This is a genomic window from Streptomyces gelaticus (genome assembly GCF_014649535.1).
GTDB classification, from domain to species: domain Bacteria; phylum Actinomycetota; class Actinomycetes; order Streptomycetales; family Streptomycetaceae; genus Streptomyces; species Streptomyces gelaticus.
The window spans coordinates 1-115,343 of the sequence record NZ_BMTF01000009.1; the positions used below are offsets into that span (position 1 = coordinate 1).

90 protein-coding genes and 5 pseudogenes (1 of these 95 running past the window's edge) are annotated in these 115,343 nt (G+C 70.6%); 52 read left to right on the forward strand and 43 right to left on the reverse strand.

Translation table 11 applies throughout. From position 1 onward, the window contains the following. From IE107_RS36290 to bla, 3 genes and pseudogenes are all read left to right on the forward strand, one after another. Window positions 1-68, forward strand: a pseudogene (locus IE107_RS36290) (transglycosylase SLT domain-containing protein); the annotation flags it as partial. Between the two features lie 468 nt (window positions 69-536). Then, window positions 537-2,297, forward strand: a complete 1,761-nt coding sequence (locus IE107_RS15510) for a serine/threonine-protein kinase (protein ID WP_229866951.1) — start codon at window positions 537-539, stop codon at window positions 2,295-2,297. A 393-nt stretch (window positions 2,298-2,690) separates the two neighbouring features. Continuing rightward, window positions 2,691-3,626: a class A beta-lactamase gene (gene bla, locus IE107_RS15515; RefSeq protein WP_189544501.1), complete on the forward strand. Its 936-nt coding sequence runs from the start codon at window positions 2,691-2,693 to the stop codon at window positions 3,624-3,626. 13 nt (window positions 3,627-3,639) lie between these two features. Here the strand turns inward: bla and IE107_RS15520 are convergent, their stop codons facing one another. From IE107_RS15520 to IE107_RS15530, 3 genes are all read right to left on the reverse strand, one after another. Continuing rightward, the gene (locus IE107_RS15520) at window positions 3,640-4,407 is read right to left on the reverse strand and encodes an N-acetyltransferase (protein WP_189544351.1); all 768 of its coding nucleotides are present in this window, start codon (window positions 4,405-4,407) and stop codon (window positions 3,640-3,642) included. A 204-nt stretch (window positions 4,408-4,611) separates the two neighbouring features. Continuing rightward, window positions 4,612-4,950: a GNAT family N-acetyltransferase gene (locus IE107_RS15525; protein WP_189544352.1), complete on the reverse strand. Its 339-nt coding sequence runs from the start codon at window positions 4,948-4,950 to the stop codon at window positions 4,612-4,614. Between the two features lie 44 nt (window positions 4,951-4,994). After that, window positions 4,995-5,984, reverse strand: coding sequence for a pirin family protein (locus IE107_RS15530; RefSeq protein ID WP_189544353.1), 990 nt, complete (start codon window positions 5,982-5,984; stop codon window positions 4,995-4,997). A gap of 135 nt (window positions 5,985-6,119) precedes the next feature. Here IE107_RS15530 and IE107_RS15535 point away from each other — a divergent pair, with 135 nt between their 5' ends. Next, window positions 6,120-6,611, forward strand: coding sequence for a carboxymuconolactone decarboxylase family protein (locus IE107_RS15535; RefSeq protein ID WP_189544502.1), 492 nt, complete (start codon window positions 6,120-6,122; stop codon window positions 6,609-6,611). Between the two features lie 39 nt (window positions 6,612-6,650). After that, the gene (locus IE107_RS15540; protein ID WP_189544354.1) at window positions 6,651-6,857 is read left to right on the forward strand and encodes a Rid family hydrolase; all 207 of its coding nucleotides are present in this window, start codon (window positions 6,651-6,653) and stop codon (window positions 6,855-6,857) included. Window positions 6,858-6,872: 15 nt separating this feature from the next. Here the strand turns inward: IE107_RS15540 and IE107_RS15545 are convergent, their stop codons facing one another. From IE107_RS15545 to IE107_RS15560, 4 genes are all read right to left on the reverse strand, one after another. Beyond that, window positions 6,873-9,008: an ATP-binding protein gene (locus IE107_RS15545; protein ID WP_189544355.1), complete on the reverse strand. Its 2,136-nt coding sequence runs from the start codon at window positions 9,006-9,008 to the stop codon at window positions 6,873-6,875. Beyond that, a complete protein-coding gene (locus IE107_RS15550; protein ID WP_189544356.1) occupies window positions 9,005-9,709 on the reverse strand; it encodes a Pvc16 family protein in 705 nt (234 codons plus the stop codon). Before IE107_RS15550 ends, IE107_RS15545 begins: the two co-directional genes overlap by 4 nt. Continuing rightward, window positions 9,706-12,870, reverse strand: a complete 3,165-nt coding sequence (locus tag IE107_RS15555; protein WP_229866955.1) for a DUF11 domain-containing protein — start codon at window positions 12,868-12,870, stop codon at window positions 9,706-9,708. Before IE107_RS15555 ends, IE107_RS15550 begins: the two co-directional genes overlap by 4 nt. Before the next feature lie 214 nt (window positions 12,871-13,084). Beyond that, window positions 13,085-13,816: a helix-turn-helix transcriptional regulator gene (locus IE107_RS15560; RefSeq protein ID WP_189544357.1), complete on the reverse strand. Its 732-nt coding sequence runs from the start codon at window positions 13,814-13,816 to the stop codon at window positions 13,085-13,087. 240 nt (window positions 13,817-14,056) lie between these two features. Here IE107_RS15560 and IE107_RS15565 point away from each other — a divergent pair, with 240 nt between their 5' ends. From IE107_RS15565 to IE107_RS15630, 14 genes are all read left to right on the forward strand, one after another. Next, window positions 14,057-15,352, forward strand: coding sequence for a COG1470 family protein (locus IE107_RS15565; RefSeq protein WP_189544504.1), 1,296 nt, complete (start codon window positions 14,057-14,059; stop codon window positions 15,350-15,352). Window positions 15,353-15,865: 513 nt separating this feature from the next. Next, window positions 15,866-17,395: a phage tail sheath family protein gene (locus IE107_RS15570; RefSeq protein WP_189544358.1), complete on the forward strand. Its 1,530-nt coding sequence runs from the start codon at window positions 15,866-15,868 to the stop codon at window positions 17,393-17,395. A 39-nt stretch (window positions 17,396-17,434) separates the two neighbouring features. Beyond that, window positions 17,435-17,875 carry a phage tail protein gene (locus tag IE107_RS15575; RefSeq protein ID WP_124720830.1) on the forward strand — a complete coding sequence of 147 codons (441 nt, stop codon included), beginning with the start codon at window positions 17,435-17,437 and terminating at the stop codon, window positions 17,873-17,875. Beyond that, window positions 17,872-18,363: a hypothetical protein gene (locus tag IE107_RS15580; RefSeq protein ID WP_189544359.1), complete on the forward strand. Its 492-nt coding sequence runs from the start codon at window positions 17,872-17,874 to the stop codon at window positions 18,361-18,363. The genes IE107_RS15575 and IE107_RS15580 overlap by 4 nt, the downstream gene beginning before the upstream one ends. Continuing rightward, entirely contained in the window at window positions 18,360-18,518 is a 159-nt protein-coding gene (locus IE107_RS15585; RefSeq protein WP_177328192.1) for a DUF6760 family protein, read from the forward strand. Before IE107_RS15580 ends, IE107_RS15585 begins: the two co-directional genes overlap by 4 nt. 2,722 nt (window positions 18,519-21,240) lie before the next feature. Next, window positions 21,241-21,507 carry a hypothetical protein gene (locus IE107_RS34890; protein ID WP_229866956.1) on the forward strand — a complete coding sequence of 89 codons (267 nt, stop codon included), beginning with the start codon at window positions 21,241-21,243 and terminating at the stop codon, window positions 21,505-21,507. Between the two features lie 62 nt (window positions 21,508-21,569). Continuing rightward, window positions 21,570-21,995, forward strand: a complete 426-nt coding sequence (locus IE107_RS15595) for a phage tail protein (protein ID WP_189544361.1) — start codon at window positions 21,570-21,572, stop codon at window positions 21,993-21,995. Between the two features lie 60 nt (window positions 21,996-22,055). Then, window positions 22,056-22,778, forward strand: a complete 723-nt coding sequence (locus IE107_RS15600; protein ID WP_189544362.1) for a CIS tube protein — start codon at window positions 22,056-22,058, stop codon at window positions 22,776-22,778. Then, window positions 22,775-24,541 carry a VgrG-related protein gene (locus tag IE107_RS15605; protein WP_189544363.1) on the forward strand — a complete coding sequence of 589 codons (1,767 nt, stop codon included), beginning with the start codon at window positions 22,775-22,777 and terminating at the stop codon, window positions 24,539-24,541. The genes IE107_RS15600 and IE107_RS15605 overlap by 4 nt, the downstream gene beginning before the upstream one ends. 59 nt (window positions 24,542-24,600) lie before the next feature. Beyond that, window positions 24,601-24,918: a PAAR domain-containing protein gene (locus IE107_RS15610; protein WP_189544364.1), complete on the forward strand. Its 318-nt coding sequence runs from the start codon at window positions 24,601-24,603 to the stop codon at window positions 24,916-24,918. Continuing rightward, entirely contained in the window at window positions 24,915-25,340 is a 426-nt protein-coding gene (locus IE107_RS15615) for a GPW/gp25 family protein (protein ID WP_189544365.1), read from the forward strand. Before IE107_RS15610 ends, IE107_RS15615 begins: the two co-directional genes overlap by 4 nt. After that, window positions 25,340-27,301 carry a putative baseplate assembly protein gene (locus tag IE107_RS15620; protein WP_189544366.1) on the forward strand — a complete coding sequence of 654 codons (1,962 nt, stop codon included), beginning with the start codon at window positions 25,340-25,342 and terminating at the stop codon, window positions 27,299-27,301. Before IE107_RS15615 ends, IE107_RS15620 begins: the two co-directional genes overlap by 1 nt. Next, window positions 27,298-27,861, forward strand: coding sequence for a phage tail protein I (locus IE107_RS15625; RefSeq protein WP_189544367.1), 564 nt, complete (start codon window positions 27,298-27,300; stop codon window positions 27,859-27,861). Before IE107_RS15620 ends, IE107_RS15625 begins: the two co-directional genes overlap by 4 nt. 4 nt (window positions 27,862-27,865) lie before the next feature. Continuing rightward, a complete protein-coding gene (locus IE107_RS15630) occupies window positions 27,866-29,089 on the forward strand; it encodes an NADase-type glycan-binding domain-containing protein (RefSeq protein WP_189544368.1) in 1,224 nt (407 codons plus the stop codon). A gap of 82 nt (window positions 29,090-29,171) precedes the next feature. Here IE107_RS15630 and IE107_RS15635 read toward each other — a convergent pair whose 3' ends face one another. Both IE107_RS15635 and IE107_RS15640 read right to left on the reverse strand, forming a co-directional pair. Next, window positions 29,172-30,128 carry an aldo/keto reductase gene (locus IE107_RS15635; RefSeq protein WP_189544369.1) on the reverse strand — a complete coding sequence of 319 codons (957 nt, stop codon included), beginning with the start codon at window positions 30,126-30,128 and terminating at the stop codon, window positions 29,172-29,174. Beyond that, complete coding sequence (locus IE107_RS15640) at window positions 30,125-32,071, reverse strand: DUF8034 domain-containing protein (protein ID WP_229866958.1); 1,947 nt, start codon at window positions 32,069-32,071, stop codon at window positions 30,125-30,127. The genes IE107_RS15635 and IE107_RS15640 overlap by 4 nt, the downstream gene beginning before the upstream one ends. 110 nt (window positions 32,072-32,181) lie before the next feature. Here IE107_RS15640 and IE107_RS15645 point away from each other — a divergent pair, with 110 nt between their 5' ends. Both IE107_RS15645 and IE107_RS15650 read left to right on the forward strand, forming a co-directional pair. Then, entirely contained in the window at window positions 32,182-33,006 is an 825-nt protein-coding gene (locus IE107_RS15645; RefSeq protein WP_189544370.1) for an amidohydrolase family protein, read from the forward strand. A gap of 386 nt (window positions 33,007-33,392) precedes the next feature. Then, window positions 33,393-34,172 (forward strand): GntR family transcriptional regulator, encoded by a 780-nt coding sequence (locus IE107_RS15650; RefSeq protein ID WP_189544371.1) that lies wholly within the window; start codon window positions 33,393-33,395, stop codon window positions 34,170-34,172. A gap of 62 nt (window positions 34,173-34,234) precedes the next feature. Here IE107_RS15650 and IE107_RS15655 read toward each other — a convergent pair whose 3' ends face one another. The 5 genes from IE107_RS15655 to IE107_RS15675 all read right to left on the reverse strand — a co-directional run bounded on the left by IE107_RS15655 (window position 34,235) and on the right by IE107_RS15675 (window position 39,930). Beyond that, window positions 34,235-36,211, reverse strand: coding sequence for a right-handed parallel beta-helix repeat-containing protein (locus tag IE107_RS15655; RefSeq protein ID WP_229866960.1), 1,977 nt, complete (start codon window positions 36,209-36,211; stop codon window positions 34,235-34,237). Window positions 36,212-36,323: 112 nt separating this feature from the next. Then, window positions 36,324-37,241: a carbohydrate ABC transporter permease gene (locus IE107_RS15660; RefSeq protein WP_229866961.1), complete on the reverse strand. Its 918-nt coding sequence runs from the start codon at window positions 37,239-37,241 to the stop codon at window positions 36,324-36,326. A gap of 7 nt (window positions 37,242-37,248) precedes the next feature. Beyond that, a complete protein-coding gene (locus IE107_RS15665; RefSeq protein ID WP_229866962.1) occupies window positions 37,249-38,178 on the reverse strand; it encodes a carbohydrate ABC transporter permease in 930 nt (309 codons plus the stop codon). After that, on the reverse strand, window positions 38,157-39,392 hold the full coding sequence (locus IE107_RS15670; RefSeq protein WP_229866963.1) for an ABC transporter substrate-binding protein: 1,236 nt from the start codon (window positions 39,390-39,392) through the stop codon (window positions 38,157-38,159). Before IE107_RS15670 ends, IE107_RS15665 begins: the two co-directional genes overlap by 22 nt. Before the next feature lie 382 nt (window positions 39,393-39,774). Next, entirely contained in the window at window positions 39,775-39,930 is a 156-nt protein-coding gene (locus IE107_RS15675; RefSeq protein ID WP_308434229.1) for an alpha-L-fucosidase, read from the reverse strand. Between the two features lie 109 nt (window positions 39,931-40,039). On the opposite strand from IE107_RS15675, the gene IE107_RS15680 reads away from it, so the two are divergent. Together IE107_RS15680 and IE107_RS15685 are read left to right on the forward strand one after the other, a co-directional pair. Next, window positions 40,040-40,876 carry an RraA family protein gene (locus IE107_RS15680; RefSeq protein ID WP_229866964.1) on the forward strand — a complete coding sequence of 279 codons (837 nt, stop codon included), beginning with the start codon at window positions 40,040-40,042 and terminating at the stop codon, window positions 40,874-40,876. Window positions 40,877-41,220: 344 nt separating this feature from the next. Further along, window positions 41,221-41,787: a GNAT family N-acetyltransferase gene (locus IE107_RS15685; RefSeq protein WP_189544373.1), complete on the forward strand. Its 567-nt coding sequence runs from the start codon at window positions 41,221-41,223 to the stop codon at window positions 41,785-41,787. An 854-nt stretch (window positions 41,788-42,641) separates the two neighbouring features. Here IE107_RS15685 and IE107_RS35920 read toward each other — a convergent pair. The 3 genes and pseudogenes from IE107_RS35920 to IE107_RS15695 all read right to left on the reverse strand — a co-directional run. Then, window positions 42,642-43,679: pseudogene (locus IE107_RS35920) on the reverse strand (alpha-galactosidase); the annotation flags it as partial. Between the two features lie 18 nt (window positions 43,680-43,697). Further along, window positions 43,698-44,552, reverse strand: a complete 855-nt coding sequence (locus tag IE107_RS15690; protein ID WP_189544374.1) for an alkaline phosphatase family protein — start codon at window positions 44,550-44,552, stop codon at window positions 43,698-43,700. A gap of 59 nt (window positions 44,553-44,611) precedes the next feature. Then, on the reverse strand, window positions 44,612-46,738 hold the full coding sequence (locus tag IE107_RS15695; protein WP_229866965.1) for an alpha-galactosidase: 2,127 nt from the start codon (window positions 46,736-46,738) through the stop codon (window positions 44,612-44,614). A gap of 175 nt (window positions 46,739-46,913) precedes the next feature. On the opposite strand from IE107_RS15695, the gene IE107_RS15700 reads away from it, so the two are divergent. The 8 genes from IE107_RS15700 to IE107_RS15735 all read left to right on the forward strand — a co-directional run bounded on the left by IE107_RS15700 (window position 46,914) and on the right by IE107_RS15735 (window position 58,947). After that, window positions 46,914-48,113 (forward strand): ROK family transcriptional regulator, encoded by a 1,200-nt coding sequence (locus IE107_RS15700; RefSeq protein WP_229866966.1) that lies wholly within the window; start codon window positions 46,914-46,916, stop codon window positions 48,111-48,113. A 141-nt stretch (window positions 48,114-48,254) separates the two neighbouring features. Next, entirely contained in the window at window positions 48,255-49,538 is a 1,284-nt protein-coding gene (locus IE107_RS15705; RefSeq protein ID WP_189544377.1) for an ABC transporter substrate-binding protein, read from the forward strand. A 5-nt stretch (window positions 49,539-49,543) separates the two neighbouring features. Then, on the forward strand, window positions 49,544-50,548 hold the full coding sequence (locus tag IE107_RS15710) for a carbohydrate ABC transporter permease (RefSeq protein WP_189544378.1): 1,005 nt from the start codon (window positions 49,544-49,546) through the stop codon (window positions 50,546-50,548). A gap of 7 nt (window positions 50,549-50,555) precedes the next feature. Further along, window positions 50,556-51,401, forward strand: coding sequence for a carbohydrate ABC transporter permease (locus tag IE107_RS15715; protein WP_189544379.1), 846 nt, complete (start codon window positions 50,556-50,558; stop codon window positions 51,399-51,401). A gap of 71 nt (window positions 51,402-51,472) precedes the next feature. Continuing rightward, window positions 51,473-53,410: a glycoside hydrolase family 5 protein gene (locus tag IE107_RS15720; protein WP_229866967.1), complete on the forward strand. Its 1,938-nt coding sequence runs from the start codon at window positions 51,473-51,475 to the stop codon at window positions 53,408-53,410. 37 nt (window positions 53,411-53,447) lie between these two features. Next, on the forward strand, window positions 53,448-55,193 hold the full coding sequence (locus tag IE107_RS15725; RefSeq protein WP_189544380.1) for a glycoside hydrolase family 35 protein: 1,746 nt from the start codon (window positions 53,448-53,450) through the stop codon (window positions 55,191-55,193). A gap of 19 nt (window positions 55,194-55,212) precedes the next feature. Continuing rightward, window positions 55,213-58,254, forward strand: coding sequence for an alpha-mannosidase (locus IE107_RS15730; RefSeq protein WP_189544381.1), 3,042 nt, complete (start codon window positions 55,213-55,215; stop codon window positions 58,252-58,254). Window positions 58,255-58,287: 33 nt separating this feature from the next. Beyond that, a complete protein-coding gene (locus IE107_RS15735) occupies window positions 58,288-58,947 on the forward strand; it encodes an HAD family hydrolase (RefSeq protein WP_229866969.1) in 660 nt (219 codons plus the stop codon). Between the two features lie 159 nt (window positions 58,948-59,106). On the opposite strand, the pseudogene IE107_RS34900 reads toward IE107_RS15735, so the two are convergent. Beyond that, window positions 59,107-59,363: pseudogene (locus IE107_RS34900) on the reverse strand (cytochrome P450); the annotation flags it as partial. A gap of 260 nt (window positions 59,364-59,623) precedes the next feature. Here IE107_RS34900 and IE107_RS15740 point away from each other — a divergent pair. The 3 genes from IE107_RS15740 to IE107_RS36120 all read left to right on the forward strand — a co-directional run bounded on the left by IE107_RS15740 (window position 59,624) and on the right by IE107_RS36120 (window position 63,874). Next, entirely contained in the window at window positions 59,624-60,040 is a 417-nt protein-coding gene (locus tag IE107_RS15740; protein WP_189544382.1) for a hypothetical protein, read from the forward strand. Further along, a complete protein-coding gene (locus IE107_RS15745; protein ID WP_189544383.1) occupies window positions 60,037-62,991 on the forward strand; it encodes an NACHT domain-containing protein in 2,955 nt (984 codons plus the stop codon). The genes IE107_RS15740 and IE107_RS15745 overlap by 4 nt, the downstream gene beginning before the upstream one ends. A gap of 688 nt (window positions 62,992-63,679) precedes the next feature. Then, entirely contained in the window at window positions 63,680-63,874 is a 195-nt protein-coding gene (locus IE107_RS36120; protein ID WP_373302450.1) for a hypothetical protein, read from the forward strand. Window positions 63,875-64,016: 142 nt separating this feature from the next. Here the strand turns inward: IE107_RS36120 and IE107_RS15750 are convergent, their stop codons facing one another. The 5 genes from IE107_RS15750 to IE107_RS34910 form a co-directional block, all read right to left on the reverse strand. Continuing rightward, the gene (locus IE107_RS15750) at window positions 64,017-64,676 is read right to left on the reverse strand and encodes a CoA transferase subunit B (RefSeq protein WP_189544384.1); all 660 of its coding nucleotides are present in this window, start codon (window positions 64,674-64,676) and stop codon (window positions 64,017-64,019) included. 1 nt (window position 64,677) lies between these two features. Further along, entirely contained in the window at window positions 64,678-65,454 is a 777-nt protein-coding gene (locus IE107_RS15755) for a CoA transferase subunit A (RefSeq protein ID WP_189544385.1), read from the reverse strand. A gap of 229 nt (window positions 65,455-65,683) precedes the next feature. Further along, window positions 65,684-67,171: an extracellular catalytic domain type 1 short-chain-length polyhydroxyalkanoate depolymerase gene (locus tag IE107_RS15760; RefSeq protein WP_189544386.1), complete on the reverse strand. Its 1,488-nt coding sequence runs from the start codon at window positions 67,169-67,171 to the stop codon at window positions 65,684-65,686. Window positions 67,172-67,695: 524 nt separating this feature from the next. After that, entirely contained in the window at window positions 67,696-68,850 is a 1,155-nt protein-coding gene (locus IE107_RS15765) for a PP2C family protein-serine/threonine phosphatase (protein WP_229866970.1), read from the reverse strand. A 349-nt stretch (window positions 68,851-69,199) separates the two neighbouring features. Continuing rightward, window positions 69,200-69,403: a hypothetical protein gene (locus IE107_RS34910; protein WP_229866971.1), complete on the reverse strand. Its 204-nt coding sequence runs from the start codon at window positions 69,401-69,403 to the stop codon at window positions 69,200-69,202. Here IE107_RS34910 and IE107_RS36125 point away from each other — a divergent pair. Together IE107_RS36125 and IE107_RS15775 are read left to right on the forward strand one after the other, a co-directional pair. Continuing rightward, complete coding sequence (locus IE107_RS36125; RefSeq protein ID WP_373302454.1) at window positions 69,398-69,640, forward strand: IS3 family transposase; 243 nt, start codon at window positions 69,398-69,400, stop codon at window positions 69,638-69,640. The two genes, IE107_RS34910 and IE107_RS36125, sit on opposite strands and share 6 nt — an antisense overlap. Next, the gene (locus tag IE107_RS15775) at window positions 69,586-69,885 is read left to right on the forward strand and encodes a DDE-type integrase/transposase/recombinase (protein ID WP_229866972.1); all 300 of its coding nucleotides are present in this window, start codon (window positions 69,586-69,588) and stop codon (window positions 69,883-69,885) included. The genes IE107_RS36125 and IE107_RS15775 overlap by 55 nt, the downstream gene beginning before the upstream one ends. Before the next feature lie 37 nt (window positions 69,886-69,922). On the opposite strand, the gene IE107_RS15780 is transcribed toward IE107_RS15775, so the two are convergent. Continuing rightward, the gene (locus IE107_RS15780) at window positions 69,923-70,813 is read right to left on the reverse strand and encodes an SCO0930 family lipoprotein (protein ID WP_189544389.1); all 891 of its coding nucleotides are present in this window, start codon (window positions 70,811-70,813) and stop codon (window positions 69,923-69,925) included. Between the two features lie 213 nt (window positions 70,814-71,026). Continuing rightward, complete coding sequence (locus IE107_RS15785) at window positions 71,027-72,622, reverse strand: LysM peptidoglycan-binding domain-containing protein (RefSeq protein ID WP_189544390.1); 1,596 nt, start codon at window positions 72,620-72,622, stop codon at window positions 71,027-71,029. A 158-nt stretch (window positions 72,623-72,780) separates the two neighbouring features. Here IE107_RS15785 and IE107_RS15790 point away from each other — a divergent pair, with 158 nt between their 5' ends. The 3 genes from IE107_RS15790 to IE107_RS15800 all read left to right on the forward strand — a co-directional run bounded on the left by IE107_RS15790 (window position 72,781) and on the right by IE107_RS15800 (window position 83,746). Beyond that, window positions 72,781-78,870: a beta strand repeat-containing protein gene (locus IE107_RS15790; RefSeq protein WP_189544391.1), complete on the forward strand. Its 6,090-nt coding sequence runs from the start codon at window positions 72,781-72,783 to the stop codon at window positions 78,868-78,870. A 98-nt stretch (window positions 78,871-78,968) separates the two neighbouring features. Beyond that, on the forward strand, window positions 78,969-79,265 hold the full coding sequence (locus IE107_RS15795; protein WP_072489588.1) for a WXG100 family type VII secretion target: 297 nt from the start codon (window positions 78,969-78,971) through the stop codon (window positions 79,263-79,265). A gap of 92 nt (window positions 79,266-79,357) precedes the next feature. Beyond that, entirely contained in the window at window positions 79,358-83,746 is a 4,389-nt protein-coding gene (locus IE107_RS15800) for an FtsK/SpoIIIE domain-containing protein (RefSeq protein ID WP_189544392.1), read from the forward strand. Window positions 83,747-83,923: 177 nt separating this feature from the next. Here IE107_RS15800 and IE107_RS15805 read toward each other — a convergent pair whose 3' ends face one another. The 3 genes from IE107_RS15805 to IE107_RS15815 all read right to left on the reverse strand — a co-directional run bounded on the left by IE107_RS15805 (window position 83,924) and on the right by IE107_RS15815 (window position 85,577). Continuing rightward, window positions 83,924-84,550, reverse strand: a complete 627-nt coding sequence (locus IE107_RS15805; protein WP_189544393.1) for a hypothetical protein — start codon at window positions 84,548-84,550, stop codon at window positions 83,924-83,926. 79 nt (window positions 84,551-84,629) lie between these two features. Continuing rightward, window positions 84,630-84,965 (reverse strand): hypothetical protein, encoded by a 336-nt coding sequence (locus tag IE107_RS15810; protein ID WP_189544394.1) that lies wholly within the window; start codon window positions 84,963-84,965, stop codon window positions 84,630-84,632. Window positions 84,966-85,106: 141 nt separating this feature from the next. Further along, a complete protein-coding gene (locus tag IE107_RS15815) occupies window positions 85,107-85,577 on the reverse strand; it encodes a COG4315 family predicted lipoprotein (protein WP_189544395.1) in 471 nt (156 codons plus the stop codon). A gap of 203 nt (window positions 85,578-85,780) precedes the next feature. Between IE107_RS15815 and IE107_RS15820 the strand changes: the two genes are divergently transcribed. From IE107_RS15820 to IE107_RS15835, 4 genes are all read left to right on the forward strand, one after another. Further along, a complete protein-coding gene (locus tag IE107_RS15820; RefSeq protein ID WP_189544396.1) occupies window positions 85,781-86,734 on the forward strand; it encodes a CHRD domain-containing protein in 954 nt (317 codons plus the stop codon). Between the two features lie 87 nt (window positions 86,735-86,821). Beyond that, on the forward strand, window positions 86,822-87,820 hold the full coding sequence (locus tag IE107_RS15825; protein ID WP_229866973.1) for a DUF1996 domain-containing protein: 999 nt from the start codon (window positions 86,822-86,824) through the stop codon (window positions 87,818-87,820). A 121-nt stretch (window positions 87,821-87,941) separates the two neighbouring features. After that, window positions 87,942-88,514 (forward strand): sigma-70 family RNA polymerase sigma factor, encoded by a 573-nt coding sequence (locus IE107_RS15830; protein ID WP_189544397.1) that lies wholly within the window; start codon window positions 87,942-87,944, stop codon window positions 88,512-88,514. Then, window positions 88,511-89,227: a zf-HC2 domain-containing protein gene (locus IE107_RS15835; protein WP_189544398.1), complete on the forward strand. Its 717-nt coding sequence runs from the start codon at window positions 88,511-88,513 to the stop codon at window positions 89,225-89,227. The genes IE107_RS15830 and IE107_RS15835 overlap by 4 nt, the downstream gene beginning before the upstream one ends. Before the next feature lie 124 nt (window positions 89,228-89,351). Here the strand turns inward: IE107_RS15835 and IE107_RS15840 are convergent. The 5 genes and pseudogenes from IE107_RS15840 to IE107_RS15860 form a co-directional block, all read right to left on the reverse strand. Further along, window positions 89,352-89,474: pseudogene (locus IE107_RS15840) on the reverse strand (IS5/IS1182 family transposase); the annotation flags it as partial. 308 nt (window positions 89,475-89,782) lie between these two features. Then, entirely contained in the window at window positions 89,783-91,306 is a 1,524-nt protein-coding gene (exaC, locus tag IE107_RS15845) for an acetaldehyde dehydrogenase ExaC (protein ID WP_189544399.1), read from the reverse strand. Between the two features lie 113 nt (window positions 91,307-91,419). Then, window positions 91,420-92,670, reverse strand: coding sequence for a GAF domain-containing protein (locus tag IE107_RS15850; RefSeq protein ID WP_189544400.1), 1,251 nt, complete (start codon window positions 92,668-92,670; stop codon window positions 91,420-91,422). 103 nt (window positions 92,671-92,773) lie between these two features. Beyond that, entirely contained in the window at window positions 92,774-93,367 is a 594-nt protein-coding gene (locus IE107_RS15855; RefSeq protein ID WP_189544401.1) for an N-acetylmuramoyl-L-alanine amidase, read from the reverse strand. Window positions 93,368-93,406: 39 nt separating this feature from the next. Continuing rightward, window positions 93,407-93,871, reverse strand: a pseudogene (locus IE107_RS15860) (acetamidase/formamidase family protein); the annotation flags it as partial. 26 nt (window positions 93,872-93,897) lie between these two features. Here IE107_RS15860 and IE107_RS15865 point away from each other — a divergent pair. Further along, the gene (locus tag IE107_RS15865) at window positions 93,898-94,248 is read left to right on the forward strand and encodes a hypothetical protein (RefSeq protein WP_189544530.1); all 351 of its coding nucleotides are present in this window, start codon (window positions 93,898-93,900) and stop codon (window positions 94,246-94,248) included. A gap of 388 nt (window positions 94,249-94,636) precedes the next feature. Here the strand turns inward: IE107_RS15865 and IE107_RS15870 are convergent, their stop codons facing one another. Together IE107_RS15870 and IE107_RS15875 are read right to left on the reverse strand one after the other, a co-directional pair. Continuing rightward, window positions 94,637-96,004, reverse strand: a complete 1,368-nt coding sequence (locus tag IE107_RS15870) for an SWIM zinc finger family protein (RefSeq protein WP_189544402.1) — start codon at window positions 96,002-96,004, stop codon at window positions 94,637-94,639. Beyond that, the gene (locus IE107_RS15875; RefSeq protein ID WP_189544403.1) at window positions 96,001-98,895 is read right to left on the reverse strand and encodes an SCO1167/SCO6262 family helicase; all 2,895 of its coding nucleotides are present in this window, start codon (window positions 98,893-98,895) and stop codon (window positions 96,001-96,003) included. The genes IE107_RS15870 and IE107_RS15875 overlap by 4 nt, the downstream gene beginning before the upstream one ends. A 295-nt stretch (window positions 98,896-99,190) precedes the next feature. Between IE107_RS15875 and IE107_RS15880 the strand changes: the two genes are divergently transcribed. Continuing rightward, window positions 99,191-100,294 carry a fatty acid desaturase family protein gene (locus IE107_RS15880; protein WP_189544404.1) on the forward strand — a complete coding sequence of 368 codons (1,104 nt, stop codon included), beginning with the start codon at window positions 99,191-99,193 and terminating at the stop codon, window positions 100,292-100,294. An 83-nt stretch (window positions 100,295-100,377) separates the two neighbouring features. Continuing rightward, window positions 100,378-100,560: a tail-anchor membrane protein gene (locus IE107_RS15885; protein WP_189544405.1), complete on the forward strand. Its 183-nt coding sequence runs from the start codon at window positions 100,378-100,380 to the stop codon at window positions 100,558-100,560. A 128-nt stretch (window positions 100,561-100,688) separates the two neighbouring features. Here the strand turns inward: IE107_RS15885 and IE107_RS15890 are convergent, their stop codons facing one another. Continuing rightward, window positions 100,689-101,720 (reverse strand): hypothetical protein, encoded by a 1,032-nt coding sequence (locus IE107_RS15890; RefSeq protein ID WP_189544406.1) that lies wholly within the window; start codon window positions 101,718-101,720, stop codon window positions 100,689-100,691. 96 nt (window positions 101,721-101,816) lie between these two features. Continuing rightward, the gene (locus IE107_RS15895) at window positions 101,817-102,125 is read right to left on the reverse strand and encodes a hypothetical protein (protein WP_189544407.1); all 309 of its coding nucleotides are present in this window, start codon (window positions 102,123-102,125) and stop codon (window positions 101,817-101,819) included. Between the two features lie 111 nt (window positions 102,126-102,236). Here IE107_RS15895 and IE107_RS15900 point away from each other — a divergent pair, with 111 nt between their 5' ends. Next, window positions 102,237-103,139: an oxygenase MpaB family protein gene (locus IE107_RS15900; RefSeq protein WP_189544408.1), complete on the forward strand. Its 903-nt coding sequence runs from the start codon at window positions 102,237-102,239 to the stop codon at window positions 103,137-103,139. Window positions 103,140-103,163: 24 nt separating this feature from the next. Here the strand turns inward: IE107_RS15900 and IE107_RS15905 are convergent, their stop codons facing one another. The 3 genes from IE107_RS15905 to tatA form a co-directional block, all read right to left on the reverse strand. Then, window positions 103,164-103,763 carry a class I SAM-dependent methyltransferase gene (locus IE107_RS15905; RefSeq protein WP_189544409.1) on the reverse strand — a complete coding sequence of 200 codons (600 nt, stop codon included), beginning with the start codon at window positions 103,761-103,763 and terminating at the stop codon, window positions 103,164-103,166. A gap of 192 nt (window positions 103,764-103,955) precedes the next feature. Continuing rightward, the gene (locus tag IE107_RS15910; RefSeq protein WP_189544410.1) at window positions 103,956-104,531 is read right to left on the reverse strand and encodes a TerD family protein; all 576 of its coding nucleotides are present in this window, start codon (window positions 104,529-104,531) and stop codon (window positions 103,956-103,958) included. A 159-nt stretch (window positions 104,532-104,690) separates the two neighbouring features. Beyond that, window positions 104,691-104,879, reverse strand: a complete 189-nt coding sequence (gene tatA, locus IE107_RS15915) for a Sec-independent protein translocase subunit TatA (RefSeq protein ID WP_189544411.1) — start codon at window positions 104,877-104,879, stop codon at window positions 104,691-104,693. Between the two features lie 222 nt (window positions 104,880-105,101). Between tatA and IE107_RS15920 the strand changes: the two genes are divergently transcribed. After that, the gene (locus IE107_RS15920; RefSeq protein WP_229866974.1) at window positions 105,102-106,574 is read left to right on the forward strand and encodes an LCP family protein; all 1,473 of its coding nucleotides are present in this window, start codon (window positions 105,102-105,104) and stop codon (window positions 106,572-106,574) included. Window positions 106,575-106,860: 286 nt separating this feature from the next. Here the strand turns inward: IE107_RS15920 and mgtA are convergent, their stop codons facing one another. Together mgtA and IE107_RS15930 are read right to left on the reverse strand one after the other, a co-directional pair. Further along, window positions 106,861-109,572 (reverse strand): magnesium-translocating P-type ATPase, encoded by a 2,712-nt coding sequence (gene mgtA / locus IE107_RS15925; protein ID WP_373302451.1) that lies wholly within the window; start codon window positions 109,570-109,572, stop codon window positions 106,861-106,863. Then, window positions 109,565-109,930, reverse strand: coding sequence for an ArsR/SmtB family transcription factor (locus IE107_RS15930; RefSeq protein ID WP_189544412.1), 366 nt, complete (start codon window positions 109,928-109,930; stop codon window positions 109,565-109,567). The genes mgtA and IE107_RS15930 overlap by 8 nt, the downstream gene beginning before the upstream one ends. A gap of 180 nt (window positions 109,931-110,110) precedes the next feature. Here IE107_RS15930 and IE107_RS15935 point away from each other — a divergent pair, with 180 nt between their 5' ends. From IE107_RS15935 to IE107_RS15945, 3 genes are all read left to right on the forward strand, one after another. After that, window positions 110,111-110,524 carry a roadblock/LC7 domain-containing protein gene (locus tag IE107_RS15935; RefSeq protein WP_189544413.1) on the forward strand — a complete coding sequence of 138 codons (414 nt, stop codon included), beginning with the start codon at window positions 110,111-110,113 and terminating at the stop codon, window positions 110,522-110,524. Between the two features lie 125 nt (window positions 110,525-110,649). Further along, window positions 110,650-111,651, forward strand: a complete 1,002-nt coding sequence (locus IE107_RS15940) for a DUF6397 family protein (RefSeq protein WP_189544414.1) — start codon at window positions 110,650-110,652, stop codon at window positions 111,649-111,651. 134 nt (window positions 111,652-111,785) lie between these two features. Further along, entirely contained in the window at window positions 111,786-112,274 is a 489-nt protein-coding gene (locus IE107_RS15945) for a GNAT family N-acetyltransferase (protein WP_189544415.1), read from the forward strand. Between the two features lie 291 nt (window positions 112,275-112,565). Here IE107_RS15945 and IE107_RS15950 read toward each other — a convergent pair whose 3' ends face one another. Further along, complete coding sequence (locus IE107_RS15950) at window positions 112,566-114,698, reverse strand: SpoIIE family protein phosphatase (protein WP_189544416.1); 2,133 nt, start codon at window positions 114,696-114,698, stop codon at window positions 112,566-112,568. A gap of 242 nt (window positions 114,699-114,940) precedes the next feature. Here IE107_RS15950 and IE107_RS15955 point away from each other — a divergent pair, with 242 nt between their 5' ends. Then, window positions 114,941-115,343, forward strand: the 5' portion of a protein-coding gene (locus tag IE107_RS15955) for an enoyl-CoA hydratase/isomerase family protein (protein ID WP_189544417.1). Its footprint extends 671 nt past the window's final position; only the first 403 of its 1,074 coding nucleotides appear in the window; it begins with the start codon at window positions 114,941-114,943; its stop codon lies off the right edge, out of view.

Genomic DNA, 115,343 nt, shown 5'->3' on the forward strand with positions numbered 1-115,343 from the left:
TCACCGCGGCCGCCAACTACGCCGCCGACCGCTACGGATCCATCGACAACGTCAACTCCGCCTACTGACACACGGATGGCGCGCCGTGATGCCCTGCGCCGGCCCGTTCGTCGGCGCACAACACAGGAAGACGACCGCGCTCTTCGGCGACGGCTGCGAGACAGGCGACCACTGGGCCCGGCGAGGCAGGCGACCACTGAGCCCGGCACGGCGAGCGGCGGCAGCACCAGCGGCGCCCGCAGGACGGGAACGTACAGCCGCCGCCATGAGCAAGGTGCTCCTGCGCGTGGCGCCGACGGGCGAGATGCTCGAGCGGCATCAGTGACGGCACGACACCGCCCTGGCGTCATCGGGCTGTAGCCCCGCCGCCTGCCTGCCGTGCCGCGTTCCGTGCCGGCTCCGAAGCGCTCGCGCGCCGCAGCGCACCCGTGGGGTCCTCAACCGCGTTTCCGTACCCACATGTTGAGCCCGGCCGATCCGGTCACGAGTTGAGGACCGTCGTACCACCGGATGCGCACCTGTGGCACAGTCGTGCCGTGGATGCACTGCGACCCCAGGACCCCGCGCGCATGGGCGCCTACCACCTCCTCGCCCGCCTCGGCGCGGGCGGCATGGGGCAGGTGTATCTCGGCAGGTCGCCCGGTGGACGGCTGGTGGCCGTGAAGGTCATCCGCGACGAGATCAGAGACCACCCCGAGGCACTGGCCAGGTTCCGGCGGGAGACCGCGACCGTCGAGGCCGTGCGCAGCGCCTACACCGCGCAGTTGATCGAGGCTTCGCTCGACACGCCGCCCTACTGGCTGGCCACCGAGTACGTGTCGGGGCCCACCCTGCGCGGTGCCGTGGGCACGAGCGGCCCCTTCCCGCCGGACAGTGCGCTGAGGCTGCTCGCCGCGCTCGCCGAAGGACTGGCCGCGGTCCACGCCCATGGAGTCACGCACCGGGACCTGAAGCCGCACAATGTGATCCTCTCCCCGCAGGGCCCGCAACTGATCGACTTCGGAATCGCGCGAGGTCTCGAGCAGACGATCCTGACTCGGGACGGCATGGTGTCGGGTACCCCCGGCTACACGGCACCGGAGGCCCTCCTGCGCAACGAGGTGGGCCCGGCGGCCGACGTCTTCGCGCTGGGCGCGACCCTCGCGTACACGGTCACGGGCCGGCCTCCGTACGGCACGGGCGAACCGGCGGCGGTGAGCTACCGGACCGTGCACGAGGACATCGACCTGGCTGACGTCCGGCCCGAACTGGCCGAACTCATCCGGCAGTGCGTGGCCAAGGACCCGGCCGACCGGCCCGAGCCGGCCGCCGTGATCGCACGCTGTGCGGTGGACTCGCCGCTGGCGTCGGACGCCCACTACCGGATGCTCGTACGCACCGCCGAACCCGTGCCCGAACCCGGGGATGACGCGCACCAGGAGCAGGAGCCGGAGACGGTCCAGGCACCGGAGAGCGGGACGGCCGGGACGCGGCCGGCGGACCGCGAACCGGCCGCCGACCCGGCGGAGCCGGCCGCGACCACGCCGCCCAAGGGCCCGCCGGACACCGCGCCGGACGACCGCTCGGACCCGCCGCGGCGCGCCGCACGGGGCAGAGCCTGGCTCGCCGTCTGCGCGGTCGCCATCGCGCTGCCGATGACGGTCTGGCTGCTCCCGGAATCGGACCGCAGGGACACCGGCGCCGCCCCCACGACGGAGACCACCGCCTCCGGGCAGCCGGCCGCGCCGCGGACCGCCACTTCGCCGGCCACCGAGGGGCTGGCCGGTGGGCCGCCGGACCACATCGTCAACGACGGTGACTCACAGGACCGCTGGACGCTGTCCGACGATCCCGAGCAGGCGGCCCAGGGCATCGGCTCGTGCGATCTGTCCGGTATCGCCGATGCCGCACCGCCCACCGGCCTGCGGTCCTCCGTGTCCCACACCACGGGCTCCGACACCGCCACACTGGAGTTGCGTCCCCAGAACGCCGGAGAGGGCGAGCGGCCCGCGCCGTACTACATATCCGTGGGGGTGCGGCCCCCGCACGAGACGGACCGTGCCACCGGGCGGCCCCTTCGGTCCGTCAGCAAGGGCATCGGTTTCACCAGCAAGCCCGTCGACATCTACTCCCGCTGGTCCTCCGGCGGAACCGTCCGGTTCAAGTACCCCGAGGACTTCCGTGCCCACTTCGGTGAACGCACCGTCGACGCGCTCCCGGTGGGGGACGACAGGGGTGACTGGACCGTGGTGCTGTACCACGTCGAAGGCGGGCCCACGAAGTACACATCCGTGGTGTGCAACGGCTTCCACGCCTGAGACGCGCACCGTCAGCCGACGGGTTTCTCCCAGGACCGAGACGTATTGGCCGCTCTCGTATTGCCCGGCCTGCCGGGGCGCGCCCGATGTGAACCGGTGGAGCGCTGTCCGGATACGGCACGGGTGCGCGGTGTGCCCCGGGGGGTCTGGTCCACCACGTTCCGTAGGGTTGCCCTCGTTTCTGCAACCACCGCCTGTCCATAGCGTCGAGGTATGTCAACAGACCACGAATTGAGTGATGGCCACGGCTGCGGTCCGCGGCCGACCACCCGCAGGACGGCGCTGCGTGGTCTCGGCCCGGCCGCAGGAGGCGTTCTGTGCAGCCGCGTCGGCCGCACCGACGCCCTCGAAACCAACAAAGGGAACCGGACGACGATGAAACAGCTGATCGGCATGGAACAGCGCCTGACCGTATGCGTGCTCGCCGCACTCGCCCTCCTGCCGCTGACGGCGTGCAGCGGCGAGGATCTCCACCCCTCACCCTCTTCTTCTCCGGTGGCGTCCTCCCCGCACGCCGGGGCGACGGCACCGGCCGAGGGTGCGAAGCCGTTCACGCGACGGTTCGAGGAGCTTGAGCGCAAGTTCGACGCACGGCTGGGCGTCTACGCCATCGACACCGGCACCGGTCGCGAGGTCACTCACAACGACGGTGAACGCTTCGCCTACGCCTCCACGTTCAAGGCACTGGCCGCGGGCGCTGTGCTGCGCAAGTACTCCGTGGACGGGCTGGACGAGGTGATCACGTACTCCCGGGACGATCTGGTCAGCAACTCCCCGGTGAGCGAGAAGCATGTCGGGACCGGGATGAGCCTGCGCGCGCTGTGCGACGCCGCCGTCCGTTTCAGCGACAACACCGCGGCCAACCTGCTCCTCGACCGGCTGGGCGGACCCCGGGGACTGGACGCCGTACTCGCCGGGATCGGCGACGACGTCACCCGGATGGAACGCCGGGAGCCGCAACTCAACGAGTGGTCTCCGGGCGCCGTGTCCGACACGAGCACACCGCGGGCACTCGCGGGTGACCTGCGGGCGTTCGTCCTCGGAGACGTCCTCGGAAAGGGCGAACGCGCGCAGCTGACGGAGTGGCTGCGGACCAATACCACCGGAGACGAGCTCATCAGGGCCGGAATGCCCAAGAACTGGGTCATCGGCGACAAGACCGGATCCGGTGGCACCTACGGCACCCGCAACGACATCGCCGTGGTCTGGCCCCCCGACGGCGCTCCCATCGTCGTGGCGATCCTCTCGAACCGGACCAAGGAGGACGCCGAGTACGACAACGAACTCATCGCGCGGGCGGCGTCCGTGGTCGCGGACGCACTGTCGTAGCGCAGGCGCCCTCTCAAGCGGTACCCGGACCGACGCCGTGCCGGATCCAGACGTTGGGTTCGACGTAGACGGCGTGATCGTGCGCGGTGTCGCAGTGCACCGGTGTCAGTGCGCCGGGTACCTCGACGGCACCGTCACGGTCGAACGGCAGGCCGGTCCACTGCCGCCACTGCGCCAGCGAACCGCTGACCGTCATCGAGGCGGGGGCCACCTTCTCGATGGTGCCGCCCGCCTTGACGTGCACCCGCACCCACGGGTCGGCCGGCAGCCCGTCGTCCCGGCGCCGGCGCAGGTACTCGGTCATGGGCACACGAGGGGCCAGGTGTTTGGCCGTCGGGCGGACCGGTGCCAGGAGAGCATCGTGCCCCTGCCGGCCGACCGCCTGCCGCAGCGCGGCCAGCATCCGGTAGGACAGCCCCCGGCCGAGATAGTCGAGGTCCACCGAAATCTCGAGCGCGCTGGCCACGGTCGGCGCGTGCCCGAACTGCCGGTCCTGGAACGCCCACACCAGCACCCGGTCCCAGCCCTGGTCGGGCATCTTCTCCCGTCCGTCGAGTTCGGCGTTGAACGGCACACTGAAGCCGCGCGCCACGACCCGGTCACCGTCCGTCGCCGCCACGCAGTACTGCGGGAACTCCACGGGAACCCGGCTCAACAAGGCACCCGCGACGGGCTCGTGGTGGGTGAATACGGGCCAGGAGTCGTTGATCTCGTAGAGGCGCGGTATCAAGGACGGACGCTCGGCGAGCGGGACGATCCGGATGCTGTCGTTCTCTGTCACGACGGAGCACCCTGCCACAGACCGTCGTCGGACCCCAAGGCAATATCCGTCGTCCGGATCCCATTGGCGCACCGCACGATCCGCAGGTACGGACCCGCACAAAGGATCGCATGGGGCCGGGACGGCCCGGCGGGGGAGGAGCCGAGGCCGGGCAGCCCGTCACCACCTGAGCAAGTCCGGCTGCGTCCTCTCGCCCGGGACCGCCTACGGCTTCTCGACCCCGAGCCACTGAAGGACCTCGGGGGTCACGGGGTCGGTGATGTCGGAGAACTCGTCGTGCTTCTTGAGGTACTTGGCCACGTAGGGGCAGACCGGAACGATGCGCATGCCGCTCCTGCGTACGTCGTTGAGGGCCTCCGTCACGAGAATCGAGGCCAGGCCCTGCCCGGCGAAGGCGTCGTCGATCTCCGTGTGGTAGAAGACCCGCTGTCCGTCCCGGTCGCGGTAGACGGTGAAGCCGGCGGCCGTGCCGTCCACCTGGATCGCGTAACGGTGCCGTGCGTCGATCCGTTCGACGACGGGAGCGGAGGTGTTCTGCGTCATGGTGTTCTCAGTCCTTCGGTGGGTTGTGTGCGGGGGCGGGCGGTTCAGCGGCGCGACGGGTTCTTGCGCGGCTGGATGGTGGCGTTCGGCAGGGTGGGCGCGGGAAGGCGGTCACCGGGGTACCCGTCGACGGCGCCAAAGCGTTCGGAGGCGCTCTCCCAGTCCTCGCGGGCCCGGACGATGTCGTCGTGGCTGCGTCCGATGAAGTTCCACCACATGACGATCTCCTCCTCGAACGGTGTGCCGCCGAGCAGCAGCAGCCGTGCGGTGTCCTCGGAGGTGTTGGTGAGCGACAAGGTGTCGGTGCCGGGTGCCACATAGCCCAACTCGGCCCGGAGCAGCGGGGTTTGGCCCAGGCGTACGGTGCCTCGGTCGACGAGGACGCCGTGCTCGAACTCCGTGTCCACGGTGAGGGTGACGGTCGCGTGCGGGTCGAGAAGGAGTTCGGCGCCGAGCAGCGGGGTGAAGGTCCGCACCGGGGACGCGGTCCCCGCGAGTGCCCCGAGGAAGACCCGGGCCTCGCCCCCCTCCAGGGGCACGGGCCGGGGGGCATAGTGCTGGAAGTCACGCTCCGTGTGCCGGTGTTCCTCGGGCAGTGCCACCCACAGCTGGGCGCCGTGCAGGATCGTGGTCCGCGGGGTCGAGACCTCCGTGTGGCTGATGCCGTGCCCGCCGGTCATGAGGTTGAGCTCGCCCGGGCGCACGAAGGCGTGGCTGCCCATGCTGTCGCGGTGCTCGATCTCCCCGCTGAAGAGCCAGGACACGGTCTGCAGCCCGGTGTGGGGGTGGGGCGCGACATCCATGCCGCCCGTCTCGGCCACGTTGTCGGGGCCGTAGTGGTCGGCGAAGCACCAGGCGCCGATCAGGGTGCGGCTGCGCTGCGGCAGGGTGCGCCGCACCGTCATCGCCCGCGGGCCGCCCAGCGGGACGTCGCGCGCGGTCAGCACCTCGACCCGCGGCGCGTCTCCGCCGTGCCCGTCGCTCGCCGAGGCCGCGCAGCGCACTTCGGTCGGGTGCGTCTCAGCGTTGCTCATTGCGCGGTACTCCCGGGACCATGCTTGTTGGGTATTCAACTATCATGGTTGGATCTTAGGGCACCACCGCCCGAAGCGCACGGCAAGGGCGGGCGGACCCGGCGCGGCCGGAAGGAGACCGGAGTGAGTGACGCGATGACAACACCGGACAGCCGACGGGTCTTCGTCGACAAGCGGTCCCCCAAGGCGTACCACGCCTTGGTCCAGACCTCCGAGGCGGTCCGTGCGACCGCCGCCGACGCCGGCCTGGACCGTGTACTGGTGGAGCTGATCAATCTCCGCGTCTCGCAGCTCAACGGCTGCGCCTACTGCCTCGATGTGCACACCAGGGCGGCGCTCCGCGCGGGTGAGTCCACGCAGCGCCTCGGAGTGCTGGCGGCCTGGCGGGACACGGAGGTGTTCACACCGCGGGAACGCGCGGCGCTCGCTCTGGCGGAGGCGACCACCCATCCCGCGGACGCCACCGCGCAGGAGACTGCCTACGGGGCGGCCCGTGAGGTGTTCGGCGACGACGAGCTCTCCGCGGTGATATGGGTGGCGATCACGATCAACGCCTTCAACCGGGTCTCCATTCTGAGCAAGCACCCCGTACGCAGGGCGCCCGGATCGTCCGCCCCGGGACGCTGACTCCCCTGCGTACGCGCGGCGCTCCGGGAGCATGGCGCGATGGAGCGTATTCATCGAACAGTCGGTTCCGGGTCGCCGCTCGAACCGCAGATCGGGTTCTCGCGGGCGGTCCGCAAAGGGGCGCGTGTCGCGGTCGCCGGCTCTGCTCCCGTCGGCGACGACGCAACAACCGTGGGGAAGGGCGATGTCCATGCCCAGACCGTCAGGTGCCTGGACGTCGCGGAGGCCGCACTCGAGGCGGCCTGATCCGCCGGGCAGGCCCTACCCCGCGCCGCCGCCCCGCGCCCGGTCGAGCCACGGGCCGAACTCGTTCTCCCGGACCAGCCGGCCGAGTTTGCGGTACTCCTGGAGCACCGCCGAGACGATCTGCTCCATGCCGAGCGGTTTCCCCGATTCGGCTGCCAGATAGGCGGCAGTCACCGCGCAGGCGCGGATCGACCCTCCCGCCAGCTCGAAGCGGCCCGCGCAGAAATCCAGGTCGAGCCCGGCATCGCGGGGGATCGCCGTTCCGAGACAGCGGTCCCACAGGGCCAGGCGCTGCGCTGCGTCCGGCATGGGGAACTCCGCGATCACATCGAGGCGCCGGGTGAACGCCTCGTCGAGATTGCCCCGCAGATTGGTGGTGAGCACCGCGATCCCGTCGAAGGACTCCATCCGCTGCAACAGATAGGCCGACTCCACGTTGGCGTGGCGGTCGTGCGCGTCCTTGACCTGTGAGCGCTTCCCGAAGATGGCGTCCGCCTCGTCGAACAGCAGGATGCCGTTGACGTCGGACGCCTCTGCGAAGATCCTTTCGAGGTTCTTCTCGGTCTCACCGATGTACTTGTCCACCACCGTGGACAGATCCACGACGTAGAGCTCCATCCCCAGCTCCGACGCGATCACCTCGGCCGACATGGTCTTGCCGGTGCCGGACTCACCGGCGAACAACGCGATGATCCCGCGCCCCCGGCCGCCTCCCGGCCGCATCCGCCACTGCCCGAGCACCTGCTCGCGGTGGCGAGCGCGCAGGGCGAGCTCGGACAGCTCGTGGCGGGTCGCGGCGGGCAGCACGAGGTCGTCCCAGCCGACCGCCGGCTCGATGCGGCGGGCGAGCCGTTCGAGCCCCGCCCCGTTCTGCGCCCGGACCGCCGTGCGCAGGTCCTGCGCGTCCACCGGACGGTCCTCCAGGACGGCCAGCCGGGACGCGACAACGGCGGCCTTGCGCACCTGCTCGGAGTCGAGCCGGTAGGAGGCGGTGGCCTCGATGAGCGCCTCGTCGGCCGACGGGCTCCCCGCGGGCAGCCCGACCGAAGCGCCGGCTGCGGCGAGCGCCCGCCGCCACTGCCGGGCCACACCCCCGGCACCGGGGGACAGGACATGGACCGGAACCGGACTCTCCGACGTCCACAGCGGATCCCAGTTCTTCTTCCCGTACACGACCAGGGGGGAACCGCCGACCGCGGCGCAGAGGTCGCCGAGCAGCCGGGCCCTCTCGGGCCGCTCGGGGGCGAGCGCCTCCAGCGGCCCGAGGACGACCCCGCCGCCGCACAGCCTTGCCTCGGCCGCCAGGGTCCGTACGGCTTCCGCCGGTTCGGGAAGGGCCGCGAGAGCCGCGATGTCGACCACCAGCGGACGGCGGCCCGCAGCGACAAGCGCCTCGACCGCCAATCCGCCGGGGTCACCACCCCGGTCGAGCAGATGGACCAGTCCGCTGCCCGTGCCCAGCGCCGCCGCGACCCGCAGGACCTCCGGGCCGCTGTCCCGCCCCTCCTCGGACCCGACCGCCCTGACGAGACCGCGCAGCCTCCCGTCGATCTCGTCGTCGCCGAGCAGATACGCGGTGATCCGGTCCGGCACACGCAGCACCCGCGAGAGCAGCGGGCGGTCGGCCTCCAGGATCTCCAGCAGCCCGCCCGCGACCAGCGGGGCGCAGCGCGAGAACCGGAAGCGGCCGGAGCCCGCGGCGGGCAGCCCGCAGAGTTCGAGCGCCAGGCCGATCGTGGGCCTTCGCCGGGTGAGGTCGTCGTTGAGATAGCCGTAGAGCCGCTCGAACCGGTTGTCGATGTCCGGGGCCGTCGCGACCAGCAGGAGATCGATGTCCAGCGGGAGCAGGCCGAAGTTCTCGGCGAGCTGCCCGAGCCGGCTCCCCGGCGGCGACTGCGGCGACGGCCCGGAGCCGTACGCAGGGACGGGCGCGAACGCGTCGCGGGACTCCACGATCCGCGCTGCCGCCTCGGCGGTGAGGTACTGCCCCCGGTACGGGTCGTCGGGCTGCGGGTCGGCGGCCCGCCGGAGCGCCACGGCGGTCCTGACCCGCTGCTCGACGTGGACCAGCCGCTCCCAGAGGTCCTCGATGACCGCCGTAGGGGCGTCGGCCGGTTCCCGGACGGCACGTGTGCCCGGTGTCGTGGTCATCGAGCCGCGCCCCCGCGCCTGCGACGGCCGGGCGGCAACTGCCGTTCCCGTTCCGCGGCGAAGCCCTGCCCGCCGGGGTCGGACGCCCCGTCGTAACGCAGCCGGCGCCCCGGTCCCGCCCCGTCGCCGTCCCGCGCGGGCGCGGACCTCATCACCAGGCCTTCGGTGACCGGCGGGCCGGCGGCCGTCCGTTCACCGGCCAGCGGTGCCCACACCCGCAGATCGATCGCGGCCTTGAGCTCACCGCCGAGCGCGGACCACACGTCCGAGGCGGACGGCCCTTCGGTGCCCGGACCCGCCGCCTCCAGCTCCACGGCCAGCCCGAGCTCGGCGAGACTGCCCGTGTGCATCCGGGCCGGCAGGACGTCCGACCGCACGAGGCAGCGCAACACCTCGGAGAGCAGGCGGTGTTCGTCCTGCGGGCGATTGGTCCAGGCCGTCACCAGATAGGTCAGCTCGTACCAGCGCGGCGGGGTCCGCCGGCCGATGACCATTCCCTCCTCGTCGTGCTCCTCGGCCGCACCGGTGCGGCGGCGGGTCGCGTCCTCACGGATGCGGTGGAGGAAGACGCTGATCGTGGGCGCGTTGCGCCGGGCGGACCAGTCCTTCGTCGGAGCGTCGAAGACCAGGTCGACACCGCTCTCCTGGAGGCCGGCGTCGACCAGCAACAGCCGCAGCCCCTCGTCGACTTCGTGGATCACCGGCGCCCCACCTCGTCCGGCGGGACGATGGTGCCACCGACCACCAGGAAGGACGTGGTGACGGGGCTGAACCCCGGCCCCTCGGCGGTGATGGTGCGCGGTCCCGTCTGGTCCTTCGCCAGGATCAGCAGCTGCGCGATGAACGTACCGTCCCGGCGCGGGAGGGTGGGCGGTGCCGCCGCCGTGATCCCGGGCTTCCAGGACAGCTTCACGGGTGCCCCGGGTGGGAAGTCCTTGCCCCGTACGGAGGTGACGAACCCCGGTTTGCCGACGGCGGGAACCGCGATGATCCGGGGCTGGAGGATGCGCAGCGGCTCCCTGGACACGTTGTCACGGGGGTCGGCGTCCGTGCCGGTCGTGGTCAGCGTTCCGGTGATGCTGGTCTTCAGCGCCCGGTCCGGTCTGAGTACGACACGGACGACCGTGGAGGCGCCCGGTGCCAGGTCGGGCAGGGTGCACACCCCGGCGGCGCAGCCCGCCGGCAGCGGACCCGCCGGGATCCGCGCGGGCAGTCCGAGCTTCAGCCGCAGCCCGGTGGCGAGCGCGTTCCGGCCGTTGCGCACGGTGTACGTGACCACCACCCGGCCGCCGACATAGCCAGGACTGGGCTGGGCCCGCACAAGGACCGCGGGCCCCGCCTCGGGTTCGGGCGGCTGGGGGGCCGGGGGCCTGGGCGTCGGAGGCTTGGGCGTCGGGGTGGGCGTCGGTTCCTCGGGCTTCTCCTGGACCGGGACGGTGGTACCGGTGGCGTTGTCCGTGGGGTTCGGGTCGACCACGGCGCCGGTGACCGACCAGCCGATCCGCTGGTCCCCGGGCGTCACCCCGGTCAGCCGGGCGGTGACCTCCACGCTCTCCCCAGGCCGGAGCACGCCCAGGCCGCACTGGGGCGAGTCGGTGGCACAGGTCCCGGCCGGGGTGGTGAGCTCCTCCAGGCGCACGCCGGGCGGGGCGTCGGCCGTGAGCACGGTGCCGGGCGACAGGGCGGGGCCGCGGTTGGTGACGGTGACCGTCACCGGGACGGAGGAACCGGTCTCCACCGAGGGCCCGGTGGGCGGCGCGGTCAGGGACAGGTCGACCGACTGCTGGAAGGCGGGCTCCTTCTGCCGTCCGGCGAGCGCCCCGCCGAGCGGCGTCAGGGTGCCGGAGGCGAGGTCCAGAATGGAGAGCTGCTCCTCGGAGTTGGCGTCGGCCTCGCGGCGCGAACTCAGCACGATGCGTCCACCGTCCGGCGACCAGGCCACATCACGGGGCTGGAAGGGGCCGTCCGCCGGGGGCTCCGGAAGGTCCTGGCGGCAGGCGTCGGGGTCGTCGCGCCGGGTGTCGGGGAGCACGACCCGGCACGTGTCGCCGTTCAGCGAGGTGATCACGACGACGGCGCGACCGCTGTCCTGGTCGTTGCCGCCGTCCTTGCGGTTGAAGCCGATGCTGGTGCCGTCCGGGGAGAAGGCGGGGCTGTCGTCGATCTTCTTGCACTCGCCGGGGCAGATGGTGGCGCTGAGGTCGCGCTGCTGGTCGAGCGCGTTCACAGGCGCGGTCCAGATGTGCTTGATGCCGCCGAGGCCCCGGATCACGTGGTTGCGGGTGAAAGCGAGGGTGGTTCCGTCGGGCGACCAGGCCGGTTGGGCGTCCTGCCCCGTCAGCTGCCCGGCCGGCGGTACGACCTTGCCGATGATCGCGCCCGACGCGACGTCCGCGATCAGGACGTTGCTCTGCCCGGCCTTCTCGCCGGTCCCGCCGGGCGAGATCCTGGCGAACGCGATCTTGGTGCCGTCCGGGGAGAACGCGGGGTCGGTGTCCCAGTCACCGGGAGCGCGCCCGGCGAGCGGTATCGGGGCCGCGTTGCCGCCGTCGGCGTCCGCCAGCCAGATCCGCTCGCTGCGCGCCCGCTTCACACCCTCGAAGCGGGTCACGACGATGCGGCGGCCGTCAGGGGTGTAGCTCTGCCGCTCGCTCCACGGGTCGAAGTCCTCGTTCGGGTTGAACAGGAGCTTCGCGTTGTCGATGGCTTTGGGGTCCTCCCACAGGACAGGGAGCCCGAGGTCGCGCGGGTCCGATCCGTCCTGCCGGACGTCCTGGAGCGTCGCGACGACCGCGGTCTCCTCGTTCTTGTTCTCGGGCCGGGGCGCGGTCTGCCGGGAGACGATGACGGTCCCGGTGTCGAGCGGGCCGGTCCAGGTGGGCGATTCGAGCTTGCGGTTTTCGTCCAGTTCGGTGTCCGGCCCCGCCGTGCTGAAGGCGGTGGCCCGGTAGACGCGCTCGTACTCGCACGTGCAGTCGCGGGCGAGGAAGATCAGGTCCTGTCCGTTCGCCAGCCAGGCGGGCGAGCGGGTGCGCCAGGTCGCCTGTCCGCCGCCGAGCAGCAGGCGGTCGGTGCCGGGCTCGCCGTCGGTCACGTACAGCTTCGGGTCGTCGTCGTTCAGCTTCTTGTTGAGGGTGTACGCGACCTGGTCGCGGTGGGCGTCGTCGTCCACCGGATTCCACGCCGGCTCGGTCGCGCTGCCGAGGCTCCCGTCACTGATGACCCGTGCCGCGCCGCCGGCCACGGCGCGTTCGTAGATGCGACCGGTCCGCCCGGGACCGGAGTCACAGGAGTACGCGATCCGTGAGCCGTCCGGGGAGAAGGTCGGAGAGGTCTCGTTGTTGGGGGTGTCCGTCAGCCGCCGCAGGCCGGAGCCGTCGGTCCCGACGGTCCACAGTTCACGCTGGACCACACCGTCCGCCCCGCGCTCCGCGGAGTCGAACACCACGGTCCTTCCGTCCGGGGAGAGTTCGGGGTGCGCGGCGTCCCTGTCGGTGGTGAGCCTGCGCACCGCTCCGCCCGCATCACGCACGTACACCTGCGGCCGCAGGCTGTCGCGCAGGCTGGTGAAGACCAGCAACTCGCCGCGCGCGGAGGGGTCCTGGTCGTAATGGGCCGGTCCGGGGCCGAACAGCGGGGCGCTGGTGGACGAGTCGGTGACCCGGCCGAGGCTGCGGTGTTCGGTACCGGCATAGGTGATGCGCCCGGCATCTGCCGGGCTCTCGTCCGCCGTCGCGGCGAGCCTCGGCGCACTTTGGGGCGCGGTCGCGGAACCCGCCACCAGCAGCGGCGCCAACAGCACCACAGCGCCCGTCAGTCGGCCCAGCCGGGTATGCCTCGCAGGGCCAGCAGTGCCGGTCACGGCCCACCTCACAGTCCTGTTGATGACTCTCCAGCACAAGCATCCTGCGTGGGCGGGGCCAAGGACAGGGCCGGAGTACCCGGACCGGGGGAAGCAGCTGTTGCCCTTTGCGGCGCCTGCCCGCCCCCTCGACCGGCCGCTCGGGCCGGGAGCACCGGCCCACCCCCGCGCGGCGACTTCCTCACGCCGTCCGCACGGGAGCCCTGGGCGGCACTCAGATGAGTCCGTGCCGCATGGTGTAGCCGACGGCGTGTGCCCGGTTGCGCAGTTCGAGGCGCGTCACCACCTCGTGCAGAACGTTCTTGACGGTGCGTTCGGAGTACGAGGTCTTCTGTGCTATCTCCGCGGTGCCGTAACCCTCCGACACCAGCCTGATCATCTCCGCCTCCCGCGTCGTGAGAGTGGAGAGCGAGAGCCCTCGGGGGTCGAGGACCGTGCGCTGGAGACTGCTGACATGGTCCAGGAGCTTGCCCAGCAGGTCACCCGGCAGTACCCCCTCGCCGTTCGCCATGGCCGTCACCAGGTGGACCAGACTGTCCTGGTCCGCCTCACCGCGCCTCAGCACGGCGGCGACGCCGCATTCGATCATGGTCTGGAGCGCGCCCGACTCGAAGAAACCGACAACGAGACCGGTGCGGGTCGTGGTGTTGCGCTGGAGGCGCTGCAGGAGCTGGACCGTGCGTTCGTCCACCATGTCCACTACTACTAACGAGACTTGGGCCCGGTCCGCCTCGGCGGCCGCTATCAGCTCTATCTCGGGCCGCGGGCGGATCTGGTGTTCCACACCGGTCCGGAGGATCAGGTCCTCAGCGTACACAGCGACGGAGACCCTGCCCCCGGGAGTCTCCTTGGGCCTGCCTCCGGCGGATCGTTCCGCCGCGGTGGGCCTGCGGTAGTGGCCGCGCTCAACGGCTCTGTTGTTCGCTTCTGCTGTTGTCGTCGTCATTCTTCTGCGTGCCTGTCTTCCTCAGATACTTCCGTCGTTGCTTCCGTCCGGTACGCCAGTCCCCGCACTCGACCGCCCCGCCCTCCGGCATGGCGAGCGGGCCCGCGGCGGGGTCGCCGGGACATCGCGCCGTTGTGCCCTCGGGGCACCACTCGTGCCCGACCGTTGCCCTCGCGTCTCTGCTGCGCGGCCGCCCGTGCGGTTTAACGTCGCATGGTGACCACATCTGCCGAACTCGAAATGTCCACGGTGACTGTGTCGCCCGGTGCCGAAGCGACGACGACTCTGACCGTGCGCAACGACAGCGACATCGTCGAGGCGTACACCTTCGAAGTCGTCGGCGACTGTGCCGCTTGGAGCACTGTCGAGCCGGCACGGGTCTCCCTCTACCCGGGCACCTCCGAGGCGGTGACCGTACGGCTCGCCCCGCCCCGCTCCCATGAGGTCCGGGCCGGCGAGATACCCCTGGGCGTTCGCGTCCTGCCCACGGAACACCCCGAGTCGGTGGCGGTCCCCGAGGCCACCGTGGTCGTCGGGTCCTTTCACGAGCTCCGGGCGGAACTCGACCCGCGTCGGCGTTCCGGCTGGCTGGGCGCCCGGTTTCGCACCTCGGTGCAGAACCGGGGGAACACCGCGGTCGATGTCGTCCTCGACGGCAAGCAGGCAGGGGAGGAGCTGCGGCTGTCCTTCACCCCGGGCCAACGGCGCCTGGAACCGGGCGAGTCCGCGGAGATGGGCCTGCGGGTACGGACCCGGAAACTGATCTGGTTCGGCAAACCGGCCACCTGGCCGTTCGAGGTCGAGGCCGTCGAAGGCACCGAAGAGGACACCGAGCGCGAGCAGTCCGCCAGGGCCGAGGTGCTGCCCGGTGAGTTCGCGCAACTGCCGGTGCTGCCCGGGTGGTTGCTGATGGTGCTGGCCGCACTGCTCGCTCTGCTGCTCGCGTGGTTCGCGCTGGTCCGGCCCGCGGTACGGAGCACCGCGAAGCAGGCGGCGCACGAGGCCGCTCAGGAGAAGACACCCCCGGGCGGGCAACAGGGGTCGGCTGCGGGGGGCGGCACGGGAGGCCCGACCGGCGGTCAGGGGGATGACAAGGGGCAGGGCAAGCCGAACACGTCCGGCGGCGGCTCCGGTTCGGGCGGTTCCGGTTCGGGAACGGGCGGTGGAACGGGCGGCACCCAGCAGAGCTCGGCGACGATCGATGTACAGACCGGATCCGGGGCCAAGAAGAAGGGGACCTACCGGGTTCCGAAGGGGAAGGTATTCGGAATCACAGACATCGTGGTGGCGAACTTCCAGGGCGACGAAGGAGTACTGACCATCTCCTTCGGGGAACGGAAGATCACCACCATCGCTCTGGAGACCTTCCGCAATCAGGACTACCACTGGGTCACCCCTATCCAGATCCAGGAGAACGACACGGTCACCGCGTCCGTCACCTGTGCCAAACCTGGCACCCCGGCGACCGGAACACAGGCTTCCGAATGCCATCAGGTGCTCAATGTCAGCGGTGAGCTGAGCGATCTCGCGCCCTAGGAACAAGGCTCCTGACCTCCTGCTTCCCTCCACGGAGGATGAGAACAGCAGAAATTCCCACCGAGGGAAACCCGGCTTGCCGGTGTTTGGCAGTTTCCTTCTCCTGTGCAGATTAGAGGCCGTCCGGACCGTGCGGGTTCCGTGACCTCGGCAGTGGTCGAGGCGTTTCCGGCCACGTGCCTTCGGTGAACTCCGTAGTGGGGCGGTCAGGGAGCGGATTCGGTTTCACGGTCCCGAGCGGATAGCCGGTGTCCGCTAAACCTGGCTGATTTGCGTCTGTTCATCTGCGGGGCGGACATCGTTCGTACCTCCGCAGTCCACCCTGCTGTCACACGGCGGACCGGGAAGCGCGGCGACTGCCGCGACCGGTCCGCAAGGGGAAGTACTTCCTGTCGCGCGGGTGCCCGGGAAGGCAGCACCGTTGCCCCGTGTCCAGGACTTTGAGACCTACTGTCCGCAACGGCCGCCGAGGAAGACTCGACGGCGAACGAATGACCACGCGAAGGAGCGAGTATGCCGTCGTACCTCACCCCCGGTGTGTACGTGGAGGAGGTGCAGTCCGGAGCCAGGCCCATCGAGGGAGTCGGCACCGCGGTCGCAGCCTTCGTCGGGTTCGCGGAGTCCGGTCCCTTCCACCAGCCCACGCTGGTGACGAACTGGGACCAGTACGTCCAGACCTTCGGTACCTTCACCGCCGACACGTACCTGACGCCCGCTGTCTACGGCTACTTCGCCAACGGTGGTGGCGCGGCCTACATCGTGCGCATCGGCGGCCCCGCCCAGGACTCGGCGCAGGGTCCCGCCGTCGAGGCGGCCCCGCCCGCCGTCATCGGGGGTTTCCTGGTCTCCGCACGGCCCGGAACCAGTGGGGAGCTGTCCGTGGAGGTCGCCGACGCCGAGGGCGAGAACCCTCCGGAGGACCGGTTCCGGCTGCTGGTGCGGCAGGCCGGCAAGGTGGTGGAGACCTACGACGTCTCCACTCGCAAGAACGTCAAGGGCTATCTGGTCGCCCAGACCCGTCAGTCCAAGCTCATCCAGGTCACCGAGCAGCCCGGCGCGACCCCGACGCGCCCCGAGAACCAGACCCTCCCCCTGGCGACCGCCGGCGCCGCCCCCGGAGCGGGCGTCGCACGCCTCGACCCGGCCGAGTACGTCGGCGACGCCGCCGCCCGCACGGGTTTCGCCGGCCTCGAAGCGATCGACGAGATCACCATGGTCGCCGTTCCGGACCTGATGAGCGCCTACCAGCGCGGGGACATCGACGCCGAGGGCGTCAAGGCCGTCCAGCTGGCAGTGATCTCGCACTGCGAGCAGATGGGCGACCGGGTCGCCGTCCTGGACACCCCGCCGGGCATGAACGCCCAGCGCGTCCGCACCTGGCGCAACGACGACGCCGGATACGACTCGCGCTACGCGACCGTTTACTACCCGTGGCTCAAGGTCTTCGACCCGGCGACCGGCCAGAACGCCCTGGTGCCCCCGAGCGGCCACGTAGCCGGCGTCTGGGCGCGCAGCGACGGTGAGCGCGGCGTGCACAAGGCCCCCGCCAACGAGGTCATCCGAGGCGCGCTGGACCTGGAGATCCGCCTCAGCAAGGGCGAGCAGGACCTGCTCAACCCGATCGGTGTCAACTGCGTACGCGCCTTCCCCGGGCGCGGCATCCGGATCTGGGGCGCGCGCACGCTCTCGTCCGACCCGGCCTGGCGCTACCTCAACGTGCGCCGTCTCTTCAACTACCTGGAGGAGTCGATCCTCCTGGGCACCCAGTGGGTGGTGTTCGAGCCGAACGACGACCGCCTGTGGTCGAGCATCCGGCGCAATGTCACCGCCTTCCTCACCGAGGAGTGGCGCCGGGGCGCACTGTTCGGCCGCACGGCCGAGGAGGCGTTCTACGTCAAGTGCGACCGCGACAACAACCCGCAGGAGTCGATCGACCTCGGTCAGGTCGTGTGCGAGATCGGCGTGGCACCGGTGAAGCCCGCGGAGTTCGTGATCTTCCGCCTCGCACAGTTCTCCGACAGCACCAGCCTCGTCAACGAGTGACCCGACAGGGTCCGCAAACGGAACAGGTGACACAGAGTCATGGCAGAGGGCGACGCTCTTTCCACCCACGTCTTCGGCGTGCAGCTCGGCGGCTATCTCGTCGAGTCGATCCAAGAGATCAGCGGCCTGACCGTCGAGGAGGAAGTCGTCGAGGTCCGTCAAGTGACCGCCGAGGGCAAGCAGATCATCCGCAAGCAGCCCGGCGCACGTCAGGCGGGCGAGGTGACGATCACCCGAGGACTCGACAAGAGCAGCGAGTTCACCAAATGGATCAAGGAAACGCTCAACAACGGTGCTGTCGACACCGCACGCCAGAACCTCACCATCGAGATCAAGGACTCGAAGGGTGAGACGGTCCGGCGCATCCAGTTGATGCAGGGCTGGGCCAGCAAGTGGGAGGGCCCTTCGCTGAAGGCCGGTGAATCCAGCGCCGCCACCGAGACGGTGACCATCACCTTCGAGGAGATCGTGGTCGAATGAGGCGCAGGACCGTTACGTCGGGCGGGCTCGACGAAGTCCTCGACAGCCTCGCGTCCGCCCCGCCCGCCGCACGGGAGGAGGCCGCCCCCGCGCAGCCTCCGGCCCGTGACCAGCAGGGGATGCGTTCGGAGTTCGAGTTCGAGCTCCCGCGCGGATACGTCGACGACGAGGGCCAGGTCCATCGGCGCGGCTCGATGCGGCTCGCGACGGCACGGGACGAGCTGCGCCCGCAGATCGACCTGCGGGTGAAGGAGAACCCGGCCTATCTGTCCGTGGTGCTGCTGAGCCAGGTGATCACCCAGCTCGGCACCATCACCGATGTGCACGCCGGGGTCGTCGAGCGGATGTACGCCACGGATGTGGCGTTCCTCCAGGACTTCTACCGCAGGATCAACAGCGAGGGCCACACGCATGCCGCGGTGACCTGCCCGCTGTGCCACGGGTCGTTCGAGGTGGACCTCTCGGGTGGGCGCCTGGGGGAATCGTGACGTACGCGCCTTCCCGGTTGCGGGAGGAGATCGCGTACGTCGCCTACCACTTCCACTGGCAGCGAGAGGACATCCTCGACCTCACCCACGGCGAGCGTCAGGAGTGGGTGCGGGAGATAGCGCGGATCAACACCCGCGTCAACGAAGGCGGGTGATCGTGTGGGGTTCGGAGACTGGTTCCGCCGAGGGGACCGGCAACAGCCCGGAACGCCGTCCCCGGTCGCGACCGGAACCGACGCCGGGCGCGGCCCGGAACCGGAAGCCGACCGGAGCGACAGCGGGGCCGATCGGCACAGGGCCGGTCCGGGCGACGACTGGGACGGTGGCTGGCGGCAGGTCGCGCCGCCCACGGTGACCGTCGCCCGGTCCTCGATCGGGGTGAGCGACGGACTGCGGTTCAGGGACGGCCTCGCCTCGTGGCAGAACCTCGCGTTCGGCAGCGAACTCGGCCATGCCGTACTGCCGTCCGCCCCGGCGGGTCTCATCCATGGCGTCGCCCGGCCGGGCAGCCCGCGTTCCGAGTCCTCCGGTGGACCGCTGCTGCTGCGTGCGGCCCGGACCGCTGCGGACGAGGAAGGGGACGCCGCTGCGGACCCGACGTCCGCGACCGTCCGGACCGTCCAGCGGACGAGCACCAGGACGCCGTCCCGTTCCTCGGACCCCCGCTCCTCCGGGAGCGGGGCACCGGGGCGGCGGACCGGCGGGGGCGGCGCGACCGCCCCGGACGTCCCGGCAGTGACGGTCCCGGCGGCGAGCAAGGCGCCGGCTGCTACTGGGGGCCCGGCTGCGCAGCGGGCCGCCACGTCGGCGTCGCAGCATGCGGCGGACACCGCACCGGCACCGGTTCCGCTCCAGCCGGCCCGGCCCGCGGCCGTACGTCCTCGGCGGACCGCCCCACCTCTGATCACCGCCCGGCGTCCGGCGATGGCGCTGCGGCACATCACCGGGGTCCTGCCACCCACGGCCTTCGCGCCGGGCACTTCCGTCACCACTAGCACCGTGCAGCAAGGCGCGTCGCAGCAGACGGCGCCCGCCGTGCCGCCGGGCGCCGTACTGCCGTCGGATCGCAGCACCGGCCGTCCGGACACCGACCAGCCGACCACCGGCCGTCCTGCCGCCGACGGTCCCGCGGCCGCCCCGGTGCGCCCCGCCCTGGGCAAGCCCCTGCGGGAACTGCCCACCGGGGCCGTACCCTCCGGCCCGGCAGCGCGGAGCGGAGTCGTACCGTCCGCCCCGGCAGGGCAGCAGCCGGCGGACATGCCGGTACTTCAACGCCAGGAATCGGACGCGACACCCCCGGCGGTGACCGGGCCTGCGCCGGATGCGACGAGCCCGTCGGCGCGTCAGCAGTCGTCCCAGCCGTCTGCGTCGTCGCCGTCGTCCCCGCCGTCTCCGTCAGAAGCCCGGGCCCCGGAGGCTCGGTTCCCGGACGTTCGGACTCAGCCGCCGCCACAGCCCGACAGATCCGGCTCCGGCTCACCGGCTCGTGCCCGGGGCGGGATCGGCACTCCTCTTCCCTCGCTTCCGTCGACGGCCAGACTCCGGAACGACGCGCCCTTGCTCGGCGACCGCCGTCGTACACCCCGGTCGGGAGCCGCGAATTCCCAGCAGGGTGCGATGCCGACGGGGGAGCCCGGGACGCCCGCACCCTCTGCACCGGCCATGCCGAAGCCCGCCCCCACGCCCTCCGAAATGCCGGTGCGTTCCTCCGCCGTACCCGCGCCACCCGGTGAGCCTGCGGCACGACCTGCGGCTGTCCAGCGCGTGGTGGACGCCTCGCGTGCTGGCACGCCCGTCGTCGCCGTCGCCTCTGCCCCTTCCGCTTCGGCTCCTGTCGCGCCGGTACGTGTCCGGAGGATCACCCCGGAGCGGGAGAAGGGGCAGGCCGGGCCCGCCGCCGGCGGCGGGGGGCCGACGGCGCCGGTCGTCCAGCGGTCGCGGGCTCTGCTCGCGGGCAGGTCCCTGAAGGTGAGCACCGGCTCCGGTGAGGGCTTCTCGGCGCCGACGGCAGGCAGCACAGCACGACCGGTCGTAGCAGCCACCTGGCGTCGCGATGTCCAGCAGCCGGGGTCCGGTGCGCCGTCGCCGTCGCCGTCGCCGTCGCCGTCGTCGTCGTCGGGGCTCGGCAGCACCCGCCCCGGCGAGCCCGCTGCAGCGCACCGGCCCCGTGCAGCCGGCCCGGCGCCGACGCCCGGGGGCGCGGCGCCCGTCGGGGCACCGGCGCCCGGCGGCACCGTCCAACGTCTCGTGCCCGGAAACCCGCCGCCCGCCCCCGCGCGGAGCGGGACGCCTTCGGGCCGGACGCCCGCCGGTGAAGCCGTTCGCGTTCAGGGCGGAGCCGGAGCGGATACGAGAGCCGTGGCCGGAACCGTAACCGGAGCCGTGCCCCGGGCAGCGGCAGCCGCCGACCGGAAGGCGCCCGGGCCGACGCCCGGGCCGGCCGGCGGCGGTGCCCTCGTGCGGCTCGTGCAACGTGCGGTACGTGGCGGTGCGACAACGCCGACGTCCCGCCCCGAGGCCCGCTCGCCGGAGCGGCAGCCGGCGGAGTCACGCCCCGCCGACCGCCCCGGACCGCCGTCCCCGGCACCACGGCCCGCACGCGCCACCCCGTCCGTGCCGTCCGCCGCTCAGCCGGTACCGGTGGTGCGTCCGGATCCGCCGGCCACGCACCGGTCGGGAGCGACCGTGGTGCCCGTACAGCGGATGCCGCTGCCCGTGGTGCCCGAATCCGCCGCTCCCGTGGGCACCGGACCGACGGAGGGAGCCGAGTCTCCGCTTCCCGGGCCACCGAGCCTTTCGGTGCGGGTTCCACCACGCGCAGCCGTTCCGGCCGCCGGAGCCTCCGGAGCTTCTGGTGCCTCCGGGGCCACGGCCGAGGTGCTTCAGCGCGCGGCGGCCGCCGCCGGTATCACCGGTGTTCCGGTGCGGGCGGCTCCGGTGAAGCCCGCCGAGGCGCCGAGAAGGGCCGGGGCGGCCGGATCGGCCGACTCGCCCTCCGAGGAGGCTCCGGCCGCGAACCGGGTCAGCGCGGCGGACATCGAGGAACTGGCCCGTCGTCTGCTCGACCCGGTGAGCCGGCTGATCCGGGCGGACATGCGCCGAGGGCGGGAGCGTACCGGGCGGCTGTACGACGGTCGCCGCTGAAGGCGGCTCGAACGGCAGTACACCACACGGCAGTTGGCAATGGCAGAGAAGAAGAGAAGCGCATGACGGACAACATCTTCGCGACGAGCGTGTTCTTCAGGCTCGTCATCGGGGGCAGCGATCTGGGGGCCTTCCACACCTGCTCGGGTCTGGGCGCCGAAGTGGAGATGGAGCAGTACGCCGAGGGCGGCAACAACGGTTTCACCTGGCAGCTGCCGGGGCGGATCACCTGGACCAACATCACGCTGACCCGCCCGGTCACCGCCGACACGCTCAAGATCGCACGGTGGCTGAACGAGACGATCCAGCGGGTCGAGCCCAAGGACGGCGAGATCGTCGCACTCCGCCCGGACCTCAGCCGCATCATCAGCTGGCAGGTACAGGGAATCGTGCCGGTCCGCTGGCAGGGGCCGTCCTTCGACCCCGCCAGCTCCCAGGCGGCGATCGAGACGCTGGAGATCGCACACGAAGGCCTGGCACCGTCCTGATCAATCATCACATTCCTCAGCAGGTACAGGTATCGGAGAAGACCGGGAAGGAGGAGCGCCATGTCACCCGCTGTCCGTACCAGCCGTGCTCGCGCCCAGCTGACCATCATGGAACCGCCGACGACCGTCGGCGCCAAACCGGGCGGGAACCTCGCCCGGATCACCCTGCAGTTCAACCCCGCGAAGCTGTCGCTGAGCAAGAGCACCGAGTGGCGGCGTACGCCGTCCCGGATGGCCGGGCAGTCCGCACTGCCCGAATTCGTGGGCAGCGGGCCCCGGGCGCTGTCCCTGGAGGTCTTTCTGGACTCCACCGCCACCCACGACAACTCGGTGGAGAAGGCGGTGGAACAACTGATGCTGGCATGTGTGCCCACTCCCAGCAGCCTGGCCCGCAAGACGCCCGCCAGCCCCTGGGTCCGCTTCGACTGGGGCACGTCGAAGACGACCTCGTTCGACGGCGTGATGTCCAACCTCTCCGTCTCGTACACCCTGTTCGATGTCGACGGGAAGCCGTTGCGCGCCACCTGCGCCCTGTCGATCGAGGAGGCGAGCGTGGACCCGGCGGGCCAGAACCCCACGTCCGGCTCGCGGGAGGCACGCCGTACGCACCGGGTCGTCGCCGGTGACAGCCTGCCGTTGCTGGCCTGGCGGGAGTACGGCGACGCCACCGCGTGGCGCACGATCGCCGAGGCCAACGACGTGGACGACCCGATGCAGTTGATCCCCGGCAGGGAGCTGGTCGTGCCGGGACTGGAGGACCACGCTCCGGAGGGCAGCCGGTGACCGCCGCAGGACGCTCCTTCGCCGCGGACCCCATCGTGGAAGCCCCCGGTGAGCTGCCGGCGGCCTGGGCCGCCCAGCTGGTGAGCTGCGTGGTGGACGAGAACGTCGGCCTGCCGGACACCGCCGTGCTGATGTACCGGGACCCCGATCACAAGCTGCTCACCGCCACCGGACTCACCATCGGCACCCCGCTGAAGATATCCGTGGTCACCGTGCAGGAGCGGGTGCGAGAGCGGCTGTTCACCGGGGAGGTCACGGCGGTCGAGCTGGACAGCGACACCACCGGTTCGTTCACGGTGGTCCGCGCCTTCTCCAAGGCACACCGGCTCCAGCGCGGCCGGAAGGTGGTGGCCTTCCGCAACATGAAGACCGCGGACATCGTGCGCAAGGTCGCCGCGGGCGCCGGGCTGGCCTGCGGGAGGATCGAGGCCGCGCCCATCACGTACAAGCAGCTCACCCAGCCCAATGTCTCGGACTGGGAGTTCCTCCAGTTTCTCGCGGCGGAGAGCGGCGCGTACGTGCGGGTGGACGACAAGGGGCTGTTGCAGTTCGTGAAGCCGAAGCCCGCCGCTTCCGCCCCCTCACCCGCCACCTCCGCCACCCGGCACCCGATGGTCCTGGAGTACGGGCGCAATCTGCTGGCCCTGCGGGCCGTGCTGACCGGTGCGGACGGGGCGGACAGTGTGGAGGTGCGCGGCTGGAACATCGACACCAAGACACGGCTGGTCGCCCGCGAGCAGTCCATTCGCAGCGACACGGTGTCCCCGGGGATGAGTCCGTCGCTGGCGGCCGGGGCATTCGGCCCGAACGCCCGGATGACAGTCACCGACACCCCGTACCGGACGCAGGCCGAGGCCACGGCCGTGGCCGGTTCGGTGGCCGCCTCGGTGAGCGCCGGATTCGGCGAGATCGAGGCGGTCGCCGAGGGCAATCCCCAGCTGCGGGCGGGCGAGCCGGTGGCCCTCGGCAACGTCGGGCCCGCGTTCGCCGGGCGCTACACGGCCACCGCCGCGCACCACGTACTGGAACCCAACGGTGGCTACCGTACGACCGTGCTGGTGAGCGCGGCCCCCGACCGCTCCCTTGCGGGACTGACCAGCGGCGCGAACGCGCCCTCGCGCGGCCCGCGCATGCCGGGTCTCGCGATCGGTGTGGTCACCGACATCCGCGAGGGCAAGGCCGAACGGGGCTGGGTCCGGCTGAAGTTCCCCTGGCTCGACGACACCTACGTCACCGACTGGGTCCGTACGGTGCAGTGGGGCGGCCAGGGTGGCGGCGGGGTGTTCAGTCCCGAGGTCAACGACGAGGTGCTGGTCGGCTTCGAGCAGGGGCTGCTGGACAGCCCGTACGTGCTCGGCGGTCTCTACAACGGGGTCGACAAGCCCTCGCCGCACGACGTGCCGCTGGTCGACCCGACCAGCGGCAAGGTCAACCGCCGTTCCCTGGTGTCCCGTTCGGGCAACCGGCTGGAGCTGCTGGACGCCCCGCGCGGACCGTCCGGTGTCCGGCTGGCCACCGGCGACAAACGGCTCGAAGTCACCCTGGACGAGCGGCGGAGCGAGATCGCGCTGACGGTGTACGCCCGCGGCGGCAGCCGGGCGCTGAGCTCCGTGACCCTCTCCGCGTCCGGGATCACCCTCGACGCCGGAACGGGCGACGTGAACATCAAGGGCAGCTCGGTGACCGTCAACGGCAAGACGGGGGTCACGATCGACGGCGGACTGCTCGGCGTGCTCAAGGCCAAGCTCATCAGGATCAACTGACACCCCGCCACCCCTGCGAACCGCCAGAAGTCCCTTTCCCAGCAAGGAGAAACCCGACCATGCCCCCCGCAGCCCGTACGGGCGACAGCACCGCCCACGGCGGCCTCATCGGCACCCCGCCCCCGGGTGCGGTGGCCGTCGCCACCGTGCTGATCGGTGGCCGGCCCGCGGCCGTCACCGGGAGCCTGCACGTGTGCGTCGTCCCCCCGCACGCCGCGCTCGGGCCGGGGAACGTGATCATGCCCAACCCGGCCGCCGCCGTCACCGGTCAGGTCCTGATCGGCGGACTGCCCGCCGCCCGGATGCGGGACAACACCACCTGCGGCGCCCCCATCATCAGCGGTGCGCTGAACGTACTGATCGGGGGCCCGATGTGAGCGGCGGCGGATTCATCGGACGCGGCTGGGGATTCCCCCTGCGGGTCGGCCCCACGGGTGGCATCGGCATGGTCGAGCGGGACCGGGAGATCGAGGAGGCGATCGGGCTGGTGCTCGGCACGGCGCCGGGAGAGCGGCCGATGCGCCCGGAGTTCGGCTGCGGCATCCACGACTACGTCTTCGCACCCGGTGACGGCGCCACCGCCGGGCGCATCGCCCACGAGGTCCGCACCTCGCTGGAGCGGTGGGAGCCGCGCATCGAGGTGACCGATGTGGTGATCGCGTTCGACGCCATCGAGGAAGGCACCTTGTACATCGACGTGCACTACACCGTGCGGGCCACGAACGACCTGCGCAACCTCGTCTTCCCCTTCTACACCATTCCGTCCTCCGAGGGCTCCGAAGAACCGGGAGTACGCTGATGGCCCTGCCGTCACCCAACCTGGACGACCGCCGCTTCCAGCAGCTCGTCGACGAGGCCAAGCGCTACGTCCAGCAACGCTCACCCGAGTGGACCGACCACAATGTGTCGGACCCCGGGGTCACACTCATCGAGACGTTCGCGTACATGGTCGACCAGCTGCTCTACCGGCTGAACCGGGTGCCGGACAAGAACTACTCGGCTTTCCTCGACCTGCTGGGCGTCACCTTGTTCCCGCCGTCGGTGGCGCGGGCGGAGGTCGACTTCTGGCTGTCCGCGCCGCAGCCGGAGACCGTGCGGCTCCCGGCGGGCACCGAGGTCGCCACCTCACGTGGCGAGGCCGAGGAGGCGGTGGTTTTCTCCACCTCCGAAGAGCTTCCGATCGTGCCGAGTTCGCTGGTCCGGCTGGTCACCGCACCGGCCTCCGGCGACCAGACCGACCGCACCGCACCGCTCGGCGCCGGAAAGGACATCCCGTGCTTCCAGCCCCGCCCGGAGCCCGGTGATGCCCTGCTGTTCGGGCTTCCCACCGCCGTGCCCCGCTGCATCGTCGCCGTACGTCTGGACAGCCGGGTGGAGGGCGTCGGCGTCGACCCGCGGCAGCCCCCGCTGGTGTGGGAGGCGTGGGACGGCGCCCGCTGGGTCACCTGCCAGACCGGCACCGACAGCACCGGCGGGCTCAACAGGCCCGGCGAGGTGATCGTGTTCGTCCCGGCCGGCCACACCGCGTCGGTGACCGCGGGGACCCGGGCGGGATGGCTGCGCTGCCGGGTCGCCGCGCCGGAGCCGGGCCAGCCGTTCTACTCCGAGTCGCCCACGATCCGGGAGGCCGAGGTGTTCACCGTCGGTGGCACGGCGAATGTCGAGCACGCGGAGACCGTTCTCGACGTTCCGCTGGGGACTTCCGAAGGCGTCGCGGGGCAGCGGTTCTCCGTGACCAGGACTCCGCTGCTGATGGACGGGGAACCGCCGGTCGTCCAGGTGTCCTCCGCGGAGGGCTGGCAGGACTGGACCGCGGTGGAGCACTTCGGCGCCTCCTCGCCGCACGACCGGCACGTACGGATCGACGCCGTCTCCGGCGAGTTCGCGTTCCCGCCGGAGGTACGAGAGCCGGACGGAACGATGCGCGCCTACGGCGCCGTGCCCGAAAAGGGCGCACAGTTGCGCATCCCGCGCTACCGGACGGGCGGCGGCGCGGCCGGGAACGTGGCCCGGGGCGCCATCTGCGTGCTGCGCAGCTCGGTGCCGTACGTGGCGGGCGTGGACAACCGCGAGGCGGCGCGGGGCGGGGTCGACGGCGAGACCGTCGAGAACGCGAAGGTAAGGGCGCCGAACATCCTGCGGGTGCAGGAGCGGGCGGTCACGGCCGGGGACTACGAGGCCGTCGCACGCGAGGCCGCGCCTTCGCTGCGCAGGGTCCGGTGCCTGCCCGCCGTCGCGGGCGAGGCCGGCGCGGTACGGGTCCTGGTGGTGCCCGACGCGGTCGCCGACGAGGGCGGTCAGCTCCGGTTCGAGCAGTTGATCCCGTCGGACTCCGTGCTCGCGGCGGTCACGGAGCGACTCGACGAACGGCGCCTGGTCGGCACACGGCTGGTGGTGGAGCCGCCCGCGTACCAGGGGGTCACCGTGGTCGCCAGGCTGGTGACGGCCGGCGCCGACGTGGACCGGGTCCGGGCCGACGCGGTCGCGGCGCTGTTCCGCCACATCGACCCGCTGCGGGGCGGCACGGCGGGGACCGGGTGGCCGTTCGGCAGGCCGGTGCAGTACGGCGAGATCTTCGCCGTGCTCCAGGGCGTACCGGGGGTGTTGCTGGTGGAGGAGGTTCGGATGTTCCCCGCGGACCCGATCACCGGCCGGCGCGGGGCGGCGGTGCAGCGGATCGATGTCGCCCCGGGCGCCCTGGTCTTCTCCCACCAGCACCAGGTGGACGTCATCGCGAGCGCGGCCGGTGACGGCTCATGACCAGAGCCGCGGTCCCGGGGCTCGCCAGCCGCTACCCGATCGGGGGGCTGCTGCCCGCCCTGTACGCGGACGACGACCTGGCCCAGCGGTTCACCGCGGGCCTGGACACCGTCCTGGCGCCCGTCCTGTCCACCCTGGACAACCTCCCGGCCTACTTCGACCCGTCGCTGGCGCCGGCCGACTTCCTGCCCTGGCTGTCGTCCTGGGTGGCCGCCGACATCGATCCGGAGTGGCCCGAAGGGCTGCGGCGGGCCGTCGTCGCGCGCGCCGTCGAGCTGCACCGCAGGCGCGGCACCCGTCGCGGCCTGGTCGAGCACCTCCGGCTCTGCTTCGGCGTGGGCGCCGATGTCCAGGACGGCGGTGGCGCCACGTGGTCGTCCCGGCCGGGCGCCGAGCTGCCTGAGCCGCCGACCGGAGAACTCCTGGTGCGCGTCTGGGCGTTGCACGGCGGTCCGGTGGACGCCAACCGCGTCCTGGACTTCGTCGCGGCCTCGTGCCCCGTACACCTCACATGCCGGGTGGAGATCCTGCCGGGCCCGCCAGACGAGACAGGAGGCTGACGCGATGCGTTCGTGCCCGGCGTGCGGTACGGCCAACCGCGAGGACGACGAGTTCTGCGGGAACTGCGGCTCCTACCTGGGCTGGTCCTCCAGGGCGCCGCAGAACGCGCCCGCCGCTGCGGAACCCGCCGCCCCAGCTGCTCCCGCCGAACCGGCGGGACCGGCCGCCGAGCCCGCCGCCGGAGCTCCGGCCGAGCCCGCGGCCGGCCCGGCGACCGGACCCGCCCCGGAGCCCGAGGCCTCCTCGGCCGGGAATCCGCCCTCCCCGCGCCCCGAGCCGGCGGCGGAACCGGCGCGGTCGCGTGCACCAGAACCCCCGGCGGCGCCGTCCGTGGAGCCCGCGCCGGCACCGGAGCCGCCCCCGCGGCCGGCGGCGCAGCCCGCCCCCGTACGACCGGAACCGCCGGCGCAGCCCGCTCCCGTCCGGCCGCAGTCACCGGCACCGGACGAGCCCGTGGTCGCGGTGCAGCCGGCCAAGCCGATCGGCCGGCGGCCCGTCGTGAGGCCCGTGACGAAGGACGAGGAGCCGGACGGGCCGCCGTGCCCGGCATGCGGCACACCGAACCTGCCGGGGCGCCGCTTCTGCCGCCGCTGCGCCGCGCCCTTGCAGACCAAGGAGCAGGCCGCGCCGCTGCCGTGGTGGCGCACGGTGTGGCCGTTCCGCCGCCGCGTGCGGAGCGGATCGGGCCGGGCGCTGCGGCGGACGGTACTGGTGCTGGCGGTCGCCGGACTGCTGTGCGCGGTCTTCCTGCTCCTGCCGGCCGGGCGCTACGTCTTCGAGGACGTACGGGACAAGCTCGGCGGAACGGCGGAGATCAGCCCGACCGGGGTCACCGCGAGCGCACAGGCCCCCGGCCATCCGGCGTCCGCCGCCGTCGACGGACTGACCAACAAATACTGGGGGGCACCCTCCCTCGGCTCCTCGCTGACGTGCACCTTCGACAAGCCGTTCCGGCTGGTCGGCGTCGTGGTCTACCCCGGTGTGTCGACGGAGCCCGAGGAATTCCGGCAGGGAGCCAGGCCCACCCGGGCCGACCTGGTCATCACCTCGGCGGACGGCAAGGTCCACGAGAAGACGATGACGCTCACCGACAAACCGGGTCGGCAGACGCTGCGCACCGGCATCAGTGACGTCGTCTCCGTCCGGCTCGTGCTGAGGGCCGCGTCCGGCCAGGGCAAGGGGCGGCCGATCGCCGTCGGGGAGGTCGAGATCTTCAAGCGCACCTGAGACCGGACACCACCCGGATCGGGCCGGGACAGCGCCGCCCCGGCCCGATCGCCCTGCTCCGCCCCGAAACGGGCGGCCGAGGCTATCCGGCGCGCCCGCCCAGCAACTGCTCGGGCACGAATCCGGCCGCCGCGAGCTCCTGCCACAGCCCGTCCGGGACCGGGTGGCGGGCAGCCGCCGCGTTCGCCGTCACCTCGGCCGCCGAACGGCAGCCCAGTACAACCGAGCCGACGGCGGTGTGCAGCAGCGGGAACTGGATCGCTGCCGCGGACAGCGGCACGTCGTATGCCTCGCACAGTGCCCGGCACTGCCGCGCCCGCTCCAGCGACTCCGCGGGAACCGGACGGTAGTTGAACATGGCGCCGGGGGAGGGATCGGCCAGCAGCCCGGTGTTGAAGACGCCGCCGACGACCACCGCGGTGCCCGTTCTGGCGCACAGCGGCAACAGGGTGGTGAGCGCCTCGTGGTCCAGGAGCGAGAAGCGGCCCGCGATGAGCACCACGTCGACATCGAACTCCGCCACGTACGAGGCGAGCGGGCCGCTGTGGTTCATACCGAAACCGATTGCCCGGACCAGCCCTTCGTCCCGGAGTCTGCGCACCGCCGGATAGGCCGTGCGGCGAATCTCGTCCGGGTAGTCGTCCGGGTCGTGCAGGTACAGGATGTCGACGCTGGAGCGGCCCAGACGGGTCAGGCTCGACTCCAGGGACTCGCGGATGCCCCGCTCCGTCCAGTCGGCGATCACTTCACCGGGCGAGCCGTCCGGCCGGGGGCGCAGCAGCCAGCCCGTCTTGGTGGAGATCACCGGGCCGCTGTCCCCGGTCGGGGGCAGCAGACGGCCCAGGCGCTGTTCGGCGAGGCCGTGCCCGTAGCGGGGGGCGGTGTCGAAGTACGTGATCCCGGCCTCGGCCGCGGCCTTGAGGGTTTCGGCGGCGTCCTGCTCGGTGACCTCTTCGAAGAGCCCGCCCAGAGGAGCGGTGCCGATGCCGAGTCGGGGCAGGGCGAAGGGCAGCCGGATCGTTGCGGCGGTGTCGGTCATGCCGTCTCCCACGGGGAGGCACAGGCCGCGCGGCTCGCGCGCAGCGTCATGGTCAGGGTCAGCCGGATCCGTGAGTTCCCGGCGAGCCCGACGCGGCAGTACGGTCCGTCCACCGGCCGCTCGGGTCCGTCGTCCACGCGGACGGTGGCGACGCGGTGCTCGGCGAACGACCCCGCCTGCACCAGCAGGGAGCGTGCCGCACTGCCGAGGTTGACCAGCTCCACCACCGTGTGGTCCGGGCGGATGTCGGAAACCAGCGCGGCGACGTCCTGCGGCAGGCCGGGACGGCGGGCCTCCGCGTCGTGGTAGCGCACGTGCAGCTGGGCGAGGCCGCCGTTGTAGAGGACCTGCGGCGAGCCGGTGGTCAATTGCAACAGGGCTTCCGTCACCACGGGGTTGAGGTGCTGCCAGTGGTGGATGTCGAGGGCGTCGGGGCCGACGGCCGGGTCGACCGTGTCGTTCTCGATGGCCTCGACCCGCTCGGCGCAGCTCGCGAGGGCGCTGCGCAGCATCCGCTCGGGGAAATGCGGGTTCCGTCCGTGCAGGAACTCGTACCAGGGCTCCTCGTGCCCGGCCTCGTCCTTGATCCGCTGGGTGTGCACCGCGGTCCAGTCCCAGTGGGACTCGGCGCGCAGGTGCTCGATCCGGTCCCGGTCGGCCTGCTCGCGGCTGAAGTGCCACAGCGTGAGCGGGAGCTGGCCCGGCATGACGGTGAAGTCGAACCAGCCGGAGTCGTTGTGACGCTGGGGCACCATGAGAGTGCGTTCGGCCGTCATCGCGCGCAGGTGCGGCTCCCAGCGCTCGCCGAGGGTGCCCATCCGGTCGGGGCCGCGCTGCGCGGCGTGGCGCAGCACCACGTCGAGGGGATTGCGGGCGAGGTCCAGGAAACCTCGGTCCCCGGTGAGGAGTGTCGCGTTGGTGGCGCCGATGACGGTGGCGCTCCCGACGGGGGACAGGCCGTGCGGCCACGACCATCCGTAGTGGCCGCCGTACCAGCGGCCGTCCAGATACTCGCCCACCACCCCGCTCAGGCCGACGTTGTCGGGCACGACGTCGCGCCCCGCGAGCCGCTCCTGCCACGCGCCGACGTACTCGGCGACCCAGTCCGCGTAGCGCTGTTCGCCGCTGAGCAAAAAGGCGTTGGTGGCGAGCCCGGTGGCGGCCAGGTTCACGATCGTGTCACCACGGCCCATCCGGTCCCACATCGCGCGGCCGTACGCGCGGGCGCGCTCGGGCGACGCGGCCAGGTCGTCGAAGGACGTGACGTCGTCGAACCCGTCCAGCGGGAGACCGTACGGGCGCAGGGCCAGGCTCCACGGGAAGTACGCCTCCTCGTCGCTGAAGCCGAAGCGCGGGCCCGCCGAGCCGTTGTGCGGGGCGCGTACGAGGCGGTGCTCGGGGTCGTAGTTGGGGCCGCCGGGAAGGTAGAAATCGGCGAAACGGCGGGCGAGCCGGCGCAGCTCGGCGTCCTGCGGGTCCGCCAGGCACAGACCGTAGAAGAGGAGCAGGCCCTCGCCCTGGTGGAACCAGTCGTAGCCGCGCTCCAGACCGTCGCAGAGCATGCCCATCTCGGTGAGCTGAGCGGTGACTCCGCGCCAGTGGCGCCGCGCGGCCGTCAGCAGATCCGCGCTGCCGCCGAGCAGATAGAGCGTCGGCCAGTTGAAGAACGGCTCGTAGAAGTCGTCCACACCGTCCCGCCCGTCCATGCCCTGCCCGAGCGTGTCACGGAAGACGAGGCGGCCGTCGCCCTCGGTGTAGCGGTCGGCGAAGAGACGCCACGCCTTGTCCTGGACAGCGAACAACTCCCTTTCCAAATAGGCCCACTCGGGGACCTCGCTGACGCGCCGGGTCGCGGTGAGCAGAGGTCCGTGCGCCTCGCCCCTGGTGTGCGCTTCGCCGGTTCGTTCAGGCCTGAGCATCGAGAACACCTGCACCCTCGTCATGTACGGATTGAACAATCGCCCATCGATAGCCGATAGTTAGACTCATGGGAGGGGAGCCGAAGTGTCAATACTTCGGAGCGGCCCCGACAGGCCCGAGGAGGAGGCGCGCCGTGATCGACTGTCATGTCCACCTGTGGGATCCGGCCGGGGGATTCCCGTGGCTCCGAGGGGGCGGCGAGCTCCATCGCGCCTTCGACGAGCACGACTTGGAGCACTCGGGTGCGGGCCTGGGCCTGGCCGGAGCGATCCTGGTCGAGGCGTCGCGCGGCGACGCGGGAGAGACGCATGCCCTGTGCGAACTGCAGCGGCGCCGACCGGACCTGGTCACCGGCTACGTGGCCAACCTGCACGTCCACGGCGCGGACGGGCCCGCCGCCTTCCGCGCACTCCTGCACGAGCTGGGCGACTCCCGCCCCAACGGGATGCGGCTCGGCGGCTCCTCCTGGACGGGCACCCCCGAGCCGGCCCGCGCGCTCGTCCCCGTGCTGGCCGAAGCAGGCGTCGTGCTGGAACTCAATCTGCATCAGGAAGCGTTGACGGCGGCCGTCGGCATCGGCGCCCGCCACCCCGGGCTCACCGTCGTCGTCGACCACCTGGGCAACCCCCCGAACCTGTGCACACCGGAGGCGGGGGAGTGGTTCCGCGACGTGGAGCGTGCCGCCGCGAGCCCGAACGTGGTGGTGAAGATCTCCGGGCTGCTCACCCAGCAGCACGGAATGCCGCCGCAGCGCATCGCACACATGGTGCGACACCTCGTGGACACACTCGGGTCCGACCGGTGCCTCGTCGGCTCGGACTGGCCGATCTGCCTGCCCCGCGGCTCACGGGCCGACTCGCTGGCCATGTCCCGGCTCGGGCTCTCCCATCTGGCGGCCGATCAGCTCGATCGCGTACTGCATACGAACGCGGTCCGCGTGTACGGACTCGGTGGCTGAGTTCGCGTGGCCGAAGTGCATGCAGTGGACGTATGCGTGGTTGACAGTGCTCGAATGCCCCTGCTTCGATTCCCTCGATGATCGATAGGCGATGAACAATGACCGGCCCCACTCGTCGAGAGTCGTTCCCCACCTCCGTGGAGAGGCCATGGCACCTTTGGGACCGCCCCTGGACGAGCTGGAGAACGGAATGCGGATCGGGTCGGCGGCACGCGAATCCGGACCTGTCCGCTCAGCGATCACGAATGCGGCGGGTCCGCCCATGAGGTTGTCGAATCGGAATGGCCAGAAGGCCGGCAGTCGGAAACCTCGATGTGACTCCATCGAGAGAAGACGGGCGCGTATTATGTCGCAACTGACGTGCCCCAGTGCAGGATTGGGTATTCATGGCATCCAATGCGTCGGGTGGATTCGTCTCCACGCTGGCCACCAACAAGGACCGGTTCCGCAAGACCCTGATCTCGGACCAGGTGTACGAGCTGCTCCGCCAGGCCGTCGTCGAGGGAGATCTCGCGCCGAACGACCGCGTCGTCGAATCGGAGATCGCCCGGCGGCTCGGCGTGAGCCAGGCCCCGGTGCGCGAGGCGGTCAAGCGGCTCGCCCGCGAGGGCCTGTTCACGCACGTCCCGCGCCGCGGCCACTTCGTCGTCGAGATCTCCTCGCAGGACGCGGAGTACGCCCGTCAGGTCCGCGAACCGCTGGAGAGCCTCGCCGCCCGGCTCGCCACCGAGCACATCACCGAGGAACAGCTCACCGAGCTCGACGCACTGGTCGAGCGGATGCACGAGGCGGTGGCCGAGAACGACGTCAGCGGCTTCCGTGACGCCGACATAGAGTTCCACACCCTGGTCAGCCAGTACGCGGGCAACCCGTTCCTGGCCCGGATGTGGGAGGTCATCGAGCCGAGCCTGCGCACCCTGCGGGCCATTTCGGACCCGCTCTTCGACGGCGACTGGTGCGCGATGGCCGACGAACACGGCCGTCTCGTCGGCCTGCTTCGGTCGGGGGAGCCCGACAAGGCGGCCGAGGCGTTCGCTGACCACGCCGCCGGCCGCGGGCCCGTGCCCGATGCACGGGGGACGAAGAAGCCGCGCAAGAAGGCCGCGGCGAAGAAGACGGCGGCCGGCAGGACGGCGGCCGCGAAAGCGGCGGCGAAGTCGAATTGATCGATCGGCCGTGGGCCCGATCCGGAATTCCGGATCGGGCCCACGGCCGTGGCGCGTGCCGGTTACCGGCGAGCGCCCGCGGTCCACTCGGGCGCCCCGTACTGGAAGGCGCCCAGGCTCGGAGTCGCATCCGTGGAACCGTCATTGATCCCCGGCAGCGGAATCGCCTGATTGCGCGCGGGGGATTCCGCGGTCAGCCGGTAGTCGTGGTTCGCGGCGTCGACGAACAGTGGATCGACTCCCGCAGGAAGGTTGTTGGAGAGGACGAGCCCACCGTTGGTGGCGCCGTCCAGGCCCCGGATCGTGCCGATGTTGTTGTAGATCCTGGTGCCGGTCGACTGCCCCGGCTCCTTCACATAGAACAGCGTCATTCCACCGGTGTTGTTGTAGACGCTGTTGTCGTGCGACCCGGTGCCCAGACCGTTGAGCATCACCGTGCCCTCCCGGTTGCCCCAGCCCACATTGTTCGCGATCACCAGGTCGCTCTGGCCGTTGTCCGCGTAGATGCCCGAGATCCCGAACGTGGTGGAGGTGGTGGCCGGTGCCGGGTCGTGCAGCACGTTGTGGTCGATGGACGTGCCCATCATCCAGGCGCTGCAACAGGTGTAGATCGCGGCGACGTCCAGGCTCAGCCGGGCGTACCCGGAGATGTCGTTGTACGCGATCAGGTCCTTGCCCGGGGCGAGGCCGCTCACCTCGTTCCACTGGAGGTTGATCCCGCTGCGGCCGACGCGGGAGATCGTGTTGTGCGTGACCGTCTGACTGTTGCCCTGCACGGCGATGCCCGCCGCGTAGGTGCCCATGTAGTCGACGTCGTGGATCGCGTTGTCCGTGGCGGTGTTGTTCTGTCCGCGGAGCGCGACGCCGTTCCCGGCGCTCAGCGACAGATCGCTGTTCACGATCTTGTTCCGGGTGCCGTCGAGGATGATGCCGGTGTCGCCGACGCCGCGTGTCACCGTGCTGCCGCAGTCCGTCGCACCCCGGGTGATGTCCGTGTAGTGCGACAGGTAACGGCCGTTGATGCCGTCCAGCGTGACGCCGGTGCTGGAGGGGCCCGTCCTGATCGTGGTGGCGAACAGGCCGATGCCCTCGACCGTCGTGTGACTGGTGTTCGTCAGGTCGAAACCGAGGGTGCGCCGCTTGGCCTCGACGGTGTGGGTGTCCGGGTCGTCGGTGCCGTACACATACAGCCGCTTCGTGGTCGGGTCGTAGAACCACTCGCCGGGACGGGCGAGTTCACCGATCTTCCCGGAGAGGGCGTACCGGGTCTCCTTGGGCACGACCTTGTGCACGCACGGCGGTGCCGCTTCCAGCGTGACCGATCCGGCCGCGGAGCTCTTCACCGTGGTGGTGGCCGAGACGTACCAGTAGCCGGTGAGGGCGCGGGCACCGCCCCAGTACCCTGCCGGGCGGGTCAGGTCCGCGTCGGCGATGGTGGCGTCCGCGCTGCCCTCACCGGCGTACTGGAGCGTGGGGTCGAGCAGATCGAGACCGGGATACGGCCACTGGGCCTCGATGCCCATCTTCTTGTCGGTGAACACCTGAACGGTGGTCACGTCCGGGCCGAGATCGACATCGGTGCGGTAGATGTGCCCGTCCGCCACCGCGTCGCTGAACTGCGAGTTCGGGGCGAACGGGTCGGACTTGGCGATCTCGGTGACCTCGGCGGCGGTGACCGGCTCGAAGCCGCCGATCCGGGAGGCACCGCTCACCGTGACCTTCGCGTCCGGGGCGGCGCGGTACGTGATCGGCAGTTCGGGGGTGCCGGAACGGGCCGGCACGACGGTCTCCTCGTACGTGCCGGACAGGACCAGGCACGTGTCGCCCGGCACCATCACATCGGCGCACTTCTGGATGTGCCGGAACGGCGCCCTGGGGCTCTTGCCACCGGCGGTGTCCTGGCCGGACGGTGCGACGTAATACGTCGTTCCGGTGCGGTACTTGACCGGATGGGCGGCGGCGGGCTGACCCGCCACCACCACGGCCAGGGCGGCGAGCAGGGCGGCTGCGGACCATGGCCCTTTGCGGGACCGTGGCATCCTTCTCCTCAGCACTCCGTGATCCTCTCTTCTCTCGGCTCTCTCGGACGGGAAACATCGGGCCCGGCCGTCCCACCACAACGCGTGGTCGAGCGACCGGTCCCTCGACGGCTCATCCCTTCACCGCGCCCACGGTGAGACCGCTGATGATGTGGCGCTGCATGTAGATGAAGAAGATGACGACGGGCGCGACGGCGAGCAGAAGGTTGGGGAACACCTTCGTCAGGTCGGTCGAGTACTGACTGATGCCGGCGTAGATCGCCGTCGTGACCGTGTAGTGCCCGGAGGACGGGCTGAGCAGGATCTGCGGCGAGACGAAGTCGTTCCAGATCCCGATCGAGTTGAGAATCAGCACCGTGACGACCGCGGGACGCATCAGCGGGAAGATGATGGACCAGAACGTCCGGTACCGGCCCGCGCCGTCGATCGTCGCCGCGTGATCGATGTCCACCGGGATGGTGCGGATGAAGCCGACGAACAGGAAGATGCTCACCGGCAGCGTGGACGCCACGTCGTGGGCGACCAGACCGGTCACGGTATTGGCCAGGCCCACCTCGCGCAGCACATAGATCACCGGGATGATCACGGCGGCGCCCGGGATGAACGTGCCGGCCAGGAAGTACAGCAGCACCAGCTGCGTACGCCGCTTGAGGCTGCGTGCGATCGCGTACGCGGCCGGGCCCGCGAGCAGGATGCACAGCACGTCCACGACCACGACCAGGATCAGCGTGAAGCCGTAGCCGCCGATGACGTTGAACTGCGGGCTGCTGACCGCAGCCGACATGTGCTCGAAGGTCAGCCCGCTCAGGGGGATCGAGAACGGGTTGTCGAGGATGTCCTGCTGCGATTTGAAGGCGTTCACCACGAGCAGGTAGACCGGCACGACCATGACGACGAAGAGCACCCCGAGCAGCGCCCACCGCACGGGCGAGCGGGGCTCCTTGCGCTCCGTACGCCGCGACGCGGTATCACCCTCGGTCGGCGCAGACTTCGGCCTCTCGCGGACCTCTGCCTCTAGTACGACCACCATCGGCTCCTCACTGACCTGCCGCAGCTTGGTCTTGACGGTTGCGCAGCGCCGTCACGAGGAGGGCGAGCACGGCGGACACCACCATCAGGAACACTGCCTGCGCGGTCGCGTACCCGACGTTGGTGCCCTCGAAGGACCGGGCGAGAATGAGGTACGTGAACGTCTGGGTCGACCCGGCCGGCCCGCCGCCGGTGAGACTGACCACGATGTCGTATGCCCGGATGAGCCCCACCAGGTTCAGCACTGTCGCCACGGTCACCACGGGAGCGATCATCGGGATCACGATCCGCAGATTGATCTGACGCTTGGAGGCCCCGTCGATCGCCGCGGCCTCCAGCAGCTCGGCGGGCACCGTCTGCAGGGCGGCCACGAACAGGACCACATTGAAGCCGAATCCGGCCCACACGATCACTGCGATCAGCGAGATCAGCGCGAACTTCTCGTCGAAGAGGAATCCGAGCGGTTCGATCCCGAACTTGGCGAGTGTGTTGTTGACGGCGCCGTTGGTGCCGAGGATCGCCGCCCACAGATAGCCGAGGATCAACGCGCTGATGACGTGCGGGAAGTAGGCGACGGCCCGGAAGAACGAGTTCGTGCGCGAACGGCCCTTGAGGGCCAGCGCGTACACGAGACCCAGTCCCACCATGCAGACCGTGCCGGCCACGGCGATCAGCCCCGTCACATACCAGGCGTCCGTCGAGCTCGGGTCGTCGAACAGGTGCTTGTAGTTGTCGAGCCCGGTGAACGCGGCGGTGGAGAAGCCGTCCCAGTCGGTCAGGCTGAGATACACCGCGACACCCACCGGAACGACGGTCATCACCGTGTAGAGCAGGACGGCCGGGCCCATCATCCCGAGGGTGATGGCCGAGTCCCGCAGCCTCGCCCCGCGCCGCCCCCGCTGCTTCGGCCCTGCGCTCAGCTCTGCGAGTTCCACCACTTGTCCAATCCGTCGGCCGCTCCCGCGGGCGACGAGCCCGTGTACAGGGACTGGATCTGCTTGTTGAGCTCGTCACTGAACCCGGCGACCGGCTGGCTCATCCCGGACTTCACGATCACCGACGGTGCCTTGTCCAGGATCTGCTGCACGGACGAACCGAGGCTGGACATCGGGTAGGTGAAGCCTTCGCGCAGATTGGCGTCGGAGGCGAGCTGGCTCTTGATGGCCTTCGGGTCGGTGGTCGCCCACTTCACGAACTCGATCGCCTCGGCCTTGTGACGCGACTTGTTCACCACGACGTACGGGTTGGAGATGTTGCCGAACTGGCCGGACGGATAGACCCCGTCGGTCGGCATGGTGAACACGCCGATCTCGTCGCTCTTCTTCGCGGCGTCGGCGGCTGGTACGAAGAACGAACCCATGATGTACATCGCGGACTTGCCGTTCAGGAAGGCCGTCTGACCGTCCGCGTACGTCAGGCCGAGCGCGCTCTTGTCCAGGTAGCCCTTGTCGATCCAGCTCTTGTAGTGCTCCAGGTAGGGCAGGTAGTCGCTCCTGGCGAAGGAGACCTTGCCGTCCTTGCGCTTGGCCGTCCACTCGGGGTCAGCGGTCAGCACACCCGCGTCGGCCATCATCGAGAACTGGGAGCCGGTGACCCACTGGCCGGCGGCCTGGAGCGGCTTGTAGCCGGCGCCCTTCAAGCGGCCCATGGCGGCCGTGAACTGATCCATGGTCCGGATGCCCGCGGCGTCGATCCCGGCCTTCTCGAATGCGGCCTTGTTGTAGAAGACGAGCGACTGGATCTGCTCACCCACACCGACCACGTAGCGCTTGCCGTCCACGGCGTACTGGTCGGCCAGCGGAGTCTTGGCGGTCCAGGGCTGGTCGGACAGGTCGGCGAAGAGCGAAGCGGTGTCGGCGGTCGGCGTGATCTGCTGGGCGACGTCCGGCGGATCGCCCGCGGCCAGGTCCTGCCGCAGCTTCGCGTCCGCCGAGATGGTGCCGGTCAGTTCGAGCTTGACCGTGACACCGGGGTGGGACTTCTCGTAGGTGTCGAAGAGGTCGTTCCAGTACTTCTCCGTCAGATTCGGCGTGATGTTCACGATGACGCGGAGGGTCGTGCCCTCCGAGGCCTGGTCGGACCCGTTGCCACAGGCGACGGCCGATGCCATCACCAGGGGAGCCACGGCGAGTCCGCAGGTACGACGCCACATTGATTTCATCGGGACACGCTCCGTTGCGTAGTCGTGAATAATCGATAGCTGGTATTCGGCCGCAGAGTTCCCGGTGGGGCAGTGGTGGGAGGAAGTTGCGGGCGGTCCTCGGTGCGGGCCGCCCGGCGGGGTGGTGCGATGCGGTGGAGGTGGGGCGCAGCCCTCGCCTCCGTGACTATCGTCTATCGATTGCTGATGCTAGGGGCGGCACTCCGCTTCTTCAAGGGTGCTGCGTCAAACCTCTGAGTTCCCTTTCTCCGGGCTCCGCTGCCCGTCTGTGAGCAACCACCGCACTGTCATGCGGCCTTGGGCTACGGGGCAGCAGACCGTGAGCTTGAGGTACGTGAGGTGGCCTTCCCAACTCCTCGTCGGCTGCGGGTCGTCAACGGTCGTACTCCTGCTGCGACATGGCCTCCCGGCTGCGCACCCACTCGTGCCGGGCGGCCAGGCTGTACAGGCCGAAGTGGACGAAGAGCCCGAAGCGTGCAGCCTCGAACCAACCGGTGTGGACAGGGAATTCAGTGGAAGCATCGGTCACTGACGGCTCCTGGCACATTGACATCACTAATCGATTGGCTGTTATCTACCATCGATAGGCGATGATGTCACTGGCGTTGCGTGCGACGAGCACGCGGAGAGGCAAGTGCATGCACCCGATTGGGGATCAGGAAGCGCCGACGGCGGGGGCGACCCGCATCAAGGGGGCGGAGGAGACACGTACCTATGAGTCGATGCGAGCGCCGGTCCACACCTCGGCCTACGTACGACCCACCTCGCAGATGGTGGAAGCGCTCAAGGACGTGAGCGCCGCGACAGCGTGTGCGAAGCTGCATCAGATGGGCATCACCCGGACGTTCATCGACGGACCCGTGCCGCTGCACCGCGAGCCGGACGTCAAGATCACCGGCGGCGCGGTGACACTGGAGTTCCTGCCGCAGCGCGAGGACGTCTTCAACGGCGCGGAGCAGGAGGACATCGAGCGCAAGACCCCGCTGTGGGGTGTCCTCGAATCCATCCGGCCCGGTGACGTGCTCGTCGTGTCGGCCCGTGGCAGCCACTTCACCGGCTGCCTCGGCGACATGCTTGTGCGCTACTTCAAGCTGCGCGGCGGTGCCGGGATCGTGGTGGACGGACGGATACGGGACGCGGCCCGGGTCCGTGCGCTCGGCGTGCCCATCTGGTGCACCGGCGTCACCCCGCACTACGCCTCGCAGACCGAGCTGTTCCCGTCCGCGTTCAATGTGCCCGTCGGCGTCGGCGGCGCTCTGGTGACGCCCGGTGACCTGATCCTCGCCGACGAGGACGGCGCCGTCGTCGTACCGCAGCGGAACGCGATCCCGCTGGCCGAGGACTCCCTGCTGCACCAGGACCGCGAGGAGTTCGCCCGCCGCCGCCTCGACGAGGGCGGACGGCTCTCCGACTACTACCCGCTCACCGGCGAGGGCCTGACCGAGTACCTGGCCGGCCGCCCGGCTGCCACCTGAGCCGCGGCGGGGCCACTCGCCACCACACGCGATTCCGGAGGCGGGCGGTGCTCTCCCCCGCGGGCCGGCGCGGCAGGTCCGGGGGGCGTGGCAGAACAGGCCGGCGCATCCGGCCTGTTCGCGCCCCCTGCGTCCCGTGAAGGGGCCGGTCCCGCACGGTCGTCGCCGGATCCGAGTCCTGCGCGCCGGGCCGTGCGGGATGTGCGAGGCTTCGGCCGTGAGGCACTCCGCAACAGCCGCCGTTCTCCGCACGGCCGACCTGGCCGCATCCCACCGCTAGTGTGTGATGGATGTGAACTGCACGGCCGGCAGCGCCTGCAATCGAGACTGAAGTGGTAGGTGCCATGAGCGACATGTGGACCGGCGAGAAGGTACGCCTGCGAGGTGTCGAGCCCGAGGACTGGGAGGGCTTTCGGGACCTGGCCCGGAACACCCTCGATGTCCGCAACGCCGACCTGGTCGACCCGCCGCGCTCCGCCGAGAGCTTCCGTTCCTGGACTGCGGAGCGGGCCGGGCGTCCGCCGGGAGGCGAAGCATTCCGCCTGGTGGTGGAGGCGCTGGCCGACCACGCGTTCGCAGGGGCCGTCACAGTCGGTGAGACCGACAGCCGTGCGGGTCGGTTCAGGACGGGTGTCGTGATCGCCCGCGAGCACCGCCGCATGGGCTACGCGGCCGAGGCGACCGAACTCGTCCTCACCTACATGTTCGCCGAACAGCGCTACAACAAGTGCGAGGTGGAGGTCTACGCCTTCAACGAGGCCTCGCTCGCCCTCTATTACAGGCTCGGCTTCGTCGAGGAGGGGCGGCTGCGCCAGCACGAATTCTTCGCCGGCGGCCACCACGACGTCGTGCTGCTCGGTATCACCGCCGATGAACACTGGGCCACCCACCGGCGACCGTCGGTGCGGTGAGTGCCGTGCTGGGCAACATCGCGCACATTCCGTTCCATGAGCGGCGGGCCACACCTCTCCCGTTCCGTCGTCGTGGCCCGCTCGCGAAGCGCAACCCGCGACCGGTCTCCCTCCTGGCCGACCGGCCGCGGGCGGTGCTCGCGCCCGTTCGGACACCCTGTCACGGTCGGCGCGGAGACCGCGGCACCCGGCGCGGCAGCCGTCGTCGAGGCCCACCGTGACGCCGCCCGCTGCCTGGACGTACTGGTCGCGCTGGACCGTGCCGGCGAGGGCGCCTGCCGCGACGACCTCGGCATCCACGGCATCCTTCTGGGCCCGGCGGGCCGCGAGGAACTGGACCGAACGGCGCCGCGAACGGCCCGGTCACCCATGTCACTTCGGAGGGCTGCCTCCTGCCGTATGAGGGGCGTTCGTCGACGCGCGCACTCGGCGAGGGTGTCCCGGTGGCCGGGGGAGAGCAGGGAGAGGCGGGTGGAGATCTGGGGGACCGCGTGCAGAGCGCCGTGGACGTGCCGGGCGACGGTCTCGGGTGTCGCGTCCGGGTCCCACATCAGCATGTCGGAGTGCACGACGCCGCCCGGGGCGAGCAGCGCGACATCCAGGGTCCGCACGCGGTTGGCGACGGGGTCGGCCGGACAGTCCGACGCACGCAGGGCGTTGGCGAATGTGGTCATGGCCGGTCCGGTGTAGGGCTGGCGCAGTTCCAGGACCACGTCGTCCCCGCGCAGGGAGCGCAGGTCGTCGCGCAGCCGGGTCAGAAGCTCGGCCAGGGCCTGCCCGACGTCGGCGATGTAGCCCGGCTCCCGCGCACTGCACGGCGGGGTGTCCGCGTAGGCCATCACCTCGTCCAGGAAGTCGAGCTTGAGTCCGTCGAGATGGTTCTCCTCGACGAGTGTGCGACAGGTGGTGACGACGTGGTCGCGTACGTCGCGGTGGCGCGGATCGAGGACATGACAGTCCAGATGCGGGACGTACCGAGGTGCGCGCCCCGCCCACGCACGGTGGGCGTCCGAGCGGTTCCCGAGGAGCAGCGGTGCGATCCACATGATGTGGCGCAGGCCCAGGCCCTGGATCTTCCTGACATGGCCGGGCAGGTCGGGGAACTCGGCGGGATCGGGCAGCCAGTCGCCGCAGCCCGCGTAGCCGCGGCCGGTGCCGTGCAGTTGCCACCCGTCGTCGAGAAAGAGCTGGCCGCAGCCGAGTTCGGCCGCGAGAGCGGCCTCCGCCTCGACATCGGCCGCGTTCACGTCCTGAGTGAAGGCGTACCACGTCGAGTACACCGGTGTACGGGCGAAGTCCGGCACCGGCAGCAGGCGTACGGCCGAAAGCTCCGTCAGCCAGTCCCGCAGCTCCCGCAGCGCCGCCGCCACGGTGACGCCGGGGGTGGCGAGGCGTACGAGGCAGCTCTCGCCCGGCGCCAGCGGGAAGCGCAGCCATACGCCGAAGCGCTTGTGCTCCTCGGACACCCCGAAGCGGATCAGACTCTGCCCCACGACGCGGTCGGCGGCGAACGCCAGCAGGCTCTGCCCCGCCGCGTCGTACAGGCATCCGGCCGGTGCGGAGCGGATGAGCGACAGGGGCCGCCAGGCCGACCAGTCGGCGGGCAGCGTCCGCTCCCACCCCGCGTCGGGGTGCCAGAAGCCCGTGGCGTCGCCGAGCGGGACATCGAGGCGGACGGTGACCTGGACCGCCGTGCCCGCCGTGACGTGCACGAGGGACGACTGCCCCGGGGCCGTCCCCCTGGCCGCGCCGACAGCGCCGCCGGAGGCACGGACGCTGACCGTCACACCGTCGATGCGGAGCGCGGAGGGATCCTGCCACCACTGGTCGTCGTCGAAGGGCGACGCCGTGACGGGCTCGGCCGCGGCGGGTGGGGAAGGGGCGGTGTTCACGGAAGTCCTCCGGTCGGATCAGGGGGTGAAGGGGGTGCCGTCCAAGGTCCAGTGGGAGTCGGGGGTGATGCCGAGGGCGGTGTAGACATGGGCGGCGACGTCGGAGTGGTGGAGGGCCGACGGGGCCTTGCCCGCGGGCAGACCGGGACCGCACGCGGCGACCCAGGCCGTTCGCTCCTGCGGGCTGCGTCCCCCGTGGCCTCCTTCGTCGCGATGGCCGTGGTCCGTCACCACGATGATCGTCCACTGCTCCGCCGCGTCGCCGGACCGTTGCCGTACGGAGGTGAGGAGCCGCCCGAGCCGCCGGTCCGCGGCCTCGATGGAACGGCGGTACTCCTGGCCGCAGCCGAGGAAGTGGGCGGTCTCGTCGACGGCGCCCAGGTAGACGAATCCGGCGTGCAGTTCCTCGTCCAGGCCGAGAAGGTGTTCCGCCTCGGCGGTCACCCTGTCGTCCACTTCCTCCCATGCTTCGGGGGTGTCCGCGCGCGGGGCGACGTAACCGAGCCGGGTGGGGGCGACGAAGAGCGGGCCACCCTGCTGCGCGAGGAAGAGCGGTGCCCAGCCTCCGACGGCGAAGGTCCGCTTTCCGCAGTCGGCGGCGAGGCGGGTCGTGAAGTCGGGGAAGACGTCCAGACGGTTGCCGTCGAAGCGGTTGGCCCACACCCCGTGCTTGGTGACGCCGACGCCGGTGACGATGGTGGTCCAGCAGGGGCCGGACATCGTCGGTGTCCCGGGATCCACCTCCACAGGAGCCAGGAATCCCGCGCGGGCGATCCCGTCGAGGTGGGGGGTGTCGAGTTCGGGGAGCAGGTCGAGGCGTACGCCGTCGATGCCGACCACCAGTACGCGGGCGGTGTCCTGGGCGGTGTCCATGGGCGGATCCAGAGGTTTCGTGGGTGGGCGAGGGAATCAGGCGTCGCGGGGCGCGACGCTCAGGGGCCGACGCGGCGGAGCCGGATCAGGCTGCTGGCGTAGTCGCCGACGGGAAGTCGCGGGTCGATGCCCTGGTGGACCAGGACGGCGCCGCCGTACTCCCGGTTCAGGTCCGGATCCAGGTAGCGGGCCTCGGGGTCGAGCGCGGGCAGTCGCACCGGGGCGGGCCGGTGACCGAAGCGGGTGCTGGGGCGGCAGACGAGTACCACGTGCTCGCTGTCGTCGGGCGCCGCGTAGTGCACGGCGGTCACCGATCCGCCCGACGCGACGCGGTGCTGGATTCCCCGCTGCACGAGCGGACGGATCTGCTTGTACTGGGCGACGAGCTCGGCGGCCTCTTCGAGTTCCTCGTCGGACCAGGACGCCAGGTCTCCGCCCAGCCCCAACGCCCCGGCCATGGCGACGTGGAAGCGGAAACGCAGGGGGGTGCGCCGGCCGGTGGCGGGGTTGGGGCTGTCGGTGACCCACGCGGCCATGGCCTGGGCGGGGAAGAGTTGAGAGAAGCCGTGGTGGATGCCGATCCGGTCGACCGGGTCGGTGTTGTCCGAGGTCCAGGCCTGGTCGGTGCGGGCCATCATGCCGAGGTCTACGCGCCCGCCGCCGCCCGCGCAGGCCTCGATGCGCAGACCGGGGTGGGCGACACGGAGCCGGTCCATGATCCGGTGGACGGCCCGGGTGTGATCGATCCACAAGCGGTCGGGGTCGGGGCAGCCGTCCCAACCCGCCTCGGTGAAAGCTCGGTTGGCATCCCACTTGAGCCAGTCGACGTCGTGGTCGCGCACCAGGCGGTCGAGCGTCTCCTGGGCCCAGGCCTCGACCTCGGGCCGGGCGAAGTTCAGTACCAGTTGGTTGCGGAGCTCGGTCGCGTCGAGGTGGGGGGAGTGGACGACCCAGTCGGGATGGGCGCGGTACAACTCGCTGTCGCGGTTGACCATTTCCGGTTCCACCCACAGCCCGAACTCCATGCCGAGGCGGTGCACCTCGTCGGCGAGCGGACGCAGTCCGCGGGGGAAGGCCTCGGGGCGGGGAGTCCAGTCGCCGAGCCCGGACCGGTCGTCGTGGCGGGTGCCGAACCAGCCGTCGTCCAGAACGAAGAGCTCCGCACCGAGCCGGGCGGCCAGGTGTGCAAGGCGGATCTGGCCGGCTTCGGTGACGTCGAATCCGGTGGCCTCCCACGAGTTGTAGAGGACCGGCCGGTCCCGGTCGGGCTCCGGCAGTACGTGTCGGCGTATGTAGTCGTGCCAGGCGCGGCCGGCCGCACCGAAGCCGTGCGGGGTGTAGAGGCCGGCGTACACCGGTGTGCGAAGGCTCTCGCCCGGCCGCAGAGTCCAACTGAGGCCCTCGTGACCGAATCCACCGGTCCAGGTGGTGCGGCCGACCGGATCGCGATGGACCGTGACACGCCAACTCCCGCTCCAGGCGAGCGCGGTGCTCCACACCTCGCCCCGCTCCTCGCTCGCGCTGCCGTCATCGAGCGCCAGCCAGGGACTCGCGTGGTGGCCGGTGAGTCCCCGACGGCTCGTCAGTACGGTCTCGGCAACGGGGAGCCGGTCGCGCTGGAGCTGGAACTCGCTGTTCCAGCCGCCCACCAGATGGCTGAGCCGGTAGTCGGAAAGCGCCGGAGCGGTCCAGGAGGCCGAGTCCAGCCGGTTCACGGTGACCGGATCGGGCGGGCCGTCCGCGGTTCCGGTGTGGGTCAGTTCCGTCCAGCGCTCGACGACGTCGGTGCCGGGCCGGACGCGGTAGCACAGCTCGGCCCGCAGGGGGCGGTGCCGGTCGTCGAGGCGCAGCCGGAGCTCGCCGCCGTCGACGGTGTGTCCGGAGAAGCGCCACTGGGCGCCGCGGGTGCCGTCGGCGAAGCGGACCTGCAGGCCGGCCGGTCCGAAGCGCGCGCCGGTCTGCGGTGCGAGTTCGTCGGCGGCGGCGTCCGCCTCGAAGCTGCTTGCGGCGGGGGAGACCGGGTCCGGCAGCGCGGCCAGGGAGTCGGTGTCGAGTCGTGCGCCCCAATACAGGTGCCGGGGGCTGCCATCGGGGGCGACGCGGACGGCGTACACGCTGTTCGGGGTGGACAGGACCGCGAGGCCGAGGTCGGGATCGAAGGTGACGAGCGGGAGCGTGGCTAGCACGGATGGGTCCCCTGACATGCGGAGAAGAACGGGGTCGTGTCCAGGGCGGCGTGGGGCACGGCCGACGCCGCGATCCGGTGCCATGGACAGGCACGGAGGCGGCCCCGAGCGTAGGACGGCACCAACTCATAAATCAATACTGGAAGAAGTTATTTATTTGCTCTACGTTGCTCCCGTGTTTCGACATCGCTCCCAGCCTTCCCGGCCTCTGGTCAGTGCGCCCGCCGAGACCGCGGTCCTCTCCCTGCTCCTCGCGGAGGGACCGCTCAGCAGGGTGGAACTGGCCCGGCGGACAGGGCTCTCCTCGACGGCCGTCACCAAGGCGGCCAGGCCGCTCATCGACGACGGCTACCTGTACGAACTCCCGCCGGAGCGCACCGCACCCGGTGCCGGCCGGCCGGTCAACCCGCTCGCGGTCGCTCCCGACCGGGAGTACTTCGTCGGACTGAAGATCAGCGTCGACCAGGTCTTCGGCGCCGTCTGCGATCTGCGGGCCGGCATCCGGGCCACGGCCGGCCGGCCGCTCGACGTGTGCACGCCCGAGGCCGTCGCCGGACTGGTCGCCGAGCTGGTCGACGAACTCCTCGACGCCGACCCCGCGTTCCGGGACCGTACGCGCCACCTCGGCGTCGCGGTCAACGGCGACGTGGACCGCGACAGCGGACGGCTCCGTCACTCCGGACTGCTCGGCTGGCGTGATGTGCCACTCGCCGAGCTGCTCGCCGCATCCACCGGCCTGGCGGTCACCGTCGAGAATGACGTCAGGGCCCTGACCGTCGCCGAGCACTGGTTCGGCGAAGGCATCGGAACCGGCTACTTCGCGCTGGTCACCATCGGCGCGGGCATCGGCTCCGCCCTCGTCGTCAACGGGCACCTCCTCCGAGGGGCCTACGGCGTCGCCGGCGAGGTCGGACACATCTGCGTCGACCCGGCCGGACCGCGCTGCCGCTGCGGCGCGCGTGGCTGCGTCGAAGCGATCGCCTCGACCGATGTGATCCTCGCGACGGTCCGTGACGCCGCCGCGAACCCGCGCCTCACGTTCGACGAGGTCGTCGAGATGGCCCGCGAGGGTCGTCCCGAAGCCCGCGAGGCCTTCGCCCGGGCCGGACAGGCCATCGGGGTCGGCATCGCCGCCCTGGTCAACCTCGTGGGCCCGGAGCGGGTCGTCGTCAGCGGTGAAGGGGTCGACGCCTATGATCTGTTCAGCCGTCACATCCAGGAGGCGTACGCCGCACACGCCTTCGGAGCGGCGTCCCGGTGCCCCCTGTCACTGCGCCCGCTGCCTTGGGAGGAGTGGGCCCGCGGTGGCGCGGCCGTGGCCATCCAGGCCCTCTTCCCCCAGCCCGCGGCCACCCCCACGATCGGCGCCGGCTGACCGAGGGTCACCCCCCCTCGCCCCGCAGCCTTGCGTACGACTCCCTGGCCGTCGCCCTCCACTGCCGGCAAGCACGGACGAAGGCGCCGACCAGGGAGCACATCCGCCCCGTACACACACCCTCACAAAAGGAAATGCGACATGAGCGCACGCAGAGCCGAGCTTAGCCGACGCGGATTCCTCACCGGATCGCTGCTCGTCGCCGCCGGAACGGTCCTGACGACCGCCTGCAGCACCGACCCGACCGGTGGCTCCGCCTCCGGAGCGAAGACCACCCTCAACGTCTGGTACCACGCCTACGGCGAGGCCGGTACCCAGCAGGCGGTGCTCCGCTACGCCAAGGCCTTCACCAAGGCCAACCCGGACATAGCCGTCAAGGTGACCTGGGTCCCCGGCGACTACGCGGGCAAGCTCAACGCGACCCTGCTGACCGATTCGGCCCCCGATGTCTTCGAGATCGGCGACTTCAGCGAGAGGTTCGTCCGCGGCGGCCAGATCGCCGCCCTCGACGACGTGTACGGCAGTGCCAAGAGCGACTTCAACGCCAACGCCATCAGTTCGGTCACCGTCGACGGCAAGCTCTACGGCGTCAAGATGATCGACGACGTCATCATGCTCTACTACCGCAAGAGCGTCCTGTCCAAGGCCGGGATCACGCCGCCCACGACCTTGGACGGCCTCATCGCCGCGGCGAAGGCCCTGTCCACCAAGAAGAACAAAGGCCTGTTCGTCGGTAACGACGGTATCGGCGACTCCCCGAGCAACGCCGTCTGGTCCAACGGCGGCGACCTCGTGACCCCCGAAGGCAAGGTGGCGTTCGGATCGGCCCAGGCGCTGGAGGCGATCACCGCCCTGAAGGGGCTGCACGACGACAAGTCGCTGCTGCTCGGCTTCACCACCGACTGGTGGGACCCCGCCGCCTTCACTCAGGGCGTCGTGCCGATGCAGTGGTGCGGCCTGTGGGCGATGCCCGCCGTCCAGTCCGCGCTCGGCGACGACTTCGGCGTCCTGCCGTGGCCCGCCTTCAAGGCCGGCGGCACTCCCGTCGTCCGCGTCGGCGGGTGGACCAGCTGCGTCAATGCCAAGGGCAAGAACGTGGCCGCGGCGAAGAAGTTCGCCCAGTGGCTGTGGGTCGAACAGTCCGACCTGCAGCGGGACTTCGCCGAGAGCTACGGCTTCCACGTGCCGCCGCGCACCTCCGTGGCGGCGTCCGCGAAGAAGCTGTCCACCGGCGCCGCCAAGGAGACCGTGGAACTGGCGGCGAAGTACGGGAAGCACAACCCGGGCACCTGGGACACCGCGGTGAGCAGCACCTTCAACGCGGCCGCAATGAAGATCGTCGGCGGAAAGGGCGATCCGGCCGCGCTGCTCGCCGACGCGGTGAAGAAGGCCCAGCGCGAGATCGACAAGCAGCTCGGCCGGTGAAACCGATGAACTCGGCGACCGACACCACTGTGCAGCCCGAGCCCGCAGGGCGCCCCGCGGTCACCCCGCGGGGCGCCGCCCGCACCGGCCGGTCCGGCCCCGGCCGGCCTCGCGTCGGCCGGTCCGGCTGGATCGCGTTCGTGCTGCTCACCGCGCCGATGCTCATCGGGCTCGGCATCTTCAAGTACGTTGCGATCGGCTGGAGTTTCCTGCTCAGCCTCAGCGACGCGCGCGGCACCATCTCCCTCGGCCACTGGGTCGGACTCGACAACTACCAGACCCTCCTGTCCGACCAGACATTCCGCGACTCGCTGCTCAACATCCTGCTGTTCACCGCCTTCATCGTGCCGGTCACCTTCGCTGCCTCCTTCGGGCTCGCCCTGCTGGTGCACCGGATCCGGCGCGGCCGGGCCCTGCTGCGCACCACCTTCCTCATCCCGACGGCCGTCTCGTACGTCGCCGCGTCACTGCTGTGGAAGATGTGCCTGTTCAACGGCCTGCCGACGGGCATCGCGAACATGATCGGCGGATGGTTCGGGGCGGAACCGGTGCCCTGGTTGCAGTCCACCTCGCCACCGCTCTACTGGATCGTCCTCGTCACGCTGCGCCTCTGGCTCCAGGTCGGGTTCTACATGGTGCTCTTCCTCGCCGGGCTGCAGGCCATTCCCAAGGAGCTCTACGAGGCCGCCGCGCTCGACGGTGCGTCGGGCCGGCGGCTCCTGACGGGGATCACGCTGCCGATGCTGCGCAACACGTCTGTCGCCGTGCTGATGCTGCTGTTCATCGCCGCCTTCCAGGCCTTCGACGAGTTCTACAACCTGTTCAACAGCGGGCTCTCCGGAACTGGAACGGCCCCCGTACAGACGCCGCTGGTCCACCTCTACAACACCGCCATGGGCAGCCAGAACTACGGCCTCGGCTCGGCCGGAGCCTTCGTGCTCACCGCCCTCATTGTCGGAGTGACCCTGATTCAGGGACGGTTCACCGGATTCGGCAGGAGCGGAGAATGAGAAGCGCATGATCACCCTGCCCGGACTGCCCCGATCCGCGCGCATCCTCGCCCGCGGCCTCCTCGTCGGCGTCCTCACCGCGGCCTTCCTGGCGCCCTTCTACCTGATGCTCCGCAACTCCCTCATGGACTCGCAGGGCCTCACGGCGCCGGAGTGGACGTGGTGGCCCTCGACGATGCACTTCGAGAACTTCACCGCCCTGTTCGACGACCCCTCGGTCTCCATGGGCCCGGCCCTCGGCAACTCGCTGCTCATCGCCGCCATCACCGCACCGGTCTCCACGCTCCTCGCCTCCGCGGCCGGCTACGCTCTCGCCCGGATTCCGGTCCCGGGACGCGGTGTGGTGCTCGCCCTGGTGGTGGCCACGCTGATGATCCCCGGCTCGGTCACCTTCGTACCGACGTTCGTCGTCGTCGGCTCCATGGGCGGCGTCAACACCTTGTGGGGCATCATCGTGCCCGGCCTCTTCAATCCGTTCGCGGTCCTGCTGTTCCGCAACTTCTACCTCCAGTTCCCGAGCGAGATCGAAGACGCCGGACGAATCGACGGCCTCGGCTGGCTCGGCCTGTACCGCCGGATCGCCCTGCCGAGCTCAGGAGCGATGCTGGCCTCGCTCGGGGCGCTGTCCTTCATCGACAGCTGGAACTCCTTCCTGTGGCCACTGGTCATCGGCCAGGACCCGTCCGCCTGGACCGCGCAGATCGCGCTGTCCACCTTCCTCACCTCGCAGACCATCAACCTGCCCGGCCTCTTCGCCGGCGCCGTCGTCACCATCACGCCCCTGGTCGTCATGTTCCTCATCGCCCAGCGCTACATCGTCGAGGGCATCGCCACCAGCGGCCTCAAGGGCTGATCCACCGCACCACGCCGTTCCACACCACGCACAAGGCAGGCACTCGTCCCCCACCCGCAAGGAGCTTCCCCGTGACACCTCGCATCACCCTGCTCCGACGCGCGACCGCGGCCCTCGCCACGTCGTCCGCGCTTCTCCTCTGCACCCTCACCCCCTCCGCCGCCGCGGCGGACACAGGGACGGCACCGCAGCCCCCGGCTCTCACCGGCGCACAGCTCGCCGCCTCATGGACCGCCCCGCTGTCCACCCGGGACCGGTACGTCGTCGACGCCGACGGCGACCGGTTCAAGCTCAAGTCCGGCAACTGGGCCGGCGCCCAGGGCACCTGGCAGGGCAGCGGCGACGTCAACGACGTGGCGAACCACCAGGCGAGGCAGATGTCGCACAACATCCCGCTCGGCCTCGACCGGAAGCCGATGGCCCAGATCCTGGCCGACTTCCACGCCCTGGGCCTGAACAGCATCCGGCTCCCCTTCGCCAACGCACTCATCCACGACACGAGCGCCGTCCCGGACTCGGCCGTCGCCGCCAACCCGCAGCTCAAGGGCAAGACCCCGTTGCAGGTGCTCGACGCCGTCGTCGGAGCCCTGACCGCGGACGGTTTCGCCGTCATCCTCAACAACCACACCACCAGCTACCGTTTCTGCTGCGGCCTGGACGGCAACGAGCGCTGGAACAGCGGCCAGTCGACCCAGCAGTGGATCGACGACTGGGTGTTCCTGGCGAAGCGCTACCAGAACGACAAGCGGGTCGTCGGAGCCGATCTGCGCAACGAGGTCCGCCGCGACACCTGGAACGACGCGAACTGGGGCTGGGGCGACGACCACGACCTCAACAAGGCCCTGGAAGAAGCCGGCAACAAGATCCTTCAGGCCAACCCGGACATGCTCGTCATCATGGAGGGCATCAACTGGCAGGGCATCCCGACCGACGTGACCCCCCACAGCCGCCCGACACTCACACCGGTCGCCACCCTGTCCAACACCCTGATCCGCTCCGACAAACTCGTCTACGCGGCCCACTTCTACGGCTACACCGGCCCGAACCACACCGGCGCCACCGGAACGGGCGAGACGCACGACCCGCGCTACGAGGAACTCACCCCCGCACAGCTCGCCCAGGTTGTCGACGACCAGGCCCTGTTCGTCACCCGGTCCGGCCAGCACTTCACCGCACCCGTGTGGATCAGCGAGTTCGGCGCCGCCGGCCGCGGCGACATCGACGCCAAGGAACGTGCCTGGTTCGCCAACTTCACCGACATCCTGGTGAAGAACGACACCGACTTCGCCATCTGGCCTCTGGTCGGCTGGACCGACACGAACGGCACACCGCAGGACAACTGGGCCATGGTCAACTACAGTGCGAACGGCACACGAATCGGTGTCATGGACGCCGGTGACTGGCGCGCCACCGACTGGAACAAACTCGTCAACGCCGCCGGCAAGACCGGCCGGATCGCCCCGGCACCCCGCTGGAACATGCTCAACCTGGACTACGCCGACTACAACGTCTCCGCCACCATGCTGGCAAAGCCGGACTGGTCCCCCGGCAACCGCAAGGCCAACTGCCCGGACAGCCAGCGGCTCGTCGGGCTCGGCCGCAGCGACAGCCGAGGACTGTGCACCGACGCCGGCCAGCCGACGAAGGGGAACGGAGCCTGGACCGTCGTCACCGACGAGCGACACGTCACCAGCGACTGGGCGAGCGGCTACAACAAGCTCCAGTGCCCCGACAACACCTTCGTGGTCGGCCACAGCGTGCGCAACAACGCCATGACAGCCCTCCTGTGCGCCCCCGCAACCGACTCCCTGCCCACCACCGGCCGCGCGGTCTGGTTCGACGGCGGTGACAACCGCCCCGCCACCGGAGGCTCGACCGGCAGCGACTGGGCCCCGGGCTACTACAAGGGCCAGTGCGCCGACAACGAGTACCTCGCAGGCGTCGCCTACACGTGGAAGTGGAACCACGGAGGCGTTCCCGACGCTCTGCTCTGCCGCCCGCTCGCCTGATCATCCCTTCCGCACCCACACCTAGGAGCACCCCAGCATGCCCCGACTGGAGATCGCCGAGCACGGATTCCGTCTCGACGACCACCCGTTCCGCATCATCTCGGGCGGACTGCACTACTTCCGCATCCACCCGGAGCAGTGGGCCGATCGGCTCCACAAGGCGAGGCTGCTGGGACTCAACACGGTCGAGACCTACGTCCCCTGGAACCTCCACGCCCCCCGGCCCGGTGAATTCCGGCTGGACGGAGGTCTCGACCTGCCCCGCTTCCTCGACCTCGCCGCCGCGGAGGGCCTGCACGTCCTCCTCCGCCCCGGCCCGTACATCTGCGCCGAATGGGAGGGCGGCGGCCTGCCCTCGTGGCTGCTCGCCGAGGACGGCATCGAGTTGCGCAGCCGCGACCCCCGCTTCCTCGCAGCCGTCGACGGCTATCTCGCCGCCCTCCTCCCGCCGCTGAAGCCGTACCTGTCCTCCGCCGGCGGGCCGGTCATCGCGGTGCAGCTGGAGAACGAGTACGGGGCCTACGGTGACGACTCCGGCTACCTCACGGACCTCGCCGGCCTGCTGCGCGCCCACGGCGTCGACGTCCCCCTCTTCACCTGCGACCAGCCCGCCGACCTCGCCCGCGGCGGCCTGGACGGCGTGCTGCGCACCGTGAACTTCGGCAGCCGCGTCGAGGCGGGCCTCGACCAGCTGCGCCGGATACAGCCGACCGGGCCCCTGATGTGCTCGGAGTTCTGGATCGGCTGGTTCGACCGCTGGGGCGGCGTCCACACCACCCGCGACGCCGCGGACGCGGCGGCCGACCTCGACCGCCTGCTCGCCGCCGGTGCCTCCGTCAACATCTACATGTTCCACGGCGGCACCAACTTCGGATTCACCAACGGAGCCAACGACAAGGGCACCTACCGCCCCACGGCCACCTCCTACGACTACGACGCCCTCCTCGACGAAGCCGGCGACCCCACCCCCAAGTACGAGGCATTCCGCCAGGTCATCGCCCGGCACGCTCTCGTCCCCGACGAGCCCCGCCCCGCTCCCGGCCCGAAGCTCGCCCCCACCCTCGTGGAACTCGACCACTGCGCAGGTCTGTTCGACCAGGCCCACCTGTTCGGGCGGGCGGTCCGCGCCGACCACCCGCTCACCATGGAACAGCTCGGCCAGCCCTTCGGCTTCGTGCTGTACGAGACGGATTTGCCGACCGCGGGGCCGGCCGTGCTGCGTGTGGGTGAGGTCCGTGACCGGGCCCAGGTCTTCGTCGACGGGCAGCCCGTCGGCGTACTGGAACGGGAGAACCACGAACACGCCCTCGCCTTCGTCTCGCCCAGGAGCGGCGCTCGGCTCGCGGTCCTGGTGGAGAACCAGGGCCGGGTCAACTACGGACCCGGCATCCACGACCGCAAGGGCCTGCTCGGCCAGGTCACCGTCAACGGCGCGGAACTCGTGGACTGGAACAGCAGCCCGCTGCCGCTGGACAGCCTTGACGCCCTCACCCTCACCCCTGCCGCGCCCCTCGTCGGCCCGGCCTTCCACCGCGGCTTCTTCGAACTCGGCAGGCCCGCCGACGGATACCTCGCCCTGGACGGCTGGACCAAGGGGCACGCCTGGATCAACGGCTTTCCGCTGGGCCGCTACTGGTCCCGGGGCCCGCAGACCACCCTGTACGTGCCCGCGCCGGCGCTGCGTCCCGGCCGCAACGAGATCACCGTCCTCGAACTCCACGCCACCGCGTCCCGCACCGTAGAGCTGCGGGACCGGCCCGACCTCGGCCCCGCCCAGGACTGACAACCGCCCGGAGCAGCCCATGCACAGCAAGCGACACCTGATCGAGCAGCGCCTGAAGCGGGTGCTCACGGAGCGGATCCGACCGTCCGTGCACGCCCGGACCGTCCCGCTCCAGGTCGGGATCTGGAACGCCCCGGGCGAGCCGGTGCCGGTCGCCGCCGGCCTGGCCGCGCCGTACCGGCCGGTCCAGGTCGGGCACCGCTGGGGGCCGGCCTGGTCGACCAGCTGGTTCAAGATCACCGGCAGGGTTCCCGAGGAGTGGGCCGGGCAGCGGGTCGAGGCCGTCCTCGACCTCGGCTTCAACGTCACGGGCGCCGGCTTCTCCGCCGAGGGCCTGATCCACCGGCCTGACGGGACCGTGCTCAAAGCGCTCAATCCCCGCAACGGCTGGGTGCCGATCGCCGACCCGGCACGAGGGGGTGAGGAGTTCACGTACTACATCGAGGCCGCCGCCAACCCGGCCCTCTGCGACAGCCACATGCCGACCTCCCTCGGAGGCCTGCCCTCATGGACGACCGGGAGCGGGCACGCCGGTGACACGCTGTACCAGCTGCTCCGTCTGGACCTCGCCGTCTTCGACGCCGAGGTCTGGGAACTCGCCCAGGACCTGGACGTGCTCGGTGAGCTGATGCACGCGCTCCCCGAGGCCGACCCCCGGCGCTGGCAGCTCCTGCAGACGATCGACCGGGCCCTGGACGCCGTCGACCTCCAGTCCGTCTCCACCAGTGCGCCCGCCGCCCGCGAGATCCTCCGTCCGGCCCTGTCGGCCCCGGCCGCCCCCAGCGCCCACCGCATCTCCGCCGTCGGACACGCCCACATCGACACCGCCTGGCTGTGGCCGCTGCGCGAGGCCGTCCGCAAGGTCGCCCGCACGGTCTCCAACGTCACCCACCTCATGGGCGACCACCCGGACTTCCGCTTCGCCATGTCCCAGGCCCAGCAGCTGGCCTGGCTGAAGGAGAAGCGCCCCGAGGTGTACGCCCGCGTCCAGGAGAAGGCGCGGAACGGTCAGTTCCTGCCGGTCGGCAGCCTGTGGGTGGAGCCCGACACCAACATCACCGGCGGCGAGGCCTTCGCGCGGCAACTGATCCACGGCAAGCGGTTCTACGCCGAGGAATTCGGTGTCGAGACCCAGGAGATGTGGCTGCCCGACACCTTCGGCTACAACGCGGCCATGCCGCAGCTGATGAAACTGGCCGGTGTGCGCTGGTTCCTCACTCAGAAGATCTCCTGGAACACCACCAACAAGTTCCCGCACCACACGTTCCGCTGGGAGGGCATCGACGGCACCCGCATCTTCAGCCACTTCCCGCCCGTCGACACGTACAACGCCGAACTCACCGGTGCCGAACTCGCCCACGCCGTCAGCAACTTCCAGGACAAGGGCGCGGCCGGCAGCTCACTCCTCCCGTTCGGATACGGCGACGGCGGCGGCGGCCCCACCCGCGAGATGCTGGCCCGTGCCGCGCGCCTGAGCAGCCTGGAGGGTTCGCCCCGGGTGGTCATCGAGCCTCCTGCGGAATTCTTCACCCGCGCCGAGGCCGAATACCCCGACGCCCCGGTGTGGGTGGGAGAGCTGTACCTGGAATTCCACCGCGGAACGCTCACCAGCCAGCTGCGCACCAAGCAGGGCAACCGGCGCAGCGAACACCTGCTGCGCGAGGCCGAACTCTGGTCGGCCACAGCGACGGTGTGCGCGGGCGTCCCCTACCCGTACGATGCGCTCGACCGGCTGTGGAAGACCGTGCTGCTGCACCAGTTCCACGACATCCTGCCCGGATCCTCCATCGCATGGGTGCACCGAGAGGCCGAGCAGACCTACACCGAGGTCCTCGGCGAGCTGGACGGGATCGTCTCCTCGGCCCAGCGTGCGCTGGCCGGCGAGGGGGAGCGGACCGTCGTCTTCAACTCCGCACCGCATGCCCGCGGCGGCCTCCCCGCCCTCGGCGCGACCGTCCGCACCACGCCCGTCCAACCCGCGGTCGGGCCGGTGCGGTCCGGGAACGGCTTCGTCCTCGACAACAACCTCGTGAAGATCGAGATCGACGCCCGCGGTCTGATCACCTCGGCGATCGACCTGACGGCCGACCGTGAGGCCCTCGCCCCGGGCGCCGCGGCCAACCTTCTCCAGCTGCACCAGGACTTCCCCAACGAGTACGACGCCTGGGACATCGACGAGTTCTACCGCAACACCGTCCAGGACCTCACCGAGGCCGACGTCCTGCGCGCCGAGCCCGAAGGCGTCCGGATCGTCAGAACCTTCGGCGACTCCCGGATCGAGCAGTTCCTGTCGCTGCGCCAGGGCTCCCGGCGGCTCGACATCGAGACCGAGATCGACTGGCGCGAGAAGGAGAAGCTCCTCAAGGCCGCGTTCCCGCTCGATCTGCGCGCCGACCACTCCAGCGCCGAGATCCCCTTCGGACACGTCAAACGCCCCACCCACACCAACACCAGCTGGGACGCGGCCAAGTTCGAGATCTGTGCCCACCGCTACCTGCACGTGGGCGAGAACGACTGGGGCGCCGCCCTGGTCAACGATTCGACGTACGGCCACGACGTCACCCGCGATGTACGCCAGGACGGCGACACGACCACGACCGTACGCCTCTCCCTGCTGCGCGCCCCCCGCTTCCCCGACCCCGACGCCGACCAGGGAAGACACCGCCTGCGCTACGGCCTCGTCCTGGGCGCCGACATCGCCGACGCGGTACGCGAGGGGTACGCCTTCAACCTCCCGGAGCGCTCCGTCCCCGGGGCGGCGGAGGTGGCCCCCCTCGTCACCACGGACAACGAGGCCGTCGTCATCGAGGCCGTCAAGCTCGCCGACGACCGCTCCGGCGACCTCGTCGTCCGGCTCTACGAAGCCCACGGCGGACGTGCCCGGACCGCGCTGACCATTGCCGTCCCGTGGGACGCCGTGACCGGGACGGACCTCCTCGAACGCCCCCTGGACGGATCCGAACCCACCCGGCCCGGCACGCCGCAGAGCAGGTCGATTCACCTCGCGCTGCGCCCGTTCGAGATCCGCACCCTCCGGATCGGGATCCGGGCCCGTACCTGACGGACGCACGACCGACACCACCAGGGAGACTCCGTGTCCACCGAACTCCAGGCAGTCCTCTTCGACATGGACGGCACACTCGTCGACACCGAGCGGCTCTGGCTGCGGACGGTCGAGACCGAGGCTCTCGGCCTCGGTCTCGACCTCACCGACGCGGACCTCCCGTTCGTCCTCGGCCGCTCGATCGAGGACAGCGCCGCCCATCTCGCCCACCGCGCGGACGGCCGTGCCGAGACGGCCCGGCTCGGCACGGCGCTCGAACGGCGCTTCACGGAACTCGTACGCGGGCAGGTCGTCCCCTTGCCCGGGGCCGTCGAGCTCCTCTCGGCGCTCCGGACCGGGGGCGTGGCCACGGCGCTGGTCTCGGCCTCGCCCCGGCCCGTCGTGGACACCGTCCTCGATGTCCTCGGGCGGCACTGGTTCAGCACCTCCGTAGCCGCCGGTGAGACCCCGCGCACCAAGCCCTTTCCAGACCCCTACCGGGCGGCACTGGCCGCCCTCGGCACCGACCCGACCGCCTGCGTCGCAGTCGAGGACAGCCCGACCGGCGTCGAGTCCGCGGAGGCGGCCGGCTGCGCGGTGCTCGCCGTACCCTCGCTCACGCCCGTCGCCCCGGCACCGCGTCGGACAGTGACACGCAGCCTGCTGGACGTGGACCTCGGCCTGCTCCGTCGACTCGCCGCCGAGCTGTGATGTGGTCGCGTATCTCCCCGCTGATCCGCAGGCGGCGCAACCAGTGCAGATGGGCGAACGAGTGTTCCATGACCCAGCTTTGGGTGCCCAGGCCGGAGCCGTGCTCGGTGGTCGTGAGCCCGCGTACGAGGTGCTGGGTGATGCCGCTCGGTGGAGCCACTACGGGGCGACCGGCCGCAGACGAACGGGCAGGGTCACGTGCCCGTCGCTGATCAAGGCCGGCAGAGGTTGCAGTTCCCCGGCGGGTACCGCGAGTCGGGCATCGGGAAAGCGCGTGAACAGCTGACGCAGGACGGCGGCGACTTCGAGGCGGGCGAGGGGGCGCCGAGGCAGTGGTGGACGCCGTGGCCGAAGGCCAGGTGATCCTTGGTGGTCCGGGTGGCGTCGAAGAGGTCGGCGTTGTGACCGTGCCAGTCCGCCAGAACCAGGCCGCTGCCACGAGAACCAATGAGGACTCCAGGAACGGGATACGGCCAGGTGGCAGCGGCAACTCTTGTGAAGGAACAAGTGCCAGCCCCAGATGAGTGTGGTCAGGCCTTCGGCGACGAAATCCTGGCCACAGCCACGCCAGTCGACGGCCGCCGGTTGCGTCGTCCCATATTGCCGGGGAGATGCCCCAAGTGCGCCTCAGCTCCTCTACATTGTTCTTCGGAGCGCTATGCGTAGGGGGTGGGGGATGGATCCGATCGTGGCGGCGGCGGGAACCGCCTTGGTGAGCGCCATGGCAACGGATGCCTGGCTGCAGGCGAGGACCGCGACGGTGGCGATGTGGCGCCGGATACGCCCGGACCACGCCGACGGCGTGGGAGCAGAGCTGGACGTCCTGCGCACACAGGTGCTTGCCGCACGTGACGCGGACGACGAGGACACCGAGCAGGCGCTGGCCGGGGCCTGGCGGATGCATTTCCAACAGTTCCTCGCCGACGACCCCGGCCTTGCCGCCGAACTGCGGCTGCTGCTGGACGATCATCTTGGCCCTGTGCTGTCCGACACTGAGCGGACCCGGGTCGCGTCGGTCGTCATGAAGGCGGAGACCCACGACAACTCCCGCGTCTACATGTCGGGCAGGGACCAGCACATCACTGGTGCATGAACACCCCCGCGGGAGAGCCGGACCCCCATCAGGAAGCTCACGCCCACGACAACGCCCGCATTTACATGGCGCTCAGGGACCAGTACATCAACGTCATTACGGACCGGGCCGACCGTGATCAGGTGCCTGTCCGGGGGTCCGGCCGCGCTCTCGCGCGGATGCTTGCGCCGTTCTGCACGCTGATAACAGGCGTCGCCCTGGTATGGGTGGGGTACGACGCCTACGGCTGGACCCGAGGACTGCTCCTGCTGGCGGGCATGACCTGTGTCGTGCTCGCAGGCCCGCTGCTGAAGCCTGCTGTTCGGCGCTGGCGCCAGGCGCGGCTCCGGCGAAGCCCGGGGCTCGCACGCCGCCTGGACCGGCAGCTCGAAGTGGCCGTCGAACAACTCGCACGCGAACTGGGTGTGCTGTGGGATCGCGAGATGAAACTTCGCAGACTCCAGCATCCGGCTCCGCTGCCGGTGCGTTGGGTCAACGCGGAGGAGTTTGGGGATCACTGGATGAACATCCGCACGAACGACGGGCGTGATGCATCGCTGGATCTCTCGGGCAGCAGCACCCTCAACGAGGTTTATGCCAGGATCCCTTCCGGCCGATTGCTCATTCTTGGCCAAGCTGGGGCGGGCAAGTCCGTACTCGCGCTGCGCTTCGCCTACGAGCATCTGCGGGTGGCCGAGCCGAGCGACCGTGTCCCCGTACTCCTTCCCATGGCCTCATGGGACCCGGTGGCGCAGGATCTGGAGTCCTGGGCAGCCGGGCGCCTGGCGGCCGACCACCCGGCACTTGCCGGACGGGCAGTGTCCGGCGAGACGGTCGCCACTGAACTCCTTCGAGCGGGCAGGCTGTTACCCGTACTGGACGGCTTCGACGAGATGAGCGCAGCCACCCGGCATCATGCTCTGCGCAGACTTCGCGCCTCGCTCGGCGAGGCAGATCCTTTCCTGCTCACCAGCAGGGTCGATGAGTACGAGGCTGCCGTCATACTGGCCGACATCGTACTGCCGGCAACGGCGGCGGTACGTGTGGAGCCACTGAGCGTGCAGGAGTCGGTGAACTATCTGCGACGCACGACACGGAAGCTGGTCGCCGGCCGTACTGTGGCCACCAAATGGGACCCGGTGTACACCCGGCTGAGCGAGCACCCGCGTGACCTGCAAGTACTGAAGCTGCGAAACGTGCTGATGACCCCATTGATGACCGGTCTGGCCCGTATCACCTACAGCGACACATCCCGTGATCCCGCGGAGCTTCTGGACCACCGCCGCTTTCCCACTCGAGCGGCAATCGAAGACCACCTGCTGGACCAGTTCGTCCCGGCGGTCACCGATCACTCGGAGCAGACCACACGATGGCTGGCGTTCCTGGCCCAGCGCCTCAATTCTTTGGACACCCAAGACCTGGCATGGTGGCGGCTGAGCCCGGCGGCCCCGAGAGTGGCCCGGGTGGTGGGGGCAACGCTGGCGCTGGGTGCGGTCACCGCTCTTCTACGGTGGCAGGCCGACCGGCCGACCTCCTGGTTCGGCATCGAGATGCCGGTCTGGGTCCCGTTCGGTGTGCTCTGTCTGCTATCGGTCGCCGATGTGGTGTTCGACTCCGGGGCGCCCTCACCGCGGCATATCCCGCTTATCGAGCCGGCACGGATGGCCCGGCCCGTGCTTGCCGCGGTGGCGGTGCTCGGAGGGTGGCTTCTGTATGACCGACTTTCGGACTCCTTGCTGTTCCAGGCAATCTTCGTAGTAGCGGCCTGGGGCTTCTCCGCCGGCCGCTGGATTCTGCGCCGAAAGAGGCCTCGACCCAAGGCCGGTAGCCAGCAGACGGTGCGAGAGCTCCTCGACGATCTTCGTGACCGCACAAGCAGTGCGGTCACACGCGGCCCAGAGCGGACGCTGAGCGAAGACCGACTGGCGACCTTGGTGTCGTTGGGCCTCGTCAACATATTGGCAGGAGGCTCGGCGGTTCGGAGAGCAGCCTGGCTCGTAATCTTCGCAGGGATTGCCCCGATGTGGCCCCTCTATTCCGCCCGACCGGGCACCTGGGCCATCACGTTCGTCGTCATGCTCGTCGCTCTCGCCGTGCTCGGAGCATCGTCGTCGGCCTGGTGTGGGTTCGGCGTGGCCAGAGCGTGGCTGTGGGGCGCGGGGAAGCTTCCATGGAACGTGCTCCGCCTCCTCGCGGATGCCCACCGTCTCGGCGTACTGCGCCAGTCCGGCGCCACCTACCAGTTCCGGCACTCGCGGCTCCAGGAACGACTGGCCGCGCTGGCCGGGGATCAGCGCGCCCCGGCTCGGGTGCCGTCGAACAGCTCACCAATCGAGAACTCCCGGTCTGCCCTCAGCTTCATTTCCGGATGCATCATCATCGTCGGATCGATTGCGATGTGGTGGGACATGGGTTCATTGAACGCCGAGTCCGGACCGTACAGGGAGGCCGGGCCGTACAAGACGGTCGCCCCTGCCTGTGAACTGGTCGACCGTGAGGCCCTGCGGAAGGTCGTCCCGGACCCCAGCGGAGAGCCGTCCGAGGAAGACTACGGCGGCTTCGATGTGAGGAAGTGCTCCTGGAGCGTCGGCACAGCGACTGCCGGAGATCCCAGCGTGGAGATCAGCGTCAGACTGCACCGACCCACCTTGACGCTTACCGCGGTGCAGCAGGCCGACAAGGACTTCGACGACGAAGCCGGCGTCGCGCTTGTCGTCCCTGAGCACACCACGTACCCAACTGGACTGGGCGACGAGGCCGTCTCCGTCGTGAAGTACAGCGAAGATCGCCCGCGGGTCGAGACCACCCTCCGGGTGGATAACCTGCTGTTGACCATCAGCTATGAGATGAGCGGCATAATGTGGGGCGATAAGCAGGGTTACGCTCGCAGCACACGGATTACACAGAACCTGGCCCGCACCGTCGAGCGGAAGCTCGCCGCCGCGCTCCCACAATCAGGGGCTTCACCGTAGGGCGGAGTCAGCGTCGGGAGGCGGCCACTGGCGGCTTGCTGAGTACCACGGCGGCGACCGGCGAGGAGATCGACGAAGCGATCGGCAGCCTGCTGGAGTACCTCGGCCGGCACGTGGCGGAACGCCCAGCCCGGCCCGAGGGCCGGCGGTCCCACGACCTGCTGACGGACTGGTGGAGGCGAGGGGCGGCCAGGTCGCCGGCGGTGTCGAACAGAGCGGTGAGTTCGGCTTCGCGGCGGCGTTGCCGAAGCAGCACCTGACATCGACTCGGCGCCCACCGACGTCACCACGTCGCGCCCGCCCCCGACGGTCGGGGTGGGCGGTGTGGAATTCGCCTACGCAGGCCGGTCCCCGGTGCTGCACGGCGTGAGCTTCACCGCCCCCGGCGGTACCCGGAGCCCGGCGGCCGACTGCCCACCATTGGGGGCGCCCCCGCCAATGCCCAGGTCACGCAGGTCGTGCCGGACGGCGGTGAACTCCCCTATACAGAAGGCGTGTTCATCGGACACAAGGTGGGAAGAGTCCGGCGCGACCCCCCGTACCCGTTCGGCCATGGTCTTGGCTACACCGACCGGACGTACGAGTCCATCGAAGTGGCCGGCACCACCGTCACGGTGCGCCTCTGCAACACCGTGACCGATCCGGCCGCGAGGTCGTCCAGCTCTCCCTGTCCCCGACCGCGCCCGACATGACCCGTCCGGCCCGCCGGCTGGCCGGCTTCGCGGGCGTGACCGCACAACCCGGCGAAACAGCCGAGCGGTTGTCGGGCTGCCGCGCCGCACCTTCGCGATCTGGGAGCGAGAACGCGAAGGCATGGTCCTGGCCTCGGCACGCGATCGCCTCCTGCTGCGGACGGTCACCTTCGTTCGCCTTCCCAAGGTGACCGTGCGCCAAGACCTCCGCGGGGGCGGGGGCGGGAGGATTTCTGACACTCCCGTGGGCAGGACTTCGGCTCGATCCGCCGGGTGGCCCGTCCCGGCTGGCCGGGCCGCCGACGGGCCCGGAAGTCCTCGGGCAGAGGCCGGTCAGGTGGTGGGCACGACGTCGAGTGCCGCCGACACGGTCAGTTCCGTGGCCGTGGCGGCCCGGACCTCGTCGACGGTGACGCCGGGAGCGAGCTCGACGAGGAGGAGTCCGTCTCCGGTGACGTCGACGACGGCGAGGTCGGTGATGACGCGCTGGACGACGGCGCGGCCCGTGAGCGGCAGGCTGCATTCGCTGACCAGCTTGGGGCTGCCGTCCTTGGCGGTGTGCTCCATCAGGACGATGACCCGGCCGGCGCCGTGGACGAGGTCCATGGCACCACCCATGCCCTTGACCATCTTGCCGGGAATCATCCAGTTGGCGAGGTCGCCGGAGGAGGAGACCTGCATCGCCCCGAGGACGGCGGCGTCGATGTGACCGCCGCGGATCATGCCGAAGGACAGGGCGGAGTCGAAGAACGAGGCTCCGGGCAGCGTGGTGACGGTCTCCTTGCCCGCGTTGATGAGGTCGGCGTCGACTTCGTCCTCTGTCGGGTAGGGGCCCACCCCGAGGATGCCGTTCTCGGACTGAAGAACGACCTCGATGCCGGGCGGCAGGTGGTTGGGGATGAGAGTGGGGAGGCCGATGCCGAGGTTGACGTAGCTGCCGTCGGTCAGTTCCCGGGCGGCTCGGGCCGCCATCTGCTCGCGGGTGAGGGCCATGTCAGGCGTCGCCTTCCTGTCGTACGGTCCGACGCTCGATGCGCCGCTCGGCCGCGGGGTCGCCGGGAGCTACCTGGACCACGCGTTGGACGAAGATGCCGGGCAGGTGGACCTCGTCGGGATCGAGCTCGCCGGGTTCGACGAGGTAGTCCACCTCGGCGACGGTGATCCGGCCCGCCATGGCGGCCAGCGGGTTGAAATTGCGGGCCGAGGAGCGGAAGACCAGGTTGCCGTGCCGGTCGCCGATGGTCGCCCGGACCAGCGAGAAGTCAGTGGTGATGCCGTGCTCGAGCAGGTACGGGCGCCCGTCGAACTCCCGTGTCTCCTTGGCGGGGGAGGCGAGGGCGACCGACCCGTCGGGCGCGTACCGCCAGGGCAGTCCGCCCTCGCCGACCTGGGTTCCAGTGCCCGCAGGGGTGTAGAAGGCGGGGATCCCGGCGCCGCCGGCCCGCAGCCGCTCCGCCAGCGTTCCTTGGGGGACTAGTTCGACCTCGAGCTCACCGCCCAGGTACTGGCGGGCGAACTCCTTGTTCTCGCCCACATAGGAGCTCGTCATACGGGAGATCTGGCCGGCGGCGAGCAGCAGGCCGAGGCCCCAGTCGTCGACGCCGCAGTTGTTCGAGACGATCTTGAGGTCGTTCACTCCGCTCTGCCACAGCGCGTTGATCAACGTGCCTGGTATCCCGCACAGTCCGAAGCCGCCCACGGCGAGCGAGGCGCCTTCCGAGATGTCGGCCACCGCCTCTGCCGCGCTCGCCACTGTCTTGTCCAGCCCCATACGGAACCCTTTCCCTCAGGCAACCGGATCGACCTGCTGGTCAGCGCCGGTGCCATTGCAAGCGACGAGCAGCGAGCCTAGGCAGGCGGCGAAGAGGCGGCCATGGCGGCCATCCATACATCACCCCCCTCCTGTATGGCGGTCACCGCTGTGCTGGTGGAGCCTCGGGGGACGTCGATGTTGCGCGCGGCCCCGGTTGATGCCGTCGTCCACCGGAGCCGCGCGATGCTCAGACCGAGCAGCCGGAGTCCGCAACGACGTAGTAGCCGGGTCCGGTCTGCTTGAGCGTGTGCGTGGTGAACGTATTCCACAGGCCCATGCTCTGGTGCGAGCCGTTGGCGTAGGTGTAGCCGCCGTTCTGGTAGGCCCGCCCGGCCGCTGCGTGGTCGTAGTTGCTCGCCGTGTGGCACGTGGGAGTGAAGCCGGTCGTGGTCGCGGTCACCGCCGCGGATACCGCGCCTGCCGCGCCCGCCGCGTCCACGGCCGCCACTGTGTAGCTGTAGGCGGTTCCGGTGGCCAGGCCGGTGTCGGTGGCGGTGGTGGACGTGGTGGTGGCCACCTTCGCACCGCCGCGGTAGACGGTGTACGAGCTCGCACCGTCGACCGCGTTCCAGCTGAGGGCGGCGGTGGTGTCGGTGGTGCCGGTGACCTTCAGTCCCGTGGGTGCGGGCAGGGAACCGGTGCTCGGGCCGTCGCCGTCGAGCCCCCAGAAGCGGGCGGTGTGGTAGCTGGAGCAGATGGTGTCGAGGAAGTAGGTGCCGGTGCTGCCGCACTGCTCCGGGCCGCTGCCCGGGTCGACTGCGAGGCCGTGTGCCATCCCGGAGATGGAGTAGACCTCGACGGCGGGCCGGCCGGAGGCGTCGTCGTAGATGCTGAGCGTGGTCCCCCCGCTGAGGTTCTCGGTGCGGGTGGGCGTCTGGCCGAGGCCCCACACGTTCGTCCACTGGTCACGCAGTTCTGTGGCGTTGGCGGGCTTGACGGTGGTGTCGGCGGTACCCTGCCAGATCGCGACGCGGGGCCAGGAGGCCGTGCCGGCGGGAGCAGCCGCGCGCACCAGGTCGCCCCACTGCGCGGGGCTCTTGTCCGGCGGACTGTACATACAGGTGTACGCCGCGGATACGCTGTTCGCGCAGAACGCGGGCAGCCCGGAGTCGATGGCGCCGCCCGCGAACACGTCGGGGTAGGCGGCGAGCATGTTCGCGGTCATGCCGGCGCCGGCGGACAGGCCGGTGATGTACACCCGCCGAGTGTCGCTGCCGTACTGGGCGACGGCCTTGTCGATCATCTGCTTGATCGACAGTGCCTCGCCCTGATCGCGCTTGCCGTCCCCGGGTTCGAACCAGTTGAAGCAGGAGTTGGCGTTGTTGGCGCTGCTCGTCTGCGGGAAGACCAGCGCGAAGCCGTAGCGGTCGGCGAACGTCGGCCAGCCGGAGTGGGCGTAGTAGTCGCTCGCGCTCTGGGTGCAACCGTGCAGTGCGACTACCAGCGGGGCGTCGTCCGGCAGCGCGTCGGGTGCATAGGTGTACATGGACAGATTGCCGGGATTGCTGCCGAAGGCGGTGATCTGAGTCAGACCCGCGGCGGACGCCTGCGGGCCTGCGGCGACCAGGCCGCCGGTCAGGGCAAGGGCACCCGCGGCGGCGGTGACCCAGCGGTGGATGCCTCTGACGAGGCGGCGGCTCTTCGTGAAGCGGAGCGGAGGGTGCGACGGTCCCATGACGACTGCCTCCTGATGTGGGGGGATCGGTCGTACACCGGCACCGGGCGACGACCGGTGAGCGGTGTGACGGGCATCATCACGGCGCGCTGGATGGTATTGACATGGGCAGGGCAGCCAGTGGTGCCGGAATTCCTGTGTGACAGGCATCCATGGCCCACAGCGAGATCGGCCAGGTATGGCCGAGCCTCTGAGGGGCAAGAGCGGGCACGGCGACCCAAGCCGTGGCCGCCTTCACGCCCACTCCCCGGCCCGCCGGGGCGGCTCCGGCGAACCCACGCCCTCTGGCGCTCCTGCCGCATCGAGAGTGGCACCCACGCCGACTCCTTGGCGCCGACGCGTTGCCGGACCGGCTGCGTGCGCTCACGCCGTGCCACCGCGCGGCGCAGGAGCACTGGCTCGCGACCGGGTAGCGCCCGCCCGCCCACGGCAGGGTCGCCCGGCCCGCCGGGGCGGCCCCGACCACCCCCGCCTGGCCGGCCGCCAGGCGGCGTCGCGCGATTTTCAGGATCTTCGGGGCACTTCTATTCGGGCAGGTGGTAGATGGCGAGGGCCGCGGTGTCGTCGTGGAGGCGGTTGCTGCTGTAGACGAGGAGATCGTGGTGGAGGCGGTCGAGGAGTTCTCGGGGCTGGAGAGGACCCCAGGAAAGGACACGTCGGCGGAGGGGGTAGAAGGCCCCAGTGCGGTCGCGGGCTTCCGTGACGCCGTCGGTGTAGAGCAGTAACTGGTCGCCGGGACCGAAGGGGTACTCATCGACCCGGTAGGCCTCCGTGAGGTGCATGCCCAGGTTGAGCGGCGGCGCGGGGTCGGCCGTCTCCAGTTCGGTGACCCCGTCCGAGCGGATGAGGAGGGGCGGGGGGTGGCCGCAGTTGACGATGCGGACCACGCGGCGGCGGGGGATCTCCGCGAAGACAGCGGTGACGAAGCGCTCGCCCACGTCGTTTCCGGCCAGGCGGGCGGCTCTGCGATTCATGCTCGTCTCCGCCCGGCGGGCAACGGCGGCGAGGTCGGGTTCGTCGTGGGCGGCCTCGCGGAAGGCGCCGAGGAGGGTGGCGGCCGTCTCGACGGCGGGGAGTCCCTTGCCGCGGACGTCGCCGATGAGAATGCGGAGTCCGTGCGTGGTGGGGACGGCCTCATACAGGTCACCGCCGATACGTGCTTCCGCAGCGGCGGACAGGTAGAGGGCTTCGATCAGAAGTGGGCCGATGCGGTGCGGGACCGGGCTCAGCAGGACATGCTGCGCGATCTCGGCCACGAAGCGCACGTTGGCGAGGGTGCGTTCCCGGCGCACGCGGTGGGCAGCCAGGAATGTTCCGAGGACGCCGACCACAGCGGTGCTCAGGTAGGTGGCCACGTAGTGGCGCTCCCACACGTAGCTCACCGGGCGGCCCGCGCAGCACGGGGTGCCGGCCAGGACTCCTTCGAAGACGATTGCGAACACGGTGACGCCGGCGACGACAGCGGGGCCGTGGGCGAAGGCTGCGATCACGGGGAGGGCGATGAGCAGGAAGCTCACCGGCCACTGCACGGGCGTCAGGGGTTCGAGCACCAGAATGCCCGCGACATAGAAGGCGGGCAGCCACCGCATCCACACGGGCGCGGGCGGCACCTGCGGGCCCCCGCCGCCCGGCTGCGCTGCCCCGCCACTCGCCGCCCTGCGGCGGCTCGGCCACCTCACTGCTCACTCCGTAGCACAGCGAGCGGCGCAGGCGTGGACGCTGCTCGGTCCGACGATGAAGCCGCCGTGTGGGCCTGCATGCGGACGTTGCTCCTGGCGGCTCCACTCGAACAGCCTGTACACGCGGGACTCCTGGCACATGATGTGGGCAAGACGTCCATCCTGCTGCCCCGCAACGCTTCGTGCCGTCCATTGCTCCAGCCAATGGCATGTCAGGATCTTCGCGCGGGGGCTTGTTGAGTTGACACGGAGCGCGGTGCCGGTGTTGCCACCGGTCCGTTTCTCCGTGCCGCTCGCCGAACCCGGCGTACCCGTCTCCGAGTACCGGGCTCTCCACGGATTCTGCCGTTCAGGTGTGGTTGAGGCGTGTCCAGGGGGTGGGGATCGTGTTGCCGCGTTCGTCGATGCCCGCCCGCACCTGGGGGGCGAGCCCGTACTCCGGGAACTTTCCATCCCTTCCTCCACCTGCTACCGATGGCGTCAGGCCGAGAAGGAGCCGTGCGAGCGACGCCGCCAGGACGCCGAGCTCACAGGGAAGATCCGGCAGATCCACGCCGACTCCGGCGGGACCTATGGCTCACTCCGCGTGCACGCCGTTCTCCAGCGTGACGGCGTCCACGTCGGCCGCAAACGCGTTGAACGGCTCATGCGCCAGGCCGGCCTGGCCGGGATCAGTCCCCGGCGGGCAAGGGCTTCACCCGACGTGACCCGGACGCGGAACTGGCCCCCGACCTGGTGCAACGCGACTTCACCGCGAACGTGCCGAACCGGCTGTGGGTCACCGGCCTGACCATGATCGCGACCGGGGAGGGCCCGCTGTGGCTGTCCGCGATCCGCGACGCGTTCTCCCGCCGGGTGGTGGCCTGGGAAACCTCCGCCCGCGCGGACGCCGACCTGGTCCTGACCACGCTGGAGTATGCCCTGGCCAGCCGCGAAGTCGCCCCCGGTGAGCTCATCCACCACGCCGGCCACGGCTGTCGATACCCTGACCAGCTGGTCAGCCACCCCCACACAACGGGGGAACCTCATCCTTGACCGACGCGCGGCACGGTCCCCCTCAGGGGCGATGCGACTACTTGGCCAGCTTGCCGTCGGGCCGCACGGTGAACCACGTGCTGTTCAATCCCTGGCCGTTGGTGTCACCGGGCTTCTCGTCGCCGGTGTACCAGTAGAGCGGCCAGCAGTCGATGGTGAGCTGCTTCGTGCCGTCGGGGCGGGTGTACGGGGTGATCAGCTTCGGGTCGATGCCCTTGATGTCCTTCTTGTCGACGAGTTTGGCGGGCTTCCACTTCTTCAGGCAGGTGCCCTCGCAGTTGGACTTCATCGGCCAGGCGGTGTCCCTGGTGAAGCGGTAGAGCGTGCGTCCCTTGCCGTCGCGGATGATCGTGCCGTGATCCTCGTCGTCGACCGTGGACAGGGCTGGCAGCCCCTTTGGCTCGCTCGGAGCCTCCTGCGCCTGCGCCTTCGCCTTTGTGCCGTCCGGCGCTGCCGCGAACCAGGTGCCGCCGACGCCCTGACCGCGGGTCTGCCGGGGCGCCGTGTCCTGCGCGTAGCGGTACAGTGGCCATCCGGCGAGGGTCAACTGCTTCGTGCCGTCGGCGCGCTTCACCGAGCCGAGCAGCCCGGGGGCGAGGCCGCGGCCTGCCTTCGCACCATCGGCGAGCACCGGCGGCCAGGCCGCGGCGCAGTCACCCGCGCAGTTGGAAGCGGGCGGCTTCGCCGTGTCCTTGTCGAAGCGGTACAAGGTGAAGCCCGCGCCGTCCGTCACGACCGGGCCCAGCTTCTCGCTCTTCCAGACGCTGAGCCGGCCCGCCTGCGAGGGCTGCGCACCGTTGCTCGTCGAGGCGGCGCGCTCGGCGGAAGCGGTGGTGGTCGCTGCCGTGCCCCCGGAGCTTCCGCAGGCCGCCGTCAGCATGACCGCGGCGACCGTGAACGCGGCCGGTGCATAGGTGAATTTACGCATGGGTATCCCTCTTTCGGAAATCTTGGGGAATTGGCTTTTCACTGAAATGCTGAAGCAATGGCCCGCCCCGGCAGCAGGGGAGGAGTCGGCCGACTGCCGGGGCGGAGTTTCTGGTCCCGGAATTCCTTCTGGCCGGTCACTGTCACTGTGAAAACGGCCGATGCGGCGGGGAGGTTCAATCCCCGGGAAATTCTTTTACCGGGCCGCGAGCTGTCAGACCCGCCCCGTGCCCGCCCCCGCCAACGTCTGCGTGGGAACGACCACCTGCAGGCCCAGGACGCCCAGGTCGACGCTGCCGTCGTTCTCCGCGTACCACCGCCAGTGCGCACCCGGTACGTCGCCCACCGTCAGCACGATCCAGCCGCCGCCCGCGGACCCGGTGAGGTCCGCGAGCGCCCGCGCCTCCTCGGCGGTCGGCGCGTCCTGGAGTACGACGAACCCGGTGACCTCGCCCGTACGGGCCGCGCCACGCACCAGGCCGACACCCAGTTCCTCGGCGGAGTTGAGGATCTCCTCGGGGGCCTTGCCCTTCACCTCCGACACGGAGCGGACCCGGACCAGACCGTTGAGGCCGGGCAGGGCGCTCGCGCCCGGGTCCACCGACACCACCACCGTGCTCTGCCGCGGCAGTTCGAGCAGCCCGCGCACCAGCGCCGCCACGGTGTCCTGCGCGACGACGAGGTCACCGCTGACGCTCAGCGCGCCGTTGATCTGCCCGAGGTCCACCATGACCTGCGCGCCCCGCTCGCTCACCCCGATCCGGGCGAGGTGCGGCAGCGCGAGCGTCACGTCGGCCGCCGGATCGCCCTCGATGACGGAGGGCAGTCCGGTGCGCTCCCAGCGATTCGGTTCGAGCGCGGTCCACGGCGCGGGCGCCGTGTGCGCCCCCGACACCGACGCGAGCAGCTTCGTGGGTTCGGCGAGGACGCTGTAGACCCGCACCGGACGCTCCGCCTCCGCCGCGTCGGCGGGGATCAGTTCGCGCAGGGCCTGCCGCACCATCACCGGCGTACGGGTGTCCGCCGCGAGCCGCCGCGCGAGCGCGCCCCGCCGACGCCGCCGCAGCGCGAGTGCCAGGCTGCGCGGCAGCCGCGGCCGCAGTACCCGGGCGGCCCGCGCGATCCCGGAGCCGGTGGCGCGCACGGCCCGGCCGATCGGACGCCGCGCGACGATCACCACGGTGAGTACGGCGGCGCCGGCGACACCCCCGATCAGCCAAGGCGACCCGAGCCGGTCGCCGAGCCCGGCGAACTGTCCCGAGCCCCGGCCGGCCGCGGCACGGGGCGAGGGGGAGGCGCTCCGTGCGGGAGGCTTCGCCGCGTCGGCGTTCTCCTCGGGCAGGACACCGAACTCCACGCCGGGCCCGTCCGCATCCTCCGGCAGGATCAGCGGGAAGCCCGGGGTCAGCTGGTCGGGGCTCACGAAGGCCGAACCGTCCGGCAGCTGGCGCCCGCTGTTGAGGACCAGGATCTCCTCGAACCGGTCGCCGTCGCCGAGGGTGCGCTGGGCGATCCCGAACAGCGTCTCCTGCTCGCCTCCGTTCTCCTGAGCGGACTTGACCACGTAGTACTTCGTCACCTCGTCGGCCCGCAGCGCCCGGGAAGGCTGCATCCGCACGGCCGCCAGTGCCGGTGCGGAGTCCAGAGCCCGTACGGAATCCGGAGCCCGTACGGAACCCAGCGCCTGCGCCGGTGCGGGCAGCGCCAGCCAGGTGACGGCCACCAGGCCGCACACCGCCGTCACCCGTGCCGTCGTGCGCCACGGCGCCGGCCGCCGCGCATCGTTCGTCGTCCTCGGGGCGTCGCGCATCTTTCTCGTCCTCCTCCGTACGGGGCCTGGTGACGCGCACTGCTGATGCGTCGGCCGTCACACGCGCCGAGCCCCGGGTCGGTTCAACGAGCTGAACCGAAACGTCGACCGCCCCGTTAGGAGGTGCCGAACGGGCGTGTAGCCGGGAGGAGTTGGAAATGGCGCGTCGGCACACCACGGGCTGGGAGGTGCTCGGGTTCGGGGAGGACCCGACCCCCGGGAACCCGGAGGCGATCAGAACACTGGCCAGGACCTATCAGGAGCTGGGCGACGGGGCGGGCGAGGCGGTCGACCTGCTGCGCGACGACGGGGCGCTGCGCCGCGGCAAGGGCCAGGCGATGGACGCCCTGAAGACGCGGATCACCAAGGACCTGCCGGGGCTCCTGGAGAAGACCAGGGACTCCTTCCGTACCGCCGCGGGCGCCTACGACGAGTACGCGAACACCCTGACCAGCGCCCAGGACCTGCTGGACCGGGCCATCGACCAGGGCCAGGAGGTCGCCGCCACTGCGAAGACGGAGGTCCCGGCCCTCGCGGCGGACGCCACCCCGGAGCAGGCCGAGACCCACCGGACGGAGCAGGGCGAGGTGAACGCCGCGAAGGAGGCGCTGTCGGCCGCCGAGGAGCTCGGCCGCGCGGCGCAGCGGATGCGCGAGGACGGGTCGAACAAGGCCACGATCATCCTTGATGCGGCAGCCGAACAGGCCATCCCCGCACGGGACTTCGTGAAGCAGTTCGGTGACTTCCTCGCGGACAACCCGCTGGTGGAGATCATCGCCGGTGTCATCATCGGCATCGTCGCCGTGTTCTTCCCGGTCGTGGGTCTCATCCTGGGCGCAATCCTGTTCGCCGTGTCGGTGATCCGGATGGTGTCGCAGGGCAAGATCGACGCCGGTGAGATCATCATCGGCCTGCTCACCCTCGTACCCGGTGGTGTGCTGCTCGGCGGGCTCGGGAAGATCGTCGGGGCGGCGGGCAAGCTGGCGAAGTTCGCGCCGTTCCTGGCCAAGGTGGGCAAGGGCGTCGGGACGGCTTCTGGGGCGGTCTCGGCTGCCCTGAAGAACTCGACGTTCGTCCGCAAGATCATCGACCCGCTGGCCAAGGGGCTCGTGGGCCTCAAGTCGTCCCCCGGCTCGGCCCTCGTCGCCAAGTTCGCGATCGACGTGACCACCGAGTTCTCCCTCGGCTTCCTGGCGAGCGGAATCACGGCGCTGGTCGACGGGAAGAAGTTCGACGCGGCCTCGGCCGCCACGGGCGCCGCGCTCGGCGCCGCCACGGCCGGTGCCTTCACGCTGTTCGGCGGGACGAAGTTCGCCACCAGCATCAAGGACGCCTTCACCACCAAGGGCAAGTTCAAGAGCAACATCGACAAGGCGTTCTCCGTGAACAGCCTCGGTGTCGTCGACGGCAAGTTCAAACCCACCAACGTCCTGTTCTCCGAAACCAAGGGCGCGCAGAAGACCGGCTTCCACGGCATCAACGGCACGACCAAGTCGGACCCCACCACGGGCGAGGTCAAGACGAAGGTCACGACCCCGGACGGCGCGAAGACCGAGACGAAGATCACCCCGCCCGGTCCCAAGGCCGACCAGGTCCAGGCCCCCGACGACCTGCCCTTCGGAGTCCCGGCGCCCCAGACGTCGACGACCACCACGACACCCGACGGGTTCACCTCGACGACCGCGAACGGCACGAACACCATCAAGAGCCCGGACGGCGACGTCATCACTTCGAACGGCACCACGACGACGATCGACACCCCGATCCAGGGCCCGACCACGAAGGAGAAGTTCATCGGGGGGCTCGGCGGCGAGTTCGCGCCCGCGCAGTCGGAGAAGCCCGCACTCTCCACGGAGCTGGGCCCGAACGGCGGCTTCACGACCTCGGGAGCGTTCGGCGAGGTCTCCAAGGGGCCGGGCGGCGCCACGACGTTCAGCTCGCCCGGCGGCGACGGCGGCGGTCCCACGCCGGAGTTCACCGTGAACAACAACACGGTCTCCACCCCGAACGGCCTCACCGTGACCGACAACGGCGGCTCCACGACGGTGGGCGGTGGCGGGCTCAGCGCGGACAACACGGGCGGTGTCAACTCGGTGTTCAACGGCCCCCCGGCGGGCCAGCCGGTGGCGACCCACAACCCCGCCGACGGCAACGTCGACATCAACTTCGGCAACACCACGCTCAACGGGAACGCGGGGAACCCCGGGGGTGGATTCGCCCTGCCGGACGGCACGCAGGCCAACGTCGGCAACAACGGCAACGTGAGCGTCGTCAACGGCGACGGCGGCGGTCAGAACATCAACCTGCCCCCGGCCAACGCGGGCGGCCCGGTCACTTTCACCGACACCAACGTGAACACCAGCATCCCGCCGGGCGGCGGCGCCACCATCACCACGCCGGGCGGCCCCGCCACCACGCTCGACGACACGGGGTTCACGGTGACCACCGGCGGCCCCACCCCCGACACGGTGCAGTTCAACGGTCCGGGCAACTCGCTCGACGTGACCCCGCCCGGCGGTCAACCGCAGGTCTCGGTCGGCCCGGACGGGGGCATCACCACCGGCAACATCACCACCGACGGGGGTGGCGGAGGCACGGCCACCGGCGGCGGGGGATCGGTGGAGTTCTCGCCCGTCGACATCAAGTTCAGTACGCCCGACGGCGGAACGATCACCGTCAACCCGCAGGGACAGTTCGACCTGAACCCCTCCGGCACCCAGCCGCCGGTCACGGTCAACCCGAACGGGGACATCGCCGTGGGCCCGAACGGCACGGCCCCGGTCACCTTCAACGGCCCCGACGGCACCGCCGTCACCACCAAGCCCGGCGGCGGCCTCGACGTGACCCCGCCCGGCGGCCAGCCACAGGTCTCGGCAGGCCCGGACGGCGGCGTCACCGTCAACGGGATCACCACGGACGGCAACGGCGGCGGTACGGCCACGGGCCCCGGCGGCAAGGTCGACTTCTCGCCGCTCGACATCAAGTTCAGCGCCCCGGACGGAACGACGTTCACCATCAACCCCAACGGCAAGTTCCACGTCGACGGGATCAGCCACGGCGCGGACGGCGTCACCATCGGCGGCTCGACCACGGTCAACAACGACGGATCGGCGAGCATCGCGCACGGCGACCAGGAGATCAACGTCGCTGCCGACGGCACCATCACGGCCAACGACGCGCAGGGCAACCCGGTCCCGCCGGCCGTGCCGCAGCCGACCCCCGGGAATCCGGTGAACGCGGGCAACACCACCATCTCCGTGGACAACAGCGGCGGCCACTCGGTCACCGTCCACGGCCCGAACGGCGCCGCCGTGACCGTCGACAACAGCGGAACCACGACCGTCAGCAACGGCCCGATCCAGGCGAGTCATGGCCCGAACGGCGTCAGCGGCAGCGTGGGCACCGTCAACCCGGTCCAGGTCAGCCAGGGTCCGAACGGTGTCACGACCGTCAGTCAGAACGGTACGTCGGTGAGTACGGGCGGGAACGGCCCGACCACGGTCGGACCGCAGGGCGGGCCCGTCTCGGTCACCGTCAAGCCGCCGTCGGGCGGCGACCCCGCCCAGGTCACCACCGCCGACGGCAGCACCACCAGCGTCCACGAGGACGGCACCGTCACCAAGTCGGCGCCCGCGGGAGCCGGTACCCAGACGGTCAATACGGGCGGTCCGGACAACACCACGGTCACGGTCGGCAACAACGGCACCACGACCGTCAGCAACGGTCCGGTCCAGGCGAGTCACGGGCCGAACGGCACCGGCGGCAGCGTGGGCACCGTCAACCCGGTCCAGGTCAGCCAGAGCCCGGACGGTGTCACGACCGTCAGTCAGAACGGTACGTCGGTGAGTACGGGCGGAGACGGCCCGACCACGGTCGGACCGCAGGGCGGGCCCGCCTCGGTCACCGTCAACCCGGCCAGCGGAGGCAACCCGACACAGGTCACCACCTCCGGCGGCAGCAGCACCACCCTGACGGGGAACGGCGCCCAGACGGACATCAACGGCAACAACACCGCGAACAGCACGATCAGCAACGACGGCACCATCAGCAACAACGCCCCGGCAGGTCCCAACAGCACCGTCACCACCGGGGCGAACGGCACCACCGCCGCCGACAACAACGGCAACTTCAGCGTGGACAACACCGGAACCGTCACCAACGGCCCGGTCACCATCACCGCCAACACCGACGCCAACAACAACCCCGTGGTCACCTTCACCGACACCGGAGCCGCCGGTGCGCAGGCCGATGTCGGCACCAACGGCGTCAACACCCAGGGCGTCAACACGACGGTCAACCCGGGCGGCGATGTCACCTTCACGCACAGCCAGGCACCCGGCGGTCCGCCAACGACCGTCAACTCGGGCCCCGACGGCACGATCACCGCACAGACCTCCGACGGGGCCGAGGCGAAGGTGCCGCCGCGCCCGAACCCCGCGGGCGGCGGTCCGGTGCCCGTACCGGCCCCCAGCACGATCACCAGCGCCAACGGCGCCACCCTCTCGACGGACGGGCAGACCACCACCTTCACCAGCGACGGGTTCACGACCACCATCGGCAACGACGGCACCGGCCCGGCCACCACCACCGTCCACCACGACTCCGGCGTCAGCCACACCGTCGACAACAACGGCCAGGCCACGGTCAACAACTCGCCGAGCGGCGCCGGCATCACCGGCACCAACACCCAGGTGACGGTGAACACCCCGCAGCAGGAGGGCTGGGGCCTGTTCGGCTCACCGGAGATGACCGGCGGCCAGAACACCCTGTCCAACGGCCCGGACGGACCCACGATCACCACGCACGGCGCCGACCCGGTCCACGAGCCCGGCAGCACCGTCGTGCACGGCCCGAACGCGGGCGGACCCGACGGCGAGTTCTCCGTCACGTACGGACCGGCCACCGGCACCTTCGCACCCGGCGGCGTCACCGGCCTCGGCCCCTCCGGCACCCACGTCGACCCGGTCACCAACCTTCCGATCGACACGGCCGGCCACCCCATCGGCAACAACCCCGGCGAGACCTCCATCAGCACGGTCACCGGCGACGGCAACAGCGGCATCACCGTGCCCACGCCCGGAGGCGGCCCCGTCGTCCACCACGACGGCTTCTTCGGCGGCAACACCAGCGTGGACACCAACAACACCACGTTCGGCAAGAGCCCCGGCGACGTGGAGAACGCCGGTACGCCGGGCCAGAAGTCCGACATCCTGGACGGCCCGCACAACCCCTTCAACCGTGACCCCGCGCCGGGCCCCGAGACCTTCACGGTCGGCGGCAACGGCGGCGGTCCCTCCGCGGACATCCCGGTCGGCGGCAAGGGCGCCTCCACCGTCCACGGCGGCCCGTTCGACGTGAAGGCCAACGGCGACGGCAGCTTCGACGTGTCCGTGCCCGGCAGCAACCAGCCCGGCGACACGGTCACCGTCGGACCGGACGGCACCCTCACCGGGCCCGGCGTGGCTCAGGCGCAACCCGGAGCAGGACAGGAGGGGCCCGCCGGACCCCCGCAGGTCACCTTCAGCAACAACACCACCGTGACCGGCGGGCCGGGAGCGGCGCCCGTCGTCACCCCAGCCGGCGGCGGCGCCACCACCACTTTCGCAACCGGCGCCGCCACCACCACCGACCAGGCGGGCAACGTCACCATCACGCAGAACCCGGACGGCACCACCTCGTTCAGCAACACCGCCGGCGGTGAGAACACCACGTTCACCGTCACCAAGGACGGCGTGGAGGGCACGGTCACCACGACCGACAACAACGGCAACCCGGTCACGTTCGACGTCAAGGTCAACAACAACGGTTCCGTGCAGGTGAAGGACGCCAACGGCAAGACCCTCACCGAGATCGACGCCAACGGCTCCTTCAACGAGCAGCACACCGCGATCCACGACTACCACGCCTACGCGGGCGGCCCCACCTCCGTCACCGAGCTCCACGAATACGGCTACGAGGCCCTCACCAGCATCCTCAAGGGCGCCGTCGGCCAGGCCGTCAGCGTCGGTTACGAGGTGGGTGCCAAGGGCGCCGACGCGCAGACCACCCTGGAGAATGCGGGCATCAAACTCGGCTACGGCGTGGGCAATTCGCTGGCCGGCAAGAAGGTCGAGAACGACCACGGATTCAAGACCAAGGGCCCCGAGGTGCCGCTCGCCTCGCTTCCCACGAAAACCATCGGAGCGGTCAACTCCAACCAGGACACCGAATTGGCGAATCCGCCCGAAGAAGTCCCCATCAAAGTCTGAACCGAATGGCCGCACCCGTCGTGTGTAGGGCGCGGGTCCACGAAATGGTCCATGAAACAACCGTCCACACCAACGACTTGGAAACAGGAGACATTCCGATGGCCGATTACATCGTCAACGACGAGAAGACCAGCGCCGCCGCCACGCAGACCATGAACGAATACGAGATCGCGGTCGCCCAGCTCAACAAGATCAAGGCCGACCTGGACGCGCTCACCGCCGACGGCTACAACACCCCGTCGGCGAGGAACGACTTCCAGCCCTTCGTGCAGGAGTACACGGACAACTACGGCAAGGTCACCGAGGGCCTCACGGGCATCTCCGAGTACATCAAGAAGTACGGCGAGGGCATGACCCAGTTCGACTCCGAGATGGGTTCCAGCCTCCGCAAGTGACCCCGCCCGGATGCCGGCCGGGCCGGGCCCCTCTCCGGCCCGGCCGGCATCCCCGCACCCCTGGTGACCCCCGTGCCCAAGGAGCACTGACGATGCGTCTGACCGTCACCGCCGTCGACCCGGAGCAGGGTCAGACCGCGGACATCATGATCGAGGCCGACCCCGAGGCCCCAGCGGGCGAACTCGCCGCGCAACTGCACCGGCGGCTGCGCGGCGGCACCCCGGACACACCGCCCGTCCTGTACCACGGGGCCACCCCGCTCCCCGCCGACCAGTCGATGGCCGCCGCCGCCCTGCGCTCCGGCAGCCTGCTGTCCCTGGACGCTCCCGCACCGGAGGCGGGCCCGGAGCCGGACGGCGTCGTGGAACTGCGCGGCATCGGCGGCACCGACGCCGGGCTGGTGTTCCGGCTGTCGCCCGGCGACTACGAGATCGGCTCCGCCGCGTCCTGCCGCATCCAGCTCCGCGCCGAAGGGCTCGCGAAGACCGCGGCGAGCCTGAAGGTGCACGCCGACGGCACCGCGACCGTACGCTCCGTCGACCAGGACGGCGTCACACGGGACGGCACCGAGGCGCGGGACTGGACGCAATGGCCGCTCGGCGGCGTCCTCACCGTCGGCCCGGCCCTGCTCGAACTGGCCGCGCCCTCCGCGCCCGACGCCGCCCTCCAGCCCTCCGACGACGGCGTGGGCCTCGACTACAACCGGCCGCCCCGGCTGCTGCCCCCGCCCGTCAACAACCGCTTCCAACTCCCCGTACCGCCCGGCAAACCCACTCGCAACAAGCTCCAGCTCATGCTGATCTTCGCACCGTTGATGATGGCCGGCGTCTCGTTCGTCATCTTCAACAACCCCAGGTTCCTGATCTTCGGTGTCCTCTCCCCGGTCGTCGCCCTCATTTCCCAGTTCTCCAACAAGCGCCGCGGCAAGGAGAGTTACGAGGACCAGCTCAAGGAGTACGAGGAGAAGAAGGCCGTCCTGGAACAGGACGTGGACGAGGCGGTGCTCGCCGAACAGCACGCCCGCCGCCTCGCCGCCCCGGACCCGGCGTCGGCCCTCCTGATCGCCACCGGCCCGCGGCAGCGGCTGTGGGAGCGCCGCTGGCGCGACGACGACTTCCTGCTGATGCGGCTCGGCGTCGCCGACCGCCCCGCCTACGTGGAGCTCCAGGACCCCGCCGAGCCGGAACACCGCCGCAGGGTCGACCGCACCACACATGCCGTGCCCGTGACCGTGCCGCTGCGCGCCTCGGGCGTCATGGGCGTCGCCGGAGGCGACACCGCCGAGCCGCTGGTGCGCTGGCTGATCGCCCAGGCCGCCGTCCTGCACAGCCCCTCCGACCTGCGGATCTGCGTACTGTCCGGCACGGGCGGCGCGGACCGCTGGTCCTGGGTGCACTGGCTGCCGCACTGCGCGCCGCTCGGCGAGGACACCATCTCCCTGGTCGGCGCGAGCGCCGAGTCCGTGGGCCGCCGCATCGCCGAACTCACCACCGTGATCGCCGCCCGGCAGGCGGCCGGCGACCGGGCGCCGCGCGGCGGAGCCGTGGGCGAACCCGACGTCCTGGTCGTCCTCGACGGCGCCCGGAGACTGCGCTCCCTGCCCGGCGTCATCCAGATCCTCCGCGACGGGCCGGCCGTCGGCGTGTACGCGCTGTGCGTGGACGACGAGGCCCGGCTCCTGCCCGAGGAGTGCCGCGCCGTGGCCGTGGCCGGGCCGAAGTGGCTGCGCGCCGAGCAGGACAACGCCGACCCCGTCGACGAGGTCCGCATGGACGCGCCGACCCGCTCCTGGTGCGTGGGCGTGGCCCGCGCGCTCGCGCCGATCCGCGACGTGGGCGACGACGCCGACGAGAACCTGCTGCCCGCCTCCGCCCGGCTCCTCGACGTACTCGGTCTCGAACCGCCCACCCCCGACGCCGTCGCCGCACGCTGGGTGATCGCCGCCCGCAGCACCCGCGCCGTGCTCGGCGAGGGCGTGGACGGTCCGTTCGCCGTCGACCTGGCCGCCGACGGGCCGCACGGCCTGATCGCGGGTACCACCGGATCCGGCAAGTCCGAACTGCTCCAGTCCCTGGTGGCGAGCCTCGCCGTCGCCAACCGGCCGGACGAGCTGAACTTCGTCCTCGTCGACTACAAGGGCGGCAGCGCCTTCGCCGAGTGCGAGGACCTGCCGCACACCGTCGGCATGGTCACCGACCTGGACACCCACCTCGTGGGGCGGGCCCTGGTGTCCCTCGGCGCCGAACTCAAGCGACGCGAGCACATCCTCGCCGAGGCCGGGGCCAAGGACATCGACGACTACACCGACAAGCGCACCCGCCGTCCCGAACTCGCCCCCATGGCCCGGCTCGTCCTCGTCATCGACGAGTTCGCGTCGATGGTGCGAGAACTCCCCGACTTCGTCTCCGGACTCGTCAACATCGCCCAGCGGGGCCGCTCCCTCGGCATTCACCTGATCCTCGCCACCCAGCGGCCCTCCGGCGCCGTCACCGCCGACATCCGCGCCAACACCAACCTGCGGATCGCGCTGCGCACCACCGACACCAGCGAGAGCCGCGACATCATCGACGCCCCCGACTCCGGGCAGCTCTCCCCCCGCACCCCTGGCCGCGCCCACGCCAGGCTCGGCCACGCGGCGCTGCTGCCGTTCCAGACCGGCCGGATCGGCGGCCGCCGCCTCGACGCCTCGGACACGGACGAGGACCGCCCGGCGCCGGTGCTCACCGAACTCCACTGGGAGGCCCTCGGCGCCCCGATACCCAGGCCGGACACCCAGGAGGACACCTTCCAGCCGGTCACCGACCTGTCGGTCCTGGTCGACGCGGTACGCGACGCGGCCACCCGGCTCTCCGTACCGCCCGCCCGCCGCCCCTGGCTGCCCCCGCTGCCCGACACCCTCACGCTCGCCGACCTGCCCACGCCCCCAGAGGCGGCCGAGGGCGGCCGGCTCGCCCCGGTGGCGTACGGCCTCGTGGACGTACCCACCGAGCAGGCACAGCGTCAACTGGCTTTCGACCCCGATGAGATGGGACATCTGTACATCGTCGGCTCGCCGCGCAGCGGCCGGTCCCAGACGCTGCGCACCCTCGCCGCCGCTCTCACCGGCGCGCACGGCTGCGCCGACGTCCACCTGTACGGACTCGACTGCGGCAACGGAGCCCTCCAGGCCCTCAGTGGACTGCCGCACTGCGGTGCCGTGGTGGACCGGGGTCAGGTCGAGCGGGTGGCCCGCCTCCTGAACCGCCTGGTCGCCGAGGTCGGGCGGCGCCGTGAACTCCTCGGCAGGCGGGGCGTCGCCGACCTCACCGAGCTGCGCCGTGCCCTGCCCGAGGCGGAGCGGCCCCCGCACATCCTGCTGCTCGTCGACCGGTTCGAGGCGTTCGAGCGGGACTTCGCCAACTACGACCAGGGCACCCTGATGGACGCCATGACCCTTCTGATGCGCGAGGGTGCGAGCGTCGGCGTGCATCTGGTCCTGTCCGGCGACCGCATCCTCGGCCAGAGCCGGTTCTCGGCCTCCACCGAGGACAAGCTGGTCCTGCGCCTCAACGACCGCTCCGACTACTCCATGGTGGGCCTCAACGCCCGCAATGTCCCAGAGGACCTCCCGGCCGGCCGCGGTGTCCTCGCCAAGGACATCAATAGCGCACAGGTCGCGTTGATCCCCGGCACCGACGGCACCGACGCCACCGGCGCGGGCCAGGCCCAGGCACTCGACGCACTCGCCGAACGGGTCGGGGAACGGGACGCCGACGTGCCCGCCGAGCGCAGGCCGTTCCGCGTGGACGTCCTGCCCGACGAGCTGGACTTCGCGGACGCCCTGGCCCGCAAGCCGCACCTCGTCTCCCCGCTGTGGGCGATGATCGGCGTCGGCGGAGACGAACTCGCCGCCATCGGCACCGACTTGTCACAGGTGCCGTCCTTCGTGGTCGCCGGCCCGCCGAGGTCGGGCCGCAGCACGGTGCTGCTCACCATGGCGAAGTCGCTGACCGATTCCGGCACGAAGATCGTGGTGATCGCGCCGCGCAATTCGCCGCTGCGCGGCCTCGCCGGACAGCCCGGCGTCGTGGAGGTCTTCACCGACACAGACGTCGCGATCGCCGACTTCCGCGCCGCACTCGGCAGGGTGGACAGCCCCGCCGGAGCCATCCTCGTCGACGACGCGGAAATGATGATCAACTCCGAGCTCGACACCGACTTCGTCGCGCTCGCCCGGGGCAGCGCCGGGGACGGCTGGGGCCTGATCGTGGCCGGCAACAACGAGGCACTGCTCGGCGGCATCGGCGGCTGGCAGGCCGCCGTACGCCGCAACCGGTGCGGAGCCCTGCTCGCGCCCCGCCTGATGGGCGACGGCGAACTCGTCGGCGCCCGTCTGCCACGCGGCCTGATGGGCCAGGACAGCGAACCCGGCCGCGCCCATCTGCAGCTCGGCGACGGCCGCTTCACCACGGTCCGCGTGCCCGCGACGACGGTGGACTGACCGGCAGTACGGCGTACCGCACCACGTCGCACCGCACCACGGAGCAGGGCCGGAAGGCCTCCGCTCCCCTCCGGCCACCGGGGGGAGCGGAGGTCTTCCGGCCTTCGGCACACACGAAGAAGAGGGCCCAGCCGTTCCTCACAGGAACGGCCGGGCCCTGTGCGGGGCCGACGTCGGTCAGGTGGCCGCCGCGCCGGCGGTCACCGGCGCCTCCTCACCGAAGGCGAACGTCGAGGTGATGGCGTCGAAGAGGTCGCACAGCGGCTCGGCGAGCGGAATGTTCGGGCTGAAGCAGGTGATGATCAGGACCCGCTCACCACCGGGAACCGGCACGAACGTGTGCGTCACCACCATCTTGTACGAGATGCCGTCGGCGATCTCCGTCTCCTCGATGCCGGTCATCCGGCCGACCGGACCGACACCCGGCAGCGTCGCCGTCGTGAGGGTCCGGGTGGTGCCCTCGCGGCGGCGGCCCCCGGTGGCCGAGAACTGTTCGGCGATGCCCTTGGCGGAGAAGTCCTCACCGGGCGGCGGATTCACGCTGAACACCATGAGCCCGGCCACCAGCAGGCCGTCCTCGTACATGGCGGTGGTGCCCGCCGCATAGACGGCGCCGCGCATGCGGGCACCCTCCATGATGCGCCGCGCGCTGCGGAACGTGTGGTTGATGGCGTCTCGGGTCTCCTTCTGCGGAGCGTGCCGCAGCATCTCGGCGCGGCGCTCGGCGAGCGTGTCGCCGTGCAGGTCGTACTCCGTCCAGTTCTCCGGGATGGCGATCCCGAAGGTGTGCGAACCAGCGGTCATGGGACCGTTCTCCTCAGTTCGTTTCGGGCCGGGCCCGAGTCGGGCCAGGCGGACAGGGGGAAGCGATGAGGCCGTCGTCCTAGGACGACGGCCGGGCGGCACCCCCGGCGGGTGTCGCGTCGCCGCCACCGCCCTGGCTGCCGCTTTCCTTGAGCGAAGAGCCCATCTTGGTGTCGAATTCGGCGAAGGCCTTCACGATGGCATCGCAGCCGTCCTTGAGGTCCTTGCTGTTCCGCTTGACCTGCACGCGCCCGTCCTTCCACGCGTCGTCGAAGTCCGTGCCGGGGCGCACCAGTGGCGGGCCGACGTCCTCGGGGTTGTAGCCCGACGGCCGGGTGTCGATGAGATCCACCACCCGGCCCAGCAGCTCACCGAGACGTTGCACCTCGTCTCCCGGCATCTCGATCTCGGCCAAGGCTCCTCCCTCGTACGCGTCGTCAGGTGGGCGTGTCCCGCCCCGCTCCAGGAACGACCGTGGACGCGGGACGGTTCAACGACCCGCCGGATCAAGGGCATACGGGAGTCGGAGAGGTACGGGACCGGGCCTCGGGGACGGTCACGCGGACTTGCGGACGAGATCTCCGTCGGGCGATACGGCGAACCACTCGCCGTCCAGGCCCTGCCCGTTGACGTCACCGGGTGTCATGTCGCCGACGTAGTAGTACAGCGGCCAGTCCCCGTACGTGACGTGCACGGCACCCCCCGACTGCTTCGCCTCGCGCAGCAGCGACTTCTTGACGCCCTTGCCCGCGTCGGCGGGGGAAGGGCTGGTCAGCGCGGGCCACACGGCGATGCACTCCGCGTCGCAGTTGCTGGTGGCCTCCTTGTCCTTGGTGAAGGCGTACAGGGTGCGGCCCTGGCCGTCGACCAGGATGGAGCCGAGCCCGACGTCCGCCACGGTGACCTCGGTGCCGGGCGCCGCCTCGACCGGTTTCCTGTCCGCGCCGGTGTCGCCGTCGCTCCCGGTACCGCAGGCGACAAGTCCCAGGGCCAGCGGGATCGCGAACAGAGCCTTGCGTGCGCGCATGGTGATGACCTCTCTCGTACGTCGTGAAAAGCGGCGGGGTGAGTTCCCCGTGGCCCACACGTGCCTCCCGCCGTACGGGTTCAGCGAGCGCCACTCCGTCTGCCGACGCCCCGAATCGCGGACGACGTTGAACCGTTCGTGCCGTCCGTCCGTTGGTCGACGCGAAGGGCCCTGGAAGCCCAACTCCCGGAAGGACGAAAGACATGCGCAGGCTCACTGTCGCGGCGGGCGTCGCCGTGCTCCTCGCCGGTCTCACCGGTTTCGCCGGTACGGCCCCGGCGTCGGCCGAGAACGGCCCAGGCCCCGGGGGATCCGATGGCGCCCGGGTCTCGACGGCCGCCGCCGAAGCGGCGCGGGCACCGGCCGTCTCCCTGATCGCCCGGCTCACCGGTGACCAGGCAGCGCGGAAGAAGGACGGGCCCGCCGAGGGCGCCCAGGACGGCAAGGCCGTCGCGCTCATCAAGGTCAAGGGCGACCGCGTCACCTTCGCCCTCACCTGGAACGGCATCGGCAGGCCGACGCGCGGCCATCTCCACCAGGGCCAGGCCGGCAGCGACGGCGGGGTGAAGGCCGAGCTGTTCGGCACGGCCATGCCCGCCTCGGTGAATTCCGCCGCCGGCCAGACCTCGATGTCCTCCGCCGCGTTCGCCCGGCGGCTGCGCACCAACCCCGGCGGCTTCTACATCGACCTGCACTCCGAGGAGTCCCCCGGCGGCACGGTGCGCGGACAGCTCCGGCTCCTGGAGAAGCCGGTGAACCCGCTCAGCATCATCAGGGGCGGCAAGTTGCGCGCGCTCGCGGACGGCGGCCAGGAGATCCCGGCCGACGCCCCCGGCAAGGCGGGCGACCCGGACGGGCACAGCACCACGTTCCTGCACCCGAGGCCGGACCGCGTCGACTACTCCATGGCCTGGGTGAACATCGGGGCGCCGCTGGCCGGACACATCCACGAAGGCGTGCTCGGCGAGAACGGCGACGTACGGCTCCCGCTGTTCGTCACTCCCGTACCGAAGAACATCTTCGCGATCTCCGGGAGCGTCGGCACCCCCGACGCCGAGCTGATCGCACGCCTCAAGGGGAGCCCGACCACCTTCTACTCGAACGTGCACACCCGGGAGTTCCCCGACGGCGCCGTACGAGGGCAGTTGTTCCGCTGACGTTCACCGACAAGGGGCTGACGGAGGTTTCGCGAGTGGCTTGTGGGCAACCTTGATTGCCCCGGCCCCTGGTGACACCCTGCATCCGTGCGGATCAAGCTGCCCTTCCCCAACTCCCCTCTGTTCTGGGGGATACTGCCCGTGACGCTCGGGCTGATCGTGATCCTGGGCGTCATGACGTTCGGCGCCGACAGGGCCGCCACGGTGTCCGGCGCACCCGCCGACGACAAGTACATGGACATCGGGACCGTTGTGCCGACCCGGGCGCCCGCGGCCGGACCCGACGCGTCCACCGGCTCGTACACCGTCGACTGCGGCCGCAACGAACAGGGCCACTACAACATGGACAACGTCGTGACCTCCCCGGGCGTCGTGAACGGCGCCCACCACACCCACGACTACGTCGGCAATCTCTCCACCAACGCCTTGTCCACCGACCGGACTCTGGCCGCCGCCGAGACCACCTGTGCGGGCGGCGACCGGTCCACGTACTACTGGCCGGTGCTGCGCCGCCTCGACCGCACCGGCGAGGCCCACAAGGCCGGCGTCGGCGCCCACGGCAACACCGGCGAGGCCGTCACCGCCTCCTCGGTGCGGGTGGAGTTCCGCGGCAACCCGGCCAGCTCGGTCGTCGGCATGCCCCGCTTCCTGCGGCTGGTGACGGGCGACCCGGTCGCGGCCACCACGGAGAGCGCGAATGTCCGTGCGCAGTGGGGCTGTTCCGGCTACCCGGACCGGTTCTCCCGGAACTACGTACGCTGCCCGCAGGGCAGCGGACCGACCCGCACCCTGGACTTCCCGAGCTGCTGGAACGGCCTCGCCACCGACAGCCCCGACCACCGCGCCCACGCACAGTTCCCCGCCGCCGACGGCACCTGCCCGCGGGCCACGTTCCCCGTGCCGCAACTGCGCGTCACCCTCACCTATGAACTTCCGGAGGGCACGCCGTTCGCCGTCGACTCCTTCCCGGAGCAGCTGCGCGATCCGATCACCGACCACGCGATGTTCGTGAACGTGATGACCGGGGACCGCATGGCGGAGCTGGTGCGCTGCATCAACGGGGACCGGCAGTGCAAGGCGGGGTGACCAGGACCCCTCGCACGCCCCCGACCGGCCTGTGATTCAGCTCACATCCACCGGGGATTGAACCGGCCCGGCCCGCCGTCCGTGTTCAGCGCATCGGCCCAGGAGAGGACGGAGAAGATGGATGGCGGCATTGTGGTCCCGCAGCCGGCAGAGACAGGACACCGGTGACGAGGCACTGATCCGGTCCCTCTACGAGGAACACGGCAGAGCCCTGCTCGCGTACGCGCAACGCCTGACCGGCGATCGCAGCGCCGCCGAGGACGTGGTCCAGGAAACCCTGATCCGGGCCTGGAAACACCCGGACGCGCTGGTCAACGGCAAGGGCTCGGTACGTGGCTGGCTGCTCACCGTGGCCCGCAACATCGTCACGGACCGGTACCGGGCCAAGGCCGCGCGCCCCACGGAGGTCGCCGAGTCGGTGACCACCCAGCCCGTCGAGCAGGACCACGCGGACGCCGTGGTCGACTCGATGGTCGTCATGGAGGCGCTCGACCGGCTCTCCCCGGACCACCGGGACGTGCTCATGGAAATCTACTTCCAGGGCAGGAGCGTCGCCGAGGCGGCGAACAGGCTCGGGATACCACCCGGGACGGTCAAGTCCCGGTCACACTATGCGTTGAAGGCCCTGCGGGACATGTACGCGGACAGACCGAAGGCAGTGAAGCTGGTGGCGTTGAAGGGGGTGGCGGTGTGAGCACCAGGGAACACGACAGCGAACTGCTCGGCGCCTATGTCCTCGGCGCGCTCGATGAGCAGGAGGTGCGAACCGTCGACGAACACATGGCGTCGTGCCAGAAGTGCCGCGACGAACTGGACGGGCTGCGGGACATGGAGTCCGCGCTCGGCGAAGTACCGCCGGAGGCGTTCCTCGACGGGCCCCCGGAAGGCGGTGACCTGCTGCTCCAGCGCACGCTGAGGCAGGTCCGCAACGAACGCGCCGGGCAGACGCTGCGGCGAAGAGCGGTCCTGGGCGCGGTCGCGGCGGTCGCGGCGGCAGCCGTCCTCGGCGGCGGCGTCCTGATCGGCCAGAACACCGGCGAACGTGCCCCGGTGGCGATCCCCCCGGCCCCCTCGGTCGCGGCGACCGTGCCACCGGCGCAGTCGGCCGGCATGAAGGTTGTCGAGGGCCGCAGCGCCTCGACCGGCAGCGAGATGAGGCTCCGGGTGACCCCTGCCGTCGACTGGATCCGCCTCAACGCCTCGGTCACGGGCATTCCGGCGGGCGAGCGCTGCCGCGTGGTGGTCGTGGCGAAGGACGGCAGCCGCGAGATCGCGGGCAGCTGGCTCGTCGCCGATGAGAAGAAGGGCGCCAACCTCGACGGCTCGGCAGCCGTCCCCATGGACGACGTGCGGAAGGTCGTGATCGAGAACGACAAGGGCAAGGAGTACGTGTCCGTGAAGGTCTGAACCCCCGGGTCGGTACGCGGTACGCGCCTCCATGATGTTGTTGACGGTGATGGCACGGATCCGGACGCGGACCGTGACCCGCCCGACGTGAGGTGCGGGGCCTTCCGAAGAGGGAGTTGAGGTCCTAACAAAGGCGTTGGACATGTCTGTGGGTGATCAGGCAGGTCGCCAGGCCGAGGAATGCTCCGTGGATGTCGTCACGTCGTTCCCAGCGAATGCGGAGCCGGCGGAAGCCGGGGGTCCAGGCGGTTGGGTCGGCCGCGCGGTGAGGTGCTCGCCGCGGGCGAGTCCTGTTCCGCGCGGCCTTCCGCCGAACCGGACATGACGGTTTCCCAGTCATCCGGCTCTCCAGTGATTACGGCGTGAGTGATTTGGCCGGCTGAACCGCCGACTTGTATGGGGGTATCGGCACGCTGAGGCTGATCCCTTGGAGTGGACACCCTGACAATGGATCTTGATGGTCCAGTTAGCGCGCAAGCCGGGCTCGGTCGAGAGCGGGCTCAGCGAAAGGCGCCTGACGGGTGAAAACCCAGATCAGGCGCCTTTTTCGTGCGTCTAGAAGAAGCCCAGCTTCTTCGGCGAGTACGACACGAGGAGGTTCTTCGTCTGTTGGTAGTGCTCCAGCATCATCTTGTGGTTCTCCCGGCCGATCCCGGACTGCTTGTACCCGCCGAACGCCGCGTGCGCCGGGTACGCGTGGTAGCAGTTCGTCCAGACCCGGCCCGCCTGGATGGCGCGGCCGGCCCGGTAGGCGGTGTTGATGTCACGCGTCCAAACGCCGGCCCCGAGGCCGTAAAGGGTGTCGTTCGCGGTTCTCACCGCGTCGTCGAAGTCGGAGAAGGATGTGACCGCCACGACCGGGCCGAAGATCTCCTCCTGGAAGACCCGCATCCGGTTGTCGCCCTCGAAGACGGTGGGCTGGACGTAGTAGCCGCCCGCCAGCTCTCCGTCGTACTCGATCCGCTGACCGCCCGTGAGAACCTTCGCGCCCTCCTGTTGGCCGATGTCCAGGTACGAGAGGATCTTCTGCAACTGGTCGTTGGAGGCCTGGGCGCCGATCATCGTGTCCGTGTCCAGCGGATGTCCGGCCACGATCCGTTCGGTGCGGGCGACGCCCGCTTCCAGGAACTCGCCGTACAGCCCGCGCTGGATCAGCGCGCGCGACGGACAGGTGCAGACCTCGCCCTGGTTGAGGGCGAACATGGTGAAGCCTTCGAGCGCCTTGTCGCGGAAGTCGTCGTCAGCGTTCCACACGTCGTCGAAGAAGATGTTGGGAGACTTGCCGCCGAGCTCCAGCGTCACCGGCTTGATGTTCTCGGAGGCGTACTGCATGATCAGCCGCCCCGTCGTCGTCTCACCGGTGAAGGCGATCTTCGCGACGCGCGGGCTGGAGGCGAGGGGCTTGCCGGCCTCGGCCCCGAAGCCGTTCACGATGTTGACGACGCCCGGCGGCAGCAGGTCGGCTACCAGTTTCAGCCATACGTGGATGGAGGCCGGGGTCTGTTCGGCCGGTTTGAGGACCACTGCGTTGCCCGCCGCGAGCGCCGGTGCGAGCTTCCACGTCGCCATCAGGATCGGGAAGTTCCACGGGATGATCTGCGCGACGACGCCGAGCGGCTCATGGAAGTGGTACGCGACCGTGTCGTCGTCGATCTCGCTGAGCGAGCCCTCCTGGGCGCGCAACGCACCGGCGAAGTATCGGAAGTGGTCGATGGCCAGCGGAATGTCGGCGGCCAGGGTCTCCCGCACCGGCTTGCCGTTGTCCCAGCTCTCGGCAACCGAGAGTTCCTCCAGATGGGCCTCCATCCGGTCGGCGATCCTGTTGAGCAGCGCCGCGCGGTCGCCTGCCGATGTGGCGCCCCAGGCGGGCGCCGCGGCATGTGCCGCGTCCAGAGCGAGTTCGACGTCCTCGGCCGTGCCGCGGGCGATCTCGGTGAAGGGGCGGCCGTTGACGGGGCTGGGGTTCTCGAAGTACTGGCCACGGGTGGGCGGCACGTACGCGCCGCCGATCCAGTGGTCGTAGCGGGACTCGTACGAGACGATGGCGCCCTCGGTACCAGGCGCTGCGTAGCGGGTCATCTCTGTGGCCTCCCGGGTACGGAGCCGCCCGCCGTTGGACGGCCCTCGGCGTGAGGGTAGGCAAAGGTACGTTGCAACCCTGTTGCGAGGGGCGAGGGGCGAGGGGCGAGGGGCTAGCTCTGCTCGGCGTCGAGCGCGCGGGCCCTGGCGAGGAGGGCCGGGCGCTGCCCCGCGGGAACGGCCGCGGCGAGTGCCCGCCAGACCGGGAGATCGTCCTCGCCCCAGGGGCTGTACGCCCAGTCGGCCAGCAGCCCCGGGTCGCCGCGCGCGATGAGCGCCGCACGCAACTGCTCTTCGAGCCGACGCCGCAGACGGATGACGGACGGTGCCTGCGAGGCGGGCAGCAGCGGCCCCGTGTAGGCGCCCAGTGCTGAGGCCACCGCGCCCGAGGCCAGTCGGCGCGCCACCGTGTCGAAGTCCGCGTCGACCTGAGCGGCGAGGCGGTAGGGGCGGGAGAGCAGGAGTTCCGGGCCGAGTAGCCGCCGCAGCCTGGAGAGCTCGGCCCGCAGGGTCACCGGGGTCACCGACTCGTCCTCGTACAGTTCGATGAGGAGTTCGTCGCCGCCGAGGCCCTCAGGATGACAGGCCAGCGTCGCCAGGATCTCGCTGTGCCGCCTGCTGAGCCGGATCCTGCGGCCCCCCGCCACCAGCAGTGCCTCGTCCCGGCCGAGCGCGCTGAGCCGCACGGTCCCGCCGGCCGGCGCGGGGGCCAGCAGTGCGAGCTGCGTCTCGGCCGCGCGGGCCACCGCCTGCACGAACGCCAGGCTGTGCGGATGTGCGAGCCGGTCCCCGCCGGTGATGTCCACGGCGCCCAGGACCCGTCCCGTGTGCGGGTCGTGCAGCGGCGCCGCCGCGCAGGTCCACTGCTGGACCGGCCGCAGGAAGTGCTCGGCGGCGAAGACCTGCACCGGACGGTCCACGGCGATGGCCGTCCCCGGCGCGTTCGTTCCCGCCACCGACTCGGCCCAGCGGGACCCCTCCACGAAGTTCATCCGGTCGGCGGCCCGCCGGGTCGCCGCGGGCCCCTCGACCCACAGCAATCTGCCGTGCGCGTCGCACACCGCGAGCAGATGCTCCCCTTCCGCCGCGTAGGTACCCATCAGCTCACGGATCAACGGCATGGCGGGGGCCAGGGGATGCCCTTCCCGGTACGGCCCGAGGTCGTCCGGACCCAGCTCGACCAGAGCCGCACCGTCCGGGCTGACCCTGGCCCGCGCCGAGCGCCGCCACGACTCACCGACGACTGGGCGGACCGGCTGTTCCAGCCGCCCCGCCGTGGTGAACACCTCGTGAGCGTGCCGCAGTTGGCCGATCCGTTCACCGGGGTCCGTATCGGCAGCCAGTGCCACCCAGGGGTCCTGCAACTCACCCTCCCGTCAGGGGCGTCGTGAACACCCATGGTCGTCGCCGCCGGGCGCGGCGACAACCGCGGCGCACAGCGCAATCGGGCAGGGCGGTGAAGGCGTGTCAGGTCACCGAGTACAGATTCACGAGGCGGATGTATCGCACCCAGTCCCACTCCGGGCCGGGATCGGTGTGGTCGGTCCCGGGGACCTGGGCGTGGGCGAGGATGTGCGAGCGGTCCTTCGGGATGTTGTAGCGGTCGCACACCGATGCGGTCAGCAGGGCCGACTTCTCGTACATGGCGTTGGTGAAGTACGAGGGCCGGTCCACCCACCCCTCGTGCTCGATGCCGATGCTGCGTGTGTTGTAGTCCCAGTTGCCCGCGTGCCAGGCGATGTTCTTCTCCCGGACGCACTGGGCGACGTAGCCGTCGGCCGAGCGCACCACATAGTGCGCCGAAACCTGCTTCGCCGGATTCTGGAAGATCCCGATCGTGTCCGGATACGTCTCCTGGGTGACATGGATGATCACGTACTGGACCGGATAGGCCGAAGGGCGGTTCGACGCTGTGTAGTTGGAGGTGGAGGCGGGCGTCCAGTGGGCAGACGGATAGTCCGTGTCGCCCGCGGTCGTGGCGGCCATGGCACGGGTGGAGGCCGGGATCAGCGCGGCGGCCGCCGTCGTGGCGACGCCCTGGAGAATCCTTCTGCGGTGCATGAACACTCCTGTGGGGGGGAAGGGTTGAGGTCTGTTCGGTCAGGGGCTGGACAGCAGGGTCGCGGTTTCCCGCAGATGGCGGTGGAGCCCGCGATGAGGTTCACCCGAGGGCAGCCATTCCTTTCGGATTTTCGCCACGCAGGTGTAGTTGGTGTCGCACACATTGGCCAGTGGGGCCTCACCTGCCTGGCTCACCAGCTGGTAGGCGTCGAGTTCGGACAGGCCGTAGTCGCGTGCCAGCCATTGCACCAGGTCCAACTGCGAGATCCGGAAGGCGTCTTCGAGCGGGCGCGCCGAGCCGGTCGACATCAGATGGGTTTCGGACTCGATGCGGGGCCACGGAGTGCCGACCCCCTTCAGCAGCTCGACGAGGACCACTGTGTTCATCGCGCACTCCACGGCGACACCGCAGGTCTCTCCCTCGCCCTGGCGGGCATGGCCGTCCCCCAGGCTCAGCAGCGCACCCTCGACATTGACGCCCAGATAGCAGGTGACGCCCGCCCGACAGCGACATCCAGGTGGAACTGCCGATGGATCCGATGCACGGCACGGTCGGGGTGGCGCCCACCCGTTGCGGATGCCGGCGCAGCAGCACCACCAGTACAACGATCCCGGTCAGCATCCAGACACCGACGACCGGACCGGCGTACGAGACCGGAGCGCTGAGTTCGGAGACGAAGTCGAAGGCCGGGATTCCGGCCACGGACAGCGGCAGACTGCCGCCCGCGAACGCGGCTCCGGCCGGAATCGAGGCGGCGACGGCCGCGGCGGGTGGCATCGCCGTGATGCTCTGGAAGAGGACGTCGCGCAGCCCGATGGCATCGCGTAACAGTCCGCTGCTGGAATCCCCCGACATCCCGCGCTCCCTCTGTGTCCGATGACCGGAAGGTGTTGTCCGGTGTGCGGCCGAGCGTCTCGCGGGCCCTACCGTACGGGCGCCGAGCGGGTGGCGGAAGACGGCGGGAACCGGAATCGGCGGCATGGAAGCGGGGGTACGCCGGAATGTACGCGACCCCGCCCAGGCCGACGACCGTTCTCTTGCGGAGCACCCACGGCACACCCGAGGGCGAGGGTCCGGTGAGTTCCTCGTGCGAGGGGGGCGTCTCCGGGTCGCGCCGGGCGGAGATCGGGCTGCCGGAGCCGTGCGGGAGCTTCACCCGGTGCAGCCGGCCGCCCTGTCCGTCGGACAGAGCGCGACGACCGACGGTGGCGGAGGCACCGGCCGCCCCGCCTGCCGTCGGTCTTCCGGCGGGCTGCACGAACGGGCCCTCAGTCCTCCGGCCCGCCCGAGCCACCCAGCGCGGCCGCCGGATCGTCGTCCGCCGGACCCGCCGGAACCCAGCGCTCGCCCTCCTTGCGGTACGGCCACCAGCGCCCGTCCCGCCCGTACCGCAGCTGCACGCCACCGTCCACGTCCGTCCAGCGGTTGCCCGTCGACCGCAGCCGGGGCCGCTCGCCCTCCTCCCACGCCTCGGCGAGCCGGGCTCGCGCCCTGGCCAGGGCCTCCGTATCGGGTGTCCACTCCTCTTCGAGTACCGCGAGGGCGGCCACCCCGCCGTACCGCCAGGCCCGCACCGCCGCGTCGAGCTCGCTCGGACGCCGTCCGGAACCGCTGATCAGCCGCTTCGTGATCGAGGGTTCGGGCAGGGCCTCCGCGACCAGCCGTACGGCATCCTGCTGCGGCGTCAGCACGGCAGGCAGCGGCTGTTGTTCATGGCCGGGGGAGAGCGCCTCGGCCAGCATCCGGTGGGCGCGCGCCGCCCCGTCCGTCGCCAGCATCTCCAGTGCCGTGGGATCGACGCCGTCCTGCGGCTCGGTCTCCGTGTCCAGCGACGGCGCCGGGCCGGGCTCCGCGGGCAGCGACGGAGGGGAGGGCAACGGGGGCAGGATGTCCCGGGCCGCGAAAGCCTCGTCCGCCCGGACCCCCCGGCCGTCGGCGCCTGTTGCCGCAACGGATCCGTCGGCGGGATCGGCCGGGCCGGAGGCGTCGTGCCCCGCGGCGCGGGCCGCGATGCGGATCTGGAGTTCGTCCAGGAGCCGCCGCTCACCGCGCCCCCGCATCAGCAGCAGCACGAACGGATCCTGGTCCAGCAGCCGCGCCACCTGATAGCACAGCGCGGCGGTGTGCGGGCAGTGGTCCCATGCGTCGCAGGTGCACTCCGGGTCCAGATCACCGATCCCGGGCAGCAGTTCCACCCCGGCCGCCGCCGCGTCCTCCACCAGGTGCGGCGGCATCTCCCGGTCCAGCAGCGCCGCGATGTGCCCGGCCCGCTCGACGGCCATGCCGAGGAGCCGCTCCCAGTCCGCCTCGCTCAGCTCCTGGAGCAGCACATCGCTGCGGTACGTGGACGAGTCCCCGTCCCGGACCACCGCGGTGATCCGGCCGGGCCGCACGGAGACCGCGCCCACCCGGCCCTCGCGGGCGAATCTGCGTCCCCTCTTGAGCTGTTGGCCGTCGAGCGCGGTGTCCTCCAGGGCCTTCAGCCAGGCCCGGCCCCACCAGGACTCGGCGAAGCCGCGGCCGTGCGCGGGCGGCAGCGCGGCGAAGGTACGTTCCTGCCCCGCGGCAGGGATGTCCCGGTCGTCGTTCTCGTATTCGCCGCCGCCGTAGCGGTCGCCGTCGTGTCCGTCACTCATCGTGTGCCCCCTCGCAGCTCCACCAGATCGGCCAGTTCCGCATCGGTCAGTTCGGTCAGCGCCGCCTCGCCGGAGCCGAGCACCGCGTCCGCCAGGCCCTGCTTACGGGCCAGCATGCCGGCGATCCGGTCCTCGATGGTGCCCTCGGCGATCAGTCGGTGCACCTGCACCGGCTGGGTCTGTCCGATCCGGTACGCGCGGTCGGTGGCCTGCGCCTCGACGGCCGGGTTCCACCAACGGTCGAAGTGCACGACATGGCCGGCCCGGGTGAGGTTGAGCCCGGTGCCGGCTGCCTTCAACGACAGCAGGAAGACCGGGGCCTCGCCCGCCTGGAAGCGGTTGACCATCGCCTCGCGCTCCCCGACGGGTGTTCCGCCGTGCAGGAACTGCGTGCGCACCCCGCGCGCCGCCAGATGCTGTTCGAGCAGCCGGGCCATCTGCACGTACTGCGTGAACACGAGCACGCTCGCCTCCTCCGCCAGGATCGTGTCGAGCAGCTCGTCCAGCAGCTCCACCTTTCCCGAACGGTTCTCGATCCGCGGCTCGTTCTCCTTGAGGTACTGCGCCGGGTGGTTGCAGATCTGCTTCAGCGCCGTCAGCAGCTTGACGACCAGGCCCCGCCGGGCGAAGCCGTCCGCGCCGGAGATCGCGGCCAGCGTCTCGCGCACCACCGCTTCGTACAGTCCTGTCTGTTCCGCCGTCAGCGAGACCGTGCGGTCCGTCTCCGTCTTCGGCGGCAGCTCCGGCGCGATCCCGGGGTCGGACTTGCGCCGCCGCAGCAGGAACGGCCGCACCAGCGCGGCCAGCCGCTCGGCAGCCGCCGGGTCACCGCCCTCCGCGGTCCGCGCGTATCGGGTACGGAAGGTGCCGAGCCGGCCCAGCAGACCCGGCGTCGTCCAGTCGAGGATCGCCCACAGCTCGGAGAGATTGTTCTCCACCGGAGTTCCGGTGAGCGCGACCCGGGCCTGTGCGCCGATCGTCCGCAGCTGTCTTGCCGTCGCCGAGTACGGGTTCTTCACGTGCTGTGCCTCGTCGGCGACCACCATGCCCCACCGGATCTCCGCGAGCTTCGCCGCGTCGAGCCGCATGGTGCCGTACGTGGTGAGGACGAACTCGCCGTCCGCCAGGCCGGCCAGGCTGCGCGATCCGCCGTGGAAGCGGCGTACCGGTGTGCCCGGCGCGAACTTCTCGATCTCCCGCTGCCAGTTCCCCATGAGAGACGTCGGGCAGACCACCAGCGTCGGCCCGGCGGCCGATTCGACGGTCTGGCGGTGCAGATGCAGAGCGATGAGCGTGATGGTCTTGCCGAGACCCATGTCGTCGGCGAGGCAGCCGCCGAGGCCGAGCGAGGTCATGGTGTGCAGCCAGTTCAGACCGCGCAGCTGATAGTCGCGCAGCGTGGCGGCGAGGGCCTCGGGCGGGCCGACCGGCTGTGGCCCGCCCTGCTGCCCGGCCGCCTCCGGGTCGGCCAGCCGGCGCCGCAGCCGCTCCAGCCAGCCGGTGGCCCGGACCTCGACCCGGTGCCCGCCGACCTCGGTGGAACCGGTCAGGACCGCACCCAGCGCGTCGATCGGCGTGACCTTGCGGTCCTGGGTCTCCCGGGCTCGCCGAGCCTCCTCGGGGTCGATCAGCACCCACTGGTCCCGCAGCCGCACCACCGGCCGGTTGGCCTCGGCGAGACGGTCGAGCTCGGCGCGGCTGAGCTTCTGATCACCCAGTGCGAACCACCAGTTGAACGCCAGCAGCGCGTCCGCGGACAGGAGCGGCGGCGCCTCGGAGCCGGTGCGCACCACCCCGTCGCGTTCCTCGCCCTCCGCGTCGTCGGGCGGGCCGATCACGGCGCGGGCGGTGAGCTTGCGGGCCAGCTGCTTGGGCCAGTGCACCTGGACCCCCGTCGCGGCCAGGGCTCGTCCGGCGGGGCCGAGGAGGTCGGCGAGCTCGTCGTCGGCCGGCTCCACGGAGTCGGGCACCGCGGCGGACAGCAGCGGGGACAGCGGAGGCCAGGCCCGCGCGGCCCGCCGGAGCGCCAGCAGGGCATCCATCCGGGCGCGCGGTCCGAAGGCCGCAGCGGTGGGCGCACCGCCCGACCAGACCTCGGCGGCGTCGGCGACCAGCGTCGGATCACTGACGCTGTGGATCTGCAGGACGGCCCGGAACGAAGGGCCGGCGGACCGCTCTTCGTCCTCGTCCGGCACGGTGAGCCCGGACACCTCAACCCGGAGCGAGAGCCGGACGCCCGCGTCGTGGCCGGCCGCGACATCGGTGGCCCAGGCGCGATGACCGGGCAAATGCTGCGGCTCATCGGCGGTGAAGGCCGGGCCGCCGCCGGCGAAAGATGCGGCGGGGGTGCGGGGCAGGCCGTCCGCCACCGCGTCGAGGAACGCGCGCAGCAGCTGCTCGGGTTCGGGCAGCAGCACGGGCTGCGCGGCTCCGTCGAGCGGCACGGCGTGGGCCAGGGGCGGCATCGAGGCCGCGAGTGTCCGGATCCGTGACTGGTCGTCGGGGGTCAGCGGACCGGCCCGCCAGGCGTCGTGGTCCGTCGCGCTCAGCCCCGGCAGCAACAGGCCCCGGGCGGCGAGTTGGAGGGCGAGGAGGGCGGCCGCTCCCCAGAATTCGGCCGCGTCGGAAGCGTGCGCCGAGGCCCGCGCACGCGTCAGCACCGGCAGCGCGTCCCGGATCGTCAGCAACCGTGCCGGTACGGCGTACGCCTGTGCGTCGGCGCCGACGACGGTCAGTTCCGCCACCGATCCGGGACCGTCGGGCGGGCTGCTGCCGTCCGGATGCCAGAAGGAGACCCGGCCGGTACGGGAGGGATCCCCGGGCAGGAAGACCACGGAGCAGGAGGAGAGTGCGGAGATCTCGGAGAGCGTTGCCGCAGGGAGTCTTTGCACAGTGATGCCGAATTCCTCAAATTTGACTAGTGGGGTTGTCGGGTCGCCGAGGGTACCCCACGGGTACCCGCACTCATGAGCGGAATCGCTGTGATGCGAGCCACATTCCGATCCGGAGGGGTGCCCGAGCACTCCTCGGCCAGGAGCCTGCCGCGGTGCTGAGTGGTGACAGCACCCCCACCGGGGGAGGGGGTTTACCCCCCGGATGGCCCGGGTGTTGGCGCCATGGTCGCCCCGTATCGGGTCCCCGTACTTTTCAACAGGTCAACGCCGCTTTCCAGAGACCGGAGACGTCATGCCCCAGGCCATAGCCACCACAGCGGAAGGCACCCGCGACGGTGGGGAAAGTGCTGTAGCGGGAGGTGCGGCAGGCGCCGCGGGCACCGGAGGCACCGGCACCGGTCAGGCTCAGGGAAGCGACTTCGCGCCCTTGCTGCGGACAGTGAAGGGGCAGGGCCTCCTGGAGCGACGGACCGGGTGGTACGCAGTGGGCATCGCTGTCGACCTGGCCGCCCTGGGCGCCGTGATCACCGGCATGTTCCTCCTCGGCAACACCTGGTGGACCCTGCTGCTCGCGCTGCCGCTGGCCGTTTTCTGGTCCCGTATCGCGTTCGTCGGGCACGACGCCGGACACGCCCAGATAACCGGCAACCGCAGGACGGGGCGGGCCATCGGCCTTGTGCACGCCAACCTGCTGCTCGGCATGAACGAGGCGTGGTGGAACGACAAGCACGCCCGCCACCACGCCAATCCCAATCACATCGACAAGGACCCGGACGTCGGCGTGGGCGCCCTCGTCTGGACCCAGAAGCAGGCGGCCCAGCGCGAGGGCTTCGCCCGTTGGCTCACCCGCAACCAGGCCCGCCTCTTCTTCCCGATGCTGCTCCTCGAAGGCATCGCGCTGAAGATCTCCGGCTTCCAGTACCTGCGACAGCAGCCCGCCCGGGAACGAGCCCTCTCGGCGCTCCTCCTCGTCGCCCACCTGGGCCTCTACGCAACACTGCTGCTCACCGTCCTGTCGCCGGGCAAGGCCGTCGTCTTCGCGCTCGTTCACCACGCGCTGTTCGGGCTCCACCTGGGCATGGCCTTCGCGCCGAACCACAAGGGCATGGAGATGCCGGACCCCGACGGCGACCGCTGGGGCCACCTCCAGCGCCAGGTGCTCACCTCGCGCAACGTACGCGGCGGAATCCTCACCGACTGGTTCCTCGGCGGCCTCAACTACCAGATCGAGCACCACCTCTTCCCGAGCATGCCACGCCCTCATCTGCGCCTGGCACAGCCCATGGTGCGCGCCCACTGCCAGGCACTGGGCATGCCGTACACGGAGACCGGACTGATCGAGTCCTACCGGCAGGCACTGCGGCACATGCACGAGGTCGGCGAACCCCTGAGGTGAGTCATCGGCCCGCCGGAACAGATGGACACGCACGCGCGTTCTCAGAGCAGATGCGGCTTCTGGCCGCGAAGGAGGCATGGGCCATGTCGAACAGCGCGAAGATCGCCATCGGCGGAGTGGTCGCAGCGGTCATCCTGATGCCGTTCATCGGTTTCTGGCTGTCGCTGCTGGTTCTGGTCGGCGTGCCGGCGATCGCGTATCTGATGCTGGACCCCGGCCAGCGGCGCCGGCTCCGCAGGATCACCCGCAAGGAAATAGGCCGCTGAGCGAGGGCTCCGCACTGTGCGGGGCGGTGGCTGCGGTCCGCGGTCGGCATCGGGGCGCGTGCGGTCCGCAGGAGTGGCCGGACGGCGGGGTCCGACCGCGCACGCGACCGCCGAGCCCGGAGCCCGGCTCAGGCCGGCCGTACCGCGAGCGCGTCCAGAGCCTTCAGCAGACGGGGCAGCTCGGCGCCGCGCCCGACCGGCAGCACTTCGCCCGGCTCCTCGTCCAGCAGGACGAACGCGATGTCGTCGGTCCGGGCGACCAGGGACCAGCCGGGGCCGTCGGCACGCAGCATCCGGGCGTCTCCCGCGGCGAAGGAGGACCGGACGCGGCCGGGTGGCGGCGGGGCGTCGATGTACCCCTGAGCCTGCGCGAGCGCCCGCCGCACACCGCGGTGCACTCCGGAGGAGGCACCCGCGGCCGGGGCCTCGGTGCCGGCTTCGGACTCGGCGACGGTTTCGGACCCGGTCTCGACGTCCACCTCGACCTCAACCTCAAGCTCTGCCTCAGGCTCAGGTTCGGGCCCGGATTCGGCGGTGGCCTCGGCCGCGGGAGCCGAGCCGGCGGCCCCGGCCTCCGGCTCGGCTCCCGGGTCGGCCTCGGCGGGGCCCGCTCCGGGCGGGGCGGTGAAGGCCGTCGCGTCGTCGATCTGCTCGCGCCAAGCGGTCCACTGGTGCGCTATCTCGTCCGCTCCCATCCGCCGCTGGGCCGGACCCCACGCGTCCGTGTCCGGCGGTGCCAGCGGCGCCGGAGCGGTGCCCTCGGCCTCCGGGTCCGGCAGCGGATCGTGCGGCGCGGCCACGCCCGGAGCGGCGACCGCCACCGGGAGGGGCCAGCCGGGCAGCGCGCAGACCACCGAGCGGTCGTCGGGGGAGAGGTCGTACTCCATGCCGCAGTCCCAGGCCGCGATCGCGACGGCGACCAGCGACACGTCGTCGACGACGACGGTCCATCGCGCACCGCTGCCGTCCTGGCCGAGCACCAGCCCGTATCCCTCGGCGCAGGGTTCGACCGCGAGCGCCGCGCACGCGGCCGGGTAGTCGTCTCCGAGAACGCTGGGGAACTGTGCCGGTGTCAGCAGCACCGCGGTCAGCACATACAGTGCGTCGTCGTCGGCGACTGTGTCGTTCGGCGCGGCCACGGCACCCTCCTCGTCCGTCATCGTCTTCCGTCGGCGCACCTTAACGAGTGAGTAACCCACTCGTCGAGGCCCTGACAAGGGAAGACAGCTGAGCTGTGGGGCGACGGACGGCGCTGCTCAATCGGAGGGGAGACCGAGCAGCGCGCGGGCCACTGTCTGCGGCGACTCGCCCCGCTCGCGGGCCAGTGCGATGACGGCCCGGCAGGCCAGCTCGCTGACGCCGAAGGAGAGCGCCTCGGGCGACACCCAGCCGCTCGCCTCGTCGATCCGTGCTTGATCCTCCTCCGCGGACGCCGCGACGAAAGTGGCAGCAGCCTCGAAGAGATTGTGCTGCTTGCGCCGGCCCTCCTTGGCAGGCGCCGTGGGCCGGTCCCCCTTGCGGTCGGGGGTGACAACCTTCCGCAGGCCGCCGATTATGTCGATCATGGGGACCGCCTTCCCGAGGAGCTGTGCGTGCGTGACGTGCCGGTTCCTGCTTGTGGTGTTCCCCGCCGACGTAGAGTTGGACCTTCGGCGGATACAAGGGGGGCAAGTGCGGTGAAGCGGTACGACAGGCTGAAGGAGATTCAGCGTCTCGATCCGGAGCGGGACTTTCTTCGAATCTACCGGATCACGGCAACCTATGAGTTCCCCTGGGACATCACCCGCGCTCTCGAACTGGCCCTCTACCGCACCTACGCCGTTCCCAGCATTGGCCGACTCCTGTCACGGACGGCCCAGTTGACGGAGCGTTCGCAGAAGCGCTACGACGACACCGCACTGCTCCTCGACACGGTTCTGGAGCACGGCTTCGACAGCGGCACGGGGCGTACGGCTCTCCGCCGGATCAATCAGATGCACCGCAGTTACGACATCAGCAACGACGACATGCGCTATGTGCTGTGCACTTTCGTCGTCACCCCGAAGCGCTGGCTGGACAGATATGGCTGGCGCCGGCTCTCCGCCCACGAATTGAGGGCCTGCGCCGCCTACTACCGGACCCTGGGCGCACACATGGGAATCAAGGAACTGCCCCTCACGTACGAGGACTTCGAGCGAACCCTCGACACGTACGAGGCCGAACACTTCGCCTGGGACGAAGGGGGACGCCGCGTCTCCGACGCCACCTTGGACCTGATGGGCTCCTGGTATCCGAGCCCCCTGGCGCCCGTCGCGCGCAAGGCCGCCCTCGCGCTGCTCGACGATTCCTTGCTGCGGGCCTTCCGGTACGAACGCCCCGGCCCCGTGGCCCGCGGTCTCACGCACGGCGCTCTGCGGCTGAGGGCGCGGGCGGTACGACTCCTGCCGCCGCGTTCCACCCCGCACTACGCCCGGCAGAACCCGGAGATCAAGGGCTACCCGGACGGCTACGAGGTCTCCGGGCTGGGGACGTTCCCGGTCCCGGGCGTCCGAGGCTGCCCGGTTCCGCACGACCGGCGCTCCGAGACGCCGGTGGAGTGAGCACGAGGGGACGGGGTGGGCGGTTCAGGGCGTCCGTACGGCGAGGGCGAGGAAGCGGTCGTCCTCATCGGTGTACGAATCGAGCCGCCAGCCCGAACACGCCAGCAGCGGGCGGAGGTTGTGCTCGGCCCGCAGATCGTCTTCCGTGATCCGGCGGCCGTGGCGTGCCGCCAGGGCCGCCCGCCCGACGGGGTGGAAGAGCGCCAGCCGTCCGCCCGGCCGGACCACCCGTGCCAGCTCCGCCAGGTCGGGGCCGGGGTGCGGGAGATGGGAGATCAGCCCGGCCGCGAAGACCGCGTCGAGGGCCCGCGACCGCAGAGGCAGCCGGGCGGCATCGGCGAGGAGCAGCACCCCCTCGCGGTCGCGCCCCGCCCGTACCGCGGCCTCCAGCATCGCCGGCGTCAGGTCCGCACCCAGGACCGTGCCCCGCGGCCCGACGGCTGCCCGCAGAGCGGGAAGCGCCCGCCCCGTGCCGCAGCCGATGTCGAGCACCGCGTCACCCGGGCGCAGCGAGAGGGAGTCGGCGGCGGCTTCGTAGGCGGGCCCGTCGTCGGGGAAACGGGTGTCCCAGCCCGCGGCTCGCGCGGTGAAGAATTCCTGGACGTGTCTGTGGTCGTCGGCCATACGGACATGGTCGCGCATGACGTGCCCGTCGGCAGGCTCGCCGTTCGGCCCACGAGGCGGTCGACTCTTGCGCGAGCACTCCGAGGCGTGTCCGGGCAATCGCCGCCCGGCCCGCGCGGGCCCCGACTCCCCGCCCCGAGGGAACGGAGGGGGCGAAAGGGCCCGCGCGGATTGCGCGTGTACGTCTTCCCGTCAGACGTTGACGCCGTAGTCGGACGCGATGCCCGCCAGGCCCGAGGCGTAACCCTGGCCGACCGCGCGGAACTTCCACTCCGCACCGTGCCGGTACAGCTCGCCGAAGACCATGGCGGTCTCCGTCGAGGCGTCCTCGCTGAGGTCGTATCGGGCCAGTTCGACGTTGTTGGCGCGGTTCACCACGCGGATGAACGCGTTGCGGACCTGACCGAAGCTCTGTCCGCGGCTCTGTGCGTCGTGAATGGAGACCGGGAACACGATCTTGGCCACATCCGCCGGGACCGCCGACAGATCCACATTGATGGACTCGTCGTCGCCCTCGCCCTCACCGGTCAGGTTGTCGCCGGTGTGCTGAACCGAACCGTCCGGGCTCGTGAGGTTGTTGTAGAAGACGAAGTGCAGGTCGGACAGGACCTTGCCCGCGTTCGAGCACAGCAGTGCGCTCGCGTCCAGGTCGTGGTCCGCGCCCGTCGTCGTCCGTACGTCCCAGCCCAGGCCGACCGTCACTGCGGTCAGGCCGGGTGCCTCCTTCGACAAGGAGACGTTGCCGCCCTTGGCCAGGGTCACACCCATGAAACATCCTCCATCGATCCAGTGGTCCAGCGATTCGGTGAACGGCGCCGCTTCGGCCGTCACCGGGTCAACGACGGCGTCGTGACCATGGTTCCCATGCTTGCGCAAGCCCTGAAGTGAACGTCCGCGAGGTCTACCGTACGTTGGTGGGCCGGGGCCCTAGGCGCGTGGGTCGGTACGGGGTCCCTGTGCGTCGGCCTCCTTCATGGCCTTCGCCTCACTCTTCAGGATCCGCATGGATTTGCCCAGGGCTCGGGCCGTTTCCGGCAGTTTCTTCGAGCCGAACAGTGCGATCACCACGATCGCCAGGATCAACAGGTGCCAGGGTTCGAGACCGTTGCGCAACATGTGCGTCCCGCCCTTCCTTTCGTTGCTTCGGCCGGTGTTTCCGCTCGGCTTTCGCGGACGGTGCGGCAGGCTGACTATGGGCAGGTCCGATGATCCACTCGAACATCAATACTTGCTACATTGCGCAACTGTACAACCATGGAGGGATGGATCACGTCCTCCCCCATGGAAACCGGACGGACGGGGAGGCCGATGACGGTAAGTCGCAAAGCGGGAGCAGGCATGGGAGGGGGCGTCCGCCTGCGGCGGACGGCCATGTTCGGGCTGTCGTTCCTCGTCCTGCTGGTGGCAGGCGTCGGGTGGGGCTACCTCAAACTCGGCGGCAGCATCGACACGTTCAGCGCGGACGGGATCTCCGGCGACCGGCCGCCCGGTTCCTCGCAGGGGCAGAACGTCCTGGTCATCGGATCGGACTCGCGCTCGGGCGACAACAGCAGACTCGGCGGTGGCACGGGCGAGGTGGGACGCTCCGACACCGCCTTCCTCCTCCATGTGTACGGGGATCACAAGCACGCGGTCGCCGTGTCCATTCCGCGTGACGCGCTGGTCGACATCCCGTCCTGCAAAGGGCCCGACGGCAAGTGGACCGCGCCGCAGCACGACGTGATGTTCAACGGGGCATTCTCGGTGGGGGAGACCGCCGAGGGAAACCCGGCCTGCACGCAGAACACCGTCGAGCACCTCACCGGCCTGCGCGTGGACCACACCGTCGTCATCGACTTCGCCGGATTCTCCAAGCTGACTTCGGCTGTCGGCGGCGTACCGGTGTGTCTGCCCCAGGACATCTATCAGCGCGACCTCAGCCCGAAGCGGCCCACCCGAGGGGCCATGATCTTCGCGAAGGGGCCGCAGACCGTCTCCGGGCAGCGGGCACTCGACTACGTCCGGCTGCGGCACGGCATCGGGGACGGATCCGACATAGGGCGTATCAAGCGGCAACAGGCCTTCGTCGCCGCCCTCATCAAGAAGGTCAAGTCCCAGGGACTGAACCCCACCACTCTGCTGCCACTGGCAAATGCGGCCACGGACGCGATGACCGTCGACCCCGGACTCGGATCGGCCGACCGGCTGCTCTCGTTCGCCATGTCGATGAAGAAGATCGACCTGCACAACACCAAGTTCGTCACCGTCCCCTGGCGTTACGAGGGCGCACGCGTCGCGATCGTCGAGCCGGACGCCGACGCGCTCTGGGCCTCGCTGAAGGCGGACCGTACGGTCGACGGCAAGGACGCCAGCGGCAAGGGATCGGGCAAGTCCTCGGAGAAGGGCGACGGGAAGGACGGCGGTCCGGCGTCACCCGCGGCGGAGATCCCGGTCTCCGGCAAGGGAATCACGGTCGCCGTCTACAACGGGACGACGGTCAGGGGCCTCGCGGCCCAGGCAGCCGAACTCCTGCGCTCCCGGGATTTCACCGTCACCACCACGGCCACTGCGAGCAGGCAGGACCACACCGCGACCGTCATCGAGTACGGGCCGGGACTGCGGGACGAGGCGGAGACCACCGCCCGGCTCTTCGCCGGAGCACGGACGGTGGCGTCCCCCACGGCGGGAATCCAGGTGATCCTGGGCAGTTCCTACGCGCAGAACCCGTCGGCCGATCCCGGGGCACCGGCCCCCTCCACCGTTCCGTCCACCGTCGCCGACGAGGCCCGGTCGGCCGACGACGACCCCTGCGCGGATCTCTCGTACGGCTGACCGGCGAACAGGGCCGGGAGCGCGGCTCTCGGCGCGGCGCCCCGGCAGTCCGGAGCTGCAGCGCCGGGTGACGGGGTGCCGCGCAGCCGTACGGCTCGTACCACGCGGCGCCGTCCGCGGTGGCGTTCGGATTCACCACCGTGACCCGGGCCTCCTCGTGGAACCAGCCGAGCAGGGCACCGAGGCAGACCCGGTGAACGAGAGGGCGAGGCCTCCGCACGCACCGATCGCCCGTCGCCGACGCCGGCATTCGGGCCGGACTCGCGGCCGTCGAGGAGCGACGGGCTCACAGCCGGGTCCACTTCTGCTCGTATCGGGTGCGGGCCGCCCGCAAACCGTATGCGTACAGGGCCAGTACCGTCGCCAGCAACAGGTAGTAGAGCGGGGGCAGCGCGCTCATGCCCAGCAAAGCGCCGAGCGGGGTGAGCGGCAGCAGCAGGCCGACCACCGCGAGACCGCACGCGGCCACCCGCAGCGGACCGCCGCTGCGACCGCCGGCAAGGCCTCCGCCGGTGCGAAGGAGCACCATCACCAGGGCCTGGGTGAGCAGGTTCTCGGTGAACCATCCGGAATGGAAGGCCTCCTGTCCGCCCGATGTCGCGGAACCGTGCAGGGCGAAGGCCAGCACGGCGAACGTCGCCAGGTCGGCGGTGGCGTTCAGTAGGCCGAAGCCCGTGATGAAGCGGAGAAAGTCGCGCGGGCGCAGCACTGTCGGCCAGCGCAGCACCTCGGACGCGGGGCGGTCGAAGGCGAAGGCCAGCTGCGCCGCGTCGAAGCAGAGGTTCTGCACCAGGACCTGCGCCGGAAGCATCGGCAGGAACGGCAGCATGAGGCCCGCCGCGAGCATCGCGATGACGTTCCCGAGGTTCGAGGAGAGTGTGATCCGCAGATATGTGGCGATGTTCCCGCTGCAGTGCCGGCCCGCGGTGATCGCGTCATCGATGGCGGCCAGGTCCTTCTCGGCGAGCACCACGTCGGCGGTCTCCCGCGCCACGTCGACCGCGTTGCGGGGGCAGATGCCGACATCCGCCGCGTGCAGTGCGGGCAGATCGTTGACCCCGTCGCCGAGGAACCCGGTGGTCCGCCCGGCCGTGCGCAACGCGGAGACGATCCGTGCCTTGTGCTCCGGCGTGCAGCGGGCGAAGACCGTGACCCGGTCGGCGGTCTTTGCGAGCTCCCCGTCCGACAGTGCGTCGATCCGCTCCGCCGGCATGACCTCGCCCGGATCGATACCGAGGTCCCGGCACGCGCGGGCGACGGTCCCCGGATCGTCGCCGGTGAGGACCTTGACTGCGATGCCTCGGTCCTTCAGCGCGCCCAGCGCATCGGGCGCGCTCGGTGTGAGCGCGTCCCGCAGAGCGACGAAGCCGAGGAATGTCAGCCCTGTTTCGTCGGCCCCGGTGTACACGCGCGGCCGGGCCGGCCGTTCGGTACGGGCCACGGCGAGCAGTCGCATACCGTTCGCCGTCTCCTGGGCGGCGAGTGCGCTCAGCCGGATCCGTTCGGCCTCGTCCAGTGCGCACCGTGCGAGCACCGCGTCGACCGCTCCCTTGGTCACGAGCGTGTGGACACCGAGCCGCCCGGGGCGGCGGACGACCGCGGTGGCGATGCGACGCACCGGATCGAACGGCAGCGCGGCGACGCCGTCGTACGCGGAGTGCGTCTCTCCCTGCTCCTCGGCCGCGTCCAGAACCGCCTCGTCGAGCGCGTCGGGGGCGGGCAGATCGGCGAGCTCCAGTGTGCACAGGGCGTTGACCGCAGCCCAGTGAAGTGCCTCGGGGCCGGGCCGGCCCGACGCGTCCAGCGAACGTTCGACTACCGGCCGGTCCTGAGTGAGGGTTCCGGTCTTGTCCACGCACAGCACATCGATCGCACCGAGGTCGTGCAGCGCGGGCAGTCGCTTGACGATGACCCCGTGTTCTCCGGCGAGCAGCGAAGCGCCCCGGGCCAGCGCCGTCGTGACGATCACCGGCAGCATTTCCGGCGTCAGCCCGACGGCCACCGCGACGGCGAACGGCAATGTCTCCAGCCCCCGGCCGCGCAGCGCCGCGTTGGCCATGAGCACCAGGGGCGGGGTGAGCAGCATGAAACGGATCAGCGTCCAGGAGATCCCGTGCACCGAACGGTCGAAGGCGCTCGCGCCGCGGCGGCGCGCCGAACCGTCGTACGCAGCGGCGAACCTGGTCTCCGCACCCGTCGCCGTCACCACCGCCGTACCGCTGCCGGACGCCACACTGCTGCCCTGGAAGCACAGCTCCGGCCGGGCGAACAGCCCTTCCTGTTCGCTGCACGTGGTATCGGCGGCGCCGGGCCGTGACGGGGTGTCGACGGGGCACTTGGGCACCGGTGCGGACTCGCCGGTCAGTGCCGACTGATGAACGGTCAGGCCGCTCGCCCGCAGCAGCCGCAGATCGGCGGGTACGAGATCACCCGGACCGAGCCGGATCACATCGCCCGGGACCAGCTCCTCGACCGGCAACTCACGGGCCTGCGGCGCGGCATCCGGTCCTGACCGGCGCAGTACGGTCGCGGTGGTCGCCACCAGTTCCCGCAGGGCGGCCGTGGACCGGTCCGCCCGGTGTTCTTCCGCCGAGCGCAGCAGACAGCTGACGACCACGAGCACCGACGTCACGGACGCCGTGCCCCACGACGCCACCGCCGCAGAGACCAGGCCCAGACACAGGAGCACCGAGGTGAAGGGGTCACGCAGACTCCTCAGGAATCGGCGGGGCCAGGAGACCGGACGCCAGGCCGGCAGCGTGTTCTCACCGAACCGCGTCAGCCGTTCCCCGGCCTGCTCCTCCAGCAGGCCGCGAGGTCCGCTGTCCAGCGAGCGGAGCACCTGGAGGGAGGTCGGTGCGGCAACCGCGGAAGCGGCAGGGATGACATCGGGGGCGGCGCCCCGGGCGGCCGTCGCGCCCGCCATCGGCACGACGACGGCGGACGGGCCATCGGAGTCGGTGCTGCCGGTACCTGCGGCGGCACTGCTCTCAGGCACCGAGCCCACGGAGGTGTGCGGGGCGTGCGGGTGCGTGGCCGGCGCGCTCCGCGAGCTGGCCGACCATCAGCCGGACGACGGTCACCACATCGGGATCGTCGACCAGATACACCTGTCGGCGCCCTTCGCGCCGGGACCGTACGAGGCCCGCCAGCTTGAGCTTCGTCAGATGCTGGCTCACCGAGGGAAGCGTGCCGCCCACCCGGTCTGCGAGTCCGGTCACATCGCTCTCGCCCTGGGACAGGGCCCACACGATGTGCAGCCGCGCAGGCGTCGCCAGCAGGCCGAAGGCCGCTGCGGCCTCCGCGAGCACCTCCGCGGGCGGATCCTCGAAACCGCCGTCGGCAGCTGTCGGCACTCTTGTTCTCCCTGTCCGCGTGGCTCGATTTCTCGCACCCGAAGTACTCAGTGTAGGCGTCGGCCGTCCACGGGGCCGGACCCAGCCACATGACGGAGGAGTGCTTGCCCCCGAGTGACGTGTGCGCAAGGCTTACGGCAACGGGGCACGGGGAACGCATGAGCGGGGAGGAGCGGGGAAATGGCGCTGGACAGGGGACTCGACTGGCTCCTCGACGACCTCACGAAGAGGGTCGAGCACATACGGCACGCCTTGGTGCTGTCGAACGACGGACTGGTGACCGGGGCGAGTACGGGGCTGGCCCGTGAGGACGCCGAGCATCTCGCCGCGGTCTCGTCCGGGCTGCACAGCCTGGCCCGTGGGTCGGGACGCCACTTCCGGGCCGGGAAGGCCCGGCAGACCATGGTGGAGTTCGACGAGGCGCTGCTCTTCGTGACGGCGGCTGGGGACGGCAGCTGCCTGTGCGTGCTGAGCGAGGCCGAGGCGGATGTCGGCCTGGTCGCCTACGAGATGACGCTGCTGGTCAACAGGGTCGGTGAACATCTTGGTGTCGCCGCTCGGCAGGCGGGGGGCGAAGGCGCCGACCGCACCTGATCCGGGTGCGTCCGCCCCGACCCCGGCCGGTCCGCTCCCGGGAGTTATCCACAGGCCGAGCGGGCGAAGCTCTTCCGGGCTACGGTGCTCACAGAGAGTAACCGAGTTTCGCGGGGGAGAGTGTCATGAGCGTTGCTGAGGACGTGTGCACGGAGGCCGTCGGCACGAATGCGGCGGGCAGGGTCGCCGCAGGCACGGTAGCGGTGGGCACGGCGGCTCAGGAACTCCAGTTGAAACGTGGTGAGTTCGCGATCGCCGTGCATCTGGGGCTGATTCGCCTGAGGGCGCGGCAGGACGGCGGGAGGCCGAGGGTCGCGTGCGAGGAGGTCGAGCGGCTCCGGTCGCAGGACGGGTTCCCGGAAGCACTGCGGGACAGGGTGCGCACGGTCGGGACGGCACAGGGGGCGCAGCAGCTCGGCATCAGCCCGGACAGCTTCACCAAGCTCGCCCGTGCGGGATGCCTCACGCCGATCACCTTCTACCTCAACCGGTACCGGGCGATTGTCTGGCTCTATCTTGCCGACGAGCTCGCCGGCTTCGCCGCCCGGGAATCCCGGCTTCTGGCGGGCAGGAGCCCGGCCTGGCTGCGTGACCGCCTGGAGGGAGGCACCGACTTCCGGGCACGCAACTGGCGCTCACGCAGGGTCGAACGGCTGCTGACCCTCACTGAGGACCCCTGGGCGCGTGCGGCCGTGCTCGCGGACACACTGGATCCGGTTCAGCTGGCAGAAGTGGTCGACGATCCGTATGAACGCGCGTACCTCGCCAGGATCCGGCCCGAGCCGGCGTTCGGACCGGCTGGGCCGCCATTGGCGCGGGAGACCATGGCACACCTGATGCGGGCCGACGAACCGGACGAGATGCTGTGGCGGCGGGTGAGCCTGATCGCGGAGTTGGACCATGCCCGGGAGGCCCGATCGGCCCCGCGTCCAGGTGGCGAATGGCGCTCCTTCCCGCGCCAGGCCAACGAGTGCGCACCCGAGCCGGATCCCCGAGCCGACGCCGAATCCGATCCGGCTGCGGCATCCGCGCCCGGGCTGCTGGCCCGGATCGGGCTGCGCAGGCGCGCGTCCAGGGCTGCGGCTCATCGTCAATCCGGGCAGGGGTGTGCGCCGTTCGGCACCTGAGGAGGAGCGCAGGACCCGCCGCCGATGGGCAGCTGCCGGAGGGAGGGCCAACTCGCGGCCCCGCCGGAGGGAGGGCCGCTCGCGGCCGGATAATGAACTCGCGCAGGAAGAACGGCACCGGCATTCTGTCTCCCATGCTGATCAGGGAAGCCACCACCGAGGACTGGCCTGCCATCTGGCCGTTCTTCCATGCAATCGTCGCCGCGGGTGAGACCTTCACCTACCCACTCGATCTCGGCGAGGAGAACGCCCGCTCCTGGTGGCTCCTCGAGGCGCCCAACCGTACGGTCGTCGCGGTCGACGGCGACGGGACGATCCTCGGCACGGCCAAGATGAACAACAACCACATGGGCAATGGCTCGCACATCGCCAGTGCCAGTTACATGGTCGACCCCGAGCATTCGGGGCAGGGCGTCGGCCGGGCCCTGTGCGAGTACACCCTGGAATGGGCGCGTGCGTCGGGGTTCAGGGCGATGCAGTTCAACGCGGTGGTGGAGACGAACGTCCACGCCGTCAAGCTCTACCGCTTGCTCGGTTTCGAGGTCCTGGGAACGCTGCCGGAGGGGTTCAACCACCCGGAACACGGGTTTGTCGGGCTGCACATCATGTACTGCCGCCTCTGACATCGCGTTCGGCGGTCTCTCCGCAGGAGCCTGTGCCAACCGCACCGGCGGTGGCCGTACTGCGCCCCCGCGCGGTCCCGCTCTCCATACCGTGTCCACCATGTCGGAACTTGCGGGGAAGCGTAGGCAGTTGTGGCAACAGATGCTTCGTGGGGCGGGTACGAACGGTGCAGGTCCGGTCGTCCTGCCGCGGGATCGTGCCGGACCACTGGTCGAGACGGTGCCGCCCCGCGCCGGGTGCGGGGGCGGCACGGTGCTCGGGGCGGCACCTCCCTCCCCTCGGGACTGCTGTCACCCCTGCTTCGCGGCCGACGGGGGAGTAGCGGCGGGCGGCGCCGAAGGACCGATCTCGCACCAGACCGCCTTGCCTTCGCCGCGCGGTTCGATGCCCCAGCGGGTGGCGATGGCATCCAGCAGCAGCAGGCCCCGTCCCGAGGTCGCGGTCTCGCCCGGGGTGCGCCGCCTCGGCCAGGCACTGGAGCGGTCCTGTACGGACAGACGGACCCGCCGCACGGGTTCCGGCAGTACCTCCAGGGTGAGGACCGCGCCGCCTTCCGTGTGCAACAGGACGTTCACCAGCAGTTCGCCGGTCACCAGTTCCGCATCGTCCGCGAGTTCGGCCATCTCCCAGTCGGTCAGGGCCTGGCGCACGATGGTCCGGGCGTCGGACAGCCCCTCCGGATCCGCCTGGTGGATGTACTGGTGCAACCGCGGGGCCCGCGGCGACCCGGGGTCCGGGCTGCGCCGAAGGACCAGGAGCGCCACGTCGTCCCCCGAACCCCAACGCTCCCAGAGCCGGTCCGACAGATGGTCGGCCAGGGCCTGGGGGCTCGCAGGCCCCGCGCCCACCTCGTTGATCAGTGCCTGCACGCCCGCGTCGATGTCGGCCCCCGGTTCTTCCACCAGTCCGTCGGTGTACAGGACCAGCGTCTCTCCCGGCACCAGATCCAGGCGGGTCTCCGGGAACTCCTCGTCCAGGAAGTCGGTCGAGATGCCCAGCGGAAGGCCACCCCGCACCTGCGGGCTGCCGACCCGGCCGTCCATATGCCGGATCAGCGGGCCGAAATGCCCGGCCCGCACGACGCGCACGGTCCCCGAGGCGAGATCGACCTGGGCGTACGTGCAGGTCGCGAAGCGGTCCGTGTCCAGTTCGGCGAGAAAGCGCGAAGCCCGCGCCAGCACCGTCGAAGGGGGATGCCCCTCGGCGGCGTACGCGCGCAGGGCGATGCGCAACTGGCCCATGATGGCTGCCGCGTGGGTGTCATGTCCCTGCACGTCGCCGACCACGATCCCGAACCGGTTCTTGGGCAGGCCGATCACGTCGTACCAGTCACCGCCGACCTGACGGCCGCTCCACGCGGCGTGGTAGCGCACGGCGATCTCGCCGCCCTCGATCTCCTGGATCCGGCGCGGCAGCATCGCCGACTGGAGGCCGGTGGCGAATTCACGCTCCTCGTCGAAGAGCTTCGCGCGCTGGAGGGACTGCGCCACGATGGCGGCCAGGCCCAGACACAGGTTGCGCTCGTCCGCATTGAAGGTCGTGTTCTCACGGTAGAAGAGCGCCAGGGTGCCGAGGGAGCGTGCCTGGGCAACGAGGGGCAGGTAGGCGGCGGCCCGGAATTTCAGCCGGCCGGTGTAGGGGGCCAGCACGGGGTAGCGACGGGTGAGCGCCGAGACCGAGGTGAGGAACCGGGGCCGGCCACTGAGAACGGCTTCCGCCAGCGGGAACCGCCGGTCCAGCCCCGCGTCCCCGAGTGCGTCGATCGCCTCCACCGAGTCGCCGCTCAGAGCTATGGCGCTCAGCGTGGTGTTCTCGACCAGCCCGAGCGAGAGGCCGTCCGCCCCGAGCCGGGCGAGCCCGCCCGGTCCGGTGAGCGCAGCGGTCACGTCATCGACGGTCACCGCACGTGACAGCGCGCTCGTTGTGCGTTCAACGATGTTGGTCTGTCGCTGCCGCCGCTTTTCCAGATCGAGCACGAAGGCCGAATGGGTGACTTCCGCGGTGGCGTCCTGCACCACCCCGATGATCCGGTGCGCCTGGCCGTCCTCGCTGCGCAAGATGCGTGCCTGGATGTGGGTCCACTGGTCCCCGCCGTCGTCCATCGGTACCCGGAAATGCACGCCGAACGACCTGCGCCCACTCTCGATCGCTTCGTTGACCGCCCCGTCGAGACGGGTCCGCTCCGACGGTTCGATCCGGTCGAGCACGGTCTCGGGACGTGAGTCGAAGGTCTGCGGATCCAGACCGAACACCAGCAACCCCGCGTCGTCCACGTCGAGCGTCCCGGCCTCCACATCCCACTCGAAACTGCCCGTCCGGTTCATGGCAAGGCGCTGAGCCGTCGCGCTCTCGCCGTTGTGCGTCTTCTCGATCAGCAGGCGTGGCGGGACGGAGGTGCTCGGTTGCTGGTCGTGATCGGTCATTCCTGCTCCGGAGATCGCCGGGCGGGGCTGCCGGACGGCGCGGCCCGAACCGGGTGACTCAATTGTCGAACCGGTTCCGGCAGCTTGCACAGCGGACACCTGGCAAAATCCGGCCGGAAGCCGGTCCGGCCGGACCCGGGGACCCCTGCTGCCCCAGCACGGAACCCGCCCCGGAGAATGGCCGCGGAAGATCGTCCGCGATCGGCGGTCGATACGGCACAGGGACTGACCGGAGCGCATTCATGACCCACGAAGATCCCGTTCTGCTGCACACCGAGGGACGTGTCCGGCACATCACCCTCAACCGTCCACGTGCCCTGAACGCGCTGAATCACGCCATGGTGGCCTGCGTCGCCGAAGCGCTCGCCGACGCCGAGCTCGACGACTCCATCACCGCGGTCCTGATCACCGGTGCGGGCGAGCGCGGCCTCTGCGCGGGCGGCGACATCCGGTCGATCTACGAGGATGCCCGCGCCGGCGGCACCACGTCGATGGACTTCTGGCGCGACGAGTACCGGCTCAATGCCCTGATCGCCCGATTCCCCAAGCCCTACGTCGCGATCATGGACGGCATCGTGATGGGCGGCGGCGTCGGCGTCTCGGCCCATGGCGACATCCGTGTCGTCACCGAACGCTCTCGCATCG

What these genes read in the sequence shown, in the direction of transcription:
- IE107_RS15745 (WP_189544383.1), top strand. Translation starts at nt 60,037, where the DNA reads ATGAACACCCCCGCGGGAGAGCCGGACCCCCATCAGGAAGCTCACGCC.
- IE107_RS15740 (WP_189544382.1), top strand. Translation starts at nt 59,624, where the DNA reads ATGGATCCGATCGTGGCGGCGGCGGGAACCGCCTTGGTGAGCGCCATG.
- IE107_RS15635 (WP_189544369.1), bottom strand. Translation starts at nt 30,128, where the DNA reads ATGACCGACACCGCCGCAACGATCCGGCTGCCCTTCGCCCTGCCCCGA.
- IE107_RS15690 (WP_189544374.1), bottom strand. Translation starts at nt 44,552, where the DNA reads ATGGACACCGCCCAGGACACCGCCCGCGTACTGGTGGTCGGCATCGAC.
- IE107_RS15780 (WP_189544389.1), bottom strand. Translation starts at nt 70,813, where the DNA reads ATGCGTAAATTCACCTATGCACCGGCCGCGTTCACGGTCGCCGCGGTC.
- IE107_RS15830 (WP_189544397.1), top strand. Translation starts at nt 87,942, where the DNA reads ATGGCGGCATTGTGGTCCCGCAGCCGGCAGAGACAGGACACCGGTGAC.
- IE107_RS15530 (WP_189544353.1), bottom strand. Translation starts at nt 5,984, where the DNA reads ATGAGCAACGCTGAGACGCACCCGACCGAAGTGCGCTGCGCGGCCTCG.
- IE107_RS15630 (WP_189544368.1), top strand. Translation starts at nt 27,866, where the DNA reads ATGCGTTCGTGCCCGGCGTGCGGTACGGCCAACCGCGAGGACGACGAG.
- IE107_RS15535 (WP_189544502.1), top strand. Translation starts at nt 6,120, where the DNA reads ATGACAACACCGGACAGCCGACGGGTCTTCGTCGACAAGCGGTCCCCC.
- IE107_RS15610 (WP_189544364.1), top strand. Translation starts at nt 24,601, where the DNA reads ATGCCCCCCGCAGCCCGTACGGGCGACAGCACCGCCCACGGCGGCCTC.
- IE107_RS15560 (WP_189544357.1), bottom strand. Translation starts at nt 13,816, where the DNA reads ATGACGACGACAACAGCAGAAGCGAACAACAGAGCCGTTGAGCGCGGC.
- IE107_RS15625 (WP_189544367.1), top strand. Translation starts at nt 27,298, where the DNA reads ATGACCAGAGCCGCGGTCCCGGGGCTCGCCAGCCGCTACCCGATCGGG.
- IE107_RS15895 (WP_189544407.1), bottom strand. Translation starts at nt 102,125, where the DNA reads ATGATCGACATAATCGGCGGCCTGCGGAAGGTTGTCACCCCCGACCGC.
- IE107_RS15670 (WP_229866963.1), bottom strand. Translation starts at nt 39,392, where the DNA reads ATGTGGCGTCGTACCTGCGGACTCGCCGTGGCTCCCCTGGTGATGGCA.
- IE107_RS15790 (WP_189544391.1), top strand. Translation starts at nt 72,781, where the DNA reads ATGGCGCGTCGGCACACCACGGGCTGGGAGGTGCTCGGGTTCGGGGAG.
- IE107_RS15725 (WP_189544380.1), top strand. Translation starts at nt 53,448, where the DNA reads ATGCCCCGACTGGAGATCGCCGAGCACGGATTCCGTCTCGACGACCAC.
- IE107_RS15785 (WP_189544390.1), bottom strand. Translation starts at nt 72,622, where the DNA reads ATGCGCGACGCCCCGAGGACGACGAACGATGCGCGGCGGCCGGCGCCG.
- IE107_RS15820 (WP_189544396.1), top strand. Translation starts at nt 85,781, where the DNA reads ATGCGCAGGCTCACTGTCGCGGCGGGCGTCGCCGTGCTCCTCGCCGGT.
- IE107_RS15660 (WP_229866961.1), bottom strand. Translation starts at nt 37,241, where the DNA reads ATGGTGGTCGTACTAGAGGCAGAGGTCCGCGAGAGGCCGAAGTCTGCG.
- IE107_RS15570 (WP_189544358.1), top strand. Translation starts at nt 15,866, where the DNA reads ATGCCGTCGTACCTCACCCCCGGTGTGTACGTGGAGGAGGTGCAGTCC.
- IE107_RS15580 (WP_189544359.1), top strand. Translation starts at nt 17,872, where the DNA reads ATGAGGCGCAGGACCGTTACGTCGGGCGGGCTCGACGAAGTCCTCGAC.
- IE107_RS15880 (WP_189544404.1), top strand. Translation starts at nt 99,191, where the DNA reads ATGCCCCAGGCCATAGCCACCACAGCGGAAGGCACCCGCGACGGTGGG.
- IE107_RS15865 (WP_189544530.1), top strand. Translation starts at nt 93,898, where the DNA reads ATGGATCCGATGCACGGCACGGTCGGGGTGGCGCCCACCCGTTGCGGA.
- IE107_RS15940 (WP_189544414.1), top strand. Translation starts at nt 110,650, where the DNA reads ATGAGCGTTGCTGAGGACGTGTGCACGGAGGCCGTCGGCACGAATGCG.
- IE107_RS15540 (WP_189544354.1), top strand. Translation starts at nt 6,651, where the DNA reads ATGGAGCGTATTCATCGAACAGTCGGTTCCGGGTCGCCGCTCGAACCG.
- IE107_RS15890 (WP_189544406.1), bottom strand. Translation starts at nt 101,720, where the DNA reads ATGACGGACGAGGAGGGTGCCGTGGCCGCGCCGAACGACACAGTCGCC.
- IE107_RS15730 (WP_189544381.1), top strand. Translation starts at nt 55,213, where the DNA reads ATGCACAGCAAGCGACACCTGATCGAGCAGCGCCTGAAGCGGGTGCTC.
- IE107_RS15885 (WP_189544405.1), top strand. Translation starts at nt 100,378, where the DNA reads ATGTCGAACAGCGCGAAGATCGCCATCGGCGGAGTGGTCGCAGCGGTC.
- tatA (WP_189544411.1), bottom strand. Translation starts at nt 104,879, where the DNA reads ATGTTGCGCAACGGTCTCGAACCCTGGCACCTGTTGATCCTGGCGATC.
- IE107_RS15905 (WP_189544409.1), bottom strand. Translation starts at nt 103,763, where the DNA reads ATGGCCGACGACCACAGACACGTCCAGGAATTCTTCACCGCGCGAGCC.
- IE107_RS36120 (WP_373302450.1), top strand. Translation starts at nt 63,680, where the DNA reads ATGACCCGTCCGGCCCGCCGGCTGGCCGGCTTCGCGGGCGTGACCGCA.
- IE107_RS15565 (WP_189544504.1), top strand. Translation starts at nt 14,057, where the DNA reads ATGTCCACGGTGACTGTGTCGCCCGGTGCCGAAGCGACGACGACTCTG.
- IE107_RS15655 (WP_229866960.1), bottom strand. Translation starts at nt 36,211, where the DNA reads ATGCCACGGTCCCGCAAAGGGCCATGGTCCGCAGCCGCCCTGCTCGCC.
- exaC (WP_189544399.1), bottom strand. Translation starts at nt 91,306, where the DNA reads ATGACCCGCTACGCAGCGCCTGGTACCGAGGGCGCCATCGTCTCGTAC.
- IE107_RS15545 (WP_189544355.1), bottom strand. Translation starts at nt 9,008, where the DNA reads ATGACCACGACACCGGGCACACGTGCCGTCCGGGAACCGGCCGACGCC.
- IE107_RS15650 (WP_189544371.1), top strand. Translation starts at nt 33,393, where the DNA reads ATGGCATCCAATGCGTCGGGTGGATTCGTCTCCACGCTGGCCACCAAC.
- bla (WP_189544501.1), top strand. Translation starts at nt 2,691, where the DNA reads ATGGAACAGCGCCTGACCGTATGCGTGCTCGCCGCACTCGCCCTCCTG.
- IE107_RS15800 (WP_189544392.1), top strand. Translation starts at nt 79,358, where the DNA reads ATGCGTCTGACCGTCACCGCCGTCGACCCGGAGCAGGGTCAGACCGCG.
- IE107_RS15600 (WP_189544362.1), top strand. Translation starts at nt 22,056, where the DNA reads ATGTCACCCGCTGTCCGTACCAGCCGTGCTCGCGCCCAGCTGACCATC.
- IE107_RS15680 (WP_229866964.1), top strand. Translation starts at nt 40,040, where the DNA reads ATGCACCCGATTGGGGATCAGGAAGCGCCGACGGCGGGGGCGACCCGC.
- IE107_RS15755 (WP_189544385.1), bottom strand. Translation starts at nt 65,454, where the DNA reads ATGGGGCTGGACAAGACAGTGGCGAGCGCGGCAGAGGCGGTGGCCGAC.
- IE107_RS15805 (WP_189544393.1), bottom strand. Translation starts at nt 84,550, where the DNA reads ATGACCGCTGGTTCGCACACCTTCGGGATCGCCATCCCGGAGAACTGG.
- IE107_RS15705 (WP_189544377.1), top strand. Translation starts at nt 48,255, where the DNA reads ATGAGCGCACGCAGAGCCGAGCTTAGCCGACGCGGATTCCTCACCGGA.
- IE107_RS15750 (WP_189544384.1), bottom strand. Translation starts at nt 64,676, where the DNA reads ATGGCCCTCACCCGCGAGCAGATGGCGGCCCGAGCCGCCCGGGAACTG.
- IE107_RS15525 (WP_189544352.1), bottom strand. Translation starts at nt 4,950, where the DNA reads ATGACGCAGAACACCTCCGCTCCCGTCGTCGAACGGATCGACGCACGG.
- IE107_RS15950 (WP_189544416.1), bottom strand. Translation starts at nt 114,698, where the DNA reads ATGACCGATCACGACCAGCAACCGAGCACCTCCGTCCCGCCACGCCTG.
- IE107_RS15760 (WP_189544386.1), bottom strand. Translation starts at nt 67,171, where the DNA reads ATGGGACCGTCGCACCCTCCGCTCCGCTTCACGAAGAGCCGCCGCCTC.
- IE107_RS15920 (WP_229866974.1), top strand. Translation starts at nt 105,102, where the DNA reads ATGGGAGGGGGCGTCCGCCTGCGGCGGACGGCCATGTTCGGGCTGTCG.
- IE107_RS15710 (WP_189544378.1), top strand. Translation starts at nt 49,544, where the DNA reads ATGAACTCGGCGACCGACACCACTGTGCAGCCCGAGCCCGCAGGGCGC.
- IE107_RS15685 (WP_189544373.1), top strand. Translation starts at nt 41,221, where the DNA reads ATGAGCGACATGTGGACCGGCGAGAAGGTACGCCTGCGAGGTGTCGAG.
- IE107_RS15595 (WP_189544361.1), top strand. Translation starts at nt 21,570, where the DNA reads ATGACGGACAACATCTTCGCGACGAGCGTGTTCTTCAGGCTCGTCATC.
- IE107_RS15870 (WP_189544402.1), bottom strand. Translation starts at nt 96,004, where the DNA reads ATGAGTGACGGACACGACGGCGACCGCTACGGCGGCGGCGAATACGAG.
- IE107_RS15935 (WP_189544413.1), top strand. Translation starts at nt 110,111, where the DNA reads ATGGCGCTGGACAGGGGACTCGACTGGCTCCTCGACGACCTCACGAAG.
- IE107_RS15855 (WP_189544401.1), bottom strand. Translation starts at nt 93,367, where the DNA reads ATGCACCGCAGAAGGATTCTCCAGGGCGTCGCCACGACGGCGGCCGCC.
- IE107_RS15815 (WP_189544395.1), bottom strand. Translation starts at nt 85,577, where the DNA reads ATGCGCGCACGCAAGGCTCTGTTCGCGATCCCGCTGGCCCTGGGACTT.
- IE107_RS15795 (WP_072489588.1), top strand. Translation starts at nt 78,969, where the DNA reads ATGGCCGATTACATCGTCAACGACGAGAAGACCAGCGCCGCCGCCACG.
- IE107_RS15945 (WP_189544415.1), top strand. Translation starts at nt 111,786, where the DNA reads ATGCTGATCAGGGAAGCCACCACCGAGGACTGGCCTGCCATCTGGCCG.
- IE107_RS15640 (WP_229866958.1), bottom strand. Translation starts at nt 32,071, where the DNA reads ATGACGAGGGTGCAGGTGTTCTCGATGCTCAGGCCTGAACGAACCGGC.
- IE107_RS15620 (WP_189544366.1), top strand. Translation starts at nt 25,340, where the DNA reads ATGGCCCTGCCGTCACCCAACCTGGACGACCGCCGCTTCCAGCAGCTC.
- IE107_RS15715 (WP_189544379.1), top strand. Translation starts at nt 50,556, where the DNA reads ATGATCACCCTGCCCGGACTGCCCCGATCCGCGCGCATCCTCGCCCGC.
- IE107_RS15575 (WP_124720830.1), top strand. Translation starts at nt 17,435, where the DNA reads ATGGCAGAGGGCGACGCTCTTTCCACCCACGTCTTCGGCGTGCAGCTC.
- IE107_RS15910 (WP_189544410.1), bottom strand. Translation starts at nt 104,531, where the DNA reads ATGGGTGTGACCCTGGCCAAGGGCGGCAACGTCTCCTTGTCGAAGGAG.